The 115,343-nt window shown below is 59.4% G+C and carries 91 protein-coding genes, 1 tRNA gene, 1 other RNA gene and 3 pseudogenes (2 of these 96 running past the window's edge); 27 read left to right on the plus strand and 69 right to left on the minus strand.

The window, feature by feature from the left end:
* The 5 genes and pseudogenes from H3V09_RS06070 to ffs form a co-directional block, all read right to left on the minus strand.
* Positions 1-1,159 carry the 5' portion of a DNA polymerase III subunit delta' gene (locus H3V09_RS06070; protein ID WP_121912906.1) on the minus strand. Its footprint begins 2 nt before the window's first position, so 1,159 of the gene's 1,161 nt are visible here — the first part of the coding sequence; its start codon is at positions 1,157-1,159; only part of the stop codon is in view: it crosses the left edge, with 1 base visible at position 1.
* Positions 1,160-1,458: 299 nt separating this feature from the next.
* Positions 1,459-2,112: pseudogene (gene tmk / locus H3V09_RS06075) on the minus strand (dTMP kinase); the annotation flags it as partial.
* A complete protein-coding gene (gene topA / locus H3V09_RS06080; protein WP_198191265.1) occupies positions 2,109-4,976 on the minus strand; it encodes a type I DNA topoisomerase in 2,868 nt (955 codons plus the stop codon). The gene topA and the pseudogene tmk, both read right to left, overlap by 4 nt.
* A gap of 148 nt (positions 4,977-5,124) precedes the next feature.
* Positions 5,125-6,144 (minus strand): phosphatase PAP2 family protein, encoded by a 1,020-nt coding sequence (locus tag H3V09_RS06085; RefSeq protein WP_046323450.1) that lies wholly within the window; start codon positions 6,142-6,144, stop codon positions 5,125-5,127.
* A gap of 98 nt (positions 6,145-6,242) precedes the next feature.
* An RNA gene (gene ffs / locus H3V09_RS06090) (signal recognition particle sRNA small type) lies at positions 6,243-6,333 on the minus strand.
* A 236-nt stretch (positions 6,334-6,569) separates the two neighbouring features.
* On the opposite strand from ffs, the gene glf reads away from it, so the two are divergent.
* On the plus strand, positions 6,570-7,748 hold the full coding sequence (glf, locus tag H3V09_RS06095) for a UDP-galactopyranose mutase (protein WP_198191264.1): 1,179 nt from the start codon (positions 6,570-6,572) through the stop codon (positions 7,746-7,748).
* 235 nt (positions 7,749-7,983) lie between these two features.
* On the opposite strand, the gene H3V09_RS06100 is transcribed toward glf, so the two are convergent.
* Positions 7,984-9,126 (minus strand): inositol-3-phosphate synthase, encoded by a 1,143-nt coding sequence (locus H3V09_RS06100; RefSeq protein WP_029678243.1) that lies wholly within the window; start codon positions 9,124-9,126, stop codon positions 7,984-7,986.
* 192 nt (positions 9,127-9,318) lie between these two features.
* Between H3V09_RS06100 and H3V09_RS06105 the strand changes: the two genes are divergently transcribed.
* Complete coding sequence (locus H3V09_RS06105) at positions 9,319-11,541, plus strand: transglycosylase domain-containing protein (RefSeq protein ID WP_198191263.1); 2,223 nt, start codon at positions 9,319-9,321, stop codon at positions 11,539-11,541.
* Between the two features lie 95 nt (positions 11,542-11,636).
* Here H3V09_RS06105 and leuA read toward each other — a convergent pair whose 3' ends face one another.
* The 14 genes from leuA to H3V09_RS06175 form a co-directional block, all read right to left on the minus strand.
* Positions 11,637-13,547, minus strand: coding sequence for a 2-isopropylmalate synthase (gene leuA / locus H3V09_RS06110; RefSeq protein WP_198191262.1), 1,911 nt, complete (start codon positions 13,545-13,547; stop codon positions 11,637-11,639).
* A 223-nt stretch (positions 13,548-13,770) separates the two neighbouring features.
* A complete protein-coding gene (locus H3V09_RS06115; RefSeq protein ID WP_046323454.1) occupies positions 13,771-14,391 on the minus strand; it encodes a DUF5701 family protein in 621 nt (206 codons plus the stop codon).
* A 42-nt stretch (positions 14,392-14,433) separates the two neighbouring features.
* A complete protein-coding gene (locus H3V09_RS06120; protein ID WP_198191261.1) occupies positions 14,434-15,522 on the minus strand; it encodes an aspartate-semialdehyde dehydrogenase in 1,089 nt (362 codons plus the stop codon).
* Positions 15,523-15,539: 17 nt separating this feature from the next.
* Complete coding sequence (locus H3V09_RS06125) at positions 15,540-16,103, minus strand: ACT domain-containing protein (RefSeq protein ID WP_198191260.1); 564 nt, start codon at positions 16,101-16,103, stop codon at positions 15,540-15,542.
* Positions 16,100-16,933, minus strand: coding sequence for an aspartate kinase (locus tag H3V09_RS06130; RefSeq protein WP_110413526.1), 834 nt, complete (start codon positions 16,931-16,933; stop codon positions 16,100-16,102). The genes H3V09_RS06125 and H3V09_RS06130 overlap by 4 nt, the downstream gene beginning before the upstream one ends.
* A 156-nt stretch (positions 16,934-17,089) precedes the next feature.
* Positions 17,090-17,692, minus strand: a complete 603-nt coding sequence (gene recR / locus H3V09_RS06135; RefSeq protein WP_046323913.1) for a recombination mediator RecR — start codon at positions 17,690-17,692, stop codon at positions 17,090-17,092.
* Complete coding sequence (gene dnaX / locus H3V09_RS06140) at positions 17,692-20,619, minus strand: DNA polymerase III subunit gamma/tau (RefSeq protein ID WP_198191259.1); 2,928 nt, start codon at positions 20,617-20,619, stop codon at positions 17,692-17,694. The genes recR and dnaX overlap by 1 nt, the downstream gene beginning before the upstream one ends.
* 70 nt (positions 20,620-20,689) lie before the next feature.
* A complete protein-coding gene (locus H3V09_RS06145) occupies positions 20,690-21,085 on the minus strand; it encodes an Rv3654c family TadE-like protein (RefSeq protein ID WP_110425887.1) in 396 nt (131 codons plus the stop codon).
* A 3-nt stretch (positions 21,086-21,088) separates the two neighbouring features.
* On the minus strand, positions 21,089-21,466 hold the full coding sequence (locus H3V09_RS06150; RefSeq protein ID WP_198199042.1) for a TadE/TadG family type IV pilus assembly protein: 378 nt from the start codon (positions 21,464-21,466) through the stop codon (positions 21,089-21,091).
* Positions 21,453-21,689, minus strand: coding sequence for a DUF4244 domain-containing protein (locus H3V09_RS06155; protein WP_198191257.1), 237 nt, complete (start codon positions 21,687-21,689; stop codon positions 21,453-21,455). Before H3V09_RS06155 ends, H3V09_RS06150 begins: the two co-directional genes overlap by 14 nt.
* 330 nt (positions 21,690-22,019) lie before the next feature.
* Positions 22,020-22,562, minus strand: a complete 543-nt coding sequence (locus H3V09_RS06160) for a pilus assembly protein (RefSeq protein WP_198191256.1) — start codon at positions 22,560-22,562, stop codon at positions 22,020-22,022.
* Positions 22,553-23,134, minus strand: coding sequence for a pilus assembly protein (locus H3V09_RS06165; RefSeq protein ID WP_198199043.1), 582 nt, complete (start codon positions 23,132-23,134; stop codon positions 22,553-22,555). The genes H3V09_RS06160 and H3V09_RS06165 overlap by 10 nt, the downstream gene beginning before the upstream one ends.
* Before the next feature lie 93 nt (positions 23,135-23,227).
* Entirely contained in the window at positions 23,228-24,316 is a 1,089-nt protein-coding gene (locus H3V09_RS06170; RefSeq protein WP_198191254.1) for a CpaF family protein, read from the minus strand.
* Positions 24,313-25,269, minus strand: coding sequence for an ATPase (locus H3V09_RS06175; protein WP_198191253.1), 957 nt, complete (start codon positions 25,267-25,269; stop codon positions 24,313-24,315). The genes H3V09_RS06170 and H3V09_RS06175 overlap by 4 nt, the downstream gene beginning before the upstream one ends.
* Before the next feature lie 593 nt (positions 25,270-25,862).
* Here H3V09_RS06175 and H3V09_RS06180 point away from each other — a divergent pair.
* The 5 genes from H3V09_RS06180 to H3V09_RS06200 all read left to right on the plus strand — a co-directional run bounded on the left by H3V09_RS06180 (position 25,863) and on the right by H3V09_RS06200 (position 33,341).
* The gene (locus H3V09_RS06180; RefSeq protein ID WP_046323470.1) at positions 25,863-28,109 is read left to right on the plus strand and encodes an RNA degradosome polyphosphate kinase; all 2,247 of its coding nucleotides are present in this window, start codon (positions 25,863-25,865) and stop codon (positions 28,107-28,109) included.
* A 61-nt stretch (positions 28,110-28,170) separates the two neighbouring features.
* The gene (locus H3V09_RS06185; RefSeq protein ID WP_198191252.1) at positions 28,171-29,250 is read left to right on the plus strand and encodes an NUDIX hydrolase; all 1,080 of its coding nucleotides are present in this window, start codon (positions 28,171-28,173) and stop codon (positions 29,248-29,250) included.
* Between the two features lie 13 nt (positions 29,251-29,263).
* A complete protein-coding gene (locus H3V09_RS06190) occupies positions 29,264-29,959 on the plus strand; it encodes a thymidine phosphorylase (RefSeq protein WP_181415198.1) in 696 nt (231 codons plus the stop codon).
* 248 nt (positions 29,960-30,207) lie between these two features.
* A complete protein-coding gene (gene upp / locus H3V09_RS06195) occupies positions 30,208-30,846 on the plus strand; it encodes a uracil phosphoribosyltransferase (protein WP_015022561.1) in 639 nt (212 codons plus the stop codon).
* A gap of 419 nt (positions 30,847-31,265) precedes the next feature.
* Entirely contained in the window at positions 31,266-33,341 is a 2,076-nt protein-coding gene (locus H3V09_RS06200; RefSeq protein WP_198191251.1) for an ABC transporter permease, read from the plus strand.
* On the opposite strand, the gene H3V09_RS06205 is transcribed toward H3V09_RS06200, so the two are convergent.
* On the minus strand, positions 33,310-34,395 hold the full coding sequence (locus tag H3V09_RS06205) for a glycerophosphodiester phosphodiesterase family protein (RefSeq protein WP_198191250.1): 1,086 nt from the start codon (positions 34,393-34,395) through the stop codon (positions 33,310-33,312). The two genes, H3V09_RS06200 and H3V09_RS06205, sit on opposite strands and share 32 nt — an antisense overlap.
* A 177-nt stretch (positions 34,396-34,572) precedes the next feature.
* On the opposite strand from H3V09_RS06205, the gene H3V09_RS06210 reads away from it, so the two are divergent.
* Positions 34,573-35,433, plus strand: coding sequence for an aldo/keto reductase (locus H3V09_RS06210; RefSeq protein ID WP_198191249.1), 861 nt, complete (start codon positions 34,573-34,575; stop codon positions 35,431-35,433).
* A 50-nt stretch (positions 35,434-35,483) separates the two neighbouring features.
* On the opposite strand, the gene H3V09_RS06215 is transcribed toward H3V09_RS06210, so the two are convergent.
* The 5 genes and pseudogenes from H3V09_RS06215 to dnaB all read right to left on the minus strand — a co-directional run bounded on the left by H3V09_RS06215 (position 35,484) and on the right by dnaB (position 41,413).
* Positions 35,484-37,193 carry an ABC1 kinase family protein gene (locus H3V09_RS06215; RefSeq protein ID WP_198191436.1) on the minus strand — a complete coding sequence of 570 codons (1,710 nt, stop codon included), beginning with the start codon at positions 37,191-37,193 and terminating at the stop codon, positions 35,484-35,486.
* Positions 37,194-37,480: 287 nt separating this feature from the next.
* Positions 37,481-37,645: pseudogene (locus H3V09_RS09185) on the minus strand (phasin family protein); the annotation flags it as partial.
* Positions 37,646-37,851: 206 nt separating this feature from the next.
* Positions 37,852-38,652 carry a type 1 glutamine amidotransferase gene (locus H3V09_RS06225; protein WP_198191248.1) on the minus strand — a complete coding sequence of 267 codons (801 nt, stop codon included), beginning with the start codon at positions 38,650-38,652 and terminating at the stop codon, positions 37,852-37,854.
* A gap of 26 nt (positions 38,653-38,678) precedes the next feature.
* On the minus strand, positions 38,679-40,073 hold the full coding sequence (locus tag H3V09_RS06230; protein WP_415873508.1) for a Mur ligase family protein: 1,395 nt from the start codon (positions 40,071-40,073) through the stop codon (positions 38,679-38,681).
* Positions 40,073-41,413 carry a replicative DNA helicase gene (dnaB, locus tag H3V09_RS06235; protein WP_046323917.1) on the minus strand — a complete coding sequence of 447 codons (1,341 nt, stop codon included), beginning with the start codon at positions 41,411-41,413 and terminating at the stop codon, positions 40,073-40,075. The genes H3V09_RS06230 and dnaB overlap by 1 nt, the downstream gene beginning before the upstream one ends.
* Before the next feature lie 416 nt (positions 41,414-41,829).
* Here dnaB and H3V09_RS06240 point away from each other — a divergent pair, with 416 nt between their 5' ends.
* Positions 41,830-43,221 (plus strand): MATE family efflux transporter, encoded by a 1,392-nt coding sequence (locus tag H3V09_RS06240; RefSeq protein ID WP_232339449.1) that lies wholly within the window; start codon positions 41,830-41,832, stop codon positions 43,219-43,221.
* Positions 43,222-43,371: 150 nt separating this feature from the next.
* Here the strand turns inward: H3V09_RS06240 and H3V09_RS06245 are convergent, their stop codons facing one another.
* The 9 genes from H3V09_RS06245 to H3V09_RS06285 all read right to left on the minus strand — a co-directional run bounded on the left by H3V09_RS06245 (position 43,372) and on the right by H3V09_RS06285 (position 52,057).
* Positions 43,372-43,710, minus strand: a complete 339-nt coding sequence (locus tag H3V09_RS06245) for a P-II family nitrogen regulator (RefSeq protein ID WP_015022571.1) — start codon at positions 43,708-43,710, stop codon at positions 43,372-43,374.
* A 17-nt stretch (positions 43,711-43,727) separates the two neighbouring features.
* Positions 43,728-44,993, minus strand: a complete 1,266-nt coding sequence (locus H3V09_RS06250) for an ammonium transporter (RefSeq protein WP_198191246.1) — start codon at positions 44,991-44,993, stop codon at positions 43,728-43,730.
* Positions 44,994-45,193: 200 nt separating this feature from the next.
* Positions 45,194-46,360, minus strand: coding sequence for a signal recognition particle-docking protein FtsY (ftsY, locus tag H3V09_RS06255; RefSeq protein WP_415873507.1), 1,167 nt, complete (start codon positions 46,358-46,360; stop codon positions 45,194-45,196).
* 202 nt (positions 46,361-46,562) lie between these two features.
* Positions 46,563-47,126, minus strand: coding sequence for a hypothetical protein (locus H3V09_RS06260; protein WP_198191244.1), 564 nt, complete (start codon positions 47,124-47,126; stop codon positions 46,563-46,565).
* A 74-nt stretch (positions 47,127-47,200) separates the two neighbouring features.
* Entirely contained in the window at positions 47,201-47,779 is a 579-nt protein-coding gene (locus H3V09_RS06265; protein ID WP_198191243.1) for a GNAT family N-acetyltransferase, read from the minus strand.
* Positions 47,780-47,928: 149 nt separating this feature from the next.
* A complete protein-coding gene (locus H3V09_RS06270) occupies positions 47,929-48,603 on the minus strand; it encodes a response regulator (protein ID WP_198191434.1) in 675 nt (224 codons plus the stop codon).
* Positions 48,596-49,852: a sensor histidine kinase gene (locus H3V09_RS06275; protein ID WP_198191242.1), complete on the minus strand. Its 1,257-nt coding sequence runs from the start codon at positions 49,850-49,852 to the stop codon at positions 48,596-48,598. Before H3V09_RS06275 ends, H3V09_RS06270 begins: the two co-directional genes overlap by 8 nt.
* A 46-nt stretch (positions 49,853-49,898) precedes the next feature.
* Positions 49,899-51,266: an FtsX-like permease family protein gene (locus H3V09_RS06280; protein WP_198191241.1), complete on the minus strand. Its 1,368-nt coding sequence runs from the start codon at positions 51,264-51,266 to the stop codon at positions 49,899-49,901.
* A gap of 53 nt (positions 51,267-51,319) precedes the next feature.
* Positions 51,320-52,057, minus strand: coding sequence for an ABC transporter ATP-binding protein (locus tag H3V09_RS06285; protein WP_198191240.1), 738 nt, complete (start codon positions 52,055-52,057; stop codon positions 51,320-51,322).
* 428 nt (positions 52,058-52,485) lie between these two features.
* Here H3V09_RS06285 and H3V09_RS06290 point away from each other — a divergent pair, with 428 nt between their 5' ends.
* Positions 52,486-53,781, plus strand: a complete 1,296-nt coding sequence (locus tag H3V09_RS06290) for an ROK family transcriptional regulator (RefSeq protein ID WP_198191239.1) — start codon at positions 52,486-52,488, stop codon at positions 53,779-53,781.
* Between the two features lie 58 nt (positions 53,782-53,839).
* Here H3V09_RS06290 and H3V09_RS06295 read toward each other — a convergent pair whose 3' ends face one another.
* The 6 genes from H3V09_RS06295 to H3V09_RS06320 all read right to left on the minus strand — a co-directional run bounded on the left by H3V09_RS06295 (position 53,840) and on the right by H3V09_RS06320 (position 65,461).
* A complete protein-coding gene (locus tag H3V09_RS06295; protein ID WP_198191238.1) occupies positions 53,840-56,854 on the minus strand; it encodes an alpha-mannosidase in 3,015 nt (1,004 codons plus the stop codon).
* Between the two features lie 329 nt (positions 56,855-57,183).
* The gene (locus H3V09_RS06300) at positions 57,184-58,092 is read right to left on the minus strand and encodes a carbohydrate ABC transporter permease (protein WP_198191237.1); all 909 of its coding nucleotides are present in this window, start codon (positions 58,090-58,092) and stop codon (positions 57,184-57,186) included.
* Positions 58,085-58,960 (minus strand): carbohydrate ABC transporter permease, encoded by an 876-nt coding sequence (locus H3V09_RS06305; RefSeq protein ID WP_110425917.1) that lies wholly within the window; start codon positions 58,958-58,960, stop codon positions 58,085-58,087. Before H3V09_RS06305 ends, H3V09_RS06300 begins: the two co-directional genes overlap by 8 nt.
* A gap of 76 nt (positions 58,961-59,036) precedes the next feature.
* Positions 59,037-60,341, minus strand: coding sequence for an extracellular solute-binding protein (locus H3V09_RS06310; RefSeq protein WP_198199044.1), 1,305 nt, complete (start codon positions 60,339-60,341; stop codon positions 59,037-59,039).
* A 733-nt stretch (positions 60,342-61,074) separates the two neighbouring features.
* Positions 61,075-62,502, minus strand: coding sequence for an alpha-L-fucosidase (locus H3V09_RS06315; protein WP_198191235.1), 1,428 nt, complete (start codon positions 62,500-62,502; stop codon positions 61,075-61,077).
* Positions 62,503-62,716: 214 nt separating this feature from the next.
* The gene (locus tag H3V09_RS06320) at positions 62,717-65,461 is read right to left on the minus strand and encodes a glycoside hydrolase family 2 protein (RefSeq protein WP_198191234.1); all 2,745 of its coding nucleotides are present in this window, start codon (positions 65,459-65,461) and stop codon (positions 62,717-62,719) included.
* Between the two features lie 247 nt (positions 65,462-65,708).
* Between H3V09_RS06320 and H3V09_RS06325 the strand changes: the two genes are divergently transcribed.
* The 5 genes from H3V09_RS06325 to H3V09_RS06345 all read left to right on the plus strand — a co-directional run bounded on the left by H3V09_RS06325 (position 65,709) and on the right by H3V09_RS06345 (position 69,601).
* A tRNA-Lys gene (locus H3V09_RS06325) sits at positions 65,709-65,781 on the plus strand.
* Between the two features lie 290 nt (positions 65,782-66,071).
* Positions 66,072-66,815, plus strand: coding sequence for a hypothetical protein (locus H3V09_RS06330; protein ID WP_198191232.1), 744 nt, complete (start codon positions 66,072-66,074; stop codon positions 66,813-66,815).
* The gene (locus H3V09_RS06335; protein WP_198191231.1) at positions 66,812-67,882 is read left to right on the plus strand and encodes a hypothetical protein; all 1,071 of its coding nucleotides are present in this window, start codon (positions 66,812-66,814) and stop codon (positions 67,880-67,882) included. Before H3V09_RS06330 ends, H3V09_RS06335 begins: the two co-directional genes overlap by 4 nt.
* Positions 67,879-68,538, plus strand: coding sequence for an ABC transporter ATP-binding protein (locus H3V09_RS06340; RefSeq protein WP_198191230.1), 660 nt, complete (start codon positions 67,879-67,881; stop codon positions 68,536-68,538). The genes H3V09_RS06335 and H3V09_RS06340 overlap by 4 nt, the downstream gene beginning before the upstream one ends.
* Positions 68,525-69,601: a hypothetical protein gene (locus H3V09_RS06345; RefSeq protein ID WP_198191229.1), complete on the plus strand. Its 1,077-nt coding sequence runs from the start codon at positions 68,525-68,527 to the stop codon at positions 69,599-69,601. The genes H3V09_RS06340 and H3V09_RS06345 overlap by 14 nt, the downstream gene beginning before the upstream one ends.
* 1,002 nt (positions 69,602-70,603) lie before the next feature.
* On the opposite strand, the gene H3V09_RS09190 is transcribed toward H3V09_RS06345, so the two are convergent.
* The 4 genes from H3V09_RS09190 to H3V09_RS06365 all read right to left on the minus strand — a co-directional run bounded on the left by H3V09_RS09190 (position 70,604) and on the right by H3V09_RS06365 (position 75,470).
* Complete coding sequence (locus tag H3V09_RS09190) at positions 70,604-70,909, minus strand: type II toxin-antitoxin system RelE/ParE family toxin (protein ID WP_015022586.1); 306 nt, start codon at positions 70,907-70,909, stop codon at positions 70,604-70,606.
* Positions 70,906-71,196: a type II toxin-antitoxin system RelB/DinJ family antitoxin gene (locus tag H3V09_RS06355; protein WP_198191228.1), complete on the minus strand. Its 291-nt coding sequence runs from the start codon at positions 71,194-71,196 to the stop codon at positions 70,906-70,908. The genes H3V09_RS09190 and H3V09_RS06355 overlap by 4 nt, the downstream gene beginning before the upstream one ends.
* 394 nt (positions 71,197-71,590) lie before the next feature.
* The gene (locus H3V09_RS06360) at positions 71,591-74,629 is read right to left on the minus strand and encodes a cation-translocating P-type ATPase (protein WP_415873506.1); all 3,039 of its coding nucleotides are present in this window, start codon (positions 74,627-74,629) and stop codon (positions 71,591-71,593) included.
* Positions 74,630-75,083: 454 nt separating this feature from the next.
* Entirely contained in the window at positions 75,084-75,470 is a 387-nt protein-coding gene (locus tag H3V09_RS06365; protein WP_144177819.1) for a hypothetical protein, read from the minus strand.
* Positions 75,471-75,581: 111 nt separating this feature from the next.
* On the opposite strand from H3V09_RS06365, the gene H3V09_RS06370 reads away from it, so the two are divergent.
* From H3V09_RS06370 to H3V09_RS09195, 5 genes are all read left to right on the plus strand, one after another.
* Complete coding sequence (locus H3V09_RS06370) at positions 75,582-76,247, plus strand: ABC transporter ATP-binding protein (RefSeq protein ID WP_229281577.1); 666 nt, start codon at positions 75,582-75,584, stop codon at positions 76,245-76,247.
* Positions 76,244-77,674: an ABC transporter permease gene (locus H3V09_RS06375; protein ID WP_144177820.1), complete on the plus strand. Its 1,431-nt coding sequence runs from the start codon at positions 76,244-76,246 to the stop codon at positions 77,672-77,674. Before H3V09_RS06370 ends, H3V09_RS06375 begins: the two co-directional genes overlap by 4 nt.
* A gap of 433 nt (positions 77,675-78,107) precedes the next feature.
* A complete protein-coding gene (locus H3V09_RS06380; protein ID WP_024627011.1) occupies positions 78,108-78,401 on the plus strand; it encodes an ABC transporter transmembrane domain-containing protein in 294 nt (97 codons plus the stop codon).
* A gap of 397 nt (positions 78,402-78,798) precedes the next feature.
* Positions 78,799-79,095: an ATP-binding cassette domain-containing protein gene (locus tag H3V09_RS09085; protein ID WP_198217313.1), complete on the plus strand. Its 297-nt coding sequence runs from the start codon at positions 78,799-78,801 to the stop codon at positions 79,093-79,095.
* A 46-nt stretch (positions 79,096-79,141) separates the two neighbouring features.
* Positions 79,142-79,345, plus strand: a complete 204-nt coding sequence (locus H3V09_RS09195; protein ID WP_183122206.1) for a hypothetical protein — start codon at positions 79,142-79,144, stop codon at positions 79,343-79,345.
* A gap of 1,181 nt (positions 79,346-80,526) precedes the next feature.
* Here H3V09_RS09195 and H3V09_RS06395 read toward each other — a convergent pair.
* From H3V09_RS06395 to H3V09_RS06440, 10 genes are all read right to left on the minus strand, one after another.
* The gene (locus H3V09_RS06395; protein ID WP_121912856.1) at positions 80,527-82,035 is read right to left on the minus strand and encodes a HAMP domain-containing sensor histidine kinase; all 1,509 of its coding nucleotides are present in this window, start codon (positions 82,033-82,035) and stop codon (positions 80,527-80,529) included.
* Positions 82,023-82,754: a response regulator transcription factor gene (locus H3V09_RS06400; protein ID WP_198191226.1), complete on the minus strand. Its 732-nt coding sequence runs from the start codon at positions 82,752-82,754 to the stop codon at positions 82,023-82,025. Before H3V09_RS06400 ends, H3V09_RS06395 begins: the two co-directional genes overlap by 13 nt.
* Before the next feature lie 134 nt (positions 82,755-82,888).
* Entirely contained in the window at positions 82,889-83,713 is an 825-nt protein-coding gene (locus H3V09_RS06405; RefSeq protein WP_121912855.1) for an ABC transporter permease, read from the minus strand.
* Position 83,714: 1 nt separating this feature from the next.
* Complete coding sequence (locus H3V09_RS06410; protein WP_121912854.1) at positions 83,715-84,572, minus strand: hypothetical protein; 858 nt, start codon at positions 84,570-84,572, stop codon at positions 83,715-83,717.
* Positions 84,569-85,264 (minus strand): lantibiotic protection ABC transporter ATP-binding protein, encoded by a 696-nt coding sequence (locus H3V09_RS06415; protein WP_121912853.1) that lies wholly within the window; start codon positions 85,262-85,264, stop codon positions 84,569-84,571. Before H3V09_RS06415 ends, H3V09_RS06410 begins: the two co-directional genes overlap by 4 nt.
* 205 nt (positions 85,265-85,469) lie before the next feature.
* Positions 85,470-86,234 carry a hypothetical protein gene (locus H3V09_RS06420; protein WP_147438266.1) on the minus strand — a complete coding sequence of 255 codons (765 nt, stop codon included), beginning with the start codon at positions 86,232-86,234 and terminating at the stop codon, positions 85,470-85,472.
* 2 nt (positions 86,235-86,236) lie between these two features.
* Positions 86,237-87,016: a multidrug ABC transporter permease gene (locus tag H3V09_RS06425; protein WP_147438265.1), complete on the minus strand. Its 780-nt coding sequence runs from the start codon at positions 87,014-87,016 to the stop codon at positions 86,237-86,239.
* Positions 87,013-88,089: an ABC transporter ATP-binding protein gene (locus H3V09_RS06430; RefSeq protein ID WP_442859366.1), complete on the minus strand. Its 1,077-nt coding sequence runs from the start codon at positions 88,087-88,089 to the stop codon at positions 87,013-87,015. Before H3V09_RS06430 ends, H3V09_RS06425 begins: the two co-directional genes overlap by 4 nt.
* Before the next feature lie 429 nt (positions 88,090-88,518).
* Complete coding sequence (locus H3V09_RS06435) at positions 88,519-89,742, minus strand: MFS transporter (protein WP_121912850.1); 1,224 nt, start codon at positions 89,740-89,742, stop codon at positions 88,519-88,521.
* 14 nt (positions 89,743-89,756) lie between these two features.
* Positions 89,757-91,355, minus strand: a complete 1,599-nt coding sequence (locus tag H3V09_RS06440; RefSeq protein WP_121912849.1) for a glycoside hydrolase family 31 protein — start codon at positions 91,353-91,355, stop codon at positions 89,757-89,759.
* Between the two features lie 224 nt (positions 91,356-91,579).
* Between H3V09_RS06440 and H3V09_RS06445 the strand changes: the two genes are divergently transcribed.
* Positions 91,580-92,446: an AraC family transcriptional regulator gene (locus H3V09_RS06445; RefSeq protein WP_198191224.1), complete on the plus strand. Its 867-nt coding sequence runs from the start codon at positions 91,580-91,582 to the stop codon at positions 92,444-92,446.
* A gap of 259 nt (positions 92,447-92,705) precedes the next feature.
* Here the strand turns inward: H3V09_RS06445 and H3V09_RS06450 are convergent, their stop codons facing one another.
* The 6 genes from H3V09_RS06450 to H3V09_RS06475 all read right to left on the minus strand — a co-directional run bounded on the left by H3V09_RS06450 (position 92,706) and on the right by H3V09_RS06475 (position 99,963).
* Positions 92,706-93,617: a carbohydrate ABC transporter permease gene (locus tag H3V09_RS06450; protein WP_232339446.1), complete on the minus strand. Its 912-nt coding sequence runs from the start codon at positions 93,615-93,617 to the stop codon at positions 92,706-92,708.
* Positions 93,617-94,495, minus strand: a complete 879-nt coding sequence (locus tag H3V09_RS06455) for a carbohydrate ABC transporter permease (protein ID WP_110425937.1) — start codon at positions 94,493-94,495, stop codon at positions 93,617-93,619. The genes H3V09_RS06450 and H3V09_RS06455 overlap by 1 nt, the downstream gene beginning before the upstream one ends.
* 71 nt (positions 94,496-94,566) lie before the next feature.
* Complete coding sequence (locus tag H3V09_RS06460) at positions 94,567-95,874, minus strand: ABC transporter substrate-binding protein (protein ID WP_198191223.1); 1,308 nt, start codon at positions 95,872-95,874, stop codon at positions 94,567-94,569.
* A 320-nt stretch (positions 95,875-96,194) separates the two neighbouring features.
* Entirely contained in the window at positions 96,195-96,824 is a 630-nt protein-coding gene (locus H3V09_RS06465; RefSeq protein WP_332460992.1) for a YesL family protein, read from the minus strand.
* A 94-nt stretch (positions 96,825-96,918) separates the two neighbouring features.
* Positions 96,919-98,436, minus strand: coding sequence for a sucrose phosphorylase (gene gtfA, locus H3V09_RS06470; RefSeq protein WP_198191222.1), 1,518 nt, complete (start codon positions 98,434-98,436; stop codon positions 96,919-96,921).
* A 249-nt stretch (positions 98,437-98,685) separates the two neighbouring features.
* Positions 98,686-99,963 carry a LacI family DNA-binding transcriptional regulator gene (locus tag H3V09_RS06475; RefSeq protein ID WP_198191221.1) on the minus strand — a complete coding sequence of 426 codons (1,278 nt, stop codon included), beginning with the start codon at positions 99,961-99,963 and terminating at the stop codon, positions 98,686-98,688.
* A gap of 371 nt (positions 99,964-100,334) precedes the next feature.
* Between H3V09_RS06475 and H3V09_RS06480 the strand changes: the two genes are divergently transcribed.
* From H3V09_RS06480 to H3V09_RS06500, 5 genes are all read left to right on the plus strand, one after another.
* Positions 100,335-101,405 carry an iron-siderophore ABC transporter substrate-binding protein gene (locus H3V09_RS06480; protein ID WP_198191220.1) on the plus strand — a complete coding sequence of 357 codons (1,071 nt, stop codon included), beginning with the start codon at positions 100,335-100,337 and terminating at the stop codon, positions 101,403-101,405.
* 46 nt (positions 101,406-101,451) lie between these two features.
* Positions 101,452-102,501 carry a FecCD family ABC transporter permease gene (locus H3V09_RS06485; RefSeq protein ID WP_198191219.1) on the plus strand — a complete coding sequence of 350 codons (1,050 nt, stop codon included), beginning with the start codon at positions 101,452-101,454 and terminating at the stop codon, positions 102,499-102,501.
* Positions 102,502-102,503: 2 nt separating this feature from the next.
* Complete coding sequence (locus tag H3V09_RS06490; protein WP_198199045.1) at positions 102,504-103,562, plus strand: FecCD family ABC transporter permease; 1,059 nt, start codon at positions 102,504-102,506, stop codon at positions 103,560-103,562.
* A 5-nt stretch (positions 103,563-103,567) separates the two neighbouring features.
* A complete protein-coding gene (locus tag H3V09_RS06495) occupies positions 103,568-104,467 on the plus strand; it encodes an ABC transporter ATP-binding protein (protein WP_198191217.1) in 900 nt (299 codons plus the stop codon).
* Between the two features lie 152 nt (positions 104,468-104,619).
* Entirely contained in the window at positions 104,620-105,606 is a 987-nt protein-coding gene (locus tag H3V09_RS06500) for a siderophore-interacting protein (protein ID WP_198191216.1), read from the plus strand.
* Positions 105,607-105,838: 232 nt separating this feature from the next.
* Here H3V09_RS06500 and H3V09_RS06505 read toward each other — a convergent pair whose 3' ends face one another.
* The 8 genes and pseudogenes from H3V09_RS06505 to H3V09_RS06540 all read right to left on the minus strand — a co-directional run.
* Positions 105,839-106,429 carry an anthranilate synthase component II gene (locus H3V09_RS06505; RefSeq protein WP_198191215.1) on the minus strand — a complete coding sequence of 197 codons (591 nt, stop codon included), beginning with the start codon at positions 106,427-106,429 and terminating at the stop codon, positions 105,839-105,841.
* Positions 106,410-108,047 (minus strand): anthranilate synthase component I family protein, encoded by a 1,638-nt coding sequence (locus H3V09_RS06510; RefSeq protein WP_198191214.1) that lies wholly within the window; start codon positions 108,045-108,047, stop codon positions 106,410-106,412. The genes H3V09_RS06505 and H3V09_RS06510 overlap by 20 nt, the downstream gene beginning before the upstream one ends.
* A gap of 467 nt (positions 108,048-108,514) precedes the next feature.
* A complete protein-coding gene (locus tag H3V09_RS06515; RefSeq protein ID WP_015022602.1) occupies positions 108,515-109,963 on the minus strand; it encodes an MFS transporter in 1,449 nt (482 codons plus the stop codon).
* 39 nt (positions 109,964-110,002) lie between these two features.
* The gene (locus H3V09_RS06520) at positions 110,003-110,926 is read right to left on the minus strand and encodes a nucleoside hydrolase (protein WP_046323516.1); all 924 of its coding nucleotides are present in this window, start codon (positions 110,924-110,926) and stop codon (positions 110,003-110,005) included.
* Between the two features lie 34 nt (positions 110,927-110,960).
* Positions 110,961-111,779 (minus strand): energy-coupling factor ABC transporter ATP-binding protein, encoded by an 819-nt coding sequence (locus H3V09_RS06525; RefSeq protein WP_198191213.1) that lies wholly within the window; start codon positions 111,777-111,779, stop codon positions 110,961-110,963.
* Entirely contained in the window at positions 111,776-112,624 is an 849-nt protein-coding gene (locus H3V09_RS06530) for an energy-coupling factor ABC transporter ATP-binding protein (RefSeq protein WP_198191212.1), read from the minus strand. Before H3V09_RS06530 ends, H3V09_RS06525 begins: the two co-directional genes overlap by 4 nt.
* The gene (locus H3V09_RS06535; RefSeq protein ID WP_198191211.1) at positions 112,621-113,439 is read right to left on the minus strand and encodes an energy-coupling factor transporter transmembrane component T; all 819 of its coding nucleotides are present in this window, start codon (positions 113,437-113,439) and stop codon (positions 112,621-112,623) included. The genes H3V09_RS06530 and H3V09_RS06535 overlap by 4 nt, the downstream gene beginning before the upstream one ends.
* A gap of 146 nt (positions 113,440-113,585) precedes the next feature.
* Positions 113,586-114,236, minus strand: a pseudogene (locus H3V09_RS06540) (ECF transporter S component); the annotation flags it as partial.
* 251 nt (positions 114,237-114,487) lie between these two features.
* Here H3V09_RS06540 and H3V09_RS06545 point away from each other — a divergent pair.
* Positions 114,488-115,343, plus strand: partial view of a PfkB family carbohydrate kinase gene (locus H3V09_RS06545; RefSeq protein WP_198191209.1) — the start only. 1,016 nt of this gene lie beyond the right edge of the window; 856 of the gene's 1,872 nt are visible here — the first part of the coding sequence; the start codon lies at positions 114,488-114,490; the stop codon falls past the right edge of the window.

A 115,343-nucleotide genomic window follows, 5' to 3' on the forward strand; every position in this document is an offset into this window, starting at 1 on the left:
AGACCAGCAGGGTGCAGAAGAGCGCCTCGAAGACCAAGAGCGGCGAACCGTTGGCAGCCAGCCTCCTGCGAGCTCGGGCAATCAGCTGAATACGGTCAATGGCCCCCTGTCTGGAGAGTCTGACGGACAAATCAGCAATAGCCGCCCGATTTTCCAAATTGACCAAGCCAGCCTTCTCTTCGGCGCCGTTCTGCAGGACACCCACATCCCGGTAAACGCTGGCCAGGGTACTCAGGTTGCGGTCCAGCACGTCCCGGGTCAGTCTGGTAACCCGTCGGCGGACCTGATCCTTGCCCCCCAATGCATGGTAGGCTCCACGCAACTGCCGGGGAATGCGTTCCTTGTCTCTGAGACCGTTGATCTGCCGAAACTCCCGCTCGTCCCTGGCCACCTCATCGTCCACGGTGGCGGTGGCTTGATCCCGGGCGGCATCAACCACCCGGCCAGCCAGAATCACAGCATCCGAAGCTCGCCGCAGCCCCAGCAGACCCACCACCAGCTCATCACGGTCAGCCAGGACCTGATCCCTGGTGGCGTAGAGACGAGCGATGCCGATGTGTCCCTGAGCCAGACGAGCGGCCTTGGCGGCCAGAGGCCGGTCCACCCCCACCTGATCAGTCAGGAAATCCGCCACTGCGGTGTTGGATGGCACCGCTAGGTTGAGCACCCTCGTCCGTGAGCGGATGGTGGGCAGCACATCCTGGGCGTTGGGTGCGCACAGAAGCCAGATGGTGTGCTCGGCCGGCTCCTCGATCTCCTTGAGCAACACATTGGTGGTCCGCTCCAGCATCCGGTCCACGTCCTCGATGATGATGACCCGCCAACGAGAGGTTGAGGGCATCTGCTCCGAGGTCATGATCAGATCCCTGACCTCGTTGATACCGATGGTGACCTTGTTGGTTGACAGTATGGTCACATCCGGATGGGTCCCGGCCAAGACCTGCTGAGTGACGCGTGTGGGCTGATCGCTCAATCCCTGGTCAGGACTGATCAGGGCCGCCGCAAAAGCTCGGGCCAGATTGGACCGCCCTGATCCTGGAGGACCACAAATCAGCCAGGATTGCGCAACCTCGTCATGACCCTGCGTCTGAGCGGCCACCGTCCGCTTGAGCAAATCTACCGTGGGCTGCTGACCCACAATGGCATCCCAGACGCTCATCGGGTCTTCCGCAAGAGCCGGGACCGGAGCAGCCCGCGAGCGCGGGAACCCACAGGAACCGAATCGTCGTCAGCATCCCCGCCGGCTGTTCCCGCCTCCATGGACTGGTCGTCCTGATCAGACGTATCCGCAGACTCAGTCCAATCCGTCTCGGTAGCCTGCTCATCGTCCTCATATCCTGCAGCCGATTCATCCTTGTCGGCATCGTCCTGAGCACCAGTGTCATCATTCTCATCATCGACATCCGGAAGATCATCGTCGACCTGCGGCAGATCTGGCATGCGCCCTTCGACTAACTTGTCCAAATCGTCTTGAATGATCTGCCAGACCTGCTCGATGGACTGGGTGGCGTCGATAACCAGGAACCGATCGGGTTCCCTCTGCGCCAGTTGCAGGAATGCCTGACGCACATGCTGCTGAAAGTCGTCGCCAGCCGATTCCAGCCGATCGGGCTCATGATCCAGACGCGACTTGGACTGTGACGGATCCGCGTCCAGCAGGTAGGTGCGCTTGGGCAGAAGGTCCTGACTGGCCCACAGACTCAGTCGACGAATCACATCCACTGACAGATCACGGCCTCCGGCCTGATAAGCCAATGAGGAATCCAAGTAACGGTCGCAGAGCACAATGTCTCCGCGTTCCAGAGCCGGACGCACCACCTGGGCTACATGCTCAGCCCGGTCCGCCGCATAGAGCAGGGCCTCGGTCCTGGGGGCAAGATCGTCGGAGGCGTCAACCACATCGGTACCTCCGGTCACGGCAACCGAGGGGAAGGCGGCCAATCCATGCAGAACGAGTTCCCGTATGGTCAATCCGACGGGGGTGCCGCCTGGCTCGCGGGTGACCAGAGATCGCAAGCCACGCTCCTGCAGATAGTTGTGTGCTTGTTGGACCTGGGTGGTTTTGCCTACACCATCCACGCCCTCGAAGGAAATGAACAAACCATCGCTCATGCCTGACGCTCCGTAGTTTTGGAAGTCTTGGAAGTCTTTGTCTTCTTTGTGGTTTTGCGAGCGCGGGTAGCCGACTTGCCAGCCGTAGTTTTGCTGGACGCCGACTTTCGTGCAGTCGACTTGCGGGTGGTCCTGCCACGCCTCTTGGTGGGTCCGGCCGCGCGCTTCTCTGCCAGTAGACGGAAGGCCACCTCCGGCTCGATGGACTGGGCCGTGTACTGCTTGGGCAGGGTCCTGTTGGTCTGCCCGTCGGTAATGTAGACACCGTAGAACCCATCCTTGATGGTGACGGGTTTGCCGCTGTCAGGGTCCGTACCCAGCTCACGGAGAGGAGGCTTGGCAGCGCTCCGGGAACGTCGTCCGTACTTAGGCTGGTCGAAGAGGACCTTGGCCCCGGCCTGGTCGATAGTAAAAATCTGCCCCTCGTCGGTCAGCGAACGCGTCTCGGTGCCACCGTCGGCCTTAGTGGCCGTCAGATAGGGGCCGTAACGGCCGTTGCTGGCCGTGACGGTGGCTTGGCTGGTTTCTCCCGTCTTGGCATCGGTCAGTTCGATGCTGCCCACCGTCCTAGGCAGGCTGAGCAGCTTCAGAGCATCCTCCAGGGTGACCGTGTCTGGATCCATGGTCTTGAATAGCGAGGCCATCTTGGGCTTAGGACCAGTCTGCTTGGCCGTCCGTGCAGTCTTGCCAGTCGGCTTTTTCTGCTCTGCTGCTTCCTCTTCAGGGCTGATCAGAGCCACATAGGGACCGAATCTACCTTTGCGCACCTCGACCCGACCGCCGGTCTGCGGATCCTTTCCCAGCTGACGGGGACCGCCGGCATTTGCGGCAATCAGCTCATGACCCGCCGCCACTGTCAGCTCATCCGGAGCCATGGTGGGCGGCAACGAGGCTCGCTTGGGGTTTCCGTCGGCATCCAGGTCGGCCGTATCCTCAAGATAGGGACCGTAGCGACCGACCCTCACCTGCAGGCCATCACCGATCTCGATGGTATTGATTTTGCGGGCGTCGATGTCCCCTAGCTGGGCCACCTGCTCCTGTAGGCCCTGATGGGCCTGGTCAGCGTTTTGGGCAGCGCCCGGGCCCGAACCGAAGTAGAACCGGGTCAGCCAGTCCTTGCCTCGTTCCTTGCCATGGGCGATCATATCCAGGCCGTTCTCCATCTGCGCCGTGAACTGGTAATCCACGTACTTGGGGAAATTGGTCTCCAACAATCTGACTACCGAAAAGGCCAACCAGGAGGGAATCAGTGCACGGCCACGCTCGTAGACGTATCCTCGGTCGATGATGGTCGAAATGATGCTGGCATAAGTGGAAGGCCTGCCAATCTCCTTGGCCTCCAGGGTTTTGACCAGAGAGGCCTCAGTGTAACGTGCAGGTGGTTGGGTCTCATGGCCCTCGGGATCGACAGAGGCAGCACGAAGCACGTCACCCTGCTGGACCGGAGGCAGGGAAGAGTCCTCATCGTTCTGCTCAGAGCCTGCACCGCCACCCATGGCCTTGAGGAACCCGGGGAACTTGATGACAGTACCTGAAGCCTGGAAGAGGGCCATACCCTCCTTGCCAGCCTGCGCCGACAGGTGGATAGTGGCTGTGGACCCGGTGGCGTCGGCCATCTGCGAAGCCAGGGTGCGCCGCCAGATCAGGGTGTAGAGCTTGAGCTGGTCAGGGGCCAGACGGTCGGCAAGATCCTGAGGCCTGTGGAAGGTGGAACCGGCGGGCCGAATGCACTCGTGGGCCTCCTGGGCGCCAGCAGTCTTGGTCACATACTGTTTGGACTCGGCCGAAAGGTATTCGGCCCCATACTCACGCTCAACCCCCTTGCGGGCAGCAGCGATGGCCTCCTGGGAGAGAGTGACCGAATCGGTACGCATGTAGGTGATGAACCCGTTCTCATAGAGCCCCTGGGCAGCCCGCATGGTGGCTCGTGAACTCATACCTAACCGATTGCCGGCCGTCTGCTGCAGGGTAGACGTGGTGAAGGGGGGCTGGGGACGCCGACGGTAAGGCTTGGTCTCCATACCCGTCACTGTGAAGTCCTGATCCTTCAGCGTCTCAGCCAGGTTTCGGGCATGCTGCTCATCCAGCTGCAGGACCTGCTCCTTGGCGGCCGCTTCCGTCAGCTGACCCTTGGAGGTGAAGTCCTTGGAAACCGCCAGCCTCTGCTTTCCCAGGCTAATCATCCGCGCCTGAAAACCACCTGGTGACGCCGATTCCCCGGCATCCTCCTGCACCAGACGCGCCAGCAGATCCCAGTAGGAGGCCTTGACGAAGGCCATGCGCTCACGCTCGCGCTCCACAATCAGCCGAGTCGCCACAGACTGCACACGCCCTGCGCTCAGTCCCGGACCCACCTTGCGCCAGAGCACCGGTGAAAGCTCGTAGCCATAGAGGCGATCCAGCACCCTGCGGGTCTCCTGGGCATCGACCATGTGGGCATCCACGTCCCTGGTGTGCTTGAGCGAATTCTTGATGGCCTCTGGGGTGATCTCGTGAAAGACCATGCGCTTTACCGGAACCTTGGGTTTAAGGGTCTGGACCAGATGCCAGGCGATGGCCTCCCCCTCCCGATCCTCATCAGTGGCCAGATAAAGCTCGTCGGCGTTCTTCAGCGCCTTCTTGAGCTCGGAGACCGTGTGTTTCTTTTTATCGTCCACGATGTAGTAGGGCTTGAAGCCATCATTCACGTCTACGCCGAACTTGCCGTAGGCCTTCTTCTGGGAGGCCGGGATCTGCGATGGTTGGGCCAGGTCGCGGATATGGCCCACCGAGGCCATGACCGTGTAGCCCTTGCCCAGGTACCCGCCGATCTTCTTTGCCTTGGTTGGCGACTCAACAATGACGAGCTTATTGCCGGATGCCATGGCCTCTCCTTATATTGTTGTCTTTCGCACGCCATCTTACTCACGGGGTTCCGTAACCATGCAAATCAAGGGGTCATGTGCACGGGCGTGGATCCCTAGGCCCGATGGTGGATGAATCAGAGACGTTCAGTACGCCCAGAGTTTGACCTCAGTCATTTTTAGGCGGAGCCGGGGGCCGACCGACAAGGCCCATCCTGGTCAGAGGCGAGGCCGTAATCTGCCTCATCGCTAGAACCAGACCCAGGGTCAGAGACAGAACCGAGGCCATCAGTATGACCGCTGAGCAGTGAACCCCATAGGCCGTCCACCGGGCACCGATCTCCAGACCAGGGCTGACCTGCCAGATGACATAGCAGGCGTAAATAATCCCTAGGAACCCAGCTACCAGCATCATCGTGGAGACGATCTGAATCGAAGCCGAGGACATTCTGGTCCCAGGAACATCCATACCGGTCCCCCGAGTGGCAGCCAGTGCAATAAGGCAGAGACCGGTAGGAATGAGAATGCCCATGACCACGTCTGAAGGGCGATGCCACCCACCCTGCACCAGCGAGCAGCCCACGGACAGGTCAAAGGCGAATCCCACCAAGGCAACAAAGGCCCTCCAAACCCGGGGCACCACACAGAGCAGGGCCAGGACCACTGCCAGAGCGAGGATGGTGTGTCCCGAGGGGGCTGAATTGGCAGCGGAAGCCTGAACGTGGATCAGCACAGGGCGAGGCAGGTAACGTTTGAGAATGCGTGCCGCCCCGTAGACCACCAGTGCATAAACAGCAACCTGGCCAAGCAGCCACCACCGGCGTCGCACTAGAACCACCACCAGGGCGACAAGGCCCAGCACTACGCAGATCGCCACAGTCACAAAAGGAATGGTGAACAGTCCCAGATAAGCCTTGACAAGTGGCGCCTGGTCAAGGAAGCCACGGAAGTTGGTCAGGGCCATGTCGTCATAGGTCTGCCCGGGAACAGTCCAGACGGCCGCCCACCAGACCAAAGCCGCCAGACCCAGGCAGGCCAGGCCTGCGACCAGGCACAAAACCAAGGCTGAGATCCGGGGGCGAGACATCAAGGGATCCCGGTCAACATGACTGCTGGCCGCTTCGGTCTGCTCATTCGGGTCCCGGTACCAGGCTTGCCGTACTTCGCCCTGCTTGCGCTTGTTGGTCATACCTCTAGACTCTATCCAACCCCTGGGTCGACATCCGACACCCCGTCCGACGAATGCGCTCCCTTCACGACTCCAACCGGTTCAGTCAGGGCGAATATGGAAAACTCCCACGCACCCGCCAGAGGCCACTTACCCTTGCTGCATTCCTGCCCTGGGGGGATTGGGTGACATAACGCCACGTGAGAGCAAGTCACCATGATAGCAGACAGGCTCCACTTGTCCACTGACAAGCGCCGACCCATCGACACCAGGTGCGTATTCAGTCGATATTGCTGCCCGCCGCTTCCCTGACCAGACCTGTCCGCTAGCATGTAGGCAACAGGATCGCCGTACTCCAGCGGTTGATCACGGATCGAGCCGGACCCTGGCGGTAGACAGTAGAGAGCCCGGCATCACAGCGACAAGGGATGGATGGCTGAAGACGAATGGCTGACATGGATGCTGATTTGGTGATTGTGGGCGCTGGCTTGTTCGGTCTGACCGTGGCCCAGCAGGCGGTCGAGCACAGCGGGGCCCGGGTACGGATCATCGACGTGCGCGACCACATCGGGGGCAATGCTTACTCCTATATGGACGAGGAGACCGGGGCCGAAATCCACAAGTATGGGGCCCACCTCTTCCACACCTCCAATCGCAAGGTCTGGGAGTACGTCAATCGCTTCACCGAATTCACCGACTACACCCACCGGGTCTACACCACCCACAAGGGCGAGGTCTACCCCCTGCCCATCAACCTGGGCACCATCAACCAGTTCTTCCACGCCCACTACACGCCCCAGCAGGCCCGTGAACTGATCCGCGAACAGGCTGGCGAACTGGCCGGGACCGACCCGGGCAACCTGAACGACCAGGGCATCTCCCTGATTGGCCGGCCTCTGTATGAGGCCTTCATCAAGAACTACACGGCCAAGCAGTGGCAGACCGACCCCTCTCAGTTGCCGGCTTCGATCATCAAACGGCTCCCGGTGCGATTCAATTACGACAACCACTACTTCAAAGACACCTGGGAGGGCCTGCCCAAGGACGGTTACACTGCCTGGTTCGAGAGGATGATTGACGACCCGCGCATCCAGGTGAGTCTGAAGACCGACTTCTTCGACAACTCCCAGCCCTGGAACCGGGATGCTTTGGCGGGCCAGGTCCCCGTGGTCTACACCGGCCCGGTTGACCGCTACTTCGACTACCGTCTGGGCGAGCTCAAGTGGCGGACCGTGGACTTCAAGGAGCGCCGCTACGACGAAGACGACCACTTCGGCTGCCCGGTCATGAACTTCTCCGATCCTGACGTCCCCTACACCCGTGCCATCGAGTTCAAGAACTTCAACCCTGAGCGTTACGACCAGCAGAACCATGAGCGCACCGTGGTCTGGGAGGAGTACAGCCGCTTCGCCGGCAAGGGCGACGAACCCTACTACCCCATCAATACAGGCGACGACCGGGCCCTCTATACCCAGTACAAGCAGCTGGCAGCCCAACAGCCGAAGGTCGTCTTCGGCGGTCGCCTGGGCACCTATGCCTACTACGACATGCACCAGGTCATCAACTCGGCCCTGGACGCCTGGGACAAGCGAATCGCCCCCCTGGTAGGCCACGCCAAGGACTGAAACCGGAACCTGATTCCTAACGCCTTTCCAAGGTAATCCTTAAAGGGTGCATGAGACTGAAGTTCCCAGCATCAGGCGAAGTTAGCTAATCCGAACTGCTATTTCAATCCGAATACGAGAAGGCCGGCCACTCACGAAAGCGGCCGGCCTTTTTAGACCAAGCATCTGCCATTCATACCTCCGGGACACCCTTCGAAGAGGCGCCTCAGAAATCAAACAGGCAGGATCTGCAGGCTCAGGCGTGCCAGACGTCCTTGCCGTTCTCCTTGGCAGCCTTGACATCGGCATCCAGGGCGCTCTCGTCGCCCTCCACCTTGCCGGCGATATAATCCTCGACCAGCTGGCGGGCCTCGTTGTCCTCATGCTGGACAGCAGGGGACTTCATGAAGTAGGAGCTGGGTGCCAGCACCGGGCCGGCCAGGTGGCGGTCCAGGGCAATCTTGGCGGCGCGCAGGGCATCGATGACGATGCCAGCCGAGTTGGGCGAATCCCAGACCTCCAGCTTGTACTCCAGATTCAGAGGCACATCACCGAAGGTGGTGCCTTCCAGACGCACGAAGGCGAACTTGCGGTCATCCAGCCAGGCCACATAGTCGGAAGGACCGATGTGGACGTTGTGGGGGTCCATGTCGTGAGGAACGATGGAGGTGACTGCACGGGTCTTGGAAACCTTCTTGGACTCCAGACGAGTGCGCTGCAGCATGTTCATGAAGTCCATGTTGCCACCCACGTTCAGCTGGTAGGTGCGGTCCAGACGCACGCCGCGATCCTCGAAGAGGCGGGCCATGACCCTGTGGGTAATGGTGGCGCCCACCTGGCTCTTGATGTCGTCACCCACGATGGGCAGGCCGGCATCGCGGAACTTCTGAGCCCACTCGGGGTCGGAGGCGATGAAGACGGGCAGGCAGTTGACGAAGGCGCAACCGGCCTCGATGGCGGCGGTGGCGTAGGCCTTGTCGGCCTGCTCAGAGCCAACGGGCAGGTAGGAGACCAGCACATCGACCTTCTTGTCGCGCAGGACCTGGGCCACATCCACAGGCTCGGCATCCGACTCGGTGATCATCTTCTTGTAGTACTCACCCAGCCCGTCACCAGTCGGCCCGCGCAGGACTTCCACGCCCTTGTTGGGGACATCGCAGAACTTGTAGGTGTTGTTTTGCGAGGCGAAGATGGCCTCGCTCAGGTCCTTGCCGACCTTAAGTGAATCCACATCGAAGGCGGTCACGAACTCCACGTCACGAATGCGGTAGCCACCGAAATTGGCGTGCATGATGCCAGGGATCTTGTCATCATCCTTGGCGTCCTTGTAATACTCGACTCCCTGTACCAGCGAGGAAGCGCAGTTGCCCACGCCCGCTATAGCTACACGGATGCTCATACAAACTCCTCTGATTTACTGAGTTATTCCAACCTAAGCATACCTTCTCCAGGTAGATAGCATGATGGAATGGGCCTCATATGCGCGCCCGCCGACAGTACAGACCTCCAAGGATGGCGCAAACGTACGAAAATGATGAACGTTCAGCCTTAGGTCGAACAGTTTTCAGCCCTGCCGGATAGCGTGGTTGGCATGGCCAATCAGACTCGTTCAGTCAGTTCGACCTCGCCCACCCGCAGGGTCCGGTCCGGGTCACGCGGTGGCAGCAATCGCGCCGACAGACTCACCTCGCGACATGCCGACCGCAATCCCCGGGGCGGCGGACCTCGTCGCAGGCGGCGCCGCAAGTCGCATCGTCTGCTCAAGTGGACCCTGGGTCTGCTGGGACTGGTGCTTGTTGTCGGGGCAGCAGCTTTCGCCTACCTATACCTGACTACTGAGATCATCCCGCCGGAGAAGCAGGCCCTGGCACAAAAGACCACGGTCTACTATGCTGACGGCTCCACCCCTATCGGCACTTACGCCGACCAGAACCGGGAGATCATCGACTGCGCAGTCCTGCCCAAGTATGTAGGAAACGCGGTCGTCTCCTCAGAGAACCGCTCCTTCTATAAGGATAACGGCATCGACCTCAAGGGCATCGGCCGGGCCCTGCTCAACAACGTGACCAAGGGCACCCGGCAGGGCGGATCAACCATCACCCAGCAGTACGCCGAGCGCTACTATCTGGGTGAGACCACCACCTACAAAGGCAAGCTGCGCGAGGCCATCCTCTCTTTGAAGATCTCCAGGACCGAGAGCAAGGAAACAGTCCTGTGCAACTATATGAACACCATCTACTTCGGCCGCGGAGCCTACGGGATCCAGGCCGCCGCGCAGAACTACTTTGGCAAGGACGCCAAGGATCTGACCATGCCCGAGTCGGCCATGCTGGCCGGCATCATCCCCGCCCCGGCCTCCTGGGATCCGGCTATTAACCCCAAGCAGGCCGAGTCGCGCTTCCACCGGGTGCTGGGCATCATGGAGGAGGATCACTACATCAGCCACAAGGACCGGGTCGGCGCCCAGATGCCCCAGACCATCAAGTACTCGCCGCAGAACGTCTATCAGGGGCCCAACGGCTACCTGCTGCGCATGGTCCGCAATGAGCTGTCTACCGGCAAAAAGGCCCCCTTTACCGCGGACGACCTGGATACTGGCGGCTACCGAATCATCACCACCATCCAAAAGGACAAGCAGGATCTGATGTTCCAGGTGGCAAGTCCGTCCACAGGCAACAAGCGTCAGCCACCCACCCTGCAGACCGGTGGGCTCTCGGTCGATCCCAAGACCGGGGCCATCATCTCCCTGTATGCCGGTGACGACTACCTGACCCACCCGCTCAACAACGTGGATCAGGCGACCTACCAGGTGGGTTCGACCATGAAGGCCTACACGCTTCTGGCCGCCATCCAGGATGGAGTCAACCTGAACACAGTCTTCAACGGCAATTCGCCGCGCACCTTCTCCAGCGTGGGCAAGTCCGTCGCCAACGACGGAAACGTCAGCTACGGATACATCAATCTCTATTCGGCCTTCGCCAGATCGGTCAACACGGTCTTCATGGACCTGGGCGAACACGTGACCTCACAAAAAATCGCCCAGGTGGCCCACACTGCTGGCATCACCGGCAAAATCGACGACACGACCACCTTCGACACCCTGGGCCTGGATGCCCTCTCGGTCTATGACGTGACACAGGGGTATGCCACGCTGGCCAATGGCGGCAAGCGGCCCAAGCTGCATCTGGTGGCACAGGTCAAGGATGCCAAGGATCAGGAGCTCTACACGGCCGCGATCCAGTCGGATCAGGTCTTCAATGCCGACCAGGTGGCCCTGCTACAGAAAGCCATGAGCACCACAGTTCAATACGGCACCGCCACCTATGCGCGTTCCCTAGGCAGGCCCATCGCCAGCAAGACAGGCACGGCCAACGACCAGACAGCCATCTCCTTCATCGGATTCACCCCCTCGGTTCTGACCACCTTCGCTGTCTGGAACCAAGGACAGGACGGCAGTGCACTCAAGGTGCCCGAGGTCTATCAGAATGAGTTTTTACCGGTCCCGCTGTTCACCCAGTACATGAAGTCCGCCTTGGGCGACAGCCCAGTTGAGCGCTTCCCTGCGGCCGAAGACCATGGCAAGATCGGCGGCCCGGATGGCAGCTGGGGCACCGGATATAGACGGAGCTACTCCTATACGCCCAGGCGCAGCTACAACTATGAATATGTGCCTCAGCGACGCACCCAACAGCAGACAACTCCTCAGGAGGAGTCAGGAGCCAGCAGTGGTTCGGGTTCAGGCAACGGAGGCGAGGCCGAGAGCAGCAACAGCACAACCACTGAGGGCAACTCCGAGTCAGAGCAATCCCAGTAGTAAACCAGCGTGGACAACCTGGCCCGATCCGAACCAATCAGCTGCGTTCGGATTGGGCCGTGAGGCTGACGAGAGTTGCTGCCTCTCTATGACTTCTAGCCGCGCTGGAAGCGGTTGAGCGCCGAAATAATGGCCTTGAGGGAGCTGGTGGAGATGGACGAATCGATGCCCACGCCCCAAATCACGCGGGACCTGGCCGGTTCGCCCACCTGGCATTCCACGTAGGAAGCCGCCAGAGCATCCGTGCCGGCGGTCATGGCATGCTCGGCGTAATCCAGAACCGAGACGGTCTGATCCAGGGACTTGAGCGCGTCCAGGAAGGCCGCGATTGGACCATTCCCATGTCCCTGAACACGCCGCCTTACCTCAGGATCACCCGGGGCAAGTCCCCGGTCCAACAGGGTGGCATCCAGGACGGTGTCGGATCCGTCCTCGCCGGAGGTGACTGCAACATTCAGCAGCTTGAAGCGTCCCCACTGGCGCAGGGTCTCATCGCGCTGATCGGCCATGGACTCCCCGCCGACCACGCTCCCGCCAGCCTCCACGGGCAGGTACTCGTCCTTGAAGAGCCGCCAGATGTCGGCATCCTTGACCTCGCGCTTGGTCCTGTCGGCATAGCTCTGGACCAGCCGTTCGAACTCCACCTGGAGACGCTTGGGCAGGTCCAGATGATGGTTGGCCTTGAGCAGGTAAGCCATGCCACCCTTGCCCGACTGGGAGTTGACCCGGATGATGGCCTCGTAGTTACCACCCACATCCTTGGGGTCGATGGGCAGATAGGGCACCAGCCAAAGGAAGTCGTCAGGGTTGGCGTTGGCGCGCAGTGCGGCCTGCTGCCGAGCGTCCAGACCCTTCTTGATGGCATCCTGATGGGAGCCGGAGAAGGCCGTAAAGACGAAGTTGCCGACGTAGGGGTGCCGCTCGGAGACGGCGATCTGGTTGCAGTACTCCACCGTCCGACGGATGCCGGGCATGTCGGAGAAGTCCAGCTGGGGATCGATCCCCTGGACCAGCAGGTTCAGCCCCACCGTGCAAATGTCGACGTTGCCGGTGCGCTCACCATTGCCCAGCAGACAACCCTCCACCCGGTCAGCCCCGGCCAGCAGACTGAGCTCGGTGGCAGCTACGGCCATACCCTCGTCGTTGTGGGGGTGCAGGGAGAGCACCACCGCATCCCGGTCCTTGAGGTTGGTGGATATGTACTCCACCTCGTCGGCGAAGACGTTGGGGGTGGTCATCTCCACGGTGTTGGGCAGGTTGATGATCATGGGATGCTCAGGCGTAGGCCGGATCACGTCGATGACCGCATTGCAGACTTCCAGCGAATACTCAGGCTCGGCACCGGAGAAGGACTCAGGCGAGTATTCATAGGAGAGATCAGTACCCCCGGCATCGGCCTCCAGAGAGCGGCAGAGTTCAGCTGCGTCGGTGGCCAGCTTCTTGATCCCGGCCTTGTCCTTATGGAAGACGACCTCCCTCTGCAGAACCGAGACCGAGTTATAGAAATGGACCACGGCCCTCTTGGCTCCACGCAGGGCCTCGTAGGTGCGACGGATCAGATGTTCGCGAGCCTGAGTCAGGACCACGATAGTCACATCGTCGGGAATCAGCTCGCGCTCTATCAGGAGGCGGATGAAGTCGCAATCAGTCTCGGAGGCCGAGGGGAAGCCCACCTCAATCTCCTTGAATCCCATGGATATCAGCAGATTCCAGAATCTCAGCTTGCGCTCGGAATCCATAGGGTCGACCAGGGCCTGGTTGCCGTCGCGAAGATCCACCGAACACCAACGAGGCGCCCGCTTCAGGGTCTTGCCCGGCCAGGTGCGCTGCGGATAGTCGAAAGGCACCTGCTTGTTATAGGCCACATACTTGTTGTAGGGCATGGCACTGGGCTTCTGCGGCGAGCCCACAAACCTGGGGGGAGGCAGCAGCAGGTCGTTGTTCCCTCCATTGGACGCCGCGGCCTGGGCCGCAAGATCAAACACGGATGCACGATCCTGATCCATCTCTCCTCCTTCTTTCGTTCGTCGGAAACCGCAATATCACCCGGCCATGGGTGTTCGGACAGGCCGAAACCATACCGGGGGTGCCATTATTTTACCGGAGGAGAGCTAGGACATGCGGTCCGGGTCCGCATTACGACGCAGAGAAAGACGAGCGCACGAGGTCCGGCATAATCCCAAGGTTGCCGACGATGCAAGCACCGAAAGAATGCGCACTGCAAAAGATTCATTGGAAGAGTGAGACGCCGCGGCGGCCCTCGCAGTAGGCGTTGCCCAGCCAGGTGTGACGCGAGTTGGGCCAGACCGAGCCCAGACGGGGGGCGTTCTGGCTCATCCAGATGCTGGGCACGCGTCCATCGGCGCTGTGAGAACCCAGCAGGTTGAAACCGTTCTTGACCGCCAGCCAGTCGGGATGCTGGGTGGCGATGGCCAGACCCTCCTCCAAGGTCAGAGGGAGACGGTCGTCTGAGTCGATCAGCTTGCGGGCCACGTCCGGCTCGCGGTTGGTGTAGCAGGTCCCGGTGTGCGGTTCCAGGACGATGTAAAAGGGCCCCTCGGGGGGCTCGAACCCGTTCTGCGGTAGGAAGCTGGCAATGTCGCGCGGAGGCATAGTGGTAAAGCCAGCCATGCGATTGATGCTGGTCCGGGCGATCAGCGACTCGGGCGAGACCAGCTCCCTGGTAGGGATGAGCAGGATCTGCTCGCCCAGCTCAGTGGACTCCAGTGCAGAGATCAGGGGCTGGGCCAAGGCTCTGAAAGCGGCGGCGCTGATGTCCGCCACATCCGGATAACCCAAGGCCACGATCCGATCCAGTTGCCGCTTCACTTCTTGGGAAGATCTGGTCATGGCCTCCAGTCTAATCGGTGCCCCGCAGGCGGACCGATCATCTCAAATCCTGTCAGCAAAGTGCTTCCGGGCGATCAGCTCGGCGATCTGCACGGCGTTGAGGGCGGCTCCCTTGCGCAGGTTGTCATTGGCCACGAACATGGACAGTCCCCTCTTGCCTTCCACGGCCTGGTCCTGGCGGATGCGGCCCACGAAGCTGGGGTCCTTGCCTGCTGCGTCCAGAGGAGTGGGTATTTCCGCCAGACTTACTCCGGGGGCCTTGGACAGCAGGTCGCGGGCCTGATCAGGAGTGACATCGTGATCAAACTCAGCATTGATGCTCATGCCGTGGGCAGTGAAGACTCCTACCCGCACGCAGGTGCAGGAGGCGGCCAGATTAGGCAGGTGGAGAATCTTGCGACTCTCATTGCGCAGCTTCTGCTCCTCGTCGGTTTCCCCGCTGCCGTCATCGACCAAGTCGCCTATAAAAGGAACGGCGTTGAAGGCTATAGTGCGCACCACCTTGGTGGGCGGGGGAAACTCAATGGCCGATCCGTCGAAGACCAGACGATCAGCACCCTGCTCCACGGCTGTTTTGGCCTCGTCGCGCAGCTGGAGGACACCGGCACGACCAGCCCCCGACACAGCCTGGTAGGAGGAGACGATCAGGCGGCGCAGACCGTATGTCTTGGCCAAGGGACTCAGCACGGGCATGCAGGCCATGGTGGTGCAATTGGGATTGGCCACGATCCTCCGGGGGATAAGATCCAGATCCTCGGGGTTGACCTCAGACACCACCAGGGGGACCTCAGGATCCATCCGCCAATGGGAGGAGTTATCGACCACGTAGGCTCCGGCCTCGGCGAAACGAGGAGCCCAGGTTCCCGAGGTCGAACCGCCGGCGGAGAAGATGGCCAAATCGATCCCGTTCAGATCGGCCTGCTCCACATCCTCGACCGTGATAGTCCTGTCACGCCAGCGCAACTGTTCGCCGGCAGACCGGGATGAGGCCATGAAGCGCAGGTCAGCTACAGGGAAGTCCCGTTCGTCCAGCATGCGGCGCATGACCATGCCTACCTGGCCGGTGGCGCCCAGAACGGCTACATTGATGCCACGGCGACCATTGTTCGCCAAATCAGCCTTATCAGTCATTGCTCTTTCCTCTCCGCTCAGCGACCTGTGCCGCCATAAACGACCGCCTCGACCTGTTCGGCATCCAAATGGAAGGCCGTATGTATGGCCCGTACCGCCTCGTCCAAGTTCTGAATGGGCACCAGGGCGGAGATACGAATCTCGGAGGTCGAAATCATGAGCACGTTGATATGCCGGTCGCTCAAGGCCCGGAAGAAGGTGGCGGTAATGCCCGAGTGGGTCTTCATGCCGACCCCTACCAGGGTCACCTTGCCCACCTCAGGGTTGATGTCGACCGAGTGGAACCCCAGTTGCTCACGGGAGTCATCCAGCATGGGAACCACCTGATCAGCCTGAGCAGACGGCAACGTGAAAGAGATGTCCACGGTTCCGGTGGCCGCCCCAGCCTGGACGATCATATCTATGTTGATGCCGCCCTCGGCAAGGATAGTGAAGAGCTGTGCGGCTACGCCGGGTCGATCCGGCACGGCCCGCAGGCTGACCTGGGTCTCGCTGCGGTCGTGGGCAACCCCTGAGATGATGGGTGACTCGGGGCCGTTCAGGTCCGGGAACAAGTCGCCCATGGATTCGCCGTTGGTCATGACCTTCCTTCCGTCATATCCCGTTGCCTGTCGGTGTGTGCAGCGGGGCGGTCCGGCAACTGGCCGGTCTCCAGATTGGGAATCTTGTCGACATCGACATCGTCGGGCATGATCAGCGTGCCAGGACGATGGGAAAAGGAACTGCGCACATGAATGGGCATGCGGAAGCGCTGGGCATACTCCACGCAGCGCAGTGCCAGCACCTTAGATCCGCCGGCCGCCATCTCCAGCATCTCCTCGTATGAGATGCGGGCAATTCTTCGGGCGGTGGGCACAATGCGCGGGTCGGCAGTAAAAACGCCATCCACGTCAGTATAAATCTCGCAGACATCCGCATTGAGCGCCACAGCCAGGGCCACAGCCGAGGTGTCCGAGCCGCCGCGGCCCAAGGTGGTGGCATCGCCGTCAGAATTGACCCCCTGGAAGCCTGCCACAATTCCCACTTCGCCCCGGTCCAGGGCCTTCATGACTCGCTGGGGTCGAACATGGCGGATGTGGGCTGCCCCGTAGCGTGCATCAGTCATAAATCCCGCCTGCGAACCGGTGAAGGAATGGGCATGCTCGCCTTGTGCATGGATACTCATGGCCAGCAGGCTCATGGAGATGCGCTCCCCCGCAGTCATGAGCATGTCCATCTCGCGGGCCGGAGGATTGGAGTCCACATCCATGGCCTGATCGATCAGATCGTCAGTGGTGTCACCCATGGCGGAAACCACCACTGCGATGTCATTGCCAGCGCGCTTGGTATCAATGATGCGCTTGGCCACACGCTTGATGGAGTCCGAGTCTGCCACCGAGGACCCGCCATATTTCTGAACGATAAGTGCCACTGCTGTTCCATCCCGCGACGGTTAAGCCACTAGACCATCATCTGCAACATGTTGATTACATGGATTATACGAACGACACCGTTTTATCAGACCCCCTCCACCAATATGCGAAACAATGACAGCAGCCGGGAAACCGTGAATCAGTGACTACGTGCCTTACAGATCCCGACGGCCGGAAATCGCCCGGCCGAGGGTGATCTCGTCAGCATATTCCAGATCACTACCGACAGGCAGACCGCTGGCCAGCCTGGTGACCCGAAGATCCAGAGGACCCAGCAGCCGTCCCAGGTAGGTGGTGGTTGCCTCGCCTTCAATGTTGGGATCAAGGGCCAGCATGACCTCCTTGACCTGATCCGTGCCCAACCGCTTCAAGAGCTCGGGAATGCGCAGATCACCAGGCCCGACGTTGGACATGGGGTCGATGGCCCCACCCAACACATGATATAAACCCCGGTATTCTCCGGTACGCTCGATGCTCATGACATCCTTGGGCTCTTCGACTACGCAGATGATGCTACGGTCACGACGCGGATCCTGGCAGATGGGACATGGACTGGTCTCGCAAACATTGCCACAGATCTCGCAAAACCGAACCTTCTCCTTGGCGGTAACAATGGCATCAGCCAGGTCCTGAGCACTGCGCCGATCGGCTCCCAGAATATAGAAGGCGATGCGCTGCGCCCCCTTGGGGCCAATGCCCGGCAGCTGGGCAAAAGCATCAATCAGCTCTTGAATGGCTCCATCATAGGTAGCAGCCATCATTCACCTCCCTGTCGCTGCGCCTGTTCCTGCCGGCGCTTTTGGACGTTGATCGGATTCTGGGGGTCGTCAGCAGCAAAATCCTCCACCTTAGTCACGTCAAACATTTTGGTCAGTTCATCCTGGTTCATGGCATTATCCACCCCGAGCCGGGCATCGTCCATGGAATAGACATCGTCCTCGGGGTCCACGGAAGGCCCCGAATCCTGGGAGGCGGCTACAGCGGATGAAGCATCCTGACCGAGACCACTGGATGCCGAGCTAGCGAAGCCTGCTGGCATCCTCCTGTCCTCAGATCCGGATGCCTTTGCCATTGCTCGGGAACCATCCGAGCCGCCTGCGGTACCCGAACCGCGATCGTCGCTCTGTATATCCGGCGAGGTTGGGATGCCAGTCGCCATGGTCCCTTCGTCAGCAATCGATCCGGTCCCCAATGTCGGAGCCGTGGTTGCACCCGAGGCGCTTCCCTGACCCGACGAATCAACCGATTTCGAAACTCCAGGCCCCTGGTCCGAAGCTTCATGGCTTTGACTGTTGGAGGACTCCGTAGAAACTGCAGCGGTGATTCCGGAATCGGGCAGGGCCCAAGGATCCGTGTCATCGCTCATGTCCGGCAAAGCAACTTTTTTGGACTCGTGGTCTTTCTGAATAGTGGTCCCGTCGCTGCCATCACCAGGCTGCCGGGTCTTTTGCGGCGCATGAGTCGCTGGAATGGGGTGAGCCCAGGGATCGTCGTCCGGCAACACCGTTGAAGCGGTTGAGCCGAAGCCTGCAGTCGGCAACGGTTCCGGAGACGACTGGACCGGGCCGCCGACCGGGTGGTGAGCGTCGTCGGAGTTTCCGTCGCCTGCAGCTTCTCCAGAGGTGGACCTTCCGTCCGACGTCGATGCTCCGGTCTCACCCTGGTGACTCGCCGAGGCCGTCATCTCCCTAGGGGCATGCCCTTGCTCCGTGGCCGCATGAGGCATGACCGCCGCTCCAAGGTTCATGGTGGCCAAGCCAGCCCGAGCCAGAGCCACCTCCTTCTTTACCTCTGCCCGACGCTGGGGGGACATCTTGTTGACGGACTCTACCGTCTCGCCGTTAGCAGCCGTACCTGATGGGGCGATCATAGTGTCCTTTCCGAACTCCTGGCGAGCGCGGACCATGACAATACGTGGAACTTTGGTCTCCCCGTCAACCGACTGCGCAGCCACGGCCATGGCGAAGGCATGCTGGCTGAGTGGACGGTCGAAGGTCATAGACAGTCGTTTGCGGCCGGAGGGGTCTGCTTTCATGGCCACGGTAGGCACCCGGTCCCGCACCACATATTGGCGGACCTCCTCCGGCAGGGCAGCCACCAGGGCATCCCAGCGCTTATCCAGCTCTGTGCCGGTTGGAATCTCTGTTCCCTGTCCTCGCGTAGCCTCCGGTTGTACAGACTGCGGCGGTTCCGTAGACCGGGCAGGCCCGGAAGAATTGGTTGATTCGGCCTGCCCAGTTGGCGAGGAAGGGGCTTGCTTGCGCTCGGGTTGGGCAGGGCCTGAGCCGGAATGGGTGGGCAGTCCTTCACCCTCTTGCCGTCCGCCAGCAAAGGAATCGGAATGAGAACCTGCCATGCTCTGCGGCCCGGCAAAGGAGACGGGCGCTGCTGCAGACGATGATCCTGCTCTGCTAGGTTGTTCAGAGCGATCAGCCTCGTCAGCGCGCCCAGGCTGGGATGCTCTGGACGGCCGACCGTTCTGCTGTGATCTGTCAGCGCCGATGAACCCGCTACGGGCGGGCACCGAGGCCACACCACCGGCGGAAGTTGTCCCTTGGGCCGGTGCCTGTTCCATAGGCTCGCAACCAATTGCCAGCAGCCTGGCAGCCAGCAGCTCCAAGCGCATCCTGGGCGAGGTGGCTCCGTTCATTCCCGCCAGTGCATCATTGATGATGTCAGCCACTCTGGTCAGGACCTGCAGATCCAGAGCATTAGCCTGCCGATGTAGATCGGCCACCTGGTCGTCGTCGGCGTCCTCGCTCAGCACGCTCTCAGCACGCTCTCCCGCCAGTTTGAGAACCAGCAGGTCGCGGACATGGGCTAGCAGATCCTCAACGAAGCGCTGAGGCTCGAACCCACCGACGACCACCTTTTGAATGACCCCGTAGAGGCCAGCCCCATCGTGGGCGATCAACGCATCCACAGCTTCGCTGATGAGTGCGGCAGGAGTGAACCCCAGCAGCGCTACAGCCGCATCATAGGTAATGGTGTGCTCGTCAGCGCCTACCATGAGCTGGTCCAGTACGGAAAGAGTGTCACGCACCGATCCGCCTCCAGCCCGCATGGCCAGCTTGAGCACACCAGGCTCGGCCTTGATGTTCTCCTTTCCGCAAATGCCCTCCAAGTAAGGCCCCATGACTTCCTGGGGCACCAGACGGAAGGGGTAATGGTGGGTGCGGGAACGGATGGTGCCGATCACCTTCTCCGGCTCTGTGGTGGCGAAGATGAACATGACATGTTCCGGCGGCTCCTCGACGATCTTCAGCAGGGCATTGAATCCTTGCTGGGTGACCATATGAGCCTCGTCCAAAATGAAGATCTTGTAGCGGTCACGCACAGGAGCGAAACCTGCCCGCTCCCTAAGCTCCCTAGCATCGTCGACCCCATTGTGGCTGGCGGCGTCAATCTCCACCACATCGATGGAACCGGGGCCTCCTGTGGCCAGATCCCTGCAGCTGTCGCATTCGCCACAGGGATGGCTGGTCGGCCCCTTGGCGCAGTTGACGCAGCGGGCGAAAATCCTGGCACTGCTGGTTTTCCCGCATCCCCTGGGACCGGAGAAGAGGTAGGCGTGGGTCAGCCGGTTCTCATCCAGAGCTCGGGTGAGAGGGACCGTGACCTGCTTCTGACCGATTATGCCGTCAAAAGTGTCAGGCCGATACCGCCGATAGAGTGCTAGTGCCATGGTTCAAGGCTATCCATTTCTTTAGACACGCTCGCTTACCTTCCTAAGGCTTTCGCCCCGCTTCCTTCCCTCATCCACAGGGCTCGGGGCCTGCCCGGGCAGACTGGACCAAACGGGGCATCATCGGGACTCCGGTGTCTACGCCTACCGAGACCCTCACATCACCTCCATCCACCTGACAATCCGTCAGGACGCCACGGTTGAGACGGGCGACCCGGGAGGCCAGATTACATGGCTGAGCCTGTCCTTCGTCCAGGGCAGAAGCTGCAGCAAGAGCCGAAACATCGGCACCGGTACGTGCACGCGTCCGGCAGATCATGAGATTGCCCAGAAGCGCCGCCAGAACCAGACCCAGGCCGACCAGAGTCATCAGCATGATGCCCAGAACCGTACCGGAACCCGGATCCGAACCCCTTATCCATGAACCGGAACGCTTCAGGCGCGTCTTTCTGGCATGTCCGGGCATGGCTCATTCCTCCCAGATGGCCACGGCAGTGCCATGGACCTGTGCAGGCAGCACGCCCATTGGGCCGGCAACCACTGGGCATGACACCCTGACTGCCGTCTGTCTGGCTGATGGGCTCAGCCTCACCTGGGCATGCGGCCCAGCCATCCGGTGCACCAGCTCTTGGGAATCGCTCTTGCCGCGAGTGACGATCAGGTCTCTGGCAGCCGCGTTGGCCGCCTCCTGACAGACCATGCCAATCCTGATCGTCTGGGTCAGCGTTAGCAGTATGAGAGCCAGGACCATGACAGCAGGAAGAATGATGGCGAACTCGGCTGTTACCGTGCCATTATCGGATCGCCACCCTCGTCTCCGTCCATACCGTCTTTCAGCCGACGGCACTGAGCGCCTTCTTCACCAGCCCCATCAACAAAGTGCGTGTGGAAGGGGATTTGACAATTGCCAGCAATACACCGGCCAGCGTGGCGGCCGCCACCATGATCACGGCGTATTCAGCAGTGATGGCCCCGGATTCAGGCCTAGCCAGAACCACGCTCAGCCGCGCTTGCAGGGCACGCACTCCAGAATCCATAGCCTGGCTGATGCGAACATACAAAGCCGTCATGAACCTGCTGGAACGTTGCCTTATTCTTTGCAACCATTGTGATCCGGCACCTGCATCAGACCATGTCGTAGCCGACACCAATTGGCCTCCTGCCTGCCTTGTCTGCAGATGGAAGACCGTTGCAACCTCTTGTGGATATGTCATCGTTCTCACCTTTGTCTTTCCTTGTCTTCCCCACCCCGGCGAATAGCCATTCCTCAAAGAATCGGCATCCGATATCTTTCACTGTGCCCGTTCCAGCACGTCTCTGTCGCCTTGTCAGATACATGTGGACGAGTGGACCTGCATCGGCAACCTGTGGACAACTGTGCCCGTGAGAACTCCACACCCTCAGGACATCCCACCCGCAAAGGCCGCGATGCAAGGGATGACTCCGATCAACACGAAGGCCGGCAGAATACACAGCCCGGTCGGCACCAGCAGCCTGACCGTGATCGTCGCCGTGGTCTGGGCCAGCGCGCTACGGGCATGGTGATCCAGCTGACGGATGGTTGTCTCGATACGCGTCAGAGGCGATGATCCCAAACGCCAGGACGGCTCCAAACAGTCAGCCAGGACCTGCATGGACTGCCCGTAATCAGAATCGCCGATCGCCCCCGACCAGGACAGATCCCATCCGTTACCGCGTTCGAGCAGGTGAGCCACTTGAACCATCCGAAGCCCGTAAGGGCCTGGCAACAGCCCGCCAATAACCCCCAGAGCTCTGGGCAGAGAAGCCCCCTGACGAACAGCGACCCCCAGCAAGGCTAATACCAGGCTCAAAGGCGGAGTTGATACCTGCTCATCGGCTAATCGCTCACTAAAGCCGTCGAATTCCATGAGGAGAAGGGCCAGTATGGTCGACAGAGCGGCAATCAGCGGTTTCAAATCCATAGATCCTCCCTGCCCAGATCCTTCATCAGCTGATGTATCCAAACCAGACCAACAACATAGAAGGCCGCTCCAAGAATCAGACATATGGTTCCCGGGCCCGGGCGACATAGGAAGGTCAACGGTCGCGCACCCATGAACTCTCCCATGATGATTGTCAACACCGGCAAGATCGACAGGAGGCGGATCGTGGCCCTGGGCACAGCAAAGGCTTTTTCCCGGGCCTCATCCAGCGCCGCCCGCCGCCTCTGCATAACCGCCACGGTCCGCAGCCCATCAGAAGCCCGGCAACCCATGATGGCGCTGAGCCCATAACAGGCCATCAGAGCCTGGGCCATAATTGTCAGAGTCGGCCCCCGTTCCTGAGGCAGGCATCGGTTCTCCAACATGGCCATGACACGTTCCCGCGTGACCTCTTGGGTGGCGAACCGCCGCCCGGATGCCTCCTCGAAAGCCTCTATCAGACCGCCTCCATTGTCGACAAAGGCAAGCAGGGAAGTGATCAGCACCGCCAGGCCGGGCCGATCCGACTGTGCAGAGGGCTTGACTGACATGGCCTTGAGCCTTGCGGCCACGTCGCCTCTATGCGGAAGCAGGGCCAAACAGGCAACAGACGTTATCATCGCAGCCAACCAAGCTGCAGTCTCGCCATTCATAATCCACCTCAACTACGCAGCGTTCGCCGAGGCGCTGGTCACAATGCCCCACCGCCTGGCAAATTTCGACCAGGCCGTTCCATATGTAGCTGCCCCTCGGCCCGGCCAGGTACAGACAGCCTCCCCCAAAAGCCGACCGTCAACGGTCGTCGTCAGTCGGCCAATCTGAGCGATATGTCTATGACCACCGGTTCGTTCCAGGTGGATAACAACGTCAAACGCCCCTTGAGCTAGAGCCGCCAAGGCCCTCGGCTCCAGCCCCGCCAGCAGCCCCAAGGCCGCCAACCTGGCAGGAACACGTTCTACATTGTCGGCATGCAAAGTGGCCATGCCACCCCGATGACCAGAATTGAAAGCTCGCAGCAGATCCGCTATTTCCTCTCCCCGGCATTCCCCCAGAATGATCCGATCGGGCCGCATGCGCAGTGTGGCCTTAACCAAATCGACTAGCCCCACACCCCCTGCCCCTTCAATGTTGGATTCTCTGGCAGCAAGGGAAACCAAGTTCCTATGACCGGCAATACGGCCCAGCTCACGGACTTCCTCTACGACAACCAGCCGCTGCTCCTGTGGACACATGCCCAGCAGGGCCCGCAGAAGTGTGGTCTTGCCGGCACCCGTGCCACCAGTCACCAGAATGGTCGCCCGATTGACCACTAGCGCCCGAAGGATAAAGAGCCAACTGGCGGGACACAGCCCGCCAGCAACCAGCTCCTCCAGACCGGGCGGGTTTCTGTTGGGCAGCCTGATGGAAATGGCAGCGCCTTCGGGAACGAGTGGGGCCAGCACGGCGTGGACCCTGATCCCCTCCCTGCTGGAGGCATCGGCCATGGGTCGAGCATCGTCCAGGCGACGCCCCAGCTGAGCGCATAACTGCACAGCAAAGTCCCTTACTGCCCGAGGGCCTGCAAACCCAGGCCGAAGCAGAACCTCCTCCATGCCCGCGCCTCGGTCGATCCAGACATCGCCCTGTCCGGTCACTGCGATGTCAGTCACCGCGGGATCGCTCACCAGCCCATCCAAGTACCCGAAAGTGGGCGGCTGGGCGAAATCATCATCAGGGAATGAACCTTCGATGCTTTCCCCGCTTCTCTCGATCATTGGACAGCCTTAGACCGAGTCAGTTCGCGAGAAGAGACCCGCTCTTCCCTTCTTTCGCCGACGATCATTCCTGCGATCCGCTCCACCAGGGGATGAAGAGCCCGGGCGTAAGCACGCGGCACCCGTTCCAGACCACGTCCATCCAAGACGGATGCAGACAGTTTCGGTTGCGGATTGAGAACCACGTCCACCGATCGGCCCAGAAACTCTTCCGCCTGCTCCGGGTCGACGCCATGACTGACCCGGTGCTGAGTGGGCATCATCCCAATCAGAGCCATAGGGGGCCTACACGAAATCAATGGACCGTCTTGAGCTTGGTCGCCCGCACCTCTGCGACTGTTCAGAGCATGGAGCAGTGCCTTCGCCCGTGCAAGGCCCAGCACGGTCATATCCACCATCAACAACGAAGGCAGACCCTTCAGCGAGCGCAGATTACCCAGACCACGGCCCCGACCGGCATCGATCAGCAGGAGATCAGCAAATCCAGCCACTGCGTTGACGGCTGCATCCACGTCCCACCAACCCTGTGATGGAGCACTCCAAGGATCGTTGCTGAGTAACGGGATGCCATCCCAGACCGGCAGCTCTTCACGGAGGGCCTGAGGATCCACCCGGCCCAGGGGAGCACGGATTCCTCCCAACCGCATACCAGGCGCCCCCTCGATGCCGACCAAGACATCCATCCCTCCGCCGTCCAGGTCCAGATCCACCAGAGCGCATGACAGGACCATGTCCCGAAGCTGCTTGGCCATCAAAGCTGTCATGGTTGTCAGCCCAATGCCTCCTGAGGCGGAAAGAAAGACCAATCCGGCCACAGCGGACCCATATTTGGCCTCCGGGTCGCTCCGCCCGATGCCGGTATCCTCGCCCGCCCCCCTGCCTGGTTGGTGCTCCGAGGACAACCCGACCGATTTAAAGGAGTGCAGAGTCCTTTCAGGCTCCCACCCTTTCATGCCGTCTTTTATAACTTTCGGCCGTCTGCCTATGCTCATTCCAGTCATGGCTACCAGTACATCCGCCCTCTGGCATCAGCACCAGTCCCCGGAGCTGATGTGGTCGAATGACCTCATGTCTCCACACCGCTTCGCCCTCTTTGTGTATAAATGCATCAAGACCGCGACACGCCTGAAATTGCAGTGTTTTTGAGTCCAAGTCCATGAAATGCCACAGATGATCACACGGAAGCAACAGATTCCTCCAAACCTGGTGTATTTGGCCTGCCTCAATGCACGCAATCGCACAAAAGACCAAGTCGGCAGCCTTCCCCCGCCCCAGCCGATGGACAGGCTTGCCATCGGCCTCAAAACTGGCATAATAGCTTATACAAGGACGGTTCAAGAGCACGGAAGCCCACAAAGTGTATGGCCACTAGGACCGATACGTTGGACGGGTGTATAAGACTTGACCGTTGCAACGATGATGTTGTGCAGAGATTCCATCTGGACCGACCTTGTGGGAACGGCCTCCTGCGGGGGGCCGTTCCTATTTATCCACAAGCTTTATCAATGATTGCAGAGGACGGCACCTGCGAATAGAGTGCTATGGTATGGTTCAGAAATTTGACGCACCCTCCAAGGCCTTGCTACGCAGCCAGATCGCGGAGCATATTGCCGAGACCGACGGCCAGGCACGGCATGTATCCAGGCACTCGGATCACCCGGTCTCGCCCTTGCCTGAGGACCGCTATTTCGACCGGGAGCTGAGCTGGCTCAAGTTCAACAAGCGCGTGCTTGAGCTGGCCGAGGATGAGAGTGTACCCCTGCTGGAGCGGGCCAATTTCGCCGCCATCTTCGCCAGCAACCTTGATGAGTTCTTCATGGTCCGCGTGGCGGGTCTGAAGCGTCGCGTAGACACCGGCATCGCTGTAACGGCTGCCAGCGGAATGAGCCCCCGTCAGCAGCTGAGGGCCATCTCCGAGCAGGCCCACAAGCTTCAGGATGAGCATGCCCACTATGTAATCGACCACATCCTGCCGGATCTGGCCGCCGAAAGCATCATCCTGCTGAGCTGGACACAACTGAGCAGCCAGGAGCAGGAACGGCTCACCAACTTCTTCCGGAACCAGGTCTTCCCGGTCCTGACCCCGCTGGCCGTCGACCCGGCCCACCCCTTCCCCTATATCTCAGGCAACTCACTGAACCTGGCGGTCCTGGTGGAGAACCCCACCTCGGGCAAGACCCACTTCGCCCGCGTTAAGATTCCCGACAATCTCTCACGTCTGATTCCTGTGGACGATCTGACCGACGAAGAGGGCAAGGAGGAGCGCTACGGGTTCATCACCATGGAGAATCTGATCATCGCCCACCTGGAATACCTCTTCCCCGGCATGATCATCAAGGAGGCCCGCTCCTTCCGCGTCACCCGCAATGAGGATATTGACGTCGAGGAGGATGACGCAGAGAACCTGCTCAACGCCATGGAGAAGGAGCTTCTGCAGCGAAGGTTCGGACCGCCCATCCGCCTGGAGATTTCCGACTCCGCCTCTCCCTTCCTCTCCCAGCTGCTGGCCAGCAAGCTGCGAGTCAACCAGGAAGAAGTCTATCGGCTGCCTGCTCCCTTGGACTGGACGGTCCTGTTCGAGTTGCAGTCCATCGACCGGGCCGACCTCAAGTTCCGCCCCTTCATTCCCACCACCAACCGGCAGATCGCCGAAGTGGAATCCAGCCAGGCCCAGGACATCTTCGCCGCCATCCGCGAGCATGACATCCTCCTCCACCACCCCTATGACTCCTTCTCCACCTCGGTTCAGGCCTTCCTGGAGCAAGCGGCGGCCGATCCGCGAGTGCTGGCCATCAAGCAGACCCTCTACCGGACCTCAGGCAACTCGCCCATCATCAATGCCCTGGTGGATGCCGCGCACGCCGGCAAGCAGGTCCTGGCCCTGGTCGAGATCAAGGCCCGGTTTGACGAGGAGGCCAACATCGCCTGGGCTCGCCAGCTGGAACGGGCCGGCGTCCATGTGGTCTACGGAATCGTGGGGCTGAAGACCCACTGCAAACTCTCTCTGGTGGTTCGTCAGGAGCAGGACGGCCTACGTCGTTACTGCCACGTGGGCACCGGCAACTACAACCCCAAGACCGCCCGCCAGTATACCGACCTGGGTCTGCTCACCTGCGATCCAGTAGTGGGACAAGACCTGACCAGGCTCTTCAATCAGCTGTCAGGCTATGCGCCCAAGTCCTCCTTCCACCGCCTGCTGGTAGCCCCACGCACGGTCCGCTCCGGGCTTCTGCAACGGATCGCCCGCGAGGAAGAGACCGCCTTGAACGGCAAGCCCGCGTGGATACGAATCAAGGTCAACTCCTTGGTGGATGAAAAGATCATCGACGCTCTCTACCGGGCCAGCCAGGCCGGAGTTCGCATAGACATCGTGGAGCGTGGCATCTGCGCCCTGAAGCCAGGCGTGCCCGGGCTGAGCGAGAATATCCGAGTCCACTCCATCCTGGGACGGTTCCTGGAGCACAGCCGCATCTTCGCCTTCGCCAACTCTCAGGGCCCCCAGATTGGCGAGGGTCCCTTGGCCGGACCAGAAGTCTGGATAGGCTCTGCTGACCTGATGCACCGCAACCTGGACCGCCGTGTGGAAGCGCTGGTTCGCATCACCGCACCCGAGCAGGTGCAGGGTCTGATCGACTACGTGGATCTGCAGATGGCCGATACCACCAGCTCCTGGCACATGCAGCCTGACGGCACTTACGTGCGCCATAGCCGGGATGATCAGGGCCGGCCTCTGGTCGACTCGCAGGAGTACCTGATCGACCGTCACTCCCGAACCCCCAGGGCCAGGCGATGATGATACGCCTCCAAGCCGGCAGGCCCGCCGCAGAGGCGGACGATCGGGATGGCATCCGGCCATGAGCAGGACGGTTGAGGCAGCCGGAGCCATCCTCTACCGGTGGCGCACAACCTTCCAGGGATGGATGAAATTCAGCGACGACGGCCGAGCAGCCCCAGGAAGCAGCCCCCGATCCGACCTTGATGAGCTGGAGCTTTGCCTGGTCCATCGCCCCAAGTACGACGACTGGAGCTGGCCCAAGGGCAAGCTGGAGAATCGTGAGACCCACATGCGGGCGGCTGTGCGCGAGGTCGGCGAGGAGACAGGCTGTCTTGTCCGGCTGGGGCCGTACCTGGGGGATGCCGAATATCCCCTGAACAACGAGGGCCGACGCCGGGGCGGCAAGGGCGGCAGACTCAAACATATCTGCTACTGGATGGCTACTCCGACCGATTCGGAACACGCCGCCGGTCAGGGCGCACTGCTGGGACCCATCCACCGGCCTGATTCCAGGGAAGTCGACCAGATGCGATGGGTTGGAGCCTCCGAAGCCCGCAAACTATTGACCCACCCCAGCGACAGAACCATACTGGATGCCTTTGTGGACCGGGTGGAGCAGGGCGGTATCCGGGCTCGTCAGTTGATCATCGTCCGCCACGGTAAGGCAGTGTCCCGAAAGGAATGGACAGGCAAGGACGCGAATCGTCCCCTGACCCCCAAGGGCGCCGGCACCTGCTACGCCCTGGCTCGGGAGCTGGCCTGCTTTGCTCCCGACCGCCTCCTGTCCTCCCCCTGGATCCGCTGTGTGCAGACACTGCGTCCCTACGCCGACGAGGTAGGCCTGCCCATAGAGATGGTGGCCTGCCTGACGGAGTCCTCCTATCACCGACACCCAGACCAGGCCCACAACTGGCTGGACGGGCAGATGGCCGACCTGCTGAAAGGTAACAGAACCATCATGATCTGCATGCATCGACCTGTCCTGGGAGGAGTCTTCGAGAAGCTGCGTGGGCTATGCTCCAGCGGATCGCTGTCCAAACGGCTGCCAGACGACTCCCCCTTCATGCCCACCGGCAACGCTGTCGTCCTCAGTTTGACCGGCGACCCCAATCATCCGACCATCATCGACATACAGAAGGTGACTCCCATTGTCTACTGACAGCAACTCCAGAATCGGCTCATCCTCAATCCGCTCCTCCCGTACGGGATTCGTGGCCTCTGGTACCGGAGCATCCCGGCCCTCACGCCCTGGCCAGCTGGATCCAGCCATCGCCGACCAGCTCTCCGGAGGCATGGATCCACAGCAGATCAGCGAGATGAGCCATGTATCAGCAGCCTCCCTGCTGGACCGGGTCCACCACAGCGCCGACCCGGCCATCGTCAAACGAGTCCTCACCCTGGTAGACCGCGAGGGTGTGGATGTCGTGGCCGAGCTCTGGAGCGACAGTGACCCCGATTCTCTGCCCGGCATCCTTTGGCGGCTTTACATGCTTCGCAGCTGGATGCGTCGGGACGCTGACGGAATCAGTCGTCTGTGGAGGCTGGGCGAACCCACCGACACCGCTGCATCAGCAATCGCCGGCGTGGACCAAGCCCCGGAGGCCGACGACATCATCCGAACCGCCGACTCCATCCTCTCCGGAGCTTTCACGGGCGACTTCGCCATAGCCCTGGAACGGGCCGGAGCCTTCTGCGACGTGATCGCCCGCGGCATCAAGACCACCATCCGGGACGCCCAGAGCCGGCAGCTGGACGGTCAGGAGGCCAAGGAGGTCGACGCAGCACAGCGCACCGTCAACTCCCTCAATCAGACGGCACGTGACTTCATGAGGGGCGCATCACTCTGGCGGCGAGGACGGCTGGAGTAGGTTCCGCCACCCTTTCAAGCCGGAAGCGTAAGCGCGTCATGAGCACAGATCAGGACCCGGCATGCCCTACAATGGAGATTGCGTCGGACCATGGCTAAGCCCCGGGCTCCGTTTGTTGCCGCTGCGAGCGGCGTTTGCGCCGACAGGCGCTTGCATGGTTCGGCGTTTTCATTTCCACTCCTAAATCGAAGGCAGCATGGCTTGCCGGTCGCTACCAGAAGCCGACCCGCTGAGCTACGCTGAGAGGTATGGAACTTCACGTACTGGAACACCCGCTGATCGAGCACAAGCTGACCGTACTGCGGGACAAAAACACCCCTTCCAACACCTTCCGCGAGCTGATCAGCGAACTGGTCATGCTTGAGGCCTACGAGGCCACCCGCAACCTGGACATCGAAGATCACCCCATCGAGACCCCTGTCGCTCCCATGGTGGGCAAGAAGCTCTGCTCCCCACGCCCCATGGTGGTTCCCATCCTGCGCGCCGGACTGGGCATGCTTGACGGCATGACCCGGCTGCTGCCAACCGCCGAGGTCGGATTCCTTGGTCTCAAGCGCGACGAGAACACTCTGGACATCATCACCTACGCCAACCGCCTGCCGGAGGACCTCTCCGGGCGTCAGTGCTTCCTGCTGGATCCCATGCTGGCCACCGGCGGCACCCTGATCGCCGCCACCAAATACCTTGCCGAGCGCGGCGCCAAGGACGTGACCTCCATCAACATCCTGGCCGCTCCCGAGGGCCTGAACCGCCTCAAGGAGGAGATGGACCCCTCCATCAACCTCAAGGTGGTGGTCTGCGCAGTCGATCAGAAGCTGAACGAGCACGCCTACATCGTGCCCGGCCTGGGCGATGCCGGCGACCGCCTTTACGGCGTCATCGACTGATCCAACGAACTGACAGGGCACGAACCCCATACCTGACAAGGACCCGAATCCTGCACGATTCGGGTCCTTTTTTCAACGGTGCTCGATGGCCGCCCCGGCAGATGCTGTGCAAAATGGACTAGGCTTCCCTCCCCTACCCCGTCAGCGAGGATAGGTTCGCTATGAAGTCGTCGCTATAGAAACTGCCGGCTCCGCAATGCCATGGAGCTTAGCGAACCAGTCATCATGTCTGTAATCCTCCCAACATCTATTCTCCCAACCGTCTATCCCTCGACTTCTACCCTCTCGTACAAGAGCGCTTAATCGCTGATCGCCACCCTGGTTCTCCCCCTGGTCTGACCCTGAAAACACCCTGAGTGGGCCTTCACCCGGTGTTGCAATAAGAACAGCAGCATTCAAGGGCGAGAAAGGAGCACACCATGGAGGGCAAGTCCCTTTCCCTAGGTAGATCGCTGGCAGGAACCGGGACCTCAGGACCGATGGGCGGGGGCGGCTCGCAAACCGCAGTTCGAACCAAGGCACGCACTCCTGGCCTGGCCTCCCTGGTGCGATCCTTTCTGCATGAGCATCGGTCCTCCTACACGGTCATGGTCTTGGCGGTCATGGCCGCTTCGGTCCTTACCAGCGCCTGGGCCCAGGTAGCCATTGCCGCTCGGAAGGGCGACGGGATGCCAGATACTCGCGCAATGAATTCCTACGACCGCGCTATGACCCTGTTATTACAAGACGGCGCTTCACTGATATCCATAATGTACGCCTGCATATGCGGGTTCGTCTCCATCTTCCTCGTCATCACTTCTGTGGGGTTCCTGATCGAGCGCCGTCGTCGCGAGTATGCCATGATGCGGCTTTCAGGCGCCTCTCCCAGGACCGTGAGATTCATCTCCCTACTGGAATTCATGATTCCGGTAGGTTTGGCCGCCCTCCTGGGCAGTTTGGCGGGATGCCTGCTGGTGCCCGCATTCGCCAAGTCCCTAATCAACTCAGGCTTTGAAGCGCTGGAAATGACCGCGCATCCCCACCCCACGGGAATTTTCTTCACTTTCGTAGGGATACTCCTGGCAGGCCTCTTGGGAACCTGGTTCGCTGCCAGGAGGATTACCGCGATCTCTCCCATCGAGGCCCTGCAGGACTCGGGAAATCGGTCAGGGACCAAGTCAATCGGTCCTCTTCGCCTGATAATCGCCCTGGCCGGCCTGGCTGGAGGACTGGCCATGGTCTATCATCGCTTCAAGGGCATGGACATTGAAATCCAGATCATGGCCTCGACCGGCTGTCTGCTCGTCATCATCGGCGCCCTGGCCCCTGTCCTGGTTCCGGCCTGTGCCAACCTGATCGGCATCCCCTTCCAACTGGCCTTCCGAGGCGCCGGTCTCCTGGCGCGGCAAAGGGCGCGGAAGGAAAACCGGAGCTCCACCGCCGTAGCAGTGCCGATCATACTGATGCTGGTCATCGTAACCGGATTTATAGCCCTGGGACGATCCGGCTGGGCACAAGAAGCCATAAGCCGGTATAAGCCGATCGCTGCCGAAACCATGATCAACGCAGAGACCAATGATCCAAGAGACCTGGATCGCCGACTTCGGTCCATTGCAGACATCGAATCCGCAGTCACCTATAGCGAGGGATCCTGGACAACTGCGGACAAGGAAGATAATGGCGGCAATGACGAACCTTCCGTCATGGCTATGCACGTCAACAAAGCAGGCAAGAGCGTCAATACAATTAGCCCAATCTTCATCAAGGGCTCCGCTGCTGACCTGGGGCCGGGCAAGATCGCCGTTATTGCAAGTGGCCGCACCCAGGAGAAAAACCCTATTGGTCGCAAGCTGACTCTGATCGACAGGTACGACAAAGGCCATACGCTGACCATCACCGCCGTAGTCGATATGACCCCGACAGGGCAGACGGGCGAATACCTGATGACGGATGCAGACCTGTCGCAACTGGCGCCCGACAACAGTGGATCGACCACCCTGGCCAGGACCGCCCCAGGAGTTCGGACAGACAATCTGATCAGTCAACTCAATGCTTCATGGGACAGGAAGGGCATCAAGGCCTGCACCAAGAAGGAGTACATTCGTTCCAACATCCAAAGGTCACAGAAGGTGCAACGGGCCATGCCCCAGATAGCGAACGGGGCCATCGTCCTAACGGCCATATTCCTGATCCAGGCATGCGCCATCGCAGTCAATGAACGTCGCCAGGAGAATCGGAGAATGCAGGCTGCCGGTGTTTCACGTGGAACATTAGTCTGCTCCTCGATTTGGGAGTCAGTAATCGATGCCCTTTCGGCCATCCTTCTTTCAGCCCTGGCCATGGCGGGGGTGCTTGCCGTCATCTTCCACCAGTTGTCCGGCCAGATAGACATGAGCGTTGTGCCTCTCCCCTACGGCTACTTCCTGACCATGGCACTCTGGGCGATAGGCCTGGCCGCTGCAGCCTCCGGGCTATATAGCTGGTTCAGTTCTCGGGCAGATACGACTCGAAGATGATCCCGTCGAAGTCCGCACTGGCCTCCTCCTGCGCATGCTCGGAGCGGACGGTCCAGGCGATGGGCGTTCCACCTAGGAACCGATAGAGACGCATGGGCAGTGAGTGCCCGCTGTGCCACTCGCAGGCCACGAAGTCCGGCCGCCCCAGCCAGTTGAAGAGGAGGGACCCGGCCATCCAGCGCAGGGCCGATGAGCGGGAGTCCACCCGGCCATGGTAGGGGGCGACCAGTTGCCCCCTGGTGACGCCTGGGTGGTGAACCCGATACCAGGCAAGGGCCAGGACGTTGAAGGACTCAATTACATAGAGGCCCTGGTACCTGGACAGGAGGGCATCGGTCCGACGCATGAGCTCCCGATCCAAGCCCCTGTCCATCTTGATCTCGACGACCAAGGGCACCCGGCCATCCACCAGAGCGAGCACCTCGGACAGAAGAGGCACATGCTGCGCCTCGGGATCGTTGAGGCCCCCGTCCCCGCCCTCCGTTTCGGGACCGCCATCGTGGTCGGCAGAGCCAGGAATTCCTTCCCCGGACTCAAGAGCCTGGGCAGGGCTTGGGCACAGGGGAATCCTCTGCAGCTGCTCATAGGTCAGGTCCGCGACTGCCCGGTCGACGCCAGCCATCCGCTGCAGGTCTCCATCGTGGATGACCACCACCTGGCCGTCCCGGCTGAGATGAACATCCAGCTCAATCCCGTAGCCGGCCCTGCAGGCCGCCTCGAAGGCAGCCAGAGAATTTTCAGGCGCCACTACCCGAGGGGACTTGGCTTGGGCCGAGGCGTGCCTGCCTGAGGGACGATCGGATTCAACCTTCAGGCAGTCATGGATACGATGCAGGTAGGCGGTCTGTCCAGGGTTGGGATTGGTCGTCTCCATCCCCGAGCCAGCGTCGTGCAGGCCCCTATGGGCGTAGGGATGCAAGGACAGACCGACGGGCTTTCTCCGGCCCGCAACCACTGAAAGGCCAGGGGCCAGGGCCCAGCACCAGCCTCCCAAAACACCGAATCCCAGACCCAGTGCGACCTTGCCGGCCAATCGTGCTTTGGACCCCATCATCGCCTCCAGCCATCAGTACTTCATTATCCACGCTAGCATCGCAGGAGGCTGGACGCGCTTTGCCGGCTTGACTTCAAGCTGCTTCAAGGCCTTATCCTTGAACATGCAGATCAGAGAGGCATGCCCCGCCTTTAATCAACTCCGTCGAGCAATCTGCCAAGAAAGAAGCACGATACCATGCAGAATGATTCATCCACCTCCGTCCCGTCCGTCAAGCTCAACAACGGCGTCCTCATGCCCATGGAAGGTTTCGGCGTCTACCAGATCGCCGACCTGGACGAGTGCCGCCGCTCAGTCCTGGATGCCCTGGAGACCGGGTACCGGGCCATCGACACAGCCCAGGCCTATGGAAACGAGCAAGCCGTCGGAGATGCCCTGGCCCAGAGTGGCCTCGACCGCGACCAGGTCTTCCTGACCACCAAGGTCTGGATTACCAACTACGGGTACGACAAGACCAAGGCCTCAGTCGAGGAGTCCTTGAAGAAGCTGGGTACTGACCACCTGGACCTGGTCCTCCTCCACCAGCCCTTCAACGACTACTACGCAGCCTGGCACGCCCTTGAGGACCTCTATGACCAGGGGGTCCTGCGGGCCATCGGTGTCTCGAACTTCTATGCCGACCGCTATGTGGACCTGGTCAAGTTCAACAGAATCGTCCCGGCCGTCAACCAGCTGGAGACCCACGTCTTCCACCAGCGTCCCCAGGAGCGCACCTATATGGACAAATACGGCACCCGTATTGAATCCTGGGGACCCTTCGCCGAAGGCCGCCAGGGGATGTTCACCAACCCGACCCTGACCGAGATCGGGCAGGCGCACGGCCGGACCGCAGCCCAGGTAGCCCTACGCTTCCTGGTCCAGGACGGGGTCATCGTCATCCCCAAGAGCACCCACCGCGAGCGCATGCGCGAGAACCTCGACATCTGGGACTTCCAGCTCACTGACCAGGAGATGGACCGACTGCGGGCCATGGACACCGGCAAATCCGCCTTCATGGACCATGAGGACCCTGAAACCGTGGAGGACTTCGCTGGCTGATTCAGCATCAGACAGTATCTATACCCATATATGATGAAGGGGCTCTCAGCCTAGGCTTCGCCGTTGCGTCGCCGACGCTTGAGGGCCCGGTGCTTGATCAGGATGTCCAGGACTATCCAGACCGAAAGAATGAAGGCCACCACGTATCCCAGCATGCTGACCACCGGGATGCCGAAGACCACTGGCTTGATGCGGGCGAAGTAGACGATTGAGGAACCCACATAGAGGCCGACGACAATCAGGGCCATGGTCAGCCTGTTGACCATGTCGGACAGCTGCTGCAGGGGTTCCTCGGAACCCACCAGCTGCACATTGGCGCGTAGCTGGCCCCGGGTCAGCATCTTGGCTGCGGTCTGGGACTCAGCCAGGGCGCCCAAAAGCCCGTGCAGGGCCAGGTCGCCCTGGATACCCAACTTCCTGGTCTCTTCCTTGAGGATGGATCCCGCGCCCTGGCTATAGCCGACATGATCGGTGATGATCTGCACGATGTTGGCCTCAGGCAGGAACTCGTCCAGGAGTCCTTCAAGCGTGACCAGGCAGCGCGCCACCATGGTGACCGACCCCGGCACCTTGATGCCATGCCGGGCGGCCAGCTTCATAACGGCGTTGACGTATTCGGCGATGTCCAGATCGGCCAGATCCAGCTTGCCGAACCGCTGGACGACCGCATCCAGGTCGGCCAAAAGATAGGGGTAGTCCTCGGCCCTGGCCTCGCCTGTGCCAGCGAAGCGGAGCAGTCCCTGGGCCAGTGCCGGTGAATCCTCACGTCCTACTGCAAAAATCATGTCCTTCAAGGCCGATTTGGTCACCTTATCCAGGCGGCCGACCATCCCAAGGTCGATCAGCACTATGCAGCCATCACGGATGATGATGTTGCCGGGGTGCGGATCAGCGTGAAAGAAGCCCCGGTCCATGATCTGGGTGGCATAGTTGTCGACCAGCTTGATGCCGATCTCCTTCAGGTCATAGCCCTGGGCCACCAGCTGGGCGGGCCGTGAGAGGGATATCCCGTCGATGTACTCCATCACCACCACATGCCTGGTGCAAAGAGCAGGATAGGGCTTCGGGCAGTCGATGTAGGCGTAAGAGTCACAGAAATCCTTGAACTCCGCCAGATTCGCAGCCTCCTGCTGGAAGTCGACCTCGGACTGGAAGGTCTCCCAGAGCTCCTCGACAACCCCGCGGATGTCAATCACCTGGGTGCTGCGGACGAACCGGGAGGCCCACTTGACCATGCTGCGCAGAATGTCGATGTCCTGGGCCATGGTCTCTTGGATCCCTGGACGCTGGACTTTGACGGCCACGTCCTCACCGCTGACCAGGCGGGCCCGATGCACCTGCGCCAGGGAAGCCGACCCCAGGGGGACTGGGTCTATGGACGAGAAGATCTGGTCGAGCGGACGGCCATACTCGGCGGCCAGGGTGCTGGTCACCACGGAATACGGGATGGGATCCGCGTCGGCGCGCAGCTTGGAGAGCTCACGGCAGAAGGCCTCCGGCAGGATCTCCGAACGCATGGAGAGAATCTGGCCCACCTTGACGAAAGTGGGTCCGAGTGCCTCGAACAATCGGCGCATGGTGACCGGGGTCAGACCGTGGATGATGTCGAACCGATTGGCGATGCGGATCATCTCGGCCAGTCGACGGGCCCTGCCACGCCTGTGCCGGATCCTTACTGCCGCCCCCTGCCGCTCTCCCGTGCCGACCCCGAAGAGGCCGATGGTCTGCACCGGGGCATCATGTCCGTTCATGGCATCCATACTCACCACTCACCTGCGTCCTTTATCCGCATGGCCGACCAGCAGCAGACATTCCGGCGCAGACGACCGACACTGACAGTAATTGACCGCCTTCAGCCCTGCTGACCCGCAATGGGATCATTGGAGGTGATGGGAATGGACCCGGACCGACGATTCGGCATTGGCGCCAGGGGCTCATGGTCGGGACGACGGGGATCAGGAGCAACATGAGTCGCAGGCCTGGGCGCGCCAGCAGCAGGTGCAGGCGCGCTGTCAGCAGGTGCGGGAGCGGGAGGGTTCTTCCTGTTCCGCTTGAGCTCAGTATTGAGAATCTTCCCCTGCTCGACCGTCAGCTCACCCTTCTTGACCAGGCTGTCAACGACCTCCTGGCCCTTCTCCACGCCTGTGGCCAAGGCTCCGATGCCAGCCAGAAGCACCTTGTGCAATCCGTCACCGATATGCAAATCCGACATGATATGCCTCCCAGCATTCATACGCCCTTGAAGTACCGGGCTCTTTTGACCGCCAAGAAACGAGCGGCCGTCTCTCTTTACAGTCTAGCTGGTCATCATTGACCGATCCGATTCAACACTATGGCGAGAGGGACCACAGCGCCTTGCCCCTCGGCACAACCCTTTTCCTGATGATCAACATCTGCGCAGGAACCGCAGGCTCTCCTTCATCTGGGCCTGGATGCTGCGATACGACTGGCCTGATCAGCCAAGGAGTCCAGACGCTCCAACTCGTTCCTGCTCTTCTGGTCCATGTCCTCCTTCATCTGGGCGAAGGTGCCCTGGCCGTACCGCCTTTCGGCTGCGCCAGCGATAAGGAAGTCCGTAATGGCCGGGTTCTTCGGCAGTAGCGACCCATGCATATAGGTGCCGATGACCTTCTTCCGTCTGGCCCCCTCGGTGTGGTCCTTGCCGTTGTTGCCTCGGCCATCCTCGGTCACCATGCCCAGGGGTTCGGCCCCCTCCCCCAGGTAGGTCAGACCCGAGTGGTTCTCATAACCGACCACCCTGCCGAAGTCCTCTGCCTGCTCCACCAGGTTGCCGATCATTCGCTTGGGCTTGGCAATGGTATGCACGTCAAGGATGCCGACCCCCTCCAGGCGCTCATGGTCTGAGGTCTCGAAATAATGGCCGAAGAGCTGATAGAGCCCGCAGATCATCAGCATGGGCACATCCTGGTCGGCCAGATCGTGCAGAAGTCCGGCCCGCTCCCGCAGGTCGTCGAGGATCCGTTCCTGGCCATGGTCCTGACCGCCGCCGCCCAGAATCATGTCGATCCGCTCCGGCCAGGCATCGCCGGGATCGTAATAACGGACCACGGGACTGAACCCATACAGATCAGCCCTGCGGGTCACGCTGAGTATGTTGCCCGAATCCCCGTAGATGTTCATGTCACGGTGGTAGAGGGAGAGGATCTGCAGCGGCGGATGGGTCCCTGCGGCCTTGGCCTTATCCTGCGACTGCGGCATTCCTGCGCTCCTTTTGGTTTGCTCGCTCATGCGCCCACCCCGGCATCGTCCACGCTCGTGATCCTGCCGAGGGCGGACCGGAGCCGGAGCATAGATGTGTAAGTGCAGTAGATTCGCTTGGGTCGGCCTGGATGCACCTCCAGAAAGGCTGTCAGCGCCCGATCCAGGTTGGTCTCGATCGCCTCGGTGGGCACCTGGTCATAAGCCAGGCGCAGGGCCATGTCATAGGCCCGGGTGCCGGAAACCATAGCCACGCCGGTATCCCTGAGCGAGGTGAAGTCCACATCCCAGAGCCAGCTCATGTCACGTCCGTCCGCATACTCGTCGCGGATGGCGATCATGGTGTCCTGTCCGGCAGGGTCGAAGGAGGACAGGGCCAGGCGGAAGCCCATGGGGTTCTTGACCAGGACCAGCTCAACCGGCGCGCCCTGGTAAGTGATGACCTCCCCGCGGCCGAAGGCGGGCGTCACCTTGGACAGGGCATCCATGAGCGCTGCATCATCAGGCTCCCTGTCTTCCAGAACGACTCTCACCAGCGCCAGGGCAGCGGCCGCATTGTAGAGGTTGTAGACGCCCTCCAAGCGCAGATCGGTCTCCAGGATCCGACCGTCCAGGCGGAAGGCAGCCCTGTGGTCCATGACCCGTTCCAGGGTCACCTCGGCTGGCAGCCGGTGACCATGGCGGACCGGACGGGGAGCGCTGCCCGCACTGCCAACGCCAGCACCCCGGTCCGAGGCATGCATGTCGTCATCGGTAGGGAAATAGGTCAGCAGATCGTCTGACAGACCAAAGTAGGCCACACCGGTCTGGGCCGGTGTCTGGGCGGCCAGGCTGGCAATACGCGGATCCTCACGGTTGAGGACCACCGTGCCCGTGGTGGCCAGGGCCACCTGACCCAGCAGCCGGGCTGTGGTGTCGATTTCCCCAAACCGATCCAGCTGGTCGCGCATGACATTGAGCAGGAGGGCGTAGCGGGGCTTGACCTGCCGCACAAAGTGGACTGCATAGGCCTCGTCCAGCTCCAAGACGGCGATGTCGGCATGCAGATGGCCGGAGAGCCCCAATGTAGAGACCAAGGCCGAAACAACGCCGCGGGTGAAGTTGGATCCGGTCGGATTGGTGAAGACCTTGAGGCCCAGGGATTCCAGCATGGAGGCCACCATCCGGGTGGTGGTGGTCTTGCCGTTGGTACCCGAGACCAGAACCACACCACGGGGCAGCCCCGACAGGGTCCTGGCCAGGAAGCCCGGGTCGATCCGCTCGACCACCTTGCCAGGCAGGGCCGAACCGCCATGATGGGACAGCCGCGAAACGATGCGTACCGCCTTGCCGACAAGAAGGGCCAGGAGGGAGCGCCAAGGCCGACGGGGACGACCGGGCTGATCGGCAGGCTGCGCCTTGGAAGCCGTGGGCCGCATGATCAGACCCCTCCCTGCTGGTAGTCCTGGGGCATGTCCTTGAACTTGGACTTCTCGCCCAGGAAGGCCAGCTTGAAAGTGTCGGTGGGGCCGTTGCGGTGCTTGGCCAGAATGATGTCGGCCTCGCCCGGGCGGTCCTCCTTGTCGTAGAAGTCCGGCCGGTGGACCAGGAAGACCACGTCGGCATCCTGCTCGATGGAGCCGGACTCGCGCAGGTCGGAGAGCATGGGCTTCTTGTCGTTGCGCATCTCGGGACCGCGGTTGAGCTGGCTCAGCGCCACCACCGGAACCTCCAGCTCCTTGGCCAGCAGCTTCAGGGCGCGTGAGAAGTCGGAGACCTCCTGCTGGCGGGATTCGACCCGCTTGCCCGAGGTCATCAGCTGCAGGTAGTCGATGACCACCAGCTTCAGGTCGTTGGTCTGCTTGAGCCGACGGCACTTGGCGCGAATCTCCATCAGGCTCATGTTGGGCGAATCGTCCAGGAAGAGTGGGGCATCCTGGAGCCTGCTCCAGAAAGTGTTCAGGGTGTTCCAACGTTCGGGGGTGATGTCATCCGCCCGGCGCAGGGCCACCAGGGGGATGTCGGTCTCGGCCGAGATGATGCGCTGGGCCAGCTCGGTCTTGCTCATCTCCAGGGAGAAGACCACTGTGGTCATGTTGTTGTGGAGGGCTGCGGCGCGGGCAAAGTCGATGCCCAGGGTGGACTTGCCCATGGCCGGGCGGCCGGCCACCACAATCATCTGCCCAGGCTGCAGGCCCTGGGTCACATCGTCGATGCTCTTGAAGCCGGTAGGCACGCCCCGCTCCATTTCGCCGTTCTGCAGCTTGTCCAGCTGGTCCAGGGTGTCATGGACGACCGGCCCGATGGCCTCGTAATCCTGGCGGACCCTGCCCACGCTCATCTCGTAGACCTCGGCCTGGGCCAGATTGACGATGTCCTCGGCCTGGGAGCCCTCGGCCGAGTAGCCCAGCTGGGCGATCTTGGTGCCAGCCGCGATCACATTGCGCAGGATGGCCCGCTGGTGGACGATTTCCGCATAGTAGGTGGCGTTGGCGGCTGTCGGGACCGAGGCCACCAGGGAGTGCAGATAGTCGGTGCCCCCCACTTTCTCCAGGTCGCCGGACTTGAGCAGTTCGTTGGCCACCAAGACCGCATCCACCGGCTGGGAGGCCGAGAAGAGGGTGACGATGGCCTCGTAGATGGTCTGGTGCTTGGGCTGGTAGAAGTCGGATATCTCGATCATCTGGCTGACTTCGCCGATGGCATCCTTGCTCATGAGCATGCCGCCCAGCACGGCCATCTCCGCATCGTCGTCATGCGGGGGCACCCGATCGAAGAGCATGTCGCGGCCGGTCTGAGCATGATCGGTGGGACGCTGTTCGGGATGGGTGTAGTCGGTGTAGTCGTCGGAAGCCATAGCCACGATTCTACGAAGAGGACCGTCCTTGACAGCCCTAAGAAGCGGATTTCACCCAAGGCATTCACTAGGACGCGCCGACCGTACTGGACGGAGTACAAGGCTGCTCATGCATGTGTATAGAAAAATAAGTTATCCACATTCAAGGCGTGTCCTAGAGGACATGTGTGCAACTTATCCACCTCATGGGTATAACTCTGTGCAAAACTTGGGGACAGCCTGCCACATCATCAATCCGGCTTGCACTCAAGGCTGTTTGGTGATACGGCATCCACGACAGGGCGTCCACGGACTGGCTTTCCTGGATTGTGTCTTCAGTCCAGAGCATTAGCATGGCGTCCATGCGCAGCCACAGGAACATCTCCGAAACCAAGACCACATCAATCACGCCGGAAGAGCGGCGGACGACCTACCGGACCATTGCCGGACTGGCCATACCCACCTTCGGCCAGCTGATCGCATCACCGCTCTTCGTCATGATCGACACCGCCATCGTGGGCCACATCAGCGACTCGGCCCTGGCCGGGCTCTCCATCGGATCCACTGTGGTGCTGACCACCGTGGGTCTGTGCATCTTCCTGGCCTACGGGACCACCTCCCAGGTGGCCCGGCTCATGGGCGCAGGCCGCCGCAGGGAGGGCATGCAGGCCGGCGTGGACGGCATGTGGCTGGCCTTCGTCATCGGCGTGGTCGTCTGCGCCGTTCTCCTGGCTTTAAGCCGACCCATCTGCAGCCTGATGGGAGCCCGTGGGCCGGTCCTGCAGGCGGCGCAGACCTACCTGAATGCCCTGGTCTTCGGCCTTCCGGCCATGCTCCTGGTCTACGCGGCCAACGGCATCTTCCGGGGATTGCAAAAGGTAAAGATCACCCTGGTGGCCGCCGTGTCGGGCGCCATCCTCAACACCGCCCTTGAGATTCTGCTGGTCTTCGGCCTGCACATGGACATTCTGGGCTCGGGCCTGGCCACACTGATCGCCGAGTGGGCCATGGGGCTCTTTTTGACCATCCCCGCCCTGGTCTGGGCCCGTCAGGAAGGCGCCCAGCTGCGGCCCCGACTCTCAGGCATGGCGGCCAGCATGGGCGATGGCTTCCCACTCTTCCTGCGGACCCTGGCCCTGCGGGTCTGCCTCTTTATGACCGTGGTGGCTGCGGCCCACTTGGGCGAGCAGGTGCTGGCGGCCTATCAGGGGGTCAACTCGGCCTGGAATTTCGGACTGAACATGCTGGATGCCGTAGGCATCGCCGGTCAGTCACTGGTAGCCACCGAACTGGGCGCCGGACAGCGGTCACGGGCACGGGTCATGACCGACCTGTCAGCCAAGGCCGGCATGGCCATGGGAGTGCTGGTCGGACTGGTCATGATCGTCTTGGGACTCTTCGCCGCCCCCCTGTTCAGCCCCACGCCAGCCATCAGGTCGCTGATCACCGTGGGCATGATCGTCCAGGGAGTCTTCATGCCCGTCGCCGGATGGATGTGGGCCCTGGACGGGATCCTGATCGGGGCCGGGGACTATCGCTACCTGGCGGCCACCTGCTCCCTGACGGCTGTAATCTACCTGATCGGACTACTGGGCATGACGGCTCTGGCCATGAACTGGACACCCACCTGGCGGATAGCCATGCTCTGGGCCGTACTCAATGTCCTCTTCATCGGCGTCAGGGCCATCTGCAATGGTTTGAGAACGCGCACTGATGTCTGGATGGGGACAATCGACCAGACCAGCCAAGCGTGAAGAGCCATTCTCAACGACTCAGACAAGGAAATCCCGGACATAGAAAAAGCAGGATCCCGACAGCTAGACCATGAAATTGGCCACAGCGACGAAATCCTGCGAAACTGGTCAGCAGGAAGACGACCATACAGATGGCAGCAGGAGGCTGCCTCAGATAGCGTCTACGCCGGTCTCCCCGGTACGAACCCTGACCACCGAGTCCAGGGTCTGCACCCAGACCTTGCCGTCGCCCACGGTGTTGGTGGCGGCGGCCTGGACGATGGTGTCGACCAGCTCGTCGACCCGGCGATCCTCGGTCAACACCTCCAGGCGCACCTTGGGAACCAGGTCCACCTTGACAGTGCTGCCCCGGTAGACCTCCTTATGGCCGCCCTGCCGACCATAGCCCTGGGCTGACGAGACGGTCATACCGTGCACGCCGACCTCGGTCAGGGCCTGTTTAATCTGATCCAGCCGCCCGGGCTGAACGATGGCGGTAATGAGTTTCATGCTGCCTTCCTTTCTGATTAGTTCAGAATGGATCCGAAGTCGTAGGCGCTCTCACCCTGATCGCTCTGATCGACACCGATGACCTCCTGATCCTTGCTGACTCGCCAACCAATGGTCTTCTCCAGCGCAAAGGCGATCACACCAGTGACTGCAGCTGCGTAGATGATCGCAATCAGCGCCACCAGGAACTGAACAAGGAGCTGCCGGAAATTGCCGCCGGCCAGGAAGCCCGTGCCGGTACCAAAGAAGCCTATCAGCAGCGTGCCCAATAAACCACCCACACCGTGGATGCCTACCACATCCAAGGAGTCGTCATAGGCGAAACGGAACTTGAGCCCACAGGCCAGACAGCAGACGAAACCAGCCAGGAGGCCGATGACCATGGCCCAGAGCGGGGAAACCACGTCGGCCGCTGGAGTGATGGCCACCAAGCCGGCGACCATGCCGGATGCAGCACCCATGGCGGTGTAATGCCCGCTACGGATCCGTTCAGTAAAGAGCCAGCCCAGGGTTGCACCGCTAGCGGCTATGGTCGTGGAAACCCAGGCATATCCGGCTGTGCCATTGGCTGCGAAGGCAGACCCGGCATTGAAGCCGAACCAGCCGAACCAGAGCAGGAAGGCGCCCAGCATGACCATGGGCACATTGTGGGGACGCATGGATTCCTTGGGGAAGCCGATTCGCCTGCCGATGATGAGCACAATGATCAGGGCTGCTACTGCCGCGTTGATGTGGATGACCGTACCGCCTGCGAAGTCGTGCGCCTGAGCTCCGATGGCGTTGGAGATGGGTCCATCGGCAGCCAGCAGTCCGTGATTCCAGACCATGTGGGCCATGGGCGCGTAATCCAAGGTGATCCAGAGGGCCACGAAGATCATCCAGGTGCTGATTCTGACTCGCTCTGCAAGGGCTCCCGAGATCAGGGCCACGCAGATCATGGCGAAGGCGGCCTGGAAGGCGATGTCCACCGTGTGCGGGTAGGCAGCGTTTGCGGAATCAAGCGAGGTGAAGACCCCATTCTTGGCTGTGACCGTGTCCTTGAGCAGGAAGCCGGTGATGGGGTCGCCGAAGACGCCGCCAATATCTTTGCCTGCAAAGGAAATCGACCATCCCCAGAGGGTCCAAATGATTCCAGTCACGGCAATGGCCAGCGTGGACATCATCATCATGTTGAGCACAGCCTTGGCGCGGACCATACCCCCATAGAAGAAAGCCACCGCCGGAGTCATCAGGAAAACCATGGATGCCGCTACCAGCATCCAGGCAGCATTTCCAGAATCCATGCCTACACCTCTCTTTTCCCCATCCGAGCGAGCAGTCCCAATAATAAAGAGGACTTCCCTCCGGACAGCCTACGTCAGAATCTCTTCCACTTCCCGATTCATCAAACAGGAAGCGGATGACGGTCAGGTCACCGCCGCATTACCTGCGGGTGACTATTGGATGACCACCTTATGACCGACTAGCCGACCGACTGGCCGGACTACTCGTCTCCCAGAATGCCGTCGACAAAGGATTCGGGATCGAAGACAGCCAGATCATCGGGACCCTCGCCCAGCCCGACCAGCTTGACAGGCACGCCCAGCTCCCGCTGGACAGAAACGACGATGCCGCCCTTGGCCGAGCCGTCCAGCTTGGTCAGGACAATGCCTGTGACCCCGATGGCCTGGGCGAAGACCTGGGCCTGGATCATCCCGTTCTGCCCGGTGGTGGCATCCAGGACCAGCAGAACCTCGTCTACGGGCAGGTTCTTCTCAACCACCCGCCGGATCTTGCCCAGCTGATCCATCAGGTTGGCCTTGTTCTGCAGGCGTCCAGCTGTGTCCACGATGAGAACATCTGCATGTTCGTTTTTGGCCCGTTCCGCGGCTTCGAAGGCCACCGAGGCCGGGTCGGCACCGTCGCGGTCGCTACGGACCACGGGCACGCCCACCTTGCCGCCCCAGGTCTCCAACTGGTCAGCGGCGGCGGCACGGAAGGTGTCGGCAGCACCCATAACCACCGACTTGCCATCGGCCACGAAGAGTCTGGCCAGCTTGCCCGCGGTGGTGGTCTTGCCCGTACCATTGACGCCCACCATGATGATGACCGACGGCCTGTTGGCCTGGGGTCGGGCAGCCGCCAGAGTTCGGTCCATATTGGGGTCGACCAGATCGATCAAGCGCTGACGAAGACTGCGGCGTACTGCTGCGGGATCCTTCTGCCCGGTAATCCGGGCATCGTCGCGCAACTGCTTCACCAGCTGTTCGCTGGCCTCAGCGCCCACATCCGCCATGAGCAGGGTGTCTTCCACATCCTCCCAGTCGGAATCGCTCAGATGGTCCTTGGTCAGAATGGCAAAGAGGGCCTTGCCAAAGGGGTTGGGGCTCTTGGCCAGCCTGGCCTTGAGCCTGGTCATACGGGATGCGGATGCCTCCGGGTGAGCCAGCTCCTCCTGTGCCGACGGTGCTGCTTGATCGGCCGAGGAAGACTGAATGGATGCCTTTGAATCAACTGCGCCGGAACCCGTAGAAGCGTCTGGATTTGGGGATGCACCCGATGCAGACGAGGCAGATTGGATTGCCTGGCCATCCGACGAAGATTTTCGGGAAGCGCCAGGTTGGCTTTCAGCTTGACTCTTTGCCGCAGAAGCCGCCGATTTCGGGGACAAAGAGGGTCTACCGTCACCAGGCTCTTCCGCCCTGCCAGAGCGCGCGGAATCCCCCTGGGACCGGCGTTTGCGGACCGCCACCAGGATGCCGACCACCGCCAGCACCAGGACGATCAACACCGCGATAAGAATAAGGAGCTGCTGTGTTGTCATAGGTACCAGCCTAAGGGCGAAAAGGGACACGGACGGTTATCGCCAGCGGTCACTTTCCGCCTGGGTGGCTCTTTTCCGTCTGCGAACCGCTCTTGACTGCAGGCATGACGTCGGAGGTGGTGGTCTGAGGCTCCCTCCGCTGTGGACGCGAAGGCTCGGGGCTGGATGATCGTGGGGCGGAGTTCCTGGGAGCTGGAGGCCCAGAGGTCGCAGAGACCGACGGTACAGCATTCTTCTTTTGTCTCGGGCTGACCGACGATGTGGAATCGCTGCTCGGTGGCGGGGGCAGATTTATCTCGTCCGTGGAATCGGAGGCTAGCAGACCCCGAACCTCTACCACAGAGGAGGAATTGACATAGACCGGATAGGGATGTTCACCGTCTTCAGCTGTTGATACGTCCTCGCCCGAGCCAGGGGAGAACGACAGATGCCCGCCTGCTATCCGCGGCAGCTTATTCTCTCGCTCCTGCTGACGGCGTGCAGCCCGGCGCACACGCTCATCGAGAGACTGGGAGAAGGCACGGTCCTGGGACTCGCCAAGCGCCAAGCGCATGACAAATACAACGAATGCCACCACCACCAGCACCCATACCAGGACAATCAGCCAGACCATACATGCCATTCTCTCAGAAGAACCCCACAGACGCGCTACGACACGAGGAATCTATTGGTCTCTTTCACACTGGTTCACGCGGACGCGTTCTTTGGTCGGCTCGCTTCGGCATGCAAATCAATCCAATATCGTTCTACTGGCTGACCAAAGCTGCTGAGGAGCACATTCTCCAGTTGCCCGCCACGCGAGAGGATGGTCCGGCGGCTGGCCAGATTCGACGGGGAGCAGGTGATCAGGACACGGCTCATGCCAAGAGCGGCCGCCCGTCGCAGGCAATCATCCAGCATCAGCCCGGCATAACCCCGCCGACGACAATCAGGGCGAACTGAATAGCCGATGTTGCCGCCCGAGCGTAGAAGCGCCTCTGTAAGCTGCAGCCTCAACTGAATCATCCCCACCAGTTTGCCGCTGGGATCCATGGCTGCGAACTGCAGGGCGGGCACAAATCCCGACGGCAGATCATCGCCGCGCGCCTGACGAGCCACCTCCGGCAGGCCTGATTGACGAACCTCATCCAGGCTGTGGCAGTCCTCCAGGGGGCCGAGCCCGGCCGCTTCATCCTCAGGCCGAGCACGACAGGACTGCAGATATTCCCAGATCGCTTCGGCATTTACCGCCCCCGGGTGATCCATCCTCACCAGACGGATTCCCATAGTTCCCCTCCTCTGTCGAGTACTTGGCCGCCCCTTTGTGCTTTGTGCTTTGTGCTTCAGCTTACATAAACAGCATCCAACGGAACTGGGGATCCATCGTTCTTTCTGCTTTTCTCCTCCCAGTGTCCGGAACAGCTGGTCATGAATCGTCAGTCAGACATTCCGGCCTGAAACCATGTGATGACGATTTGTGTACGGTCTCGCAGGCCGGTCTTGTCGAGTATGCGACTTACGTAACGCCGGACAGAGGTAATTTCGAGAGTGAGGCGCTGGGCTATTTCCTGATTGGATAGCCCTTGAGCGATGAGCCCGGCTATCTCGTACTCCCTGGGGGTCAACTTATCCAGCTGCTGCCTGGCCTGCGGATCACTGACCTTATGCCGAGCATAGGCTCTGTCGCGGTTGATAAGCTCCGCTGTAATGCGGGGGGTGAGCACTGCGTCACCATCGGCCACTGCGTGAATGGCTCGATGCAGGTCTCTGGTGGATACGTCCTTGAGCAGAAAGCCGTAGGCGCCTGCGTGGAGACCGGTGAAGGCATAATCGTCTTCGTCATAGGTGGTCAGGATCAGCGTGCGAATGTCGGGGAACTCCTTGGCAATGACCGCAGTGGCACTGATGCCGTCCATCACCGGCATGCGAACGTCCATCAGGATCACCCGAGGCAACGGCTGGGCGGCTGCTTTCATCTCTCGAAGTATGGTCACTGCCTCCTGACCGTTGGAGGCTTGTCTGACAACCTGTAAATCGTGGTCGGCCTCAATCATGCGTACCAACCCCTTGCGGAGGAGCGCAAGGTCATCGACCAGCATCAGGTCAATCATGGGCATTGCCCTCTTTCTCGCCGGCGCAAGGCAGGATGGCTTCTACAGTCCATCCTCCATTCTTGCCCGGTCCGCAACTCAGACTCCCTCCCATCAGTCGGCATTGCTCGCCAATCTGTTTGAGACCCACTCCTTGATGATCATGAATAGCCGGTTGCTGATCGCCCAAGGCTGGCACATGCTTATTCCCATGCCCATCGTCGTGGATGGTGATGCGGAGGGTGCCGTCCTGCTCATAGTCGCGGGAGATGACGATGGTGCTCGGGTCTGAGGCGTGCCGGAGCGTGTTGGTGATTGCCTCCCTGCTGATGATGAAGCAGAGGTTATCCTGTCTGGGATTGTGCCGCTGATGACCTGTTTTAGTAGACACGACAGCCAAACCAGCCGCGCGGGCATGGGCGATCACGGTATCGAGCTCGTCGAGCGTGTGCAGCCTGGAACCATAGCTGCGCCCATCATCATCGGGCTCTTTAGGCAGCGCTTCATGCTCCTGGACAAGGGTACGGACGGCTTGCCGAGTGTCGGCCAATCCATCCCTGGCAACCTGATTAATGTCCTTAAGCACTTCTTGCAGCTCTTTGACCTCAGCCGAATCTGCGAATCCCTGGGACAGGGCAATGATCGTGGTGAGGTCATGGCCCACACTGTCGTGCAACTCCCCTGCCACCTGGGCACGTGATACAGCCTGATCCCTTTGCCTGACAAGCATCTCAGAGCGGATGCGCTCCTGCTCCTCACGCTGCTGCATCTCGCGTCGAATCCGGTAGGACCTGACAGCTACGGCAACGGCCGCGACCGCCATGATGACAGCCATCCGGGCCGACCATTCCAGAAAGAGCACGTGCCCGGCATGCATGCTGACGGTGACCAGACTGACGGCCGCGACTGCCTCACCCACGCCTGCCGCAATCCTGGGTGCTGACGATAAACAGACGCAGAAATAGAGAGCGCCTACCAGGGGTATCAGGAAGCTATCGTCCGAGGCGGCAAATGACAGGCCAACATATACCAGGGTCTCCATGGTCGTGATGAGCAGGGGAAATTGTCTGCTCCAGTACAGCAGGCAGGAAGACAGGAGTCCGATCAGGCCGATGGCCGTCTTCCAAACGGGCAAAGGAATGTTCCCGGCCCAGACTGGAGGAAACATGGGGGCACTGACATAGAGAAGCGTATAAATCAGGCTCAGCAGAGGCATGACGAATCTGGTCAAGCTTTGATTGCTCAACAGCTCAAATAGGTTGGTTGCCATGCCCTTCATCGCGCCCCCTCACGCTGCCATGACGAGGATCCCAGGTTCATTCGCCAGTGTACTGTGCTATCACACCGGCAGGGGAACGACCTGCTGATTTGCGCACCGTGGCCCACGAAGCCAACGATGCCGCAGAAGACAGAAGCAGGTAGACCAGCGCCCAATGAGCCCAAGGTATGCCGATGCTGGCAGCCCCGAAGACCTTATGGAATCCGACTGCATAGGCAAAGACTGGCAGAAGGCTGGAGGTGAGGGATATCAGTACGGCGGTGGTTGCCATGATGAGTCCTTCGAGAGCGGACATGATTTCAAGTTGGTTCGGATCCGCGCCAGCGATCGAGATGAGGGACAGATCCAGGCTTCGACCATGGGCTGAGACCAGGTATCCGGCGCATACTCCAGCCAGCGTGACGACCAGTGCGGGGCCCAGAAGGGTAATGAGCATGGAGAAATCAGAGCTGCTGACATCCAGGTTGGGAGGCAGCAGACGACTGGAATCGGCGCTGGTCTGGTAGAAGGAATCGGTCATCATCAGCAATGAAACCCCCACAACCAGCGGTATGACCGTGGAGCTGAGGCTGCGCATGCGGGTACCGGCTTGCCGGCAAGCAACCAGCCACGAGGGCTTGCGGAGAACGATGAGCCTGGTCCAACCGCTGGTGACCGTGCCCAGCAGGGAAGGACCTGCCAGGCAAATTGCGGCCAGCATGAGCACGAAGCCGAAAGTGCTGCCCATGGCGATGGGCAGGATGGGTGCCGCAGTGTGCAAACGGACCAGTTGCTCATCAGGGATGGTCCGCGCTTGCATAATCGGCGTCAGCATGACTGTCGATGCTGCCAACAAACACAAAATAGCGGCGATACGACGAACCGGACCCGCTGCTTTTGGAGGGCTGATTGCGGCCCGCAGTGATTCCACGGGACTGATCCTGCTGATGGTTCGGATGGTCAGCAGCGTGCCGATCATGGTCGCCAATACTCCACACGTAGTTCCTGCTGCCCAGGAAGCCAGCTGGTAGCTAGCGATGAAAGGCTGCTTGCCAATCAGGAACTGCGAAGTCTCCCAGGCATAGAGGGGGCGGACCAGCGGAAAAGAAACCACCAGCGAGACCAAGCTGGCCGCGAGCGCCAAGATGAACACGCGCAAACAGGTCAGCGAGGTCAGCTGCCAGGGTGTGGCGCCTTGCAAGGCCAGGAGGGCGAGGTTGCGCCGTCGCTGGTTGATCACTGATGAAACAACTTGCAGAACGATCAATACTGCGGCAATGAGGAGAGCTACGAAGGGGATCATCAAATTTTGGTAGGCGGTGCGGCTTTGCTCGGTCATGCCGGGGAGATCGCCCAGGTCCCTGGCTGAAGAGAGCATCATGGCAAGCAGACCGACCATGGTCTGTGTAGCAATCAGCACGAGCATGATGCCAGACCAAGCCAAGGGGGCATCTTTGAAATCTCGTAGTAGAAGTCGCATCAGATGCTCGCTTTCAGCATGGGAACCTTGTCGTCTGTTGATATGCGACCGTCACGGAGATGCACCAGTGTGTTGCAGCGGGAAGCGACTTCCGGACTGTGGGTGACCATGATTACTGCGTGGCCCGGCCGATTGGCGAAGGCAACGAGCTCATTGACGACCGCATCTCCGGTCCCCTGATCAAGGGCGCCCGTAGGCTCATCAGCGAAGATGATTTCGGGATCCGAAATCAGCGCACGGGCCAGGGCCACACGCTGCTGTTCGCCCCCTGACAGGAGGGTCACGTTGGCTTTGAACAGCCCTCTGATGCCGAGTCTGGTGAGCAGCTTGGCCGCCTGATCCTCCGGCCAGCGGGTCTTACGCAGGATGAAGGGCAGTTTGAGGTTGTCCTCCACACTCATCGAAGGCACCAAATTATAAGACTGGAAAACAAAGCCCAGGTGCGCACGCCGGAACCGTGCCGACGCTGCAGGCCCCATGGCAGAAATGCATTGACCCAGGACCTCAACCTTGCCGGAATTGACTGGTTCGAGACCCGCCAGACAGTAGAGCAAGGTTGATTTGCCGCTACCCGATGGCCCTACGATTCCGGTCATGACTCTCCAAGAGGCGGTGAACTCCACATTATCCAGGAGGGTGATGGTCTCCCCCTTCCTGGGCGACACCTGCCTGCACAGACCGGATGCATGGATGGGGAAGGGCTCGCCCTGGTCGGAAGGATCGACAGTATGTTTCATGGCAATATCCAATGCTTGCGAACGGATGAATGCCAACGTGGGCCTGTGACGCTCTGTACATCCTGTGGTGCGTATTGAGCCGGCTGTTTTTTCATCGGAGCTCCCTCCCTCGCAGAGATGATTCTTCCAAGCCGCGTAGGGGGAATCAACGTCGGCCGCCACTTCGCCATCTGCAGATGACAAGACAAAGACCAGCCACTGCGTAAAACGGGGAGGACTTCATCAGTCGATTCGGTTGGGCCGGGGCCATCAGCTCCTACCTTCCTAACACGGTTCTGGCCCGGTACGCCCGCCCTGCTTACTCATCCACGTCGCTTCATGCCAATAAAATCAATGACATACAAGAAACCCTCCCCGATGCCGAAAGGGCCATCCATCCGCACTTGCTCGGACCAGGGATGCGGAAACCATCGATCAATGAGGCAAGAATGTCCCTTTCCAAACAGTCAGAATCCCCCTTCCTGCAAGGGACCAACCTTCCCGCCGTCGGCGATTACAACCGCAGTGTGGTTCTCGACACCATCCGAAAAGCCGGACAGATCAGTCGGGTGGAGGTGTCCCACCTGACCGGCCTGACCAGCCAGACGGTGACCAACATGGTCCGCAAGTTGATTGACAGTGGACTGGTCCAAGAGGAGGGAACGGTGACGGTGGGCAGGGGGAAGCCCCGCACGGCAATCAGATTGAATCCCGATGGCCGCTATGCCGTGGGAATCCATCTGGAACCGGCCAAGACCACCGTCATTCTGATCAATCTGGCCGGCCATATCATCGACAGAGACCTGCCCGACCTGCCTGACGACTCTGCCCAGGCCATAGCAGCACTGGCCTCGACGGTCTCTCTCCTGCTCGGACGCAACGGTATCCCTGGAAAGAGGATGGGGGGAATCGGCATAGCCATCCCCGGCCCAGTCGATGCAAGGCGGGGGACCGTGCTCGACCCACCCAACCTCTCCGGCTGGCGCAACGTCCGACTGGCCCACGACCTGGAATTGAGCACGGGTCTACCCGTCTTCATGGAGAAAGACGTGACTGCCGCCTGCCATGGCCAGACCTGGGCGGGCAGGGGAGAGGAAACCGGCCAGGACTTCCTATTCATGTACATGGGCCTGGGCATCGCTTTCGGGACGGTCAGGCATGGCCATGTCTACCAAGGTAGAACAGGCAACGTGGGAGAGATGGGACACATCGTCGTCGACACCTCGGGCCCTGCCTGCTGGTGTGGACAAAGGGGGTGCGTAGCCGTCACCTGCGATCCACGCTCCCTGGTCAAACAGGCTGAGAAGGAGGGCCTCTTCCCCGCTCCTACCCACGTGCAGGACCCGCGGGCCTTCAACGATTCCGCTGACCTCCCCTTCTTGGATGAGGCCTTCAAGTCGCTCTGCCAACGGGCCCACGGAGGCGATGAGGTCTGCCGAGACCTCCTCCTGGAATCGGCAGGGCGAATCGGCAGGGCTGTGACAATCCTGACCGACCTGTGGGATATGGACACAGTGGTCTTCGGGGGTCCCTACTGGCACCTCCTGAAAGACATCTACCTGGATAGAGTGGCCCAAGTTCTCAGGCGGCGGTCCGTCCTCAGGCAGGTCCATAACTTCAAGGTCCTGTCGACCACCTTGGGGGGCGACATCGCCGCCATTGGAGCTGCCAGCGCCATATTGGACCACGATCTAACACCCGGCCCGGCCCCGGGGATGTCCGGGAGAGACCGTTCGGCGATTTGACAGGCGGATTGCGAAAGGTGCCGTCCGGCAGGTTGCTGGACGGCACCTTTCACTCGATTCAGGACCTGTGGAACCGCAGGGTCACAATCTGGAAGGGATGGAGCTCAAGGTCGATCCCGTCCTCACCCTTGGACCGTATGGCCGGCTGGACAGCATCGCAGGGAACCTCCATGAGGCCCACTTCGTCGACACTGGACCAATCAAAGCCAGCGGTCAGCCGAGCACGGGAACGTGCACCGGCGGATTCATAAAGACGGACGACCAAATCGCCCGACCTGTCCTCGGCCAGCTTGACGCTCTCGATCAGCACATCCTGCCCGTCCACTTCGACCAGGGGGTCTACCGGGTGGGCGCCTGTCAACCGCCGGACCGGGACGTTGAGCCTGTAGCCCATCCGGATGGCCCGCCTGATGTCGGTACCCACACCCAGGGCCACTGTGAAGTCGTGCTCTCCAAGGTCGGCACGGGGGTCCGGGAAGTGGGGGGCGCGCAGGAGGGAGATCTGGATGCGTGTGCCCGGCCTGCCATCCGGCAGGACAAACTGGTGGATGTCATGGCCATAGTTGGTGCAGTTGGCCAGGCTGACGCCGAAATCGCCCTCCTGGATGTGAACCCACCGCTGGGCCGCGGCCTCGAACCTGGCCTGTTCCCAGGAGGTGTTCTCGGTGACCGGCCTGGTCAGATGACCGAACTGGATCTCGTTGACAGACTCCTTGGTGTAGAGGTTGGTCGGGAAGGAGAGCTTGAGCAACCTATCGCTTTCCTTCCAATCCACGTGTGTGCGGATCACCAGGGCATCGGTGTCATCATCCAAGCTGAGCTCCTGGCTGAAGGTTGACTGGCCGATGGTCCCAGAGACGGTCACGGTCCCCTGGTCGGTCAGAGCAGTCCCCTCGACCTGGGCACCAGGCAGTTCCATGTCCTGGTAGGTCTTGTCGATATCCCAGGCATCCCAGTGGGCGGGAGCGTCGACGAAGAGGCGGAGGACGTTGGCCGGGGCAGCAGGGTCGATTACCTCACGGCCGGAGGCCCTGTCGACGGCCGAGACCACATGACCGCTGGCATCGATACGGAAGGAGACACGGTCGTTTTCGAGAACCGTATCGTCGCCCTCCCTGCGTGCCTGACCACTGGCGGTACTGTCGGGTGCGGCCACGGCACCGGCGCGGACACCCTCCTGGCTCAGGGGCCCTGCGTTGGCCTCCAGCTGGACCGGGCCGCTGCCGGCAAGCGCCTTGAGGGACCTGTCGATGATCTCCTCCAGCTGGGCCCAAATCTTCCTGTCGGAGCGCTGCACCTCGGCATAAACCCAGGCGATGGCCGATCCGGGAAGGATGTCGTGGAACTGGTAGAGGAGGACCTTACGCCAGATCTCCTGCAGCTCCTCGTAGGGGTAAGGGGTCCCGCAGAGGATGGCGGCCTGGCTGGCCCACCATTCGGCCTGCCGCAGAAGGGACTCGCTACGCTTGTTCCCGCTCTTGGTCGCCGCCTGTGAGGTGGCCGTACCACGGTGGAGCTCCAGGTAGAGTTCACCCACCCAACGAGGCGGGTCTTTCATCTCTTCCTTGGCCTGGCGGAAGAAGGTCTCCGGTGAGGTCATCAGAACGCGGGGGCCACCCTCCAGATTCTCCTGGAGCTCGGTCGCCGCCACCATCTCACGGGTGGGCCCGCCACCGCCGTCACCCCAGCCGTAGAGGAGCAGGCTGGAAGCCCCCTTCCCCTTCTCGGTGAAGTTCTTCTCGGAGCGAGCTACATCGGCTGGGGAGGCATCGGAGTTGTACTTGTCTGCCGGCGGGAAATGGGTGAATATCTCCGTCCCGTCGATCCCCTGCCACATGAAGGAGTGGAAGGGGAAAGTGTCTGTGTCGTTCCAGGAAATCTTCTGGGTCAGGAAGTAGTCCATGCCAGCCAGGCGGGCAATCTGCGGGAATGCACCCGAATAGCCGAAACTGTCCGGCAGCCATGCGACGTGCGAGGTGACGCCGAACTCCTCCTGGAAGAAGCGGCCGCCCTGGAGGAATTGGCGAACCAGTGACTCGCCACCTGGCAGGTTGGCATCGCTCTCAACCCACATCCCCCCGACGGGGACGAACTGGCCGGAGCGAATCTTGCGCCTGACACCCTCGTAGACATCGGGCTCGCTGTCCTTGAGCCACTGGTACTGCTGGGCCGAGGAGGCAGCAAAGATGAAGTCTGGGTACTCATCGGCCAGCTCGACCGCATTGCTGAAGGTCCTGGCCACCTTGCGCGGGGTCTCTCTGAGGGGCCAGAGCCAGGCGGAGTCGATGTGCGCGTGGCCTACGGCATAGACGGTGTGACCCTTGGTGGCGGGTGCACTGAGCACATCCACCAGGCACTGGCGGGCACGGCGGGCGGTGCCTGCCACATCATTGGGGTCGATGCTGTTGAGTGCAGCCTCGATAGCATCCAGGATGTTAGCGTAACGAGTGCGAGTGGGGTCCACCTCGTGCAGGAGACCCTCGAGGACCTTGAGTTCTTGGATCAGGTTCCAGACCTGGAGGTCAAGCAGGCCCAGCTCCAGCCGCTGAAGACGGTAGATGCCCTGCTCCTTGCCCACACCCTCGTTGCCCAGCTCGGTCGGGTGGAAGGACCCACCGTTGGAGATCTGGGGGTTAGATGCAGCCTCAATGTAGAACTCGCAGGGCTGGCCTGGTTCGGGCACCGGCACCCACCCGTTGAAGGGCTCCACGGCCTTGATTACGGTCCCGTCTGGGCGACGGACCAGGCCTTCGGCCTGGAAGCCGGGACCTAGTCCGACCCTGCCCAGATCGACGACCAGCTCGGGGCGGGTATCCGCCTCGTTGGCCCACTCAGCCGGCACCTGGCCGGTCACGTGAAGCCACCAGGTGTCCCAGGCCGTTCCCCACGGGTCCCCGACCGACATAGGCCGGTATTCGGCCTGCTTGGCCGTCTGGAAGTCGACGGGTTCGCCGGCGACGTCCCAGGACTCGATTGAAACAGGACAGGTGTGACGGTACAGGGCGTTCTGCAGGTGCTGGCCCAGAAGCCTGTCCAGCCTCCACAAGACCTTTTCCTCACGCGTGAATCCCAATGTTCAACCTCCTCGTTGGCGGGTCCCAGAAGACCCCGCACGTACATTGTCTTTTGCAACCTGTGCAAAAGTTAGTTTAGTTTACTTCTTTGTCGGTTGCCACCGCCTGCGCCGCATTCCGCACACCTTTTTCTGCCATCATCACAAATCTTTCCCTGGTGGTTGTGAATTTGTCTACTTCCTTGCGGTTAGACGGCTGGGAGGATGACTTCCCATCATGCCCCTCCCCTACGAGGTTACCCGGCCGACCGATGACGACACCCTGCCCTCACGGATTCCGCCGTGAGGGGCACGCTACTGGCGCTGGTCCTCGCCGCGCAACCGTCTTTTCATCCCTTCACACCGCCGGCCAGGGAGTATGTCCCCAGGAAGCGGTTGGCGATGACATACATGATCACCACTGGGAGGGAATAGATCAGGGAAAAGGCGGCCAACTGGCCGTAGATGATCATCCCATGCTGGCCGAAGAAGGAGTATATGGTCACTGAGGCCGGCTGCTTGCTGGGCGACAAGAGGAGCATGTAGGGGACGAAGAAGTTCCCCCAGGTCCCCATCAGTATGAAGATGCTGACGGCCGCCAGCCCCGGCTTCATCAGCGGAACCACCACCAGTCGCAGGGACTTAAGCATGCTGGCCCCATCCACCCAGGCGGCCTCCTCCAACTCGACCGGGACCGAGTCCATGAAGTTTTTGGTCATCCAGATGGCCATGGGGAGCGAGGATGCCGCCAGGAAGAGTATGGTCCCCGTCATTGAATCCAGGAGGTGAAGCATGACGAAGAGGGAGTAGACCGGGACCATCAGGCAGGTGATCGGCAGGCAGGTGCCGAAGAGGATGGTGTAGAGGAAGGGTTTGTTGAACTTGGACCGGTATCGGGAAAGGGGGTAAGCGCACAGAACGGCGCAGGCCAGGACGATCACCGTCACCACGGCCGAGATCAGGAAGCTGTTCCACAGGGGAAGGAAGGTCTGGTCCTTGGTCATGATGGCCGCAAAGTTCTTCAGAGTCCAATGCCGGGGAATCTTGGTCTGGAAGGTGGCTTCCCCGTCGAAGGCGGCGAAGAAGAGCCAGAGGAGGGGGAGGATGAAGGCCACGAAGACGACTCCCATGGCTATGTAGGACAGACAGGCGGACAGGCCATGCCTGGTGGGCGAGGTGGGGGTGTTCAGCCTCCCCCTGTGCCCGACCGTCCGGGCCGGGCGTCGGCCTGTAACCGGTTGTCTGATTGCCTCACTCATTGGTTACCCCTTTCTCGTCCTTGAGAGCGTTGACATAGACGATGCCGAAAATCGCACCGATGAAGAGCATGACCACGGCGATGGCGCACCCGTAGCCGATGTCTCCGAATTTGAAGGCCACCTTGTAGGCGAAGACTGGCAGTGTGGTGCTCTTGTCTCCGGGCCCGCCGGATGTCATGACGAAGATCAGAGTGAAGGCAGACATGGTCTGCAGGGTGATCAGCATGAGGTTGGTGACTATGGTCTGCTTGATAACGGGAACGGTGATATGGATGAAGACCTGCCAGGCGTTGGCACCGTCGACCACGGCGGCCTCGGTCAGGGACCGATCCACCTCACCGATGGCGGCCTGGTAGTTCATCATGGAAAAGGCCGTACCCCTCCAGATGTTGGCCAAAATGACCGCGAACATAGGAAAGAGGTAGAGCCATTCCGACCCATGCACCCCAAAAAGGGAGAGGATCTGATTGAGGGTGCCCTCTTTTGAGAAGAAAGCGTAGCAGGCGAACCCGGCAACCATCTCGGGCATGACCCAGGCGGCCACGACGGCTGTGGAGACGAACTTGCCGGCGATTTTGTTGGCTCTCTGTAGGAGAACCGCCAGGGCCAAGCCCAGAAAGTTTTGAGCGATTATGGCGCTGACCACGACGAAAATCACAGTCAGCCATACGGATCTGGGGAAACTTGGATCGGTGAAGAGGTGTGAATAATTCTTCATGCCGACGAAGGCGGGCGCTGTGGCGGTGGGCCCACTCAGGGAGACATTGGTCAGTGACCCGTAGAAGGCCCAGATGATGGGACCGAGCATGAAGACGGCCATGAGAACTATGGCGGGCAGGACCGTCCAGTACCGTTTTGCAGTATGCATTATGGCATTTCCTTTCCAGGACGGGAGGTCGGGCGCAGAGCCAGGAAGCAGGCCGCGCCCGACCGATCACCAGGTCCTATTCCCTGGTGGCAACCTTGTCCTGGCCGACGATGCCTGTCACCGCTTGGTCGTAGGCCTTGGCGGCCTCGTCTACCGACATTCCACCGGTCACCACCTGCTCAGTAGCCTTCTGGATTTCAGCCGAAACCTTGGGGTACTCGCTCACGCTGGGGCGGACATGGGTGTAATCCAGAGCCTTGGTAGTGATCTCGGTGAAGGCGTTGGTGGCCAGATACTTGGGATCCTTGGCCACGTCGGACCTGACCGCGATCTTGGACTCCTTGATGTCCTTCTCCAATGAAAACTCCCTGTTGCCTAGGAGCTTGATGAACTCGAAAGCCAGCTCCGGGTTCTTGGACTTGCCGCCAACAGCCAGGGTCCACCCGCCGGAAGAGGTGACGTATTCTGGTTTCGCACCGGTCTGGCTAGGGAAGAGGGCAGCCCCCAAAGTCTTTTCGTAGTCCGGCCACTCCTTGGACCCGCCTTTAATCCATGTGGAGGGCAGCCAGCTGCCGTCCAAGGTAAAGCCGATCTTGTCATTGGGAAGCCAATCCATACTGATCGTCCCGCCGATATTCACATCCTGCGCCTGGGCCGGAGTGGGGGCATAGCCCTTGTCATATATGGTCTTGAGGAAGTTCAGCGAATCCTTGAACCCCTGGGAACCGATGGTCCACTTCCCCGTCTTGACGTCCATCAGGGCCTTGTTTCCCTGCTTGGTTCCGTAGAGCAATTGATAGAAGCTCTGCATGGATGTCCCCTCGCCGATGGCCGTCCCGGCGAACATGTTCATGGGGACCACACCCGGCACCTTGGCCTTGATCGTAGCCGCTGTGTCCAGCAGGTCCTGCCAGGTGTGCGGCTGCCAGGGGATAGGAATACCCGCCTTTTCGAAGACGTGCTTGTTGTACCAGATGACCCTGGTGTCAGTGTCGGCGGGGACCCCGTAGACACCGTCACGGCCTGTGCCGATCTTCTTGGCGCTCTCGATGTAGTACTTGTTCCAGTCCTCCCACTTGTCCACGAAGGGCTTGATGTTGTAGAGGTAGCCGGCATCGGCATCGGCCTGCAGACTGTCAGAATCCTGGTAGAGGACATCCGGTGCGGTCGCAGGCGACCGCTGTGACAGGGAGAGCTTGGTCTTGTAATCGGATTCCTGCGCCGAAATAGGCTGCAGGTCGACCTTCTTGCCCGGGTGCTCCTTTTCGAATATCTTCTTCGCCTTTTTTACCTGTGTATCAAACTGAGTGAACTGATCAGTCTTCTGATAGATGACTTTTATGGAGTCACCCCCCCCCCGCGGAAGAGGACGACCCACCACAGGCGGACAAACAGAGCGACACAACTACCGCCAAAGCCGTCAGACCCAGCGACTTCTTCATTTTCTTGCCCATCTTGCTCCTTTGCACTTGTACGGCCCTACCTTGGAATATGGCATCTTCGACTTCTTATCCTTCGGTAGGACCGATTTAATCAATTTAAATGATTTATTTGGAGATTGCAAGTCTCCCTCACCCTGTCAGGGGTGAGTCTCAACCTGGCCCTCTCCCACCAGCACCATTACCGCCCAATCCCATGAATGAGCGGCTTTCCTGACGGTTGAGAGCCCTGTCATCACCTTCTCCGTGGCCTTCTGGCTTTCGACGAAGGAGGCCTTAAGATAGACCGTCACGCTGGGGCCGAAACGGACGAACCCGAGCGAGTCAGTTATCTGTCGGATGAAGGAGTAGCCGCCTGACAGGCGGGATCCTCAGCTATACCCGATCTATTTTATCAATTCAATTGATTTATTAGTCGAGCACAAGACGTTTCACATACGCCCGTACGTTGGGACCCGGTTGCCATGACGGTCCTCAGCGGGGCAGGCAGCCGGAAGCCTATAATCCCGGCCCCTGCTCCACTTGCCTAGCGGATAATCCAGTAGCGTTCGGTTGGCTTGCCCTGGCTGTTCTCCCGAATATCCTCGGCGGTCCTGCCCCCGGCAGTCGGCGATCCAACAACGCTCCACCTAGTCCAGGGAGACGTAAATCCTCCAACCGCCGACACCAGCTAGCTCATCGCCCGCTTCCCTCGCGGATCAGGCAGGTGTCCAGGGCCACGGGACCACGTGACCTGGTCACACTGACCTCCAGGTGGCTGGTGGTCAGCGGACCGACCTGTGCGAAGTGCTGATACCCAACGGCCCCTACTTCTGCCACCTGGCGGAGTTCACCGTCAAGTTCGGCACTGATGACGACCTGCTCCACCCGCTGGCCGACCTCGATGTGCTCGCGAAGGACGAGCCCATCCACCTGTCGGGGGCGGTCGAAATCAATGGTAACGGTGGGATGCTCATCATCCGCATCTGCCAACCACCAGCCGGAGCCCACATCGGTGGACAGGAGGGCCTGTGGGTCGCTCCCGCAGGCATTGGAGGAGACGGACACATTGACACCCTCGGTGACGGCCCCCTGCCAGAATTCCCGGATCCTGCGGCCCAGACCGGTCAGGGAATCCACGTCGGGCTGGCTGATCTTCCCCTGGGCGTTCGGCGGCACGTTGAGCAGGAGATTGGCGTTCCCGCCGACAGTGGTGGACCAGATGTCGAAAAGTTCGTCAGCCGTGCGCACCTTATCGTCCTCACTGGCATGGTGGAACCAGCCAGGCCGGATGGAGGTGTCGACCTCGGCCGGATACCAGACCAGAGGACCGCCGTACTGCTCAAGAACCTTGCGGCTGCCCAAGTCCTCATCTTCAGAGCGCATGGACCAATCGGGGCTGGCGAGTTGGTCCACTTCCCCCTTGCCCATCTTCCACTCTGCATGGCGGAGCGGGGCTGGAACCACACTCCACTCGTTCTCACGTGCCTTACCGGCCTCGTTGCCACACCAGCGGACATCAGGTCCGCAGATACTGATGACCGCCTCCGGTTGAAGGGCCCTGATCACGTTGAAGTAACGTTGCCAGTCATAGGCCTGGGTCTTGCCGTTGGGCCCCTCGCCATTGGCTCCGTCCATCCAAACACTGAAGATGGGTCCGTAGTGGGTAAGGAGTTCTATCAGCTGGTTGACATAGTAGTCGTCATAGGCCTTGCCCTGCCCGTAAGCGGCCTCGGTCCTATCCCAGGGGGACAGGTAGACACCGAACTTGAGGCCGTGACGGCGGGCAGCCTGGGAGACCTCGCGGACCACATCGCCCTTGCCTCCCTTCCAGGGAGAGCTGGCCACGCTGTGCTCGGTGTAGGCACTGGGCCAGAGGCAGAAGCCGTCATGGTGCTTGCAGGTGAGGATCACCCCCGTCATACCAGCGGCTTTAAAGGTCTCCATCCACTGGTCGCAGTCCAGGTCCGCCGGGTTGAAGAGGGCGGGATCCTCGTGGCCCAGGCCCCATTCGCGGTCGGTCATCGTGTTCATGCCAAAGTGCATGAAGGCATACATCTCCATGCGCTGCCAATCGAGCTGACGGCGGGATGGCTTGATATTGGCGAGATAATCCAGATTCATCGGAATCCTTCCTTGGAATTCGTCTTGTCGGTGGGTTGCCTGGGTCTGCGGTCTCCTGGCTGGTCTTTGCACTTCTTTGTTCGAGTCTGCTCATACTCCATCGGGCAGCCGAGACCCAATTAATTAACTTACCTCACAATTACTACGAAAGGAATTGACACGCATGAAGCATGAATCGGAGGGGACACCATTCACCTTCCCCTCGGAAGGATGCTCACAACTGCTGACGATGCAAATCGTTGGCTGTCCGCAGGACCTTGGGAGACAAGAAGGCCTCAGGATTGTCCACAGGAGCCGAGGTGATGTGCCAGACGACCGACTCCCCGGGAAGAAGGGTGGCCATGCCGCCGTCGATTGAGGCAGCAGGGTCCACCTTGTCCACCATGCAGAAGACGTCACGGGCATATGTCCGAGCGGTCAGGGTCAGTTGGTAGCCGCAATCCTCTGCCTCAATAGAGGCTTCGAGGGGGTCGGGTCGGAGGGCCTGGTCGACGACCTCTGCCGGATTGTAAATGGCCCTAGCAAAACCTGGTTGGTCGGAATTGGCCACGAGGATCTCCTGGGCAGGGTCGCCGAAGGTAGCCACGGCAGCCTCCAGAACCACCTGCGCCTGTCCCCCTGCCGGTATAGAGACCCGGGCGATCTGATTGGCCAGAACAGTTCCATCCAGGCGGCGGCGCTCCACCCGCCACTGACCCTCCCAGGCCTGACGGGTGTCGTTGACCATGACCAGGGCCAGCTGGTCGGGGGCGACAGGCATGCCAGCCCAACTGTGCTCAGTCCGGTATTCCTCTGAGACCTCGGGCTGAATGGAGGCTAGGCGAGGAGCGAAGAAATCACGCGAGGCGAACCAGAGGGGCTTGCGATGCCCGTCATAGTCCACCGCCGCCCAGGAGATCACCGGCCAGTCGTCATTGAGCTGCCAGACCAGAGTGCCGGCATTCACCGGCTCCAGCGAGCGCATGTACTCCACCCCGAATCGGATGGCCTGTGCCTGCTGCAGCTGACAGGCCCAGTGCCAGTCCTCAATGTCCTCCCAGCGGTCACTGGGAATCAGCCAGGAATGTGGCCCATCCGAACGATGACCGTTGACCACGCCGCCGTAGCTGATGTCATAGAAGTCACCTGGAGTCAGGTGGGAACGCATGCCCCGGGAGAGCTTGATGTTGCCATCGATGGCCTTCTGATGGACCAGCATCTGGGTGCCGAAGGGGTCCAGGGGGCTGTCATGCACCACCCGGGTCAGGGTGCTCCAGGCAGGAGGCGCCTGGTATCCAAATTCGTCGGCGAAGCGGGGTTTGTAATCCCTGTAGGCCCTGTAGTCCTTGTTGTTCCACACATCCCAGATGTGCACGGTCCCATCGTTGTCCTTGTTGGGCGAGGTGTACTTGGTGAAACTCATCGGGGAACTCGGCAGGTAGATCCTGGTCGGATCCAGCTGTGCGAACAGACGGGGGAAAAGATCGGAATAGTATCCATCACCCCAAGGGCGTTCCCCGTAGCCGTACGCGTTGGGGGCAGCCGAGGGGTCGGCCAGAGCGTTCTTGAACCCGCCCCAGTCGGCATAGGCCGTGTAGTTCTCGTTGGATCCGTTCCATACGACCAGGCTGGGGTGCGGGGATAGCCGACCGATCTGCTCCCGGGCCTCTGCCTCAACCTCTGACCAGTTATCCGGGTCCTCCGGGTAGGCGGCGCAGGCGAACATGAAGTCCTGCCAGACCATCACCCCGTTCTCGTCCGCCATGTCATAGAAGTCATCGGACTCGTAGTATCCACCTCCCCAGATCCTGACCATGTTGGAATTGGACTCGACCAGGTCCTCCATCCGGCGTTGGTAGCGATCCCTGTTCATCCGGGTCATGAAAGCATCGTCGGGAATCCAGTTGTAACCGTGGGCATGCACCGGTACTCCATTGACGGATATGCGGAAGGGACGGCCGTCCTCATCAGCCGCTGTATCCACACTGACCGTGCGGAAACCCACCCGGCCTGTCCACATGGCCTGGGGACGGGATTCATGGGACCCGGCGGCCGCCTCCTCCTGGCCTGCCGTGACATCGACCGTGTAGAGGGGGTGGTCACCATAGCCCAGGGGCCACCAGAGCTGCACATCCGGCACCCTGAGGACCAGGCGGACCGTGTCCGCCCCAGCCTTGAGGAAAGAGCACGCCTGGATGTCGGCTCCGTTACCACCGAGATGGACCCGCACGGGTATCCCACCAGACTGGGTGCCAGGCCGGGCCGTCTCATCGATACCGGATCTGCCGCGACCACCGGCGCGTTCCAAATCCACATCCACGGTGAGCAGGCCCTCGCCCTGGTCGTCGACATCTACCAGCGGGCGAACCTGGGCAATTCTGACACCGGACCAGGAATCAATGCCTATGGGTTGCCAGATTCCAGCATTGGCCACGTCGATTCCCCAGTCCCATCCGAAGGACGAGGCCGCTTTCCGGAGCTGGTTGAAGGGGTGGTTGTCATGAGGGTAGTAACCCAGAATCGCCTGTCGCCTCTCCCCCTCGCGGACAGGGGAGGTGAAGGAGACGACCAGCGTGTTACCACCCTCCTTGAGTAGATCGCGCACATCCCACCGGTAGGAGCGGTAGGCGTTCTGGGTGCTGCCAACCGGTCGGCCGTTGAGTTCCAGTGCGGCTACCGTGTCCAGTCCGTAGGCCACCAGGTCGTGACGCTGCGAACCGTCGTCGTGCCAGTCGAACCGGCAGGTGAACCGCCAATCCACATCGCCGATCCACTGTTGGGCCTGTTCGTTGTCCCCGTCATAGGGATCACCGATCAGGCCGGCACGGAGGAGGTCCATGGTCGCCTCCCCAGGTACTCGGGCCTCGACCCCATTGGCCAGGCGATCGCGGAGATCCTCTGGCGCCGCTTGGGGGTTGAGGGCTGTCATGGTCCAAGTCCCGTCAAGAGGGGTGAATGTGGATGGGTGATGTGTGAGCATGGTGCTTGTCTTCCTTGTCTTGCGCTCCGTCGGCAGAGGCTTCAACCTTTCCCCGAAGTCCCGTGATGGTCATTCAACGCGGTGTACTCCTGCACCACACTAGCAAAGGGACGGGCCGAACTTCAGGCAGCGACGAGTCCGGCAATCGAAAGGGTCGGCCGGTGGAGACCCGGCCCGATGGGGTCATCCGGTGGACAGGCCGTCGCGATGTGCCGTCGGCCAAGTATGAGGTATACTGTGCCATGTTGCCCCTCTGGCTCAATGGTTAGAGCAGCGTCCTTTTAAGTCGTGGGTTGTGGGTTCGAATCCCACGGGGGGCACTTTTTCTGCTGGCTCGCATTGGGCGGGTTCCATCGCCATGCGCCATTCTATTGGCGGAAAGAAATGCTACGATTTTACTACTGGCGACAGAGTTGTTGCGGCAGTATATGCCAGTATCGGCAATATAAACGATGGTCTCTTATGAAAGAGGTGTCAAGATGACAACTCGAAAAAATAAGGTTCTTGGCACAATCGCTTCGATGGTAGCTGTTCTGACTTTAGGTCCTGTAATAACGCCCACTGCTTCAGCACCCTGGAATGCGGATGCTGGTATTACAGGGAGGTACTCATGATGCGTGTGCATAAACTTATGAAAAATGTTGTGCTTCTCGCAGTTATGCTCTCTATGACTTTACTTTGTGGTTGTGGCGGCCAGAAGTCTACTCAGAATCGGGCCCAAGAGAAGAGCAGCACTGAGCGCAGTGGGTCTCTGGCCCAAGAGAAGAGCAGCGCTGAGCGCATTGAGTCTCTGGAGAGTATGTTCAAATCAGCAGCCTCACGTAAGGATTTGGATGACTTCGAGCGAGATGTGCTGAATCGTGCTGTAAAAACAGGTCGTATTGATCCTGCTGACTATGAAACTGCCCACGACAAATATCTGGAGTGCATGGCTAATGCAGGATATGATGAGCACGACACCAAGATGCCCGATGGACTTTATAAGAGTTCAGAGACCTTAGACCCAAACATTGATAGTAAGCAATGGTTTAAGCAGGTCACTTCATGTTCTGCCCACACGACTGATACAATTGAAAGTCTGTTCCGCGACCAGCAGGATAATCCCGAGCGCTATAAAGATACTGGAATTTTGGCAGCACAATGTTTGATGGATGCGGGGATTGCAGATAAAACATATACAGCGGCAAAATTCAATGAGTCAGCCCAAATTCTGCAGGCTCATCATGATAATGATCAGCGCGCTCTTCAAGAAATTTTCGGTTTTCCTGTAGCAGGTAAGCAAGGATCCCAGGCGCGGTATTGTCTTTCTTTGGGGGGTTTGAACATGAGCGTAAATGGGGTCGATAATCCATGAAAAATCTTCCACATTTCAAAAAATCACGAGGTAGGTTCACTTCTGCGCTCATATTGTTAGCAGCTGTCATTGTTCTAATAGGAGCAGGTTGTGCCGCTGGAATAGTCATGGCATCACGTTTTACTCCTCAGACTTTAGCCCCGGTAGAATCGACTGATAAGGCTCCTGTCACGACGGAAAATTTTTTAGATTCTCATCCAGTGAAAGTGAGTTTTGATCTTGCGGCTGATACACCTCTGTCATGGAGTGGTTCAGGCATGGTTACTGCGACGGCCATTCAGGGAAGCGGCGAAATTACCTCTGGCAGTTCCCCGTTTTCAGTCAATAATGTACCAGTTCTGGCGATCCATTCCTCTTTGCCCTTCTATCGTGATTTAGGCCCCCTAGACCAAGGAGACGATGTGGCAGCGCTGCGCGAGGAGCTGTCTCGCATGGGGTATGCCGTGCAATCGTCGAAGCCCAAGATCTTTGATAGGTTTATGCATGCGGCTCTATTAGATGTGCAGACCAAGAAGGGACTGGCGGACGAGGGATCACTAAAACTTGAGCACGTAGTGTGGTTGCCTGCGGAAAAGATTCAAGTTGGAGAGTGGAAGTTAACGCTCGGATCGCAGGCAGAACAAGAATTAGGCCTTGTAAAGGGTCATTTGAGCGCTGTGCGCGTACAGAAAATGCCTGAATCATTGGCTCCAGGCAATCACGTGATAAACCTCTTTGGTAAGCGCGGTGCCATATCGCAAGAAGGGTTGTGCTCGGATAAAGCGTTTCTGGATACTATTGCTGCCAGCCCCGAGTTTGCTTCGATCTCTGGCAATCATGATGCCCTTGCAGCCGGGGTTGATGGCAGCATACAACTAGAGAATCCAGTAAAAGCTTTTAAAATTCCTGTAGGAGCTGTCTTTGCATACCAAGATGACCATGCATGTGTACAAACTGGTTCTGAGGCCAGGAGGATTACAATTTTGGGTTCGAACGGCGGGTTCGTCATGGCATCTTCTTCTAAGTCTTTGCAATCTGTCAATCTTGGATCAGCTATCAATACAACTTCTTGCAAGGTCGCTCAATGAGTAGCAATTCGCTAGGAGCTTTGATAGTACAAGTGGAGGATGTGTCTCACCGATTCCCTGAGACTGATCTACTGTATGAACACGTTAATTTTGAGCTGGAAACGGGTCAGACTTTGGCTGTAACCGGACCTTCCGGCTCAGGCAAATCGACCTTGCTATCTCTGGTAGCAGGTTGGGAAAAGCCATACAGCGGGCGAGTAGATATCCGCAAAGGTTCGCGAGTTTGCTGGGTTTTCCAAAACCCTTACGGTCCTAAATACAGAACAGTTCGAGATATAGCTAGTTTCCCTTTCATTGCTCACGGTATGCCAAGGCCACAGGCAAATGAAAAGGCGGAAGAGACTCTTGCTGAGTTCGGTTTGAAAACGAGGATCGAATCTCTCTTCTGCGATCTTTCTGGTGGGGAGGCTCAACGGCTTATGCTAGTCAGGGCAATCTGCTGTGAGCCTGATTTGCTTTTGGTAGACGAACCTACTGCTCAGTTGGATATGAGGTCTGCCCACCAAGTGGCGGACAGTCTCAGACTTCTGGCTGACAGGGGTATGGCCGTTGTGATTGCAACACATGATCCGTTCGTATGGCAATCTTGTGACCGGGTGCTCAACCTTGAGGAGCATGTGCCGCTTGCAGAGGAGGGTGTGCATGCGCTTGCGTGAGACCTTCAGAGAAGCTTGGCGGAATATCAACAGCGGGATGTCGCAGTTTTTATCGACTTTATTCATACTCACTTGCGTGATTGCAGCGTGCGCTGGAATCGACGGCCGCCAGGTTATGAGCATTGAACAAGAAGCACGCACATACAGGAGCTCCCTCTCTAACGTCTATGTAATTAAGGCAGAGCAGCAGATTGAACCCGCTGCTTGCCTGGCATTGCCTCAAAATACCGGAATTGAAGCCGCGGGTGGCCTGCGGAAAGCGACTCCTATACGGTTGACTTTGTCGAAGGCAAGTCCGCTTAACACTTATGAGGTATCACAAAGCTTCCTCACAGTTATTACTGGCGGGAAACAATCCTCTGCCACGACTGGAGGTATTTGGCTTTCACAAGCACTAGCTGATAAGTTTTTCTTACATATAGGCTCACAAGTAGATACAACTGCTGGCTCTATGAAACTTGCGGGCATCTATCAGTGGCCAGAAGACGGTAGAGACACTAGGCTTGGCTTTGCTGCACTCGTACCGGTAATCACCCCGTCTGCTTATGATGAGTGCTGGGCTTCTGTGTGGCCTCCGAAGAGTATTTCCAGGACTTTGAATCAGGCTTTGCAGTATTCTGAAACGTCTGGTAACGCCCAAACCGAGCAAGTAAATTACACTATGGGGGACAAGTTTGACCCGAATACTGAGTTCACCTCACGTTTGACCCGACCTTTAATTTTCGCGCCCCTGCTTCTGTGCTTTGTCTTTGGGGTTGCCGTATGTCGTAGACGCAAGCTGGAGAATTCTGGTTATCTGCATGCTGGTGAGCCTAAATCTTCGATGGTGCTCCGGCTCATGGTTGAATATGGGTTGTGCACGCTCATGGCGGTATGTTTGACTCTTACAATTTCAATTATTGTTCTAAAGATTATTCGGGTTACAGATATATCAGGAGTGCTGGTGGCATCTTTGCTACCTACGATTTGCTCTACCATTCTCGGCATGACAGCGGGAACTGCTGTCGGCGCCTGTAGCATAAAGGAAAAATCTCTATTTAAGCATTTCAAAGATCGCAATTAATGGTAAAAATCGTTGGCATGCGAAGATGGCGGAAGAGTGGTGACCAGGACTGAATTTATAAAAATCCAAGTATCGGTCACCACTTACGTATTCTAGGCTTCTGCGTTCTGTTGGGGAGTCGGAATTCGATTCTCTTGGTCGAGAGTGAGCCGGTAGCATCTTTCACCAGTCGGTACGCCGTATCACCACACAAGTGCCCCTCGAGTTGACCTGGGAAGGTCCAACCTTTCGGCAGGCGCTTAAGTTCGTTCTCAAATGCTGTGCTCAGTGGGGCCACTCGTTCCTTGTCTCTTTTGCCCGTGAAATCGTCGATAAAGTCCTCTGTCCCGGCCGCTACTGCTTCTGTTCTTCGTAGACCAGCGTCAGCGAATAATCTCACCAGCAATCTGACCCATGGATCTGGGTGTACAAGCACCTTAGACACAGCTTCCACTGGCGTTGGCTGCTGTTTCTTCTTCTTGGTTTGACGGCCGGCACTATGTCCATTGGATTATCAGGAAGGCGCTTCGATGCATGCGACCAGGTAAAGAATGAGCGCATCGCATTCACCCTTGATCTAAGCGACAGGTTGCTTATATCTTATATCTTCCTCTAATACTATCCGCTGATCCAGCCAGGCAATTCAAGATTCCGGCGGCTGCCGCTGAGACAAAACTCCATTGAGGCTTCTTCCGTAAACGTTCCGGATTTAAGCATAAAAGGCCGGTTAAACGGGCCAATATAGCAGCAGCAACAGCTACCGTCTGAATAACAATGTAATAGGAAAACCCTTAAATACCATAAGTCGTGGGTTCTCGATTCGAATCCCACGGTGGGCACTTTGGATTGCCGATTATTTTATACCAGTCACTATGCTCCATAAAAGATTGATCCCACGAGAACACGAGTATCTGCCGCAATACCCAAGTGGCTACACCCTGATACAGCATCCATTCAGACCATCAACCTGTGCAAGGGTGGGCTAGGCAACTGATATATAAGCCATGATCCATTTGTTGAAGCTCAGTATCTACCGCGCCTGCCCAGCACTTGATCGTGAGAGCCTAACCGCAGTATATAAGCGGCATCGCCCTCACTATGCCACACCATCAGCAAATCTGCGGCATTACCTGCATGGCACTCATACACAGCTGCATAACCTTGCAGCATGTGCATTCGATGATGCGCTTTCAAAGTACGGAGCGACGCTTCGGAATTCTCTGCTATCAAATCTAGCACCTCCTCGACCGGCTCTAATGGAACGTGCCTGCGAGCCATGCGTTTCAGATCTCTCGCGAAAGCACCGGTGGGAACCAGCGCGAGCCTCATTGGTCCACGCCAGCAGTTGCTAGCACGCCATCCACCAGGTCCTTTCCTGTGGTGTACCCCTTAGTATTTCCCCTTATGGCTAGGAGGCGCGACTCCTCCAAGGCGTCCTCGGTTTCGGCGGGCAGACCCAGGCTGAAGTCGAGCGGCACCCGTTGCTCGCGAATGATCTGCTTGTAAAAGGCTCTGGTGACCGTAGTCATATCCAGACCAAGCTCCTTCACGATACGATCTACCTGTTGCTTGTCTGCATCGGATATACGCACCGTAACCTGAGACATCTTCTCCATGGGAGCCCACCTTCCTTGTTGTCTGTAATTTTGCATTAAAGTGCAAAATTACAGACAATTTCTTACTTTAATGCAAAATTGCAGTGCATGGTAAGGCATCAATGCACATAGCTGACAGCAATAGCATGCATCCATTGCTTCATGCTGCGCTGGGCGATTCCGACTACTCATGCTTCCAAGCCAACTTTGACGAAGCGGTCTTCTGCTACAACCAAAGTCGCCCGAACGAGAATGATGCCGGACACGGATGCGCTCGCTCCCCCCTAGCAACAACAGCCTTGGCTCTACACAGCTGATCCACAATGGCTTTGCGGAAGATGAAGTAGGGCGCAAACTGTGTCCTCACTTAATGCAGCGGCAGTGAGTGCGGTCGCCGCATCAGGAAGAAGCGATGTTATGCCCGTATCCGTCTGATCGCCCAGTTGAACAGCTTGCGCAGCTCCGAGGCCACAAGGACCAGGGAGGCCAGGGCGATGCACTCCAACCAGGCCTGAGGCTGGAGGGGAACAGTGCCGAAGGCCTCGCCCAGGAAGGGCACATAGATCACCAGAAGCTGCAGGAGGATGGAGATGCCGATGGCGCCCCAGAGCCAGGGATTGCTGAAGAGCCCCTGGAAGGCCGACTTGCGGGAGGAGCGGGAGGCCAGTGCGTTGAAGAGCTGGGCGAAGACCAGGATCGTGAAGCCCATGGTCCGCGCCTCACGCATCTGCGCCTCATGGCCGATCGCCTGGACCGACCTGTCAGTGAAGAGACCGCCACTCAAATGCATGTCCATGCCAATCAGGGTCACCAGGGCCATGACCAGGCCGATATAGACGATGTCGACCCACATGTTCCGGTCAATCACCCGGTCGTCGACGGACCGGGGCGGACGGCCCATCAGATCGTCGCTCTGCGGGTCCACTCCCATGGCCAGGGCGGGAGCCGCATCGGTCAGAAGGTTGATCCAGAGCAGCTGAGTGGCCAGGAGCGGCACGGTCACGCCCGCCACGCCGGGCTGCGATATGCCCAGAAGACCCGCAAAGACCACGCCCCCGAAGACCGTGAAAACCTCGCCCATGTTGGAGCTGAGCAGGTAGCGCAGGAACTTGCGGATGTTGTCGAATATGCCCCGGCCCTCTCGTACAGCCTGGACGATGGTGGCGAAATTGTCGTCCGCCAGAATCATCTTGGCCGACTCCTTGGTGACCTCGGTCCCGGTGATGCCCATGGCCACGCCGATGTCCGCAGCCTTTACAGCAGGGGCGTCGTTGACGCCGTCGCCGGTCATGGCCACGACCTTGTCCTGGTCCTGAAGCGATTCGACGATCTTCAGCTTGTGCTCGGGGGCCACGCGAGCGTAGACGGAGACCTTGGAGGTGGTCTCCCGAAGCTGGTCCGCATCCATGGCATCCAGCTGCTCGCCGGTGCAGGCGGGGCCGCCGGGTTCGGTGATGCCCAGGTCACCCGCGATCCTGGCCGCAGTGAGTGGATGGTCGCCAGTGATCATGATCGTTCTGATGCCGGCACTGTGAGCCTGAGCCACGGCCTGGCGGACCTCAGTCCGAGGCGGATCGATGATGCCGACCATGCCCGCCCAGATCAAATCGCTTTCCAAATGGGCGCTCTCCTGGATTACCTTGTCCGCAGACAGGAGAACTGCGGAAGCACGCTGAGTCTCCTTAGACAAACGGTCCGTCTGGCCTGTCCCAATCGTGCTTGACGGCCTCTCCCCCTTGTCATCTTCGGTCAGGGACGACAGTTCCTGACCGGATACAGGCCGGAAAGCCTGTCCTAGAGTCCTGTAGGCATCGCCGGACAGTTGGCTGACCTGGGCGAGTATCCTCTCCCGGTCAGCGCTAGTCATAGGCCTGACCTGGCCGTCTTCGAGAATCCGGGCGCACCGGCCGAGCAGCACATCGGGAGCACCCTTGCAGAAGAGACGCGATTGCCCTTCGCTGCCGTCACGCGGAGCGGCCAGGACCGACATGAGCTTGCGCTCGGACGTGAAAGGAATCTCAGCCAAACGACGGTAGCCGTCAGCCTTGGCATCAGCGCCGACTTTGCGAGCGGCGACAATCAGAGAGACCTCCGTGGGATCGCCGACGCTCTGCCAGTGACCCTGCCCGGATCCAGACTGGGCCTGGGAATCAGGTTCGGCCTCGACCGGCTGCCAATGCAGGTCTCCGTCGTTGGCGATGGCCCCGACCATCAGGGTCTCTTCCACTGCCTCAGCCAGAGATGAACCAATGGTATCTGTCAGTTGTTGATCATCTGACCCACTGGCCTCGAACGGCTGCATGGTTCCCTCCGGAGCGTACCCGGTGCCAGTGAGCCTGACCTGACCCGAGGGGACGACCACCCGTTCAACGGTCATTTCATTGCGTGTAAGAGTTCCTGTCTTGTCGGAGCAGATGACTGATGCCGATCCCAGGGTCTCCACCGAGCTGAGCTTCTTGACGATGGCATGATGCTTGGCCATGCGCTGCACGCCCAGGGCGAGAACCACAGTCAGGATGGCCGTCAGCCCCTCCGGCACAGCAGCTACGGCCAGAGATACGGCCATGAGCAGGGAATCAATCAGATCCTGGGTTGTCTGAAAGCCTTCCATCAGGGCCAAAGCAGCCAAAACCAGGGCGGCAATCAAGCAGACGGCCAGTCCGAGGAGCTTGGAGACGCGGGCCATCTCCTTCTGTAGGGGCGTGGGTTCCTCCTGGGTATCAGCCAGCATGTCGGCGATCTTCCCGACCTGGGTGTCCATACCAGTAGAGGTGACGATCATGCGCCCGTTCCCCTGGGTCACTGCGGTGCCGTTGAAGACCATGTTGGTTCTGTCACCCAGAGCCTTGGGCTGGTCAAGCCGACCGGGCCGCTTGCCCACCGGCAGCGACTCGCCGGTCAGCGATGCCTCGGCCACGCGCAGACCCGCGGCCTGGAACAGTCTTCCGTCGGCGCCGACCGAATCGCCTTCAGCCAGGACTACTACATCACCAGGCACGATCCTGCTGGTCTCCAGGCTGACCACCCGGCCGCCTCGCAGCACCGAGGCGTGCGGGGCCGTCATGCTCGCCAGAGCATCCACAGCCCGCTCGGCCTTAGCCTCCTGAGCGTACCCCAGGGCGGCATTAAGGATGAGGATGATCATGATGACGATGGCATCAAAGGGCAGGGGCTCCCCGCCTCCTGATGCCGGATGTGAGCGTTCCACCACCCAGGCCACCAACGAAATGGCCGTGGCTGCCAGAAGCAGATAGACCAAGGGGTCCTTGAACTGTTGAAGGAATTCCCTCCATGCAGGAACGGGAGGCGCTCCAGCCAGCTCATTAGGACCGAACCTGTCCAGCCGACGCGCCGCCTCGGCCTCATCCAGGCCCCGGTCGGGGTCCACATTCAGAGCAAGGGCAACCTGATCGACACCTACTATAGAAGGGTCCTTGAGGACGGGGCCATTCACTCTGCGCCTCTGCTCATGGCCCTGCCCTGCAGTCGGGATCACGCCGGTATCTGTCGATTTCTCATGCTTGGGATCGCTGGTCAACCCAGTCATGCCACTCTCCTGCTTATGCCACGGAGTAGTCAACGCTTCAGAGGCCCGTTGGAAGAAATCAGAGGCGGCCAGACCAAAACGCTGCGTGGATGCTTGCCAAGTTGAACCAATAATATACATAAACACGGCCGAAGTCGTCAAGGCCTTTGCTTCAGTATGCATTCTCAGGCCTGTCTCATGACAGAGACGGTATCTTTGCTGCACTTAACTTGGCAGCGCCCTAGTTGCCGAATCCCCCCCCCCAAAAAAAATACTAGATCTTCATTAGAAAAGCTTTAATCAATTTGGGCTCATCTGGCATAAAAACCCTTATCTGCCCTGAGAATCCTATTTAAGACCCTCTTGTGATTATTCGACAGGCTCAGCTGGCGTTATCTGAGCAGTAAATAGTCTTATAGGCCAACCATGGTAGTTCTTGCCAGCCGTCTGCCCTAACGATCCTTTCAGTGGAGACACCATTGGAAATAGCACTAAACACGAGAAAGAGAGGAGAGAGACGGACAAAATGCACAACATTATCGATCTGCAGAATAGTAATATCGCCATGAATGATGAAGCCGCTCATCATAGCGGCGTCAGCATATTTGCATGCCACGGCGGTGGGCATGATAATATCTGGAGTTGATGGACCTGCAGCTAATCCACAAAAATATGCCACTGCGATGACGCATTCACCAAAATGGCATGGGCTGTCATTTTTGCCCTGATGACGGCAGGGACAACAGTCATGTAAGTCTATGGGCGCCATCCTTGTATGGCATCCATAGCAATATTCTGATGAAGATTTATAAGTCGCGAGAACGGCGATGATGGGAGAACGGTGATGAGTGGTGCTTCAGTGAGTTCAAATGGATTGACAATGACGGTGACTCCGAGGAAGGATGATTCGATCACCATCCTCGACCATGTCGACTTCCATGCTGAGCCCGGAAGAATCACGGGGATTGTCGGCCCCTCAGGCAGCGGAAAGTCCACCTTGCTGTACTGCCTTTCGGGGTTGGAACGTGCGACATCCGGAAGCATCTCCCTTCTAGGGCATGACATCACACATATGCGAGCGTCCGCGCTCACTCGGTTTCGGCGTCGACATCTGGGATTCGTGTTTCAATCCTACAACCTGATCACGAGCATGACGGTGGAGGAGAACCTCGCGCTGCCATTCACCCTGCGCGGCCGTCGACTCCCCAAGCAAAAAGCGGATGAGATGTTGCGGTACTTCGGATTGGCAAACGAGAAAAAAAGGAGCGTGACGATGCTCTCAGGCGGAGAGCAGCAACGTGTCGCGCTTGCACGAGTGCTGCTCTCCGATGCAGATATCATTTTCGCCGACGAGCCGACTGGAGCCTTGGATCAGGAATCTGGCGCCAAGGTCATGCAGGTGTTCAAAAGCCTGGCTATGGATGCGGGCAGGACCGTAGTAATAGTGACCCACAGTGGAGAGGTAGCCGGACAGTGCGACCAGATCGTTGAGGTCCGTGATGGCCACGTGCTGAACGCTGATACGGAGAGCGGGGCCCGCATATGAGGGGCGCACTCTCTGATCTGAAAGCAGCCCCGGCCGTATGGGCCGGCGTATGGCTGTCACTAATCGTTTCCCAGACCGCTGTGTGCACTATCGTCGCCGCGCGCAGGGCTATTGATGCCGCTTACCACGGACCGGATGCCGGGTTAGGCGCCAACCTTTCCGGCCCAGCAATGCTGTTCAGCGTGGTCATAGCCGTGTTCGTGATGCTGTGGGTCGTGACCGCCGCTCTGAACCAGCGCAGGCACCAACTAGCATTGCTGGTCCTTCAAGGCGCCACGCCCTGGCAGCTGCTCTTCGGGAATCTGGCTATCATCATCGTCCTATTCATCTTGGCAGCAATAGCGTCATCCCTCCTGACGCCGCTGGCAGCACCATATCTGTTCGACCTCCTGGCCAGAGCATTCGAGCTGAAACTGACGTATCAAGCAACCCAGCTGCTGGCATCCATCGGCACTGGGTTGGCCATTGCCGGAGTCGCCGTCCTTGCAGGCACAGTGCTGACCGTGCGCACACTATCCAAGATCAGGCCGATAGAGGCGCTTCGGCAGTCACAAAACCCGCCGAGACAAGTGAACGCATTCCGTGTTCTGCTAGGCGCATCGTTGCTCGTGGGAGCGATATGCGCGCTCATCATCCCGGGGACAGCTACACGCAAGATAGACTCTGGCGAGCTCGCCACGCACATTTCCGGCAGGAATCCCATAGAGTCCAGAGTGACAGGATTCATTGGGTTCTCCATGGGAGGCATGTTCCTCCTGATCTTCGCATTGGCTGTTCTGGCTCCCTATGTCATGCACTGGTTCACCAAAGGATGGACGCATCTTCTCCCCCTGCCATTCAGCACCTGGAAACTCGCTAGGCAGCAGGCCGTTGGGAGGATCCAACGACAGAACGCGACCATCATTCCCATGACGGCCGGCTTGTCGTTGCTCATGACTTTCTCTGGTGTGTTGCATACGCTGACCGACAGCCTCAAGAATTTCGCCAGTAACGGCCATTCCATGAACGTGAACCCACACATGCTGACGAACCTGATGGCCATGCTCGGCCCTGCGCTCATCATCGCTTTGGTGGGCGCAATCTCCGGACTGATGATCACCGCACGAGGGCGACGCCTGGATCTGGCGCTGACATACGTATCCGGTGCCAGTACCGGACAGTTGCGCATTTTGGGAGCCCTCGATGGTCTCATTTCGATGGTCACCTCGGTGCTGCTCGCCTTCGTCATCACACTGCTCAGCACCTGCGGCACCGCCTTCATGCTGCAACGATATCTGGGAAGCGCAAAGATAAGCGTTCAATGGGGATATTGGGCGGTCATCGCACTCCTCGCTATTGTCGTAGGCGCCCTCGTCACAGGCGTGCAGGCGCTGTGCGCGCGTTCCGAGGATTCTGTGAGGGTCATATCACGTGCAGTCGGTGAGTAACCACCCCCAACAAAGGACGAAAATGTCGCCACACAAGCGGAATAGTAATGAGAAAACCGCATCTTTGATAGACGTGCCCCGCCTTTTGAAATCCATAAGGGTGTTTTATTCACGGTTAGTCTGCTAAGTATAGCGAGCGCCCTCTTAAATCTGGCTCAGCCACAGCTTGTCAATGTCATTCTTGGACGCGTGCAGCATAACATGCGATCCGCAGTGCCCCTCTAATAGCGTTGGCAGGAGTGTTTCTGTCCGGCGCAGCAATCACTTCTTTTGACGCTTACCTGCTGTTGAACGATATGAGACGGTCTCTAGTAATGCATATTCTGCATTTGCCGTTCAAAGATCTGGACCAGTCGCATACAGGCAACGTAATTTCTATTATTTCATCTGATACAAATGAACTGAAGCGATTGCTGACCGATAATTGCCAGAAGTGTTTGGCACTTTACTGGTGTTCATAGGCGCGTGTGTGGGAATGGTCATAATCAGTCCCGTCATGTTCGTTATCTCTCTTTCGACCTGTCTTGTTACTGTCGGTTTACTGGTAGTCTTATCCGGAAAATTACGAGACTGCTCCAGAGGGGCTCAAACGGCCATAGGAGATATGACGTCTGCAGCCACTGATGCTTTGATGAGTTTGAAAAGGATCAGGGTTTTCGACGCCACGGAGCGTGAGACCAATAAAATCGGCGAGAAGCCAGGCAAGCGTGCACATCCGGTCGTCTAATTTCAAAGAAGCAGTCACTGATATGGCCATCAGGAATGGCCTTAATGCAGTTGTGCCTGATGGTTGTATCGGGAATCGGCGCTTTCCAAGTGGCCAAAGGAGTGATGACTGTTCAGCAACTGGTAACTTTTCTATGTACCTAGAAATGATGCCCACGCCTATGGCGACACTTTCTTCGACATATAGCAGACTGTTCAGAGCGTTGGGCGCGAACTCCAGCATTCAAGCGATAATGAGAATGCCGACCGAAGATGCGACATCAGCATGAGCAGTATCCAGTAGGGTCCAAAGGAAGGTCACCAACTCCGATCAGATTGACATCGATCTTGACCATGCTGATATTCCGTATGATGACGCACGGAACAATCGTGGCGGGCTCCAACTGAATGAAGCGGGTGTGCATATGAAAGGCGGCGTCGTCTACGCGATAGTCGGACCATCCGAAGCGGGCAAATCAACCATGCTGGCCCTTATAAAGGTATTCTATAAGCCAAATCATGGCCATGTTCTCTTTAATGGCATTGATATTTCAACTCTCAGCTCCTCTTATGTACGTTCTCTGATCGGCTATGTAGAACAAGATGCCCCCATATATTCCGGTTCTTCCAGAACGAATTTGGCGATGAACAAGAACGGCGTATCCGATGAAGGCTGCTGGAATGCCCTAAATAAGGTGAACCTCACGCCAAAGTGAGAGACACCTTCGATGGATTGGATACCCCAGTAGGCAACGCGGTGTATTGCTGAGTAGCGGTGAACGCTATCGCTTGGCCCTGGCAAGGCTGTTGTCCATAAGGCGGCCGATCATGCTGCTTGACGAAACAACATACCATTTAGACGCTAAAAACGAGGAGCTCGTCGCACAAGTCATTCATGCCAATTCCCCGGAGCAGACAATAGTCATGGCGGCACAGAGAATAAAATCAATCGCTTCGTCAAAATAGAATCATAGTTTTGGCCAATAGAACTATCAATGGTTTCCTTTGGAAAATATTGTCTGCCAATCCTACTCTCCTATATGTATTGCTGTTAATAAACTTGATACCAATGTGAATTATTTGGCTATATATAAATATGCGCGGACAATACGATCCACCGGCAGCAAGGTTCTCACCTCAACAAAGGAACAGACGATTCAAACTATCGTCTTGCCCTCTAAAGATATCTTTAATGAAATATATTGGCTGCTTGGTTTCCGGCATGATATGCAGTCATTGCTAGACTGATCATGGGATACCTAGCAGTAAAGTTTAGCGGGGAGTACAGTACGTGAAACTTATACAGGGCACGCAGGAATAAATCTTGGAATTGCTCATTTTCAAGACATGACCCTCGCTGTTCCGCACAGTCAATCAGCTATCTGTTTTTTTGATGACTATATGATCACGACGATGTTGATCGCCTACGGGCTTAAGGAGCCGGACCGGGCATCAGACCGCTGGTTAATAGCCTAAACGAGTGGGCGTGGGCTGATACATGACGTACGCTCTGAGCTTCTCATACCAGATAGGATGATACAAAAAGAAAGAAGAGGATACGGCACCTATATTCCATGTCGGCCGTGCGTTTTGAACCGTATTACGGTATTTTCATGCCAGGCCCTGACGACGATCTCGAGGCTCCTCCGGTCATCTCAAATAGTTTCAATTTCATACAGCTGCGTAGGCGTCATACGGGCATCGGCATCTCCGATCGGGTATGACTGCCTGCGCTGATGCCTGCTGTCTTGCAGTAGACAGGCCTCTTCGCCTATGTGTCTGCCGTTGATGCAAGCCGAAACCACCGTTTTGCCGTCGATCAGGCTTTCGCTATAGAATATGTTTGACCTCGGGATTCATTTCTTTTTCCCTGTGCTATTATCGCCTACTCCAGCGACAGATCGCTCTGTTCAGCGTCATCTGATTTTTACATGCAGATCCCTAAGGATTGATACTTTCTGTTATCTGTAACATACAGATCTGCCAAAGAATGGTGAACTTTAGTAATCAATTACTAAAGCGATTGCTAAACAATTGATGTTTTCATAATTATTGGCCCACGATTAACACTATTTCCTAATCTTTACCACTGCGCAATTCTTAACTGGACACTGAGTTTGCTGTGACCGGTATCAGCTCCACTGAATTCACTGCACTGGCAAAGATACAGTGACTGCTGCGCCATCGCCACTGGCTGCATTGGCCAGGATTAGGCGGCCTCCTGCACTTTCCACAGTCGACCGCGCTGCAGCCAGGCCGATGCCATGGTGACCGCTGGAGCCGTGCCGACTGCTGTCAGCCTGATAGAGCCATTCCGTGGCATGGGCCAGAGCCCGGCTGCTGAAACCTGGACCCCGGTCACGCACGGTCACCACTAGGGCTCGCCCGCCCTCCTGACCACCCTCCAGCCTCCAGGTCAACGTCACTAGGCCATGGTCCGGCGAGTAGTCAGCCGCGTTCGCAACGATGTTCATGATCGCTCGGACAAGGTCAGCGGCATCACCGGAAATGTGACCGGCGGCGGAATCCAGACGGCCATCGCTCTCAAGCCGCAGCCCCCGGGCATTCAGGTAGCCTTGGGCCTGGTTGTTGACCACATCTTTCAAAGCAACCGCCATAACCCCGGATCGCCCTGAAGCCGTGCCCACGGAACCCTGGCTGATGGCTTGCGCATAGTCAGCCATCTCACGGATGACATCCTCGATGGAGTCCAGGTAGGACTGCTGCTCCCGGCTGAGCCCGGTCTCCCCCAGCAGGTCTGCATTGCCTCGCATGATGGTCAGCGGCGTCTTCAGGTCGTGTGCCAGGGCCGCCACCTGCCGACGCTGGGACTCCTGGGCCATCCAGGTCTTCTCCAGGGATTCCTTCAACGTGGCGCGCATCCTATCGAAGGACCCCAGCACCCGGTTGATCTCCAGCACGTTGCTGCGGGGCAGGGATGCGTCAAGATCCTGCCGCCCTATGTCGTCAGCCACCTGGTTGAAAACCTTGAGCTTGGACGATATGACATGGGCCGCCCGCAACCCGATCAGCAGGAGGGTGATCAGCAGGACCGCCCCGCAAGACGCGAGCAGAAGGTTCTGGGGATTGGGATAGCGGTCCCGGTCCTGCCTGGATGCCCACTGCGGCTGAACCCGATAGGCCAGGACGCATGGCCTCCCATCGGCTGTGGCATAGACGACGTAGGTCGCATCCGACTTCGCGCGAGTAGCTAGGGGCCTTCCTGTCTTCTTTATCTGCTCTTCCGATGACTTAGATGCCCTGTGCTTCCAACGGTCGGCCGCCAGCTGGTCGGCCTCGCTGGCCATGCCGCCCTTCATATCTCCCCCCGTAGGATGCCCCTGATGGTCATAAGTCCGATACCAGTAAGCGGAGGGAATCACAGATTCGTCAATAGTGGTTGAGCGGCCGATGGATTGCCCGACCTTCTCCAGATGCTGCTCGCCATAGTTGGCCCAGAAGAAGTCACCCCTAGCCCCCAGGTTTATCCAGACCATATAAATGCCGGCGAACAACAGAGCCAGAATCAGCAGCACATAGAGAAAATATCTGATGATCAGCACAACGATGGGCATTCCCTTGCGGCTCGGCCGGCCCTTGTCGTCGACGCTCTGCTCCCTGGGCGATTCGGGCACGCCGTCGGTCAGGCCACCCATTGGTAACCCACCGACCAGATGGTCCTGATGGGGTCCACCCCCAGGGCCTTGAGCTTGCGCCGGGCATTGCTCAGATGCACTCTTACCGCAGCCGTGGCATCGCTGTCCATATCATCGGCGGCCGGGTCATCCTCTGCGGCCAGGCAGGCCTCCCATATCTGCATGGGCGCGTAGGCCCGACCGGGATGTTCTGCCAGCAGGGCGCATATGCGGTATTCCGCATCCGTCAGATTGGCGTTGCGCCCGTCCACCCTGATCTGTCGCGCCTGAAGGTCCATGTCCAAGGGTCCGAAATGCAGGAGGGGACGCCCGCGCCGACTGCCCTGAGACAGCCTCGCCCTGACCTTGGCTCGAAGTTCGACAATGCCGAAAGGCTTGCGTATATAGTCGTCGGCACCCAGGCCATAGGCCAGGACCGCACTGTCCTCGTCGGTCTTGGCCGTCAGGAAGATGATCGGGCAGGACACCCGTTCCCTGATGGCAGCCAGGAGCGCAAAGCCGTCCATGTGAGGCATCATGACATCGCAGAGGATCAAATCGACCGAAGCCAGGTCCATGCTTACGACCTTCCTTGACTCGTTGACCACGGTCACGGCATAGCCGTCCTTGGACAGGGCGGCCATCAGCAGGGTGGTGATCCTTGGATCGTCGTCCACCACCAGGATGGAGGCCCGATGCCGATTGTCCCCACGGGAATCTTCGGCGTGCACGTCAGCCACGATTGGCTCCTTTTCTGCGCTTGCCGACTCGGCCCAGCCGCGTTTGAGAATGAACACCTTGTGGGCCAGGATTCTTGCAAGCTTGATTTCCTGCAGGACGGATTTCTCACGGACCGGATGCCCTGTAATCCAGTCTAATCGCTGACCTTGCGCCGATCCTCGAACCTGCCGATCCAGAGCAGGAGGGCCAGGCCCAGGGTCAGGGTGAGGACCAGACAGGGGACCAGATTATCCACAGCCGTCACGCCGATTGAAGCACGCAGACCTTTCCCTTCCGGCATGGTCAAGGCCAGCGCCTGCTCAATCCCCAGGGAGCCGAACCTGGTAGGCCAGGTAAAGGGTATCCACTGGCTGATCCCGGGAGTGCTGGCGGCACCGGAAAGGGTACGGCTGTACAGGCCGTTGAAGAGGCCACCGAGGGAACTGATGGATACTCCGGTACCGAGGACACCAATGGCGATGGTCGCGTTCCGGCCGAAGCTCAGGGCCAGGGCAATGGAGAAAAGGTAGAGGCATAGGGAGCCACCGGCCATGCCCAGGGTGGCGAGCGCGACGGCCGGGATTGGTGCGCCCAGTCCGCCAGCCAGAACCATGGGCAGGCAGAATGCCAGAGCCGCCAGGGCCAGAGCCAGCAGACCCAGAAGCCAGAGCACCAGGACCTTGGCTGCCAGACCCAGACGGCGGCTGGGAATCCCCAGAAGGTTGGCCATGTCGCCGGCCTCACGCTCAGTCTCGATGTTTATGGCAACTACGATGGCAGCCATTAGGGGCATGAAAGCGCCTAGGACCTGAAAGAAGGCATCGGTCTCCAACCCGGGATCATAGGGGGCTGCGGCGAAGTAGGCACCGCAGACGAGTCCTGCCGCCAGTCCGCAGACGACATGGATGGCAATAAGCACAGATCCGTGCAATCGCACGATTTCCGAGGCTACGACACGGCCAACTGTCATCCCAGTCATGTCAGTCGGTCTCCTTTCGTGAGAACCAGATTCCTGTCAGGATGGACAGGAGCAGGAACCAGACCAGACAGGCCACCAAGGCCATCAGACTCTGCCCGCCGAAGACAGACAGTGCAGCCTTGATCGGACTGTTGTCTTCGGTCTCCAGCGGCACGCCATCAGGCATGACCTTCATGAAAGGCACCGGCAGGTTGATCATGGCAGCGGGCGGCAGGAAGGGCCAGAGCCGTTGGTTCCCCCAGAAGGTGATCGAGGCCAGCAAGTCCACCATGTAAGGCAGGCCGAATCCGACCAGAACGCCGAACCGGGCGGTCAGCGCCAGTCCCGTCGGTATCATCCAGGAGCATGCTAGGACCAGCATCAGGGCGCTGACTACGAAATCAACTATGGAGGGGCCCTGGACCCTGGAGACGGCGACCATGACTGCCGAAAGACCCAGAGCCAGCAAGGTAGCAAGGCCGACTAGAAGCAGACAGTAGACGATCTTGGCCCACCAGACCAGAACGGGCGCTGCAGGCAGAGACAGGGTGGTCCTCCACCGTTGCTTTCCGTCGATGTTGGCCACGGCAACGCTTATCAGAGCAGTCATGGCCGGAAGGAGCAGAACATACCAGTAGTTGACCCAGGAGGGCATCCAGATGTGCAGTCCGAACGCGAAGCAAGCCACGATGACAATGAGCACCAGAGGGAAGGCCAAAGCCATCCGCCTAGGTGCAGCCGATCTGCCCTTCATGATCTCCGCCGCCAGAATTCTGCCGAAGGGGATGCCTCCTCCCCGCGTTCTAGCCTTTGTCACGGCTCGAGCGTCTGAAGTAGCCATATCCTGCTGGATGAGTTCGTTGAGGTTCCTCTCGTTCATCGCGACCTCCTGAGCACATCCATGAAGAGCCCTTCCAGGTCCTCCCCGGCGTGCAGTTCATTCTCGTAGGCCAGGCGGCCGTCGGCAATGATGCCGATGTGATCCGCCAGGATCGACACCTCGGAGAGGATATGGCTGGAGACAATTACGCTCATCCCCTGCTGCGGGAAACTGCGGATCATCCCCCTCAGCTCCTCGATCCCCAGCGGGTCCAGCCCGTTGGTGGGCTCGTCCAGGATCAGCAGACGAGGGTTGGTCAGAATGGCGTTGGCTATCCCCAGGCGCTGCTTCATGCCCAGGGAAAACTGTCCGGCCTTCTTGGAGCCTGTATCGCTCAGTCCGGCAATGGAGAGCGCCTGGTCAATCCGCTCATCGGGCAGGCCAAAGAGGGTTGTGCGCACCTTGAGGTTCTGGCGGGCCGTCAGGTTGGGATAGACGGGCGGCTGCTCGATCAGGGCGCCGATGTCGTAGAGGTCCCGGCGCGACCAGGGGTGCCCGTCCAGAATCATCGATCCGCCAGTGGGGTGCAACATGCCTGTAACCATCTTCAGTGTGGTGGACTTGCCGGCCCCGTTTGGGCCCAGGAGCCCGTAGACTCCGCCCTCAGGAACATGCAGGGACACCTGGTCGACGGCCCGCTGTCCGTGGCCGAAGACCTTGGTCAGCCCCTCGGTCCGCAATATGTAACGCATGGTCAGCTCCTATTCGTTTCCTTGTGGCAGGAGCCAGACTAAAGACCGAAAATAAAGAAAGATAAAGGAGCCGAAACGGATTCTCACGCCGACATAATGTCTTGCTAGACGAACACCTGAGACAGGAGGAGGGGTGCATGCACGCGCACAGCCCCTCCTACCTTCCACATCCGTTCACGGGACATTCAATAGCCGCTAGCTTCAATCACAGCCGCATGTAGGCCCCTGACCGTATTCTGCGCAGGGCCGCTACAGAGGCCGCTAGACCGATGGCTATCTCCACCAACCCCCTGATGACCTCGGCAAGGAGGACCGCCGTCGAAGATAGGCCATAATCTCCCACGGCCTGGACCGTGACCCCCAAGGGGAGGATGGTTGCGAACCGACGAAGTGGGACCGGGTAGGCTTCAGCGGGCACGACCACACCCACAGCCACCGGGAGTAGGACAGTAACCGCATTCAGCGGGGCGAAGGAATCCGCAGTCAACAGGCCAAGGCCACCCACAAGGAGTCCCAAGGCCAAACCTGCAAATAGGGCGGTGGGCAGGAGGCTCAGGGCCCGGAGAAAATCGGACGGGCTGTGTCCGACATTCAGGACCAGGGTTCCGGCCAGGGCGACCAGCCCTGTGAACGAAGCAGCCACCACACCCGGAAGACCCAGGCCAATCCAGTAGGCCAGGTCCATCGGACGGCGTATCAGGACCTGCGATATGATTCCCTCCTCCCTGTCCATGGTCATACCGCTTGCCATGACAGTCGCCACCTGGCAGGCTGCAGTCACCAGACCACCGGCGTATCCGATGCGAGCCAGGGCCGGGGAATTCAGGCTCCCTCCGAGCATGAGCTGGCAGGCCACGTCCAGAATGGGGACAACGACCAGGGATACCAGAAGGGCCAGGGGCCGGCCAGCAGGCATGGAAGAGCGCCAGCTGACATTGACGACGGTGAGCATCCTATGAACCCAACTCATGGTCAGATCACCTCGATTGTGCCGTCACGCCGGACTCTGGCCTCGGAAATGCTGGCAAGGCGGGCGGCCAGGCTGATCCACAGGAGTAGGGCCACCAGCCAGCAGGCCAGGTCCCACCAAAGGATGGAAACCCCTGGATCGGATGCAATGCCACCTGCCTTCATGATGGACAGGGCAGGCCGGGTGGGGATCAGATTCTTCAACCCCTCCCCCAGGTCAATCGTTCTCGTCGGACCCTCGAAAACTCCTGACAGGGCCATACAGGGGACAAGGACCAGGCCTTCATAGGCCGTAGCATAAGGGGTCATGACGAAGAGACAGGCCACAGCCAGGGCCATGACCAGGGCCCCCAGCCAAATCAGGGGCACCCCCAGGACCAGAACCGGCCAATGCTCCCCCAGCTCGGTCGGCAGGAGGGCACCCGGCCCTGGAATCAACCAGGCCACACCGGCTAGAGGAAAAGCCAGCAGGCCAAAGGTGGCGGTTGAAGAGATCAGGGCAAGGATGGCAGGCCGGGGGCCAGACCTGCTGACCATGAGATGAGCCAAGGTCCCTTTGCGCCGTTCGAAACCAATCAGACCTGCGGCGGAGGTGCAGGAGGTCCACAGGCCCATGACGGCCGAACGGAGAAACCCCTCGTAGGGATCGGATCCCCAGGCCCTGACTCCCAACCGTTGGACCAGGCAGGCTGAGAGGGTGGCTACCAGGAGGATCTCAATGAAGTAGGTGGTTCTGGTGTATTCGCGCAGTTGGAAGGCGGCCTCCCTGAGCATCCTCATCATAGATCCGCCTCCGCGCCTGGGCGGGCGGCCAGGGCCAGGAAAGCGTCCTCCAGACCTGCGGGCCTGAACAGGAGGTCCGCCGGGCAGTCGAGAGATCGGTCCGCGAAGAACCGGGCCATTTCTCGTCCGAGACGGGTCGGCTCTGCACCGGCAGGCCCCGATCCCTCCTCCGAGGCTCGCTTCCAGAGGATGGATACCATCCAGTTGGGGCCTGATGGCCGTGTGAGGACCACGCCGCGCCGGCCGACCCAGCCAATCAGGATACCGGGGTCGGCCAACTGGTCCGGCCTTAAGGTGAAGGAAGCCACCCAGCCCACGTCGGCGAACCGCCGGACGACCTCCAGAGATCCATTGACCAGGATTCTGCCCGAGTCGATGACCGCTATGCGGTCGGCCAGTTCCTCCACCTCCTCCATGCCATGGCTGGTCAGGAGGATGCCTACCCCCGAATCCGCCACCGAACGGATCAGGCTGCGGATTCGCAGGGCCACGCCCGGGTCCAGGCCACCAGTTGGTTCGTCCAGGAGGAGGAGTCTTGGGGAGCCTAAGAGACTCCTTGCTATGTGGAGGCGCTGGGTCTGACCCCGCGAGAGCTCATATACTGCATGGCGCTCCTTACCGTTCAGACCCACCTCCTCCAGGACACGGCCGATTTCGCTGTCCCTCCGCCGGTAGGGCACATCGGCCAAGTCGGCGAAAAAGCGCATATTGGCCATTACCGTGGCCCTGGGGTAGAAACCCCTGTCCCCACCGAGCACCAGCCCCAATCTCTTCCGGGCCTGGCTCGGATCGGCAAGGGCATCCACCCCGTCCACGCTCACCTCGCCACGAGTAGGGGTTAGAAGTGTGGAAGCGATTTTGACCAGGGTGGTCTTGCCGGCCCCGTTCAGACCGACCAAGGCCTGTATCTTTCCCCGGTCCACCTTCAGGCTGATGTCCGATAGGACTGTGTGAGGCCCCTCCCTCCGCCTACTTCGCCTTCCGGCGAAGGACCGCCAGACGTGTGAGAGGGCCAGGGCCGGACTGTCATCGCCTCCGGCCTGCGGATACCTGCAGCTTTCATGTCTCCTTATGTTGGAATGCTTGATGAAATCAATCAAAATTAGATGCCGTTTCCGTGCTCTGTGTCTACAAATCCATGCGCACCCAGACCGTGATCGAAATCAGGATCGAACCAATGCGGTCCGGAGTACCACGAGAGACGCCTCATAGGGGCGCCAGACCGGGCATAACGGAATCGCCGCCCCTATGGGCGGCTTGAACCAGCGGGCCTACAAAGCCTAAAGGGCTTCAGAAGACCCTGCCCGGGATCAGCTTCTCGCAAAGGAAGCCGGCAGTCATATGACTTCACCATCCACTGATAACAAAAATCGCAGGGGCCAGGACTACAAAGGCCCATCCCCATGCATGTATGCGGGCCCCCGCAGGGACCTGTTTGTCACTATACACCGGGCCGGGGTACCAGTTCCCCGGCCGATGATGACGATTGCGGATGACCGCCTTTATGCATCACGTCCAGTCGGGACCCGTTTGACCCCCTGTATCCGGATGGCCATCAGCAGGGCGAAGACGGTCACGGCCAGAGAGAAGCATCCGTAGGCAATCAGGACATTCTGATCGGAACCGACAAGGGCCGAGACCCACTGAAGGACGTAGGGGGCCATGAAGCCGCCCAGATTGCAGCCCACCAGGACGAAGGATGTGGCCAACGTGACGGAGTTTGCATCGGCCAGTTCGCTGGCCCTGTTGTTGCAGTAGGTACCGATGTAGACCATGGAGACGGCCACCACCAGGACGGTTGCCAGACCGGTCATGATGATGTTATCGGAAAAGGCCGCCAGAATCTGACCCAAACCCATCAGCAGTGTGCCCAGGGCCAGAATGTAATGTCCTAGGTACTTGTAGACAGCCCCGAAGAGGAATCCTGCAATCATCCCGACTATGGTGGCGATACTCTGGCAGTTGCTCACCTCGGTGGCGGAGGCATACCCGGCATCGGTCACGATGGTGGGGATGCGGACAGTGAAACCGGCCTGGATGCAGACGTAAACCATGGACAACAGGGCCAGACCTATGACACCGGGACTCACCTTCTGCCCGGCCATGACCCCCTTGACTGGCTGGTCCTGCTTGACCTCAGGCACAAAGATCCAGAATACGATCAGGATGGGGAAGGCGGCCAGGTAGACCAGGAATGACCAATGCCAATTGATGTTCAACAGGAGGCCCGCCAGGAAGGTCATGACTGCACTGCCTATGGATTGAAAGGCGTTCTGGAAGCCCAAGGCGGTGGCCTTCTCGTTGCCCGAGAAGAAATGGGACAGGAGGCTGACGGCCAGGGAGTTGAACAGCCCGAAACCTGCACCCAGGACCAGACGGGAGGCCAGAATGACCGGGTAGCTGGTCACAAAAGCCGGCAGGGCGCCCCCGACACCGACCAGGAGCAGACCGATGCCAACGGTCCGCTTGGCCCCTATATGCTGGGCTATCCACCCGCTGAGGAGGACCATGACGACCACCGAGATGGTGGGAACGGTGGCCAGGGTCTCAATCTGGGCCAGGGAACGGTCCGGCATGGACTTCTGCATGGCGGGCAGGACGGCCGAGATGGCATATGCCGAGGTCAGCACAAGGGATATGGACAGGAGGGAGTATTTGAGCGCCGGCCCCGCTTTTACAGCACCGCCCTTGTCAGTCTTATCCTCGCTTGTTTTTTCATCACTCATTGCGGATCATCCCCTCAGTCGATTCTCCGGTAGGCAGGCAGGGTGGCCAGCGTCACTGGAACATCGCGGGTGACCGGTCCATCCACCACAGTCGATTCATCCTGGAGAGACTGCCAACGCCCTTCGGGGAAATAGACTCTCTTACTGGTTGCACCCTTCTCGATCACTGGGGCCGACAGAATCCTGTCGCCGAGCATGAACTGGGTCTTCAGGCAGTCCACAGGGGCCTGCGGAAAGTCATAAGCCATGCTCCTGGTGATGGGCTCACCGGTCTGGCTGGCCTTCCTGGCCAGGTCGACGATCGTCTGCGAAAGTTCCACATGGAGGTGGGCCGCCTCCTGGCAGAGAGCCAGGTGTTCCTTGTCCAGCACCCTCCAAGGTGCCACGGAGAACTGCATCATGGCCATGAGGGCGGCGCACTGGGCCGAGCGGACAATCAGTTCCTGGTCCAGCGTCTTGGTCCCCAGGAAGCTGCGATACTCACCGCCGCCGATCATGTCGGGGCAGTTGTAGTAGTAGCCCAAGAGGCCCTGGGTTATGGTATCGGGAATCAGCTCGGACAAGCCGTCCTTGCCCCACTCGAAAATCTTGTCCTGAAGACGATTCACCAAGGGCAGACCACCATTCTTGTAATTGACCCGGTACTCGTTGTAATCGAACTCAGTGCCGAAGCGTCCCCAGAGCTGGGCCTCCTCCTGCCTGGTAAGCCGCATGAGCGAAGCATCGTCGTCATGGTAATACTTGAAGTCCCCGGCATCGAACTTGAATCCATCCACGCCGGTCTGGCTACGCAGGTCTTGCAATCCTTCCTTCAGCCAGGCATATGTTTCGGGATTGGACATGTCCAGAATCGCCCCGTAGCCGTTCCACCACTGACGTATGACAGGCTCGCCATCCCGATCAAAGATGAGCATGTGCCGGTCACGCAGCTCGTGGTACTCCACGGTGTCAGGGGTCACGAATGGACAGACCCATACCATGACCTTGAAGCCCATATCATGGAGTTTCTCGACCATGCCCTTTGGGTCAGGGAACTTTCTGGGCGAGAACTGCCAACGACCGTAGTAGTCTCCCCAGAAATCATCGATCATGATGATTCCCGGAGGGAAGCCGTTATCTACTATCCCATTGGCGTACTTCATCACGTCGCGCTGATTCTGCTTGTATATCAGCTCGATCCAAGTGTTCCACTGGGGCATACGGAAGAACTCCTCAGGGGGCATCTGCCCAAGGGTGAAGGTCTGCCTGGCCAGATTCTGCTGGGCGTCACGCAGGTTGGCACCTGAAGCGTCCACATGCACCGTCCCCCGTGTGATCATCACCATGGTGTCCCCCTGGACCTTGAGGTCGAAGGGCTCCTCGCTCCACAAGGCCCGTCCGTGGGTGGAGACGAAGGCCGGAGAGACCTGGTTTGGGCTGTCCAGATCGATCAGGTCCAGCCTGTAATCGTCACTTGCAGTGAAGGGATAACGCGACCCGTCCATGACGCAGCCTCCGTACCAGTACTCCCCGTCTTCAATCTTGAGGGAGCATGGGGCCGTGAGCCCGCTCCTCAGGTCTTGGACCAGCGAACCGTCATGGTCGGCACTACCTTCCCCATTTTCTGCTTTCATTTGTTCTGTCAGCTCCATCGCCGACGCCACCTTTCTCGAACAGTCCCCCATAAGCCCGGTCGACCGGGCATTATCGGCGAAAACGCCGCTGAGGAACCCACCTACAATGTATGGCATGATGCCGGTGCCGACGACCTGCAGGTTGGCGACGGATGTTTGGCTGTCTTGGCCTTTTGTGCACAGTTGCAAGGTCGATAACGGAACCGGTTCGGAAGGGGTTCGCCGTGGAAAAAGAGACACTGGTCCGCCTGCCCGATCTTGGCTGGCGGGACCTCAGACCCCTCTTCACGGGACGGTCAGCCTGCTACGGGGGTCATTCCTACGGACCGGGGGCCAGACCCTACCACCTGGTCCACTTCATCGTATCGGGGTCCGGCATCCTGCGGATGAAGGAAACCACTTTCCACCTGCACGCCCACCAGGCATTCATCATCGCACCGAACGAGCTTGTTTACTACCAGGCCGATTTCGACGACCCCTGGACCTATGAGTGGATCGCCTTCGATGGCACCAGGGCCGCCGATCTGATGTCCCAGCTGGGGTTCACCTTCCCCATGATCGTCTCCACCCTGACCCAGTCAGACTTCACAGATGTCGACGGGCAGCTATCCCTGATGAGACAACGAAATCACAAAAGTGCCTTCGACAACCTCCAAGACCAATCCGCCCTTTTCGTCATCCTTTCCACCCTGGCGCAGTCGGTACGGCAGACCAGAGAACCCCTGGCTTCCAAGGACGGGGGAAGGGCGGGGTCTTATGTGGACCAGGCAATCTCATTGATAGGGCAAAAGTACAATTCCGACCTGTCAGTAGAGGGGCTGGCGGCGGATATCGGCATTGACCGCTCCTACCTGTCGACTATTTTCAAACGACAGACGGGTCTGACCGTCAAGGACTACCTGACCAGCTTTCGCATTTCCCGTAGCCAGGAAATCCTCTTCACCACGGACTGTCCGGTGACCCAGGTGGCCAGAATGAGCGGGTACAACAGCGTCTCTTATTTTTCCAAGGCCTTCAAGCGGCAGATGGGCATGTCCCCCAACCAATACCGTAGGTGGAGGCGGTCACGCTTGGCCAGAGGTGGAACCTGAACGTCAGGAATCCGCCCGAGGCTCTATAGACGGTTGTGGTCATGCCGAAGCAGCAGAAAACAGAACAATTGAACCGCTTTTCACGGGCTGACTCGCACGGCGTCAAACACCGGCAGACACCCCATCGTCATGATCGGCCCGCCACACCACCTGTATCCATCGTCTCGATTTTGGGCCGTAAGAGACTGGCCCGAAACCAGGTGCAGGAAACAGGCGGGGCGTCCGACAGGGGCGGGAGGATCCGCGATGGGGAACTTGCTCAGCCTTTGACAGCCCCTGAGGTCACGCCCTCAACCACATACCGCTGGAGGAAGACGTACAGGACCAGAATGGGGAGCATGGCCAGGAGGAGGGCCGCCATGACCAGACCGATATCTGTGGAATAAGTTCCGTAGAAGACCTGTGTGGCGATAGGGATGGTGTAAAGCTCCTTGCGGCCCAGCACCAGGGAGGGCAGGAGGTAATCGTTCCAGAAAGCCATAGCCTCGATGATCGTCACCGTGGCCACCGTGGGCTTCAGGAGGGGAAAGACAATCCGCCAGAAGGTCCTCCACTTGCCACAGCCGTCGATCTCTGCTGCTTCCTCCAGCTCCATAGGGATGTTGGTCTTGATGGCCCCGTGGAACATGAAGGTGGCCAGGGAGACCGAGAAGCCGACATGCATGAGGATCAGGGTGATCCGACTGTTGAGCACATGGAGCATCCCGCCGTAGACCGAAACCAGGGGGACCATGATCACCTGGAAGGGGATGACCATGGAAGCCACCATCAGGGTAAAGAGGATGGCCCCCGCCTTCCAGGTGGGGTTGCGGACGATTACATAGGCCGCCATGGCCGACAGAAGGACAGTCAGGATCGTAGCGCAGATGGTCACGAAGAGGGAGTTGCCCAGGACCGTCCAGAAGTCCATCTTTTCCATGGCCTCAGGGAAGTTCTGAAGGGTGAACCCGTGACGGCCGATCAGAGCCAGAGGCTTAGAGGTGATGTCCGCCTTGGTCTTAAAGACGTTGATGACCACCAGGAGGAAGGGGGCCAGGAAAGCGAAGAGGAGAACGATCAGAACCAGCCAGACCAGGCCATGCCCGATCCTGGTGCCCATGCCCGTCTTGGGCCTGCGAGGTTCCTCCCCCTGGATGGCCCCTGCCTGCATCTGTTTTGTTGCTGCACTCATCAAGCGTCCACCTCGCCCTTCTTACCGAAATAGACCTGGAGGAGGCCGATGACCGCGCACACTACGAACAGGAGGAGGGCTTCGGACTGACCCACCCCATAGTTCTTGTACACGAAGGCCTTGTTGTATACGTGCATGGCCGCCATGACCGAGGAGTTGAATGGTTCGCCCTTGGTCAGCGACAGGTTGAGGTCGTAGACCATGAAACACCGGGTCGTGCTCAGGAAGATGCATTGAACAAATGATGACCTCATGAGGGGTATGGTCACCTTCACCATGGCCTGAGCCTTGGAGCAGCCATCAATTTCCGCTGCCTCCTTTAGACTCTGATCCACACTCATGAACCCGGCCACATAAATCAGCATCATGTAACCCGCATATTGCCAGACCGAGACCAGGATCAGGCAGAACATGGCCCCGTTGGGCGTGGACAGGAGGGAGGATGTCGTATGGGATGTGACGGCTTCCCCGATGGCCACGAAGGCCCGATTGAAGACAAACTTCCAGACATATCCCAGCACGATTCCACCGATCAGGTTGGGTATGAAGAAGGCAGCCCTGAAGAAGTTCTGCCCCTTGATCCCACTGGTCACCAGGTAGGCCAGGAGGAAGGCGACAACATTGACCAGGATGACTGAGATTACCGAATAGATGACGGTTCTGCCCATGGCCTGCCAGTAGGCAGTGTCAGCAAAGGCCTGACGGTAGTTGGACAGGCCCACGAAGGGCTTATGGTTGGATATCCCGTCCCAGTTGGTCAGAGTCAGGTAGAGGCCGTAAATGAAGGGGACGATCACCACGGCACAGAAGAGGATGGCGGCAGGGCCCGCAAACATGAGGAACTGCCCCACCTTGTATGAGAGTTTGCTTCTTTTCATGATTATCAGGCTTGCCCCGGCCGGGCGGGGGCGGCAGAGGGTCGGTCCCCGCCCGGCTGTGTAGTGGACAGTTACTTTCCGGCCTCGTAGATCTTGGCCGACTTCCAGTAGTTCTGAATGTCCTTGGCCAGGGAAGCCCTGTCCTCCTGACCAGCCAGGTATTTCTGGAAGTTGGCTCCCAGGACGGAGAAGTGGTCATCGGGCAGATGGTTATAGTTGGGGATCAGCTTGTCGGCGTCGGCGTACTTCTTCACCGACTTGCCCAAGGGATCCTTGACCTCCAGCTTATTGTTGGCGAAGGGAGAGATCAGGGAGCAGTCATTGACGATGAAGGACTGACCGTCCTTGTCGTAGACCAGCCAGTTGAGGAAGTCCTCGGCCGCCTTGCGCTGCTTGTCGGAGGTTTTATCAGAGGAGTCGATGAAGAGGAACTTGGAGCCGCCGCCGACCAGCTTCTCGTTACTGCCGTCCTCGGTGTCCTGGGGGACGGGCATCTCCCCCATGTTCTCGGTATAGTCATAGTCCTTGATGACGGACCAGTCCCAGTTGCCGCCGAACATGAAGGCGATCTTCCCTTCGGCCAGGTTCTGCTCGGTCACCTCGCGCTCGGCCGAGATGGCGTTGTCCTTGGCGTAGTTATTATCTTTGAGCACGTCGAAGGTGTCCATGAGGGAGGTGAATTTGGCGTCCTTGTCGAGGTCGACCCCGCCCTCGTGCAGGCTCTTGATGAAGGCATCAGGATCCTCATGCTCCTCATAGACCTGGGTCAGATAATGGGCCACCAGGGACCAGTCCTCCTTGATGACACCGGTGGGATGCTCCATCCCTCCGGCCTGAAGTTCCTTGATCAAGCCCTTGAAGGCTGAGAGGGTCTTGTAATCCTCGGGCTTGAACTCCTTGCCCGTGGCCTTCTTGATGGCGTCGGCGTTGTAGAGCAGGCCCCTGGCCTCGATGCTGACCGGGAAACCGTATACCTTGTTGTCGATCTTCAGCGCGTACTTGGTGTCCTTGACCCACTTCTGGTCGCTCAGGTCGATGGCGTGTTCCTTGGCCAGCGAGTATACATCCTTGGGATCCACCATGGAGATGGTGTAAGGGTCGTTGGAGGCGTACTTGGTGGACAGATGGGCCACCACGGCATCGGTGGAGGAGTAGACCTCGACATCTACGCCCTTCTTCTGCGAGTACTCCTTGGCCATCTTCTCCATCTGGGACTGAATCTCCGACTTGGAGTTGAATATGGTGATTTTGGTGCCCGATGACCCCGAACTGGAGTTGGAACCCGATCCGCAGGCCCCCAGCATGCCGACTGACAGGAGTGTTGCCAATACAATCGCACCCGCCCGCTTCACTGCGGGGCTCTTCTTGAAGATTCTCATCGTTGCCGCCTTTCTGCCTTCTACGGCTGAGCCGCATTGCCCGAGACCGGTGCTGGCTTTGGGCTGACACCGGCATGGATTCAGGTACGTCAAACCGGTTCGATACGAACCTGTTTTATGTATCTAACCGGTTCGATACTACATACAGCCCACATTGTTTGTCAAAGCGGCTGATTCACGAGTCCACCGACACGGGAGCAGCACAACCTTCTGGAAATACTCGCAAACACCAGCGGCAAACCTTGCGACACGCCTGCTGCCGGCGGGCCCGCTTCGCGCCTGGGGCAAACCTGGGAACCGTCACCCCTGCCGATTCTTGGTCAGTCCGCCTTCCCACCTTCTTCGAGCCTTTTAAAAATCGGGTTGTAAAGCCAGGCGCAACAGTATTGAGGGAGAGTGAACCCTAGCAGGAGCACGAGAGGGAGCAGGTAGACCAGGTATGCAGCGTAGAGAACAGCGGCCCCTATGGTGATAACGGTCATGGCCAAGGTCCGTGGGAGGAATCCCAGGGCCAGCCTGCCAGCATTGGTCAGGGCTTGGATGGCGGTGTTCTCGTACCGGGAGAGCAGAAAGAAAGCATATTCGGCCACGGATACGGTGAGCAGGGCAACTACGATCAAGATGACCTCCAGAAGGCCCCGCCCCGACCGTGACAGTTCTCCCATGGCATGCACGTCAACCCACATAATCAGGCCGACGACCATGACCAGGAACCAGATGACTGTCGCATTCTTCCAATTATCCTTGAAGGAGTGCCAGAACTGCATGGCTATGTAGGAATCCTCTCCACGGACCATGTGCCAGAGAACGTAGTGCATGGCGACGAAGGCGGCTCCAGCCGTGAAAACGGGTATGCAGAAGATCAGAGTAATCAGATTGAGCTCGATCAGGTCGAAAAGAATGCCCATGAACCTGAAGAAGACGTTGTTCTGGTTGAAGAACCGCTTCACATCAGCCTCCGTCTCCCCGCACAGCCCCGGGCAGTTCGCAGGATCGCCTGCACGGGGCCATGTGTGCGATCACATGCCTGGCACCGAGTCTAGTTCAGACCTGTGGAACCAGCCTTTCCAGTTCAAGAAGGTTCCTGCAACGGTGACTCCCCTGACCATCCTCCCACTCGAGGCTGGCGACAGGCACCAGGGCATCACCGCCCAGGCCACGGGCAGGGGTGAAGGCCAGCCGGGCCCGGCTGGCCTGCCCGACCCAGTCCAGGAGGAGACCCGTATCCGTCATCCGGCTGGAGAAGGACCCGTCGAAGGCATCCAGTCCATTGCGGAGGCGACAGAGTGCGTTGAGCGCCCTGACCACCGGACGGCGAAGATTCTCATCCACCTCCATGGTGGAATAACGATGGCGGTTGATGTCACGCCCATTGCCCGTCTGGTGCAGGAGGTCCATATCATTGGGCCCAGCCATAGCCCCCACATAATAAACCTGAGGCACTCCGGGCAGGAAGAACTGGACTGCCCTGGCGGCCAGGTAGGCCTGATCGTTGCAGCCCAGGGCCGAGTAGTAGGTGCTGTTCACTTGATAGAGGTCAAGATTACTGGCGGCCCCACCGGTGGCCTCGGCCGACTGGCCCCTGGTGCGCTCGTGGATGGTCCTGACCAGGTTGTCCACCGCCTGGTCGCTGACCAGCCCCTTCAGGTTCCTGTCGAGCTGATCGGAGCCGATATCGATCACCCCGATTCCATCGTGGGTGTCAAGCACGGTCACCGCGTTCCGGGGACGCACCTGAATCCAGTGTTCCAGCGCTGCCACGTCTCCTGTGTAAAGGGCGTGAAGGAGAAGAGGGGGCAGAGCGAAATCGTAGACCCTGTCAACCTTGGAAGCGATTTCAATCTGTTTTTTGTAGTAGGAGTGGACCTCAATCAGGGTCTCCAAACCACGTCTGGCCCCCTCCTCCTTAATCCGCCCGATCAGCTCGAAGGTCTTGGGAATCATGAAACAGCTGGTGCCCGCCTCTTTGGCCCCGTAGCCCACGGCATCCAGCCGTATACAGCGCACATGGCTGGCGGCCAGCCGGTCCAGGATGGAGAGGATGTACTCCCATCCACCCTGGGAGTCGGTGTCGATGTCGACCTGCTGGGGGGTGAAGGTGGTCCATACCAGGCGCGTCTCGCCCGCCCAGGTGTATTGAGTAAAGGGCAGACCCGGACGCGGTCGGTAAATGCCGGCCAAGTCGGACTCGGTGGCCCCGTCAGGGAAGACCGTCGACATGGTCAGGAACATGCCGTAGTAAGGGCTGACCTGACCGCGGGCCATCACATCCTGGAACTGGCTGGATTTCCATGACATATGGTTGACGATGGTGTCCACCATCACGTCGTGGGTACGGCTGAGTTCGGTCACATCGTCCCACGTCCCCAAACGGGGGTCCACCTGGGTGTGGTCGATGGGGTCGAAACCGGCATCAGCCCCGTCATAGGGGGCGAAAAAAGGGAGGATATGCACACCTTCGTAGACCCCTTGGAAGCGGGTGCGCAGGAGATGGGTGAGAGAGGCCAGCGTACCGTCCCCGAACCGGTCCGCGTATGCAATCAGTTGGACCTTGTTATCCATGAAGCCTCCTTAGGTCATCTGCCCTGCTAGCCCTGCACGTCACAGCTCTCCCCAAAGAGACGCCAAACGCAATATCGAACCCGTCGTCGCCACGTCTGACGAACGGGTTCGATAGTATCATAAAACCGGTTCGATACATTTGAAAAGCACACATGGTGCAACGGATTCCTGACCTCACGCTGGAACATAACCGCCAGCCTTTGGATCCGGTCAGGCTCATCTCTGGGAGGGGCCCAGCCAAATGCCGATTCAGTTGGTTTTGGTGGTCTCGCCGATTCTTACGTGCAGAGGAATCACATCTGCCACAGCACGCAAGAGTCTGTTCCCATCCATGGCAGATTCCGCTGCCGAATCCGGACCTGCATGTGGATCCTCCCCGTCGGACACGCCGCCCTGGCCACCACGACGGGCCGCGGAATACGCACCCCTGTCCCGGCACTCGCGACCGCTGCCACCGGTTTGGGTCCTGCCACCTTCGGAGGACCTGCCCGACCTCCGAGCATTGTCCCTCTTCTCGTCGACCTCGATAGACTCAATGATCCGCCGGCCCAGAAGTTCGGCTATCCTGTCGAAGTTCTGTTGGAGGGCGGTCAGCCTCATGCCAGCCGCATCAGCCAGGTAGGTGCCGTCGTAGGCGATCACCTGAAGGTCGTCCGGAATCCTGATACCCCGCCGTATGGCCTCTTGGACGCAATACGCCGCCCCAATATCCGAACTAACCACGGCATCGACGTCGTCATAGGAGTCGAGCACATGGTTGACCGCCCTGGCATAGCCCTCCAGACTCTCGACAGCCCCAGCCTCTACGTACTCGTATCGGACTTCGGCCTGGTCGAGCGCGTGTTCCAACGTCAGGTAGTAACGAACCGTGGGGAAGGTAGTGTCCAGGGCTCCGCCCCCTCGTTGAACAGGGTCTGCAAGTCTTTTCGCCGACCTTCCCCGTTTGGAACCAGCCCGAGGCATGTCATGGAACTGCTCGCGTGGGCCGCCGATCATAACCACGTGACGGGCTTTTGATCTGAGTAGGATATCAGCCACGGAGCGCCCCCCACCCTCGTGGTCGGAGGCGACGACAGGGATGCCAGGGCCCAAGTAACGGTCAAAAGCCACCAATGGGCGCCCGATGGAGGTCCAGTAGGAAGCAGGATACGTGGTGTGGGCCCCCATGATGATTCCGTCCATCATATGTCTGCGGAGCATGTCGACGTACTGATCCACATCCTGGTTCACATCGACTGTGGAACAGAGGATGGTGCGAAAACCGTGCTGGTAAAGGACCCGTTGCAGGCTGGCCGTGAGTGTAGCGAAGAAGGGGTGACGGATCGTGGGCACGATGACCCCGATGATGTCAGTCCGGTTGCGGTAGAGGTTCCTGGCCAGCTCGTTGGGTATGTAGTCGAGGTCCTCCATGGCCGAATGGACCCTGGCCTTCATCTCGTCCGAGACGTAGCCAGTACCGTTGACCACCAGGGAGACTGTGCTGATCGAAACCCCCGCGGCCCGGGCGACATCGCGCATACCAACCATAGTGGCCTACCATCCTTCCAGGTCTCTCCCCCGGGCTTCCTCACCCCGAGGCTAGCGGATACTCCATTATTACCAGCATGGTCATGACGAAGAGGCGACGAAGGGGGTAAGTCCCGTGATCCACGTCCCACATGGTAGGCCTAACCTCATTCAGGCCTTAGTGGTTGAGGTTGGTTTGCGGAGTGGCAAGGAAGCCCGAGTTCATCAAGTTATTCATGCCCTTGATCGCAAGGACACTGTGGTCGGCATATGCTCCGTTTAACACATGCAGCCAAGGAAATCAACTCTTTTCTTCCCATCGTGCCGATGCTACATCTGGTGTCTGGCTCTGGTGCACCATGCCAATTCGACAGCACGATCAAAGGAACCACATGCACATTCGACCACTCCTTTCCCTCACTCGATTCAAGCGCACTATCGCAGTCATCCTAGTGCTGGCAAGCGCCCTGTTCTTTCTGGGAGCCTGCGGGTCGGGCTCGCAGGCAGGCCAATCCGGCCAGCCAAAAGCCTCGGAGGAGCAAGGCTCCTTCCCCATCAAGATCGACCACGTCTACGGCACCACCTCCATACCCTCCAAGCCCAAGCGCATCGCCACCGTCGGATGGGCCACTCCCGACAACCTCATCGCCTTGGGGGTCGTGCCGGTCAGCATCCAGAAGAACTCCTTCGGCAAGACCGTCGATGGCGGATACCTGACCTGGACCAAGGATGCCCTGGATGACATGCATGTGGACAAGGCGGATATGCCCAAGCTGCATGACGAATCAGACGGCATCGATGTCGAGGCCATCGCCGCGTCCAAGCCCGATCTGATCATCGGCCTGCTCTCCGGCATGACCAAGAAGCAGTACGACACCTTGAGCAAGATTGCGCCCACCATCGCCTATCAGAAGGTTGCCTGGGGCGACCCCTGGCGCAAAGTCATCACCGCCACGGCCCAGGCCATCGGAGAACCCGAAAAGGGAAGGAAGCTGATAGCCGACCTGGAGGAGCGCATCGCAAAGGCCGGAGAAACCCATTCAGCAATCAAGGGGAAGACCGGGGCGGTCATGTACTTCGATGCCTCCAAACTCTCCAAGTTCAGCGTCTACACCACCTCAGACGCCCGGCCGCAATTCCTGAACGACCTGGGACTGGAGACTCCGGAGTCCATCAAGGAGGACTCCAAGGGCACCAAGGACTTCTACAAGGAGATCTCCTCCGAACACGCCGACAGGTACAAGGACGTCGACATCATCGTCACCTACGGCACCCCCGACCTGCTTGAAGTAATGCGCAAGGACCCCCTCCTCTCCAAGATTCCCGCAGTCGAGCGCGGGTCCGTTGTGGTCATCGCCAACGACAGCGAGATGGCCAACGCCCTTGACCCCTCCGCCCTGTCCATCCGGAAGACGACCGACACCTACGCCAGGCTTCTGGGCGAGGCTGCCGCCAAGGTCTGATTCGGCCCCGCAGGGAAGGGATGGAAAAGGAAGAGGGAGCGCCGATATGCGGTCAGAAATGACACCGCGCCCTGATACTCAACAGGCCGTCATGCATCGCAAGAGAACCGGACCCATGGTTTTGTCCGGGCTGATCCTGGCGGCTTGTCTGGTCATAGTCTGCGCCCTATCCCTGGTATTCGGCTCCCGTTCCGTCAGCCCTTCCGACATCCTCCACGCCCTGTCCACCTCCTCGGATGACATTGCGGTCTCGGCCATCCGCCTGAGAATCCCCCGCACCGCCCTCGGTATCCTGGTCGGTGCCGGGCTCGGGGTGGCCGGGACCCTGATGCAGGGCATATCCCGCAACCCGCTGGCGGACCCGTCGATTCTGGGCTTCAACACGGGGGGAGCTCTTGCAATCGTCTGCTCCATAGCCTTCTTCTCCCTTTCAACACCAGCTCAGTATGTCTGGGTGGGATTGCTGGGCAGCGCGATGACCGCACTGGTCGTCTGGGCTATAGGATCCCTGGGCCCATTCGGCCCATCGCCCCTGCGGCTGACCCTGGCCGGTGTCGTGATCAGTTCGGTACTGGGATCCCTTACCTCCGCCATCCTCCTGCCGCGCGTCAATGTCATCAGCTCTTATCGCTTCTGGCAGGTGGGCGGAATCTCGGGCGCCCGGTTCGACCTCATGATGCCGGTCCTGCCTCTTCTCGCTCTTGGACTGATACTCGCCTTCTGCCTGACGCCCGGAATCAACGCTTTGACCCTGGGTGATCAGATGGCCGAGGGGCTGGGCATGCACGTCGGGCGTGTCCGCAGCATGGCCTGGCTTGCGGCGATACTCCTCTGCGCCTCATGCACGGCACTAGCAGGTCCAATCGGCTTCGTCGGGTTGGTGGTCCCCCATCTGGCACGACTGCTCATAGGACCCGACTACAGGCGAATCATGGCCCTGAGCATCCTTATCGGTCCCATCTTGGTAGTTGGAGCTGACGTGGTAGGCAGGATAATCACCCGTCCATCCGATGTGGAAGTCGGCATCGTCACAGCGCTGATCGGAGCTCCCGTATTCGTGATTCTGGCCGGACGCAGAAGAACCGCGGAGGTATAGGCATGGATGCTTGTCTCCTTTATGATTCGGCTAAATCCGACACGATGACCGAGCTGCAGCGGATACGACGGGCCCATGCCATTCGTTCGCTGACAGTGACCGTCCTACTTGTGATACTCCTGGTCGCTCTCGCGCTGGCCGATCTGGCCCTGGGACATCGCGCCTACTCCATGAGCGACCTGCTTGGAGCGGTTTGGGGGCAGTCAGACGAAGGCACCAGGTTCGTTATTCTCCAACTGCGCACGCCCCGGACACTGATTGGCTGTGTCGCCGGCATCGCATTCGGCATGGCCGGAATTGGTTTCCAGCATCTCCTGCGCAACATGATGGCCAGCCCGGACATCATCGGCATTACTGCCGGAGCCAACACTGCTGCCATCTTCGGCATTGTCGTATTGGGTCTGTCGGGCATGCCTCTGGCCTGCCTGGCGGTCATGGGTGGTCTCCTGACAGCCCTCCTGGTTATGGCCCTGGCCTGGCGCGGTTCGTTTGACCCGACCCGGCTGATACTGATCGGAATAGGAGTAGCCGCAGGGTTCAACGCACTGGGCTCCTGGCTGATGATTCGTAGCGACCAATGGAACATCCAGGCTGCGACCAGATGGCTGACGGGCAGCCTGGCCGATGCCCAGTGGACCGATCTGCCGATACTGGCGACAACAACACTGCTCGGCGCCACGCTCCTGTTGGCACTCGACAGGAATATCAGCACCCTACAGCTGGGACCGGAGATGGCCGCAGGACTGGGCGTCAGGGTAAGCCGTGTTCAGTTTCAGGTGATTATCGTAGGCGTGCTCCTCCTGTCTGTCGCGACAGCGACCACCGGTCCCATCTCCTTCGTTTCGTTCCTCTCCGGCCCCATCGCCACGGTCCTGGTCGGCCGGGGAGCATCAGCCCTTATCCAGTCAGGCCTGGTAGGAGGTTGCCTGGTTCTGGGTTCGGACATCGTCGCCCAACATCTGCCCTCGGCCCAGGTGCCGGTCGGCATCATCACCAGCATTGTGGGCGGACCCGTCCTCATCGCGATCATGGTCCTCATGACCCGCAGACAGGAGCTCTGAACATCATGACGTCACCCCCGGCACACAACTCCTGGAGCAGCGAGCATCGGCTGGCCGCCTCGCATCTTCGCCTCACCTATGGCGGACGTACGGTCATCGAGGACCTGAGTCTTGATATACCTCCACACACGATGGGATCCATCATCGGACCCAACGGGTGCGGGAAGTCGACCTTTCTCAAGGCCATGGCTAGGATTCTGAAACCGGCGTCGGGGGCCGTCACGCTGGACGGAGAACCCATCACCAGCATGCCCACCCGCAAGGTGGCGACGATTCTGGGGCTGCTGCCGCAGAACCCGTCAGCCCCCGCCGGCATCACCATCGCCGACCTGGTCGCTCGCGGCCGATACCCCCACCACCACTTCGTCGAACGTTGGACAAGCAAAGACGAAAAAGCGGTGGAACGAGCCCTCGCCCTGACCGGACTGGCCGATATGGCGGGGTGCCCAATCGACCGCCTGTCCGGAGGCCAACGCCAGCGCGCCTGGATTGCTCTGACCCTGGCCCAGCAGACCGACATACTCCTTCTTGACGAGCCGACCACCTACCTGGACATCGCCTACCAGCTTGAGGTGCTTGACCTGCTGAGCACCCTGAACAGGCAGGAGGGCGTCACGGTGGTCATGGTCCTCCACGACCTGAACATGGCTGCCAGATACTCGGATTGGATCCTGGCCATCAAGGATGACAGGAGGGTCGCCTTGGGTGCTCCCGATGAGGTCATGACCGAGAACCTGGTCAGCGAGGTATTCGACATCGCATCCACTGTGGTGACCGATGGGTCCACCGGTGCCCCCTTGATGACCCCGACACCCCTCCATAGTCTCAAAGCCCACTCTGGCGGGGCTTGCAATGTACACGTACACTGGGATGACGCGGCAGGACGACACCAAACAACCCAATGATGTAAAACCTCTCGTCCTGCTCCCCACATCGCTTACCCCGACATCCAGAACCGCGAGGTCTCAAGCCACAAAGTCACAAACTGCCACAACCTGAACGACGACAACCCGACACCAAGATCGACCCATAAACCTCAACCGAAAGAGAGCCGGCCGTGGAACGCCAAGCCGACAATCATCCTGTACCCTTGATCCCCTTCCGTGTCTCCGTAGCCAGAGCAGAAACGCTCTCGCCCCACTTCAAGCGAATCGTCTTCCAGGGACCGGATCTGAAGATTTTTGCAGACGCCGGGTACGATGAGCGAATCAAAATCCTCCTGCCCCTCCCCGACGGGTCTGTGCCGCCCCCTTCCTTCTTTGAGGCGACCCCTGAGGATCCGCTCGCCTGGTACCAACAGTGGAGGACCTTGCCTGCAGAGAGCCGCAATCCCATGCGCACCTATACGGTTCGCAAGGTCAGGCCCGAGAGCGAGCAAATAGATGTGGACTTCGTCATCCACGATCATGCCGGACCGGCTGGAGCCTTTGCAGAGGCTGCAAAACCTGGCAACCAGGCCATCATCATCGGCCCCAATGCACTGGCCGGAGGACCGGTCGCGGGAATGGACTTTCACCCGGGCCAATCCAGACATCTTCTCCTGGTGGGCGATGAGACAGCGGTACCAGCCATCGCCGCCATAATGGACAGTCTGATCCGCGACCACTGGCAGGGCGACGGGGTGGCAGTAATCGAAGTCCCGACCGAAGAGGATCGTCTTCCACTGCCCAAACTCGAAGGAATCCGCGTCATTTGGACGACCTGCGACGAATCCGGGCATGGGCACGCCCTCATCGAAGCCATGCGTAACCTGTTGGAAGACCTGCCGATCCATTCGCCTACGGCCGCAGCCGCTGAATCTTCCAAGGAATTCTCAGAGATTGATATCGACAAAGAACTGCTCTGGGAGACTGCCGATGCCGCCCAAGCCGATGCCGCCCAAGCCGATGCCTCCATTCGTGCCGACGACCTGTACGCCTGGATCGCCGGAGAGGCAGCCACCGTCCGCGAGCTGAGGCGCATGTTGGTCAGAGACCGAGGGATGGACCGGAGCAACGTCTCTTTCATGGGATATTGGCGCCAGGGCCGCAGTGAGATGTCCTGACCCTCCGACCCAGTGAGCGGGCGACCCGCCATGTGCGGACAACCCACTCCAGTCTTTCTTGACCTACGAATCAGAGAGTGATCACACGGAGTCTTCTGACTATGTAAGTATCAGGCCATGGTTGCCGAGCTGAACCTCGCCACAGCATCTTGCAAGACCGATAGAGAGGAAACACAGCCTTGCTTACTACATGGCGGATTATACGGAAAGGAACACGGCCTGGCCTGATGAGTCAGTCCCCGTCTGATGAACCGCAGTACTCCTGGAAGAAATTGGCAATCACCTGGTGACCATACTGGCTGCCGATGCTCTCGGGGTGGAACTGGACACCCTCCATGAGCGACCGGTTCCGCCTCAGACCCATCACATAACCATCCAGAACCGAGCGCGCGCTGATCTCCAGATCGGCAACCCGACTGACCGAGGCCTCGTCAGCAACCAGAGAGTGGTATCTGGTCACGTCGAAAGTATCGGGCAGGCCCTTGAAGCAGCCCTTCCCGTCGTTTCTTATTCCGCTCACCTTGCCATGCTGACGACTGGAGGCCCTGACCACCTGAGCTCCAGCATGTACCGCGATGGCCTGCATGCCCAAGCAGATGCCGAAGACCGGCTTCCTTCCTGCCACCTGATCAAGAAACTCCAGGTAGCCGCAGTCCTCCGGGCGACCCGGTCCGGGGCCCAGAATGACCGCGTCGAAGGCGAGCGGATCCACCTGCGCAAGGCGGTTCACCCGGACAATGGTCGTATCGGCGCCCAGCAGGTCCACGTAGTTCTTGACCACATAGACGAAACTGTCAAAGGCATCAACGAGCAAGACTTTCATGGGTCAGCTCCTTTCCGGTGATGGCCAGGTAGGCCGAACTCATCTTCTTCATGGTCTCCTGCCACTCGCTCTCAGGCTGGGAGTCCTCAACGATCCCGGCCGATGCGCGGAGGTGATAGCTGCCGGAATGGTAGGAGGCCGTCCGTATGCACAGTGCAGTCAGGACCATACCGTCGAATCCGAGGAAACCCACAGCTCCGGCGTACACCCCGCGCGAGCTGACCTCGGTCTCCTCAATGATTTCCACGGCACGTACCTTGGGGGTTCCTGTCATGGTACCGGCGGGGAAGGCGGCCGAGAAGACGTCGTACTTGTCCAGGCCAGGCCGGATCCGGCCGATCACATCCGAGACCATGTGAATAACGTGGGAGTAGACCTCGGTGGTCATCAGCCGGTCCACCTCCAAGGATTCGGGTGTGCAGCACCTGGCTACATCGTTGCGACCCAAATCCACCAGCATCAGGTGCTCGGCCCGCTCCTTGGGGTCGCCGGTCAGCTGCCTGATGGCCGACTGGCGGGCCTCCTCATCTCCGGGATTGCCGACCGTCCCGGCGATGGGCCGCAGGGTTATATCGCCATCAGGGGTCAGCCCAATGAAAAGCTCAGGACTGGCTCCGATGACATGCACCCCTTGGGGAGTCACAAAATAGTACATATAGGGGGATGGATCCTGCAGACGCAGTCGCTGGTAAACCTGGAAGGGCGGAATGCGGGAATCCACCTCGATCTCATGCCCGAGCTGGAGCTGATAGACATCACCCTGGGCTATGTGCTCCTTTCCCTTGGCAAACCACTGATAGAAACGATCCCGATCGATTGTGTCATGGGCCTCATATGGATAGTCCGGCCCAATGCCACCCTGAATGCCGGTACGAGTAGCATCCGACTCAGAAGTTTGCCCCAGCGTTGCGTCGGATTGCAGCAACTCCAGCAAATCTTCTAACAGCGCAGATCCATGCCTGGTCTCCCCGCTTTCGGTTGCTATATTCTGGATCTGTGGACCAGACTGTGCAGAAGATCCGCACTCTCGCAAATTTTCCTCGCCCCCTGGAATGCCACACTCAGCAGTGTCCTCTTCGACATGAATTAAAGTAGCGCAGTGGTCGCCGGCCTTCAGATCCAAGGTGATGATTCCCCGATAAAGCGTCAACGAGATGACCGGCAAGGCCGCGTCCCTTGGTATATGCTCCTCCAGATCCTCAATCATGAAGATGGTGTCATACCCGAAGTAGCCGAACCAGCCCATCCCGAAAGGGCCTTTGTGGTCACCGCTGATGACGAAGGAGGATTCCAACCGCCTCAGCACTGCAAAGACCTCCTTGATGTCGGGGGCCGGATGGTGGACCACCCCCTGCTCGATCCGGCCAAATGTCTCCAGGATTCCTGTCAGCTGAGCATTGCCCAGAGAATCAATGGTCATGACATGGTCCGTCACACTCAGAGTCAGCATCGGCTCGAACCCAATTGCCGAACGATTCCGGTCTTTATCTGGGCCACTTAGAGACTCCAGGAGGAAAAGCTGATCCTCCCGATATCTGGTGCACAGCCGTCTGTAGATGGCCAGAGCATCGAGGTCACTGGAGAATCGGCTAGATTCCATGGTTACGTTGATAGTCATTAGGGCACTTCCTAAGTCAAGTACTGCGGTTTGGAAACGGCAGATGAACCTCACCTGATGCCGATTCAGCAGGCCATAAATATGGATTTCCTGTGGCAGCCTGTCCACAGATAATAAAAGAGCAACCTCAAACACCGAGGTAAAGAGGTAAATCCAGGAATTAGAAGAAGAACCGGCTAAAACATCAACGCCATCGGGCATCGACATAGAAGAAGACACCCTTGGGCAACCAGGGCTGCAGTGATGTCGTTTTCTCCATGGCCACGATGCTAGAGCACCAGGATGCAACCGCCCAACCGGCATCCATAATCCGGACATTTTTAGACCGAAAGCTGTTCACCCGCCAACGGCGTTGCGGAAGATATGCCCATCATGCCCAACGGAATTCTATCCACACCCTTATAGAGAAGAACCGGGCCCAGGAGTAAATCCCAGACCCGGTTCTCTCAATTAAGCAGCTCGGAAGATCAGTCCTCGTCCTCAGCCACGCGGGAGTGGCTGTAGATCATCTTCATGGAGCAGATGAAGAGCACCAAGCCCAGCAGGATGATCACGCCGCCGATCATGAAGACATTGGCGTAGGTCGAAGCCAGGCCCTGCGCTGTGCCGGCCAGGCTGCCCGAACCCATGGATCCGTTGGCCATGAGCTGGCCGAAGAGGGCGACGCCGACAGAGCCGGTGATGGCCTGCAGGAGGTCGTTGAAGCCGAGCACACGCCCGGACTCCTCAGGAGCCACGGTCAGGGTCGCGGTGTCAACGATGGGCTGGTAGAAGAAGGAGGTGCCGAAGTAGTAGATGCAGGGCGCTACAGCCAGGGCCCAGATCTTGCCGGCAGGAATCAGGAAAGCGATGGCGATCAGACCGCCGCCCATGCAAGCCAGGGCCAGGATGACCGAAGCCTTGCGCCCGATCTTCTGGATGATAGGCCCGGCAGCGAATCCCATGATGCCAGCCAGGATGATGGACCAGACCAGCAGGTTGGAGACCTTGGAGGAGTCGATGCCGTACACGTTCAGACCAATGGCGTTGACGCCCGCGTTCAGGGTGTAGCTGAAGAAGTAGCCGACGAAGATGACGGTCATGGTCATGGCAAATGCCGGGTTGGTCAGCATCTTCGGAGTGATGAAGGGGTTGCTGGCCTTGTTGACGTAGACCAGGAAGGCCACCAGGGTCACGATGCAGGCGATGCCCCAGCCCCAGTTGATGTCGGTGAAGAACATGGTCACCGAAGCGGCGAACAGTCCGATCAGCGTGAAGCCGATGCCGTCGATCTTGACGCCAGCGGCATGCTGGTCGGGCAGGTTCTTGGCCAGAACAGGAATGAAGAAGACGGCCAGGATGCCCACGCCGAAGAGCCAGCGCCAGTCAAGCAGGGTCATGTAGCCGGCCAGGAAGACTCCCAAGGCGGCGGCGAAGCGGAAGACAGCGACGAAGACGCCGTACCAGAGCACGCGCTTCTTTTTCTCCACATACTTGGAGACCAGAACCAGGAAGATGGAACCGGAAACCTGCCAACCGGCAGACTGCACCACACGGGCGGCGATGACGATCCAGATGCTGAAGGTGCCGAAGCATCCCAGAATCGACCCCAGCACGAAGACGATCGTACCCAGGATCATCATCTTCTTCAGGGAGACGAAATCGCCCAGGGATCCGTAGATGACGCAGACGATTCCCAGGATGATGCCGGGCAGGGAGGTGATCAGCGGCGCCAGATTGGCCTGGTTCAGCTGCTTGCCGATGTTCACGTAGATCATGCCAAAGGCCTGCTGCTGGAGCACACCCAGGGTGAAGATGATCAGGACCACCGGGATGGCCACGCGGGCCATCTTGTTCATTTTCGCGAACTCGGGAGTCCCCTCCTCGGGAACGGGTATGCCGTTCTTCTGCTCCTCGGAGACAGTTGACTCACTCATTTTTCCTTAGTTTCCTTTCGGTTCTTCTCAATGCGGAAGCTACTGGCGCTGGACCCGGCCGACCCTGTCGACAAAGGCGGAGCGGAATCCGTCCACATCCACGTCCACGCAGACGCTGGCGTTGGCTTTGCCGCCCAGGATGCCGTCGTAATCGACCACCGTGGCGCCCAGGGTGAGCGGACTGGAAATCTCGACATCCACGAAGGCCTGGCGCATGGTGAACAGGTCGGGCTGGAGCAGGACCATGGCGGCGGAGGGGTCATACATCTTGATTCCCTCCTCGATATGTCCGCCGTCGTAGGACCGGAAGAGGGAGGCAACCATGCCGCCCACTTCGCCGGCTGCGTCCAGGTCGTCCAGGTCTCCGGCGACCAGATGGGCCTTGCGACCGATGTCCAGGCCGACCATGGTCACGGGCAGCCCGCTGCGGAAGACCATCTTGGCAGCCTCAGGATCGACGGAGATGTTGAACTCGCCATAGACCCCGATGTTGCCGCGTCCGGTGGAGCCTCCCATCATGACGATCCGGTCGATGTGGTCCTTGACCTCCGGGAAGGTGGCCAGCAGCAGGGCGATGTTGGTCAGAGGGCCCAGGGTCAGGATGGTGACCGGCTCATCGCTCTCCAGCAGCACCCGCCGCTCCTCCAGGACCGCATTGTTCTCGGTCAGCAGGCTGGTGTCCGGCTCAGGGAAGACGAATGACCCCATCCCTGACTTGCCGTGGGCTTCGGTGGCGAACCTGTTGTCACGCATGAGCGGGGCCGCAGCGCCACGGGCCACGGGGATGCGCCTGCCCAGGAAGGTCAGCAGCTTCAGGGCATTGTTGGTGGTGTGGCCGATGCCCACATTGCCGGACACCGAGGCTATCAGCCTGATGTCGAAGCTGGGCTCGTCGACCAGCATCGTAATGGCCGCAGCATCATCGATGCCAGGGTCCGTATCGATGATCAGAGGTCTGGTCATTGCTTCACTCCTTTTGCTCTTGTCGTATCCAAACTCAAATTCCTGCCCCCGCTTTGGCCCGCCGGGCTGCATCGACAAAGCCCGAAACAGTGAAGACCGGACCATCCAAGCCGATCTGCCGGGCTACCCGGGTAATGGGCGGAGGTGTCACGTAGGCCTGCTTGAGCACATCCTCCCGGGCGAAGACCTCCTCGCGGCTGCCATCCAGCAGGACCCGGCCATGCTGCATGAGCACAACCCTGGGGAAGTTGCGGGTGACGAACTTCATGTCGTGGGAAATCGTGATGCAGAGCTTGCCTTGGTCCCGCAGACGGGCGATGATGGCAGCCAGCCGATCATTGCCAGCCTTGTCCTGCCCGCATGTGGGCTCATCAAAGACCACGGCACCCGTATCCATCATGAGGACGGAACCGATGGCGCAGAACTTCTTTTCAGTAGGGCTCAGATCAAAAGGATGATCGTCCAACCGGTCAGCCAGACCCACTAACTCAGCCACCTGCTCCATACGTCGCCCTATCAGATCCTGATCGAACCCAAGCTGCCGGGGACCGAACTCAAATTCCTTACGCACACTGTCCAGAAAAAGCTGATCATCGGGATTCTGGAAGACGTATCCCACCTTCCGGGCCCACTGGGCCGTGTCCGCCGCAGCCAGATCGATACCGTCAATCAAGATCCGACCACTGGTCGGTCTAAGGATGCCGTTCAGATGCTTGGCCAGGGTGGTCTTGCCGGCGCCGTTCTGACCGATCAGCGCCACGGGCCGGTCGCCTTCGAGGGTCAGATTCACTCCGTCCAAAGCACGATGGCCATGCGGGTAGACGTACTCCAGATGCTCCAGGTCGATTTTCATCGCAGCGCCTCCCGAATCATGCGTACCGCCTGGTCCTCGCGTACGGGCAGATCCGGCAGATCGAATCCTGCGTCCTGCAAACCTCTGCCGAGCTTGACGTAATCCGGTATGTCAATTCCCCACTTCACGGTCTCGGGATCGGTGAAGACCTCCTCGGGAGTGCCCATGGCACGGACCCGACCAGCGCCCAGAACCATGACCTGGTCGGCGCATCGGGCGACCCGCTCCATATCGTGATCCACCATGACTACGGTGATCCCCTCCTGGTTGAGTCGCTTGACAATGTCGAAGATCTCTTCGCTGCCAAGCGGATCCAGCTGGGCCGTGCATTCATCCAAAACCAGGATGTCCGGTTCCATGATCAAGGTCGAGCCGAGGGCCACCCGTTGCACCTGGCCGCCGGAAAGCTCCAGAGGGTTCTTGTCAAGCAGATCCTCGATATGCATAAGAGCAGCCACCCGAGCCACCTTGGCATGCATGGTTTCACGTGAAACCCCATGATTGCCCAATCCGAAAGCCAGTTCCTCGGCCACGGTCCCGGCCGTATAAGAGAGCTGATTGAAGGGGTTCTGAAAGACCAGGCCCACGTGTCTGGACAGATCGGCAATGGTCGAAGTGGCTACATCCCTGTCCTTAATTCTGACGCTTCCCTTGGATTTGCCTACGAAATAGTGTGGAATCAGACCGACCAAGGCGTTGCACAGGGTCGATTTGCCCGACCCGTTGGCTCCGACGATGCAGAAGAAGCTGCCCTGTTCGACGCTGAAACTCACCCGCTTCAAGGTGGTCCGATCGGCATCACGGTATCTGAAGGAGAAGTCCTCCACTTGTATGACCTTGGTCATGCCCGGCCTCCCCACTGGATGGCCAAGGTGATCATGCCTGCGCGCGAGAGGCAGGCGAGCATCAGGGCCAGCACCAGAAAAACGGTGAACAGGATGGTCACCACGGTGTCACTGCGCCGCCAGACAACCTGAAGGTAGCTGGTCTGCCGCACTCCCCGGATGCCGAAGCCGCGTGTCTCCAGGGTCATTCCGCGCTCCTGCGAATCCGTCAGGGAGGAAAGGACCACCGGTCCGAGCAGGGGCAGGAAGGCCCGCGCCCGGGAAATCAAGCCGCCACCAGTCTCCAAGCCACGTGCATGCTGAGACTGCTCGATAATCGCAATCCTGCGCTGCATCTGCGGGACCACATTCAGGCTGGCCAGAATCAGGTAGCCGATCTTCGAAGGCACGCCGATCTGTGTCAGAGCAGCAACCAGGCGACCCATGTAGGTAGTTTTATTGGTCAGGTAGAAGGATCCCAGGAAGACCAGAAGTGTCACTACGATTTTGGCCGCGTAGAGGCTGCCTTCAAGACCCAGCTCGGCAAATCCCAGGTCAAGAATGACCTTGGTATTCCTCGGGCTGTAGCACCCCTGGATGAACAGCAGCATGAGCGTAACGGGAATGCCGAACCCCAGCATCACGCCGGAGAAGGGCCGGAGCACCCGAGCCAGAGCCGCTGCGATAAAGAGCATGACGATGATTCCCAGACCCAAGGTAAAGTCCGACCAAACCAAGGTCGCCAAGCCCAAGGAGCACACGCCGACGATCTTGGCCATGGGATGCATGCGAGCCAATGGAGAATCGGGAATCCCGTTTGATTCAGGGCCAGGCATCAGCGTTCAGACCCTTGGGTATGGTCACAATCCAAGTCCGCGGGGGTACCTGGCGATGAGCCCCGATCAGCTTCTGCCCCGATGTCGACCTTCACCGGCTGCGATGCACTCTCTTGACTGGACGCTCCAGCCGCTTCATGCCCATCCTCGTCTTCGTCCTCATCCAGGTCATCCAAATCGTCCAGATCCGCCTGGTCCTCGCTACCGTCCAGGGCGTACTGGCTCAGGAAACGCTTGGGGATTCGACGCACAATCACGTAAGCAATCAGGACGGTGATGCCCTTGTCAATCAGATTCTCCAGCATGGAGGAGGAGAGCACAGAGATAACGATGTTCTTCACAGCCACCACCAGTGCAGCTGTGAGGACCGAGGTGCCATTGACCCCGGTGGCGCCTCCGTAGACGAGCACGGTAATCAGAGAGGCGGTGACCGTGTTGACCAGGGCGCAGGCCAGCCAGACCAGGACGACTCCCCATATCCGTTTGAAGAGTCCGGCCTTGACCATGTATCCGATCACCAGCCCACACAGAACGCTGGAGAGCGCATAGGGCAGATAGACCGGATTCGCCACCAAGGCGAGGAAGACGTTGGTCAGCAGTCCACACAGGGCAGCCACCCAGGGACCGGACAGACAGGCGATGACCGTGGTGCCAATCATGTCCAGGAAGAGCGGCAGTTTGAGGGTAGAGCTCAGAGTCCCGCCGATGAGGTTGATGCCCACTGCGATGGGTATCAGCACCAAGGATTTTGTCGAAAACTGCGCAGTGATTCCTCTCCATAACGATCGCGCGCTCATAATCCGTACCGCCTTTGGTCCTTGAATGTCGATTTCTGCAGATGGCCGTCGCTCACAGCCAGATCCGCATCACCGCTTTGAGAAACCACTTTAGTAAACAACTTTCATTGACCGAGACTATCAACAGCCGGATGGGGTGTCAAATGCGAAACCTCCGATGACGATCTCTCAGGTAAGCTTGATTCGCTAGATCCAACAGGTCGACAGAGCCGTTCGCCGGAGCGTCAGAGATGAGGAGGACAGGAAACCACATGAACATCAAGGACATTGCTCAGCTTGCCGGCGTATCCACATCGACGGTCTCCAAGATTGTGAATCACAGGGACGCGAGCATCACAGCCGCCACGCGCGACAGGGTTCTTGAACTGGTCAGGAAGTACCACTACACGCCCTACGGATCCTCCAAACCCAACACCACCACCTGGAGAATCGGAGTCCTGCTGAGCTCATCCATCTCCATGGACTCCACCTTGGACGGAATCATCCAGCAGGCACAAAAGTCGGGGTACGGCACCCTGGTTTTCAACAGCTACGGCAATCACGACCAGGAGGAACGCAACATCCTGGCCGCTCTTGAGCATCGAGTGGATGGTATGGTCTGGGAGCCGATCGACCGCACAAGCCTGGCCTTGAAAAGCAAGATCGAAGCACAAGGGATTCCCGAATTGACCATTGGACCCCTGGGAGACGACCGGACCGCGCTCATGCCTTACGAGGAGGCTGCATACAGTCTTACTGAAGAGCTGATCAAGCGCCATCACACCAGCATCGCCTGTCTGCTCTCGCCGGGCAGGCGGACCCAGAGCTTCCTGCACGGTTATCGTCGCTGCTTGTTCGACCACAACATCCAATACCACACTGACATGGTCCTGGAAACCATCGGCGAGGACCTGACCCAAGTCTTGGAGAACCGGCAGGTCACCGGAATCGTGGCATCCCACTATCACCATGCCCTGGAATTCCTTCAGTTCGCCGAATCCATGCATTACCGCCTGCCCCAGGACCTCTCCCTGGTCTCCCTGATGAACGACACCAACGTGCATCTGCGCTACCCAGGCAGCCCGGAGATATCGTCCTACGTCATGCGCAATGCCGACTTCGGTGCCT

Origin of the sequence: Bifidobacterium sp. M0399 (assembly GCF_016100595.1) — a bacterium.
In the GTDB taxonomy this organism is placed as follows: Bacteria; Actinomycetota; Actinomycetes; order Actinomycetales; family Bifidobacteriaceae; genus Bombiscardovia; species Bombiscardovia polysaccharolytica.

Coding starts and splice junctions, on each gene's coding strand:
- H3V09_RS06155 (WP_198191257.1), bottom strand. CDS start 21,689: ATGACGGCTTTGTATGTTCGCATCAGCCAGGCTATGGATTCTGGAGTG.
- topA (WP_198191265.1), bottom strand. CDS start 4,976: ATGGCATCCGGCAATAAGCTCGTCATTGTTGAGTCGCCAACCAAGGCA.
- H3V09_RS06270 (WP_198191434.1), bottom strand. CDS start 48,603: ATGATTGACCTGATGCTGGTCGATGACCTTGCGCTCCTCCGCAAGGGG.
- H3V09_RS06285 (WP_198191240.1), bottom strand. CDS start 52,057: ATGAAACATACTGTCGATCCTTCCGACCAGGGCGAGCCCTTCCCCATC.
- H3V09_RS06305 (WP_110425917.1), bottom strand. CDS start 58,960: ATGCATACTGCAAAACGGTACTGGACGGTCCTGCCCGCCATAGTTCTC.
- H3V09_RS06490 (WP_198199045.1), top strand. CDS start 102,504: ATGGATGCTTGTCTCCTTTATGATTCGGCTAAATCCGACACGATGACC.
- H3V09_RS06300 (WP_198191237.1), bottom strand. CDS start 58,092: ATGAGTGAGGCAATCAGACAACCGGTTACAGGCCGACGCCCGGCCCGG.
- H3V09_RS06425 (WP_147438265.1), bottom strand. CDS start 87,016: ATGATGAGGATGCTCAGGGAGGCCGCCTTCCAACTGCGCGAATACACC.
- H3V09_RS06315 (WP_198191235.1), bottom strand. CDS start 62,502: ATGAATCTGGATTATCTCGCCAATATCAAGCCATCCCGCCGTCAGCTC.
- H3V09_RS06180 (WP_046323470.1), top strand. CDS start 25,863: ATGGTTCAGAAATTTGACGCACCCTCCAAGGCCTTGCTACGCAGCCAG.
- H3V09_RS06120 (WP_198191261.1), bottom strand. CDS start 15,522: ATGACTGATAAGGCTGATTTGGCGAACAATGGTCGCCGTGGCATCAAT.
- H3V09_RS06510 (WP_198191214.1), bottom strand. CDS start 108,047: ATGACTATCAACGTAACCATGGAATCTAGCCGATTCTCCAGTGACCTC.
- H3V09_RS06240 (WP_232339449.1), top strand. CDS start 41,830: ATGCGCAGCCACAGGAACATCTCCGAAACCAAGACCACATCAATCACG.
- H3V09_RS06290 (WP_198191239.1), top strand. CDS start 52,486: ATGTCCCTTTCCAAACAGTCAGAATCCCCCTTCCTGCAAGGGACCAAC.
- gtfA (WP_198191222.1), bottom strand. CDS start 98,436: ATGGATAACAAGGTCCAACTGATTGCATACGCGGACCGGTTCGGGGAC.
- H3V09_RS06435 (WP_121912850.1), bottom strand. CDS start 89,742: ATGAGTGATGAAAAAACAAGCGAGGATAAGACTGACAAGGGCGGTGCT.
- H3V09_RS06170 (WP_198191254.1), bottom strand. CDS start 24,316: ATGATCGAGAGAAGCGGGGAAAGCATCGAAGGTTCATTCCCTGATGAT.
- H3V09_RS06375 (WP_144177820.1), top strand. CDS start 76,244: ATGAGGGGCGCACTCTCTGATCTGAAAGCAGCCCCGGCCGTATGGGCC.
- H3V09_RS06475 (WP_198191221.1), bottom strand. CDS start 99,963: ATGGTTGGTATGCGCGATGTCGCCCGGGCCGCGGGGGTTTCGATCAGC.
- H3V09_RS06215 (WP_198191436.1), bottom strand. CDS start 37,193: ATGGATGCCATGAACGGACATGATGCCCCGGTGCAGACCATCGGCCTC.
- H3V09_RS06410 (WP_121912854.1), bottom strand. CDS start 84,572: ATGAACGAGAGGAACCTCAACGAACTCATCCAGCAGGATATGGCTACT.
- H3V09_RS06480 (WP_198191220.1), top strand. CDS start 100,335: ATGCACATTCGACCACTCCTTTCCCTCACTCGATTCAAGCGCACTATC.
- H3V09_RS06200 (WP_198191251.1), top strand. CDS start 31,266: ATGGAGGGCAAGTCCCTTTCCCTAGGTAGATCGCTGGCAGGAACCGGG.
- H3V09_RS06265 (WP_198191243.1), bottom strand. CDS start 47,779: ATGGGAATCCGTCTGGTGAGGATGGATCACCCGGGGGCGGTAAATGCC.
- H3V09_RS06455 (WP_110425937.1), bottom strand. CDS start 94,495: ATGAAAAGAAGCAAACTCTCATACAAGGTGGGGCAGTTCCTCATGTTT.
- H3V09_RS06450 (WP_232339446.1), bottom strand. CDS start 93,617: ATGAGTGCAGCAACAAAACAGATGCAGGCAGGGGCCATCCAGGGGGAG.
- H3V09_RS06225 (WP_198191248.1), bottom strand. CDS start 38,652: ATGCCGCAGTCGCAGGATAAGGCCAAGGCCGCAGGGACCCATCCGCCG.
- H3V09_RS06330 (WP_198191232.1), top strand. CDS start 66,072: ATGATGCGTGTGCATAAACTTATGAAAAATGTTGTGCTTCTCGCAGTT.
- H3V09_RS06495 (WP_198191217.1), top strand. CDS start 103,568: ATGACGTCACCCCCGGCACACAACTCCTGGAGCAGCGAGCATCGGCTG.
- upp (WP_015022561.1), top strand. CDS start 30,208: ATGGAACTTCACGTACTGGAACACCCGCTGATCGAGCACAAGCTGACC.
- H3V09_RS06505 (WP_198191215.1), bottom strand. CDS start 106,429: ATGAAAGTCTTGCTCGTTGATGCCTTTGACAGTTTCGTCTATGTGGTC.
- H3V09_RS06395 (WP_121912856.1), bottom strand. CDS start 82,035: ATGGGTGGCCTGACCGACGGCGTGCCCGAATCGCCCAGGGAGCAGAGC.
- H3V09_RS06145 (WP_110425887.1), bottom strand. CDS start 21,085: ATGCCCGGACATGCCAGAAAGACGCGCCTGAAGCGTTCCGGTTCATGG.
- H3V09_RS06100 (WP_029678243.1), bottom strand. CDS start 9,126: ATGAGCATCCGTGTAGCTATAGCGGGCGTGGGCAACTGCGCTTCCTCG.
- H3V09_RS06280 (WP_198191241.1), bottom strand. CDS start 51,266: ATGCTCGTGCTGATTGCTACACAGACCATGGTCGGTCTGCTTGCCATG.
- H3V09_RS06415 (WP_121912853.1), bottom strand. CDS start 85,264: ATGCGTTACATATTGCGGACCGAGGGGCTGACCAAGGTCTTCGGCCAC.
- H3V09_RS06440 (WP_121912849.1), bottom strand. CDS start 91,355: ATGAAAGCAGAAAATGGGGAAGGTAGTGCCGACCATGACGGTTCGCTG.
- H3V09_RS06260 (WP_198191244.1), bottom strand. CDS start 47,126: ATGGTCTGGCTGATTGTCCTGGTATGGGTGCTGGTGGTGGTGGCATTC.
- H3V09_RS06205 (WP_198191250.1), bottom strand. CDS start 34,395: ATGATGGGGTCCAAAGCACGATTGGCCGGCAAGGTCGCACTGGGTCTG.
- H3V09_RS06245 (WP_015022571.1), bottom strand. CDS start 43,710: ATGAAACTCATTACCGCCATCGTTCAGCCCGGGCGGCTGGATCAGATT.
- leuA (WP_198191262.1), bottom strand. CDS start 13,547: ATGGATCAGGATCGTGCATCCGTGTTTGATCTTGCGGCCCAGGCCGCG.
- H3V09_RS06335 (WP_198191231.1), top strand. CDS start 66,812: ATGAAAAATCTTCCACATTTCAAAAAATCACGAGGTAGGTTCACTTCT.
- H3V09_RS06340 (WP_198191230.1), top strand. CDS start 67,879: ATGAGTAGCAATTCGCTAGGAGCTTTGATAGTACAAGTGGAGGATGTG.
- H3V09_RS06515 (WP_015022602.1), bottom strand. CDS start 109,963: ATGAGTGAGTCAACTGTCTCCGAGGAGCAGAAGAACGGCATACCCGTT.
- H3V09_RS06175 (WP_198191253.1), bottom strand. CDS start 25,269: ATGAAAGGGTGGGAGCCTGAAAGGACTCTGCACTCCTTTAAATCGGTC.
- H3V09_RS06535 (WP_198191211.1), bottom strand. CDS start 113,439: ATGCCTGGCCCTGAATCAAACGGGATTCCCGATTCTCCATTGGCTCGC.
- H3V09_RS06355 (WP_198191228.1), bottom strand. CDS start 71,196: ATGGAGAAGATGTCTCAGGTTACGGTGCGTATATCCGATGCAGACAAG.
- H3V09_RS06460 (WP_198191223.1), bottom strand. CDS start 95,874: ATGAGAATCTTCAAGAAGAGCCCCGCAGTGAAGCGGGCGGGTGCGATT.
- glf (WP_198191264.1), top strand. CDS start 6,570: ATGGCTGACATGGATGCTGATTTGGTGATTGTGGGCGCTGGCTTGTTC.
- H3V09_RS06105 (WP_198191263.1), top strand. CDS start 9,319: ATGGCCAATCAGACTCGTTCAGTCAGTTCGACCTCGCCCACCCGCAGG.
- H3V09_RS06210 (WP_198191249.1), top strand. CDS start 34,573: ATGCAGAATGATTCATCCACCTCCGTCCCGTCCGTCAAGCTCAACAAC.
- H3V09_RS06520 (WP_046323516.1), bottom strand. CDS start 110,926: ATGACCAGACCTCTGATCATCGATACGGACCCTGGCATCGATGATGCT.
- H3V09_RS06185 (WP_198191252.1), top strand. CDS start 28,171: ATGAGCAGGACGGTTGAGGCAGCCGGAGCCATCCTCTACCGGTGGCGC.
- H3V09_RS06370 (WP_229281577.1), top strand. CDS start 75,582: ATGACGGTGACTCCGAGGAAGGATGATTCGATCACCATCCTCGACCAT.
- H3V09_RS06160 (WP_198191256.1), bottom strand. CDS start 22,562: ATGGATTTGAAACCGCTGATTGCCGCTCTGTCGACCATACTGGCCCTT.
- dnaB (WP_046323917.1), bottom strand. CDS start 41,413: ATGCTCTTCGATCGGGTGCCCCCGCATGACGACGATGCGGAGATGGCC.
- H3V09_RS06485 (WP_198191219.1), top strand. CDS start 101,452: ATGCGGTCAGAAATGACACCGCGCCCTGATACTCAACAGGCCGTCATG.
- H3V09_RS09190 (WP_015022586.1), bottom strand. CDS start 70,909: ATGAGGCTCGCGCTGGTTCCCACCGGTGCTTTCGCGAGAGATCTGAAA.
- H3V09_RS06345 (WP_198191229.1), top strand. CDS start 68,525: ATGCGCTTGCGTGAGACCTTCAGAGAAGCTTGGCGGAATATCAACAGC.
- H3V09_RS06530 (WP_198191212.1), bottom strand. CDS start 112,624: ATGACCAAGGTCATACAAGTGGAGGACTTCTCCTTCAGATACCGTGAT.
- H3V09_RS06420 (WP_147438266.1), bottom strand. CDS start 86,234: ATGAGTTGGGTTCATAGGATGCTCACCGTCGTCAATGTCAGCTGGCGC.
- H3V09_RS06525 (WP_198191213.1), bottom strand. CDS start 111,779: ATGAAAATCGACCTGGAGCATCTGGAGTACGTCTACCCGCATGGCCAT.
- H3V09_RS06115 (WP_046323454.1), bottom strand. CDS start 14,391: ATGACCAGATCTTCCCAAGAAGTGAAGCGGCAACTGGATCGGATCGTG.
- H3V09_RS06320 (WP_198191234.1), bottom strand. CDS start 65,461: ATGCTCACACATCACCCATCCACATTCACCCCTCTTGACGGGACTTGG.
- H3V09_RS06405 (WP_121912855.1), bottom strand. CDS start 83,713: ATGACTGGGATGACAGTTGGCCGTGTCGTAGCCTCGGAAATCGTGCGA.
- H3V09_RS06125 (WP_198191260.1), bottom strand. CDS start 16,103: ATGACCAACGGCGAATCCATGGGCGACTTGTTCCCGGACCTGAACGGC.
- H3V09_RS06085 (WP_046323450.1), bottom strand. CDS start 6,144: ATGACCAACAAGCGCAAGCAGGGCGAAGTACGGCAAGCCTGGTACCGG.
- H3V09_RS06275 (WP_198191242.1), bottom strand. CDS start 49,852: ATGGCAACCAACCTATTTGAGCTGTTGAGCAATCAAAGCTTGACCAGA.
- H3V09_RS06250 (WP_198191246.1), bottom strand. CDS start 44,993: ATGGATTCTGGAAATGCTGCCTGGATGCTGGTAGCGGCATCCATGGTT.
- dnaX (WP_198191259.1), bottom strand. CDS start 20,619: ATGGCACTAGCACTCTATCGGCGGTATCGGCCTGACACTTTTGACGGC.
- H3V09_RS06365 (WP_144177819.1), bottom strand. CDS start 75,470: ATGGCGCCCATAGACTTACATGACTGTTGTCCCTGCCGTCATCAGGGC.
- recR (WP_046323913.1), bottom strand. CDS start 17,692: ATGGCTGCTACCTATGATGGAGCCATTCAAGAGCTGATTGATGCTTTT.